Genomic DNA, 115,343 nt, shown 5'->3' with positions numbered 1-115,343 from the left:
ACAACACCCTGCCCGACCTGATCGCCGACATGGAGGCGATCCGCGCGAAATTCGGCTTCGAGACGTGGATCGTCGCTGGCGGCTCCTGGGGCGCGACCTTGGCGCTGGCCTATGCAGAGGCACATCCGACGCGCGTGACCGGCCTGGTGCTGCGCGCCACCTTTCTCGGCACCCGTGCCGAGGTCGAAACCGCGTTCGGCGAGACGCTGGCGCGCTTTCATCCGACGCTGCACCGCGACTTCCTGGAGATGCTGCCGGAAGCCGAGCGTGCCAATCCATGCGACGCCTATTTCCGCCGCATCCTCGATCCGGATCCGGCCATCCACGGCCCCGCCGCGCGCACCTGGCACGACACCGAGCGCGCTCTGTCCGAGGTCAAGCCGGCGCGCAGCCATCTCGACCGGCTCGCGATCCGCTCGGGCAGCGCGCTGCCGGCGACGCCGTTCATGGAGGCGCATTACTTCTCGCAGGACAGCTTCATGGCGCCGGACCAGTTGCTGCGCGACGCGACGAAGCTCGCCGGCATCCCCGGCATCATCGTGCAGGGCCGCTACGACCTGCTGTGTCCGCCCGCGACCTCGGCACGTCTGGCGGAGGTGTGGCGCGACGCCGAAATCCGTGTCGTCGAGGCCGCAGGTCACAATCTTTATGACCCCGGCATCCGCGATGCGGTCATGAAAGCCATCTGCGATATGGCTAAGCGCACGGCCGCGCCTTAAACACACCCCTTCTTCCCCTCATGCTGAAGAGGCGCGCCAGCGCCGTCTCGAAGCATGAGGCCCGCGATCGCTTCGGGCCTCATCCTTCGAGACGGTCGCCTATGGCGGCCTCCTCAGGATGAGGATCAGCCACATGCTTAGGGAGCCTTAAGATGCCCATCGCCGGGAAAGGCATGCTTTTGACATCGATGAACATCGATGCCGAGCATGAAGCTGATTTCAACCATTGGTACGACAGCGAGCATCTCGAAGAGCGCGTGGCCATCCCCGGCTTCATCGAGGCGCGGCGTTATGTCGCCGACCAGGGCAGCCCGAAATATCTCTGCCTGTACTCGACCGCGAGCATCGACGTGCTCGACAGCGACGCCTATCGCGCGCGGCTGGAAACGCCGACGGACTGGTCGAAGACGGTCATGGCGCGGTTCAAGACCATGATCCGCAGTGTCGCTCGCATCACGATTTCCAAAGGCGCGGGGCGCGGCGCCGTCCTGGGCATCATCCGCCTGCGGCCGAAGCCGGGACAGGACAACGCGTTGCGCGACGCGCTGCACATCGAGCTGGACCCGCGCGAACTCAAGGGCGTGATCTCGATGCACCTGCTCGAGGGCGATGCCGATCTCTCAGGGCCTGCCGCAGGCGTGCCCGCGAGTTCTCGCGACGCCGATTGGTTCATCCTGATCGACGGCACCGACAGCCACGCCATCGCCACCTTGATGACGACACGCTTCGCCGCGATCGACGGTCCGCTGGCGACGCAGATCTCGGCCGGCATCTACCGCCTGATGTGGGACCTCAGCCGCGCCGACATCGCGGCACATTAGTAGCCCGTGTCTCTCCACCGTCATGGCCGGGCTTGTCCCGGCCATCCACGTCGTTCGGCATCCTTGGAAAGACGTGGATGCCCGGGACAAGCCCGGGCATGACGACTCAGTGCGCGGCCGCCTGCGTGACCCACAATTCCTGTACTCTCGAGTTTGCGTCGTCACCCAGCATCCCGCATCGCAACACATGGCAGCATCGCGCCTGCAATGCGGCAGCGCACCACTGTGTATGGGCAGCAGAGTTGCAAATTTGCCTTTGTGCGCGCCTTGGAATGGCTCTAGTCTGATAAGACTATTCAATTGAGCCATTCAAAAAACAGAAGGGCGACGACCAGGGCCTGCTCCGGACCTCAACCGATCCTCTGCTGATCCTGAACAAATAGTCGTCCTCACGTCAGGAAGGCCGCGCGCTCGTGGTTCGCCGCGCGGACAGGGTAGGAATGAGAGCGACTGATATTTCGGCCCCCGACTACTTTCACAAAGTGGTCGACTGCCAATGGGCTTGTCCCGCACACACGCCGGTCCCCGAATACATCCGCCTGATCGCCGAGGGTCGCTACAGCGACGCCTACATGATCAATTGGAAGTCGAACGTCTTTCCCGGCATTCTCGGACGCACCTGCGATCGCCCCTGCGAGCCCGCCTGCCGGCGCGGCCGTGTCGAGGAGAGCCCGGTCGCGATCTGCCGCCTCAAGCGCGTCGCCGCCGATTTCAAGGACGACGTGCAGCAGCGGATGCCGCGCCCGGTCCCGAAAAACGGCCGGCGCATTGCGCTGGTCGGCGGCGGCCCGGCCTCGCTGACGGTGGCGCGTGACCTCGCGCCGCTCGGCTATCACTGCACCGTGTTCGATGCCGATCCCAGGCCCGGCGGCATGATGCGCTCGCAGATTCCAAAGTTCCGCCTGCCCGACAGCGTGATCGACGAAGAAACGGGCTACGTGCTCAGCCTCGGCGTCGACTACAAGGCCGGTCATCGCATCGACAGCCTCAAGAAGCTGCTGGCCGAGAACTATGATGCCATCTTCATCGGCTCCGGCGCGCCACGCGGCCGTGAGCTGAACATTCCCGGTCGCAAGGAGGCCGCCGCCAACATCCATCTCGGCATCGACTGGCTGTCCGGCGTCTCGTTCGGCCACACCGACAAGATCGGCAAGCGCGTGATCGTGCTCGGCGGCGGCAATACCGCGATGGATTGCTGCCGCACCGCGCGCCGGCTCGGCGGCGAGGACGTCAAGGTCATCGTGCGCTCCGGCTTCGAGGAGATGAAGGCCTCGCCCTGGGAGAAGGAGGACGCGCTGCACGAGGACATTCCGATCCTCAACTATCTCGTGCCGACAGCCTTCACTCACGACAATGGCAAGCTCACCGGCGTCACATTCCAGAAGGTGAAGGCCGTCTATGACGACAAGGGCGAGCGCTCGCTGGTGCCGTCGGGCGAGCCTGACGTGACCTATGACTGCGACGATGTGCTGGTTGCGGTCGGCCAGGAGAATGCATTTCCCTGGATCGAGGCGGATTGCGGCATCGAATTCGACAGGCGGCACATGCCCAAGGTCGATCCGGCCACCTTCGTCTCGACCAATCCAAAGGTGTTCTTCGGCGGCGACGCCGCATTCGGCCCGAAGAACATCATCTGGGCGGTGGCGCAGGGCCATGAGGCGGCGCTGTCGATCCATCGCCTGCTGTCGGGCGAGGACATCACCGAGCGGCCATTGCCCGAGGTCCACATCTCCTCGCAGAAGATGGGCATCCACGAATGGAGCTACGACAACGACGTCTCGCCGGAGAAGCGCTATAAGGTGCCGCATCGCGACAAGGTCGTGGCGCTGAAGGACATCCGCACCGAGGTCGAGCTCGGCTACGACGTCAAGCTCGCGCTCGGCGAGGCGCATCGCTGCCTGAACTGCGACGTGCAGACCGTGTTCTCCAATACGCTGTGCATCGAATGCGACGCCTGCGCCGACATCTGCCCGATGGACTGCATCACCTTCACCGACAATGGCGAGGAGGCGGATCTCCGCTCCCGGCTGAAGGCGCCGTCTGTTCATCCCGACCAGAGCCTCTACGTCTCGTCGGATCTGAAGACCGGGCGCGTGATGGTCAAGGACGAGGACGTCTGCCTTCATTGCGGCCTGTGCGCCGAACGCTGTCCTACCGGTGCGTGGGACATGCAGAAATATTTCATCGAAACGACTCACGCAGGTCACGCATGTCCCAGCAAGCGCCGCTCAGCAGCGTAAACGACTTCGTCGTTCGCTTCGCCAACGTCAACGGCTCCGGCTCGGCCAGCGCCAATGAATTGTTCGCGCGCGCCGTGCTCCGCCATGGCGTGCCGGTCTCCCCGCGCAACATCTTCCCGTCCAACATCCAGGGCCTGCCGACCTGGTACGAGGTGCGCGTCACCGAAGCCGGCCATCTTGGCGCGCGCGGCGGCGGCACCGATCTGATGGTCGCGATGAACCCGCAGACCTGGGACAAGGACGTCGCCGGCATCGTGCCCGGCGGCTATCTGTTCTACGATTCGACCAAGCCGATGCCGTCGACCAAGTTCCGTGACGACGTCACCGTCATCGGCGTGCCGCTGACGGCGATCACCAACTCGACCTACTCAGATCCGCGCCAGCGCCAGCTGTTCAAGAACATCATCTATCTCGGCGCCCTCTCCGCCTTGCTCGACATGGATCCGAAGCTGATCGAGCAGCTGATCGGCGAGCAGTACAAGGGCAAGGAGAAGCTGCTCTCCTCCAACGTCCATGCCCTGCATCTCGGCCGCGACTGGGCGTTGCAGAATCTGAAATGTCCGATCGGGCTGCGCATTCGGAAGGCCGACAAGGTCGGCGATCGCATCTTCATCGAGGGCAACAATGCCGCCGCGCTCGGCGCGGTCTATGGCGGCGCCACGGTGTGCGCGTGGTATCCGATCACGCCGTCGTCGTCACTGGCGGAGGCCTTCACCAATCACTGCAAGAAGCTGCGGCACGATCCGGACACGGGCCAGGCCAAATACGCCATCGTGCAGGCCGAGGACGAGCTCGCCTCGATCGGCATGGTGGTCGGCGCGTCCTGGAATGGCGCCCGCGCCTTCACCACGACGTCCGGCCCCGGCGTATCGCTGATGACCGAGTTCATCGGCCTCTCCTACTTTGCCGAGATTCCGGCCGTGATCATGAACGTGCAGCGCGCCGGCCCCTCGACGGGCATGCCGACGCGGACCCAGCAATGCGACCTGATCGCCTGCGCCTATGCTTCGCATGGCGACACCAAGCACGTGCTGCTGTTCCCCGAGGATCCCGCCGAAGCTTTCGAGTTTGCCGCCGCAGCGTTCGACCTCGCCGAGCGGCTACAGACCACGATCTTCCTGATGCTCGATCTCGACATCGGCATGAACCAGCGGCTGTGCCGGCCGCTGAAATGGGACGACGCCAAGCAGTATGACCGCGGCAAGGTGATGACCGCGGAGATGCTCGAGGAAGGCCGCGACTTCGGCCGCTATCTCGACGTCGATGGCGACGGCATTCCGTTCCGCACCTATCCCGGCACACATCCGACCATGGGCTCCTACTTCACCCGTGGCACCTCGCGTGACCGCTACGCGCGCTATTCGGAAGAAGGCGCTGTTTATGCAGACAACGTGCAGCGCCTGCTGCGCAAGTTCCAGACCGCGCAGGACATGGTGCCGCGGCCGCTGCAGGCGAACGCGGCGAAGCCGACCAAATATGGCGTGATCTATTTCGGCTCGACCGCGCCGGCCATGGACGAGGCGATCGGCCTGTTGGAGGCGCGCGGTCATCAGCTCGACCGCTTACGCATCCGCGCCTTCCCGTTCCATTCCAGCGTGGCGAGCTTCATCGCCGAGCACGACTTCGTCTACGTCGTCGAGCAGAACCGCGACGCCCAGCTGCGCCAGCTGATCGTCAACGAGAACGGCATCGACCCGGTCCGGCTGGTGCCGATCCTGCATTATGACGGCACACCGATCACCGCTCGGTTCATCGCGGACTCGATCGGCACGCATCAGGACCAGATCAAGGTCACGCCGCTGCGGAAGGCTGTTTCATGATAAGGGCTCAGCTCCTTCCGCCGCCATGCCCGGGCTTGCCCCGCCTGCGCGGCCGAAGCCGCTTCGGCGCGGCGAAGGCCCGGGCATCCACGTCTTTCTTTCTCCGGGCTCCCACGTGGATGGCCGGGACATCTTGGCGAAGACGCGCTCCGCGCTTCAGCCCGGCCATGACGAATTCGAGATCCATGGTGCTCTCATGACCTACATCGCAAAGCCGAAATTCCAACATCCCGGCATCAAGAAGAACGCGCTGGGCTACAGCCATCGCGATTACGAAGGCAAGATCTCGACCTTGTGCGCCGGCTGCGGCCACGACTCGATCACGGCCGCGATCATCGAGGCCTGCTTCGAGCTGTCGATCGAGCCGCATCGGGTGGCAAAAATCTCCGGCATCGGATGCTCGTCGAAGACGCCGGATTATTTCCTCGGCAATTCACACGGCTTCAACACCGTGCATGGTCGCATGCCCTCGGTGTTGACCGGTGCCAACCTCGCCAACCGCGAACTGATCTATCTCGGCGTGTCCGGCGACGGCGATTCCGCCTCGATCGGCTTCGGCCAGTTCGCGCATGCGATCCGGCGCGGCGTCAACATGACCTATATCGTCGAGAACAACGGCGTCTACGGCCTGACCAAGGGACAGTTCTCGGCCACCGCCGACCGCGGCTCGAAGTCGAAGAAGGGCATCACCAACACCGACAACGCGATCGACCTTGTCGGCATCGCGCTGCAGCTCGGGGCCACCTACGTCGCACGCTCGTTCTCGGGCGACAAGAAGCAGCTGGTGCCGATCATCGAGGGCGCGATCCAGCACAAGGGCGCCGCCTTCATCGACGTCATCAGCCCGTGCATCGCCTTCAACAATCACGCCGGCTCGACCAAGAGCTTCGACTATGTCCGCGAGCACAATGACGCCGTGAACCGGTTGGATGTGCTGACCGGGCGCGATCCGATCGAGATCGACCAGGATCCTGGCACGGTGCAGATCGTCGAGCAGCATGATGGCTCGCGGCTGGCGCTGCGCAAGATCGACGCCGACTACGATCCGCACGACCGCCTGGGCGCCATGACCTTCCTGCAGAAGCACGCGGCGCAGGGCCAGATCGTGACCGGGCTGCTCTATGTCGATCCCGAAGCCGACGATCTCCACAGCCACCTCAACACTGTGGAGCGACCGCTCAACCGGCTGGAGGCGGCGGATCTGTGTCCGGGGCAAAGTGTGCTCGACAAGATCAATGCGAGCCTGCGCTGATAGCTGTCGCGACGCCCTTTGCTGGCAGCAGCAGCAAAGAAGACCTCTCCCAGAGGGAGAGGTCGGATTGCATCGTCAGATGCAATCCGGGTGAGGGGTTACAGCCGACCTGATCGAAAGAGCCCCTCACCCGGCGCTACGCGCCGACCTCTCCCCAACGCGGAGAGCTCGACGGAGATCGCGGCCACGGGCTCGCTTCAGAACAAGCCATTGATCGTTGAAATGGGTAAAGCTCTTAAGGTCGCCGAAGCGCCTTCGCCCAGACCCGCTCAAGCTGCGTGATCGCGTCCGGTAGCGACAGCGCCGATAGCGCGTCGTCGCCGCCCGTCACCAGCCCGAACTCCCGCAACCTGATCAGCGCCTCCTCGACATTGAACGCGCGCTGCAGTCCGAACATCTGCTGCAGCAGCTCCTCGACGTGGCTGCCCAGCGCGGCGCGGCTCAGCGGCACGGACGCCAGCATCAGGCCGCCATAGGCCAGCACCGCCTCCTTCCAGTCCTGGTCCTCGGCCTCGCCGATCAGGTAGTTGAAAATGCCGGAATTGTTGTTGACGTTGCGGAAGTAGATGTTGTCGGTAACCTGCTTCTGATGGATCAGCGACTGGCGGTGGAAATTGCCCCATTGCCGCAGGATGAACGCCCCCAGCGCGAACAGGCCCGACAACGCCGCCAGCGCCTGCTCGGTGTCGTTGTCGTGCACGGTGCCGCTGAGGCCGAGATAGAAGCCGGCGACGATGAACAGCACCGTCAATGTCGAGGCCAGCTTGAGCAGGATCGGCACGCCGCCGACCAGCGCCGGCACGCCCAAGGTCAGCTGCTCGCGCAGGCCCATGACGACGCGGACGTTCGGCAGCAACGCCTCGAGATCGAAGCGGGCGATGTGGCGAAAATATTTGAACAGCACGGCGCCGCCGCGGATCTTGTTGCGGCCGCGCCAGGCGGCGGTCTTGCGCCTCTTTTTGGCCGGCTCGTCGGGCTTGGTTGCGACCATCAGGACGATGTCATCATAGACCTCGACCTCCTGGGTCCGTCGCCGCAGCCCATATAGCGCGGGGACCTCGATCGTCTCCTGGTGCTGGCCGCGCCGGAACATGCGGACGGCACGGTAGTCCGAGATCGGCGCCTTCAGCTTGACGCGCACCAGCGCATGCTCCGCAAACGCGCGCTCGATCTCGTCATGCGCAATCTCGATGAAATTGGCGTCGCCGAGCACCCGGACGAATTCGTCGGTCAGGCTGTCATAGGCGGCATCGAGCTCCCGGGAGGAGCGATGGCGCCCGACCGGTACCTCGGGGTCGAAGTCGAAATAGGCGTCACGGAGACGATCGAGCTCGTCGAAATATTCATGGTGGAGAATGGCGCCCAGCATGCGGGCGAGCTCGCGCAGATCGCTGGATTGGACGTCGTCCAGGCCGCCATGCGACATGACCGCATCGAGCACGTCGGACTTGCGCACTGGAATGAACCGGTCCCGCCGGCTCGCCGTCTCCCCTGGTCCGACCACGTCTCGCACGCCCACTACGACCCACATCATCGACAACCGGTGCGCTGCCGCGGCCGGCCGACAGCACGCACCATAGCCGCCTCACCCGGCTTGCGCCACTCGGCGGGGAATGGAAAAGCTGGCCCCGAGACGGGGGGTCATCGCGCGTACACGCACACTGACGACGGGACGGACGCGGCAGCCATTTGTTTGCTCGTCATGCCCGGGCTTGACCCGGCCATGACGACGGAAAGACTTGGGAAAACCCCATTCATGATATGCGACAACCGACTGGCAAGACGGAGACAATCATGGGCGATGCTGAACAGATCAAGTCGGCGTTCAACGCTGTCAGCGCCATCGACTACACGGTGATTCTCGCGCGCGACTGGGATGCCATGCGGCACTTCTATCAGGAGGTCCTCGGCTTTCGGCTGCTGCGCGAGCTGTCCCCGGGCTGGGTCGAATACCAGGTCGGCCCCAACATTCTGACGCTGGCCCGGCCGCAACGGCTGGCATCGGACCAGCCGACCTCACCGGGCAGCGCATCGCTTCAACTGGCGTTCAAGGTGGGCCGCGACGATGTCGACCGCTGTGCCGCCGAGCTGACCCGAAAGGGCATCGCTCTCACGGAGCCGCCCACGGATCAGCCCTTCGGCCACCGCACGCTGTTCTTCCGGGATCCCGACGGCAATCTGCTGGAGGTGTACGCGGACATTTAGGGCTTGGCGGCCGCGCTACGCGGCCGCCGGTTGTATCCGGGGATTGAGCACATACTCCTTCAGCACTTTGTCGGTGGCGGCATCGACCTCGACCAGCGACACGTCGTAGCTCCAGAGATCGGCGAGATGCTGCAGCACGCGCTTGGTGTCGATCTCGCTGAGCTGGGCGCCCTTGACCACGGTATGCCGCAGCATCAGGCGGCGGTCGCCGGCCAAGTCGACATCGACCACCTCGATGTTCGGATCGATATAGCCGACATCATACTGCTTCGACAGCTCGCGGCGGATGCGGCGATAGCCGCGCTCATCGTGGATGGCGTCGACCAGGATGCCGGCCCGCTCGGCCGGATCGTCATGCAGATGGAATAGCCGGAAATGCCGGATTAGGTTCGGGCTGAGGAACTGGCTGATGAAGCTCTCGTCGCGATAATTCGCCCAGACATCGCGCAGCACCGCCATCTCGTCACCGGTGCCGGCGATGTCCGGGAACCATTCGCGATCCTCCTCGGTCGGATCCTTCACGATGCGCTCGATGTCCTGCATGATGGCGAAGCCGAGCGCATAGGGATTGAAACCGGAGAAGCGCGGATCGTCGAATTCCGGCTGGAACACGACGTTGGTATGCGACTGCAGGAATTCGAGGAAGTTGCCGTCGGTGAGGCGACCGTCCTGGTGCAGCCGGTTCATGATGCGGTAGTGCACGTAGGTCGCCGTGCCCTCGTTCATGACCTTGGTCTGGCCCTGCGGATAGAAATATTGCGCGATGTGGCGGACGATGCGCAGCAATTCGCGCTGCCAGGGCGCCAGCCGCGGCGCGGTCTTCTCAAGGAAATAAAGCAGGTTCTCCTGCGGCAAGCCGAGCAGCGCCTTGCGGCGCTCGACGTTCAGCACCGCGCTGGTCTTGACCGGGCCTGATGGCACCGTGCGCCAGAGATCGTTGAACGTGCCCTCTTCATAGAGCCTGCGCTTGCCGGCGCGCTTCTCCTCCTCGCGGAAGTCGAGCTTCTTCTTGCCGGGGTAGCGGTCGACGCCGTGCGACATCAGCGCATGCGCCGCATCGAGGGTGTGCTCGACCGCGATCCGCCCATAGCGCTCCTCGCATTGCGCGATATAGCCGCGGGCAAAGTCGAGATAGTCGAGGATGCCGTCGGCATCGGTCCACTGCTTGAACAGATAGTTGTTCTTGAAGAAATGGTTGTGGCCGAACGCGGCGTGCGCGATGACGAGCGTCTGCATCGTCGCCGTGTTCTCCTCCATCAGATAGGAGATGCAGGGCGAGGAGTTGATCACGATCTCATAGGCGAGGCCCATCAGGCCCTTGCGGTACGACGCTTCGTGATAGGCGAAATGCTTGCCGAACGACCAGTGCTTGTAGAACAGGGGCATGCCGACCGAGGAATAGGCGTCAAGCATCTGCTCGGCGGTGATCACCTCGATCTGGTTCGGATAGGTGTCGAGCCCGAGTTCCTTGCGCGCCACGGTCTCGCAGGCATCGTGGATGCGCTGCAAGGTGAGGAAGTTCCAGTCTGCGCCTTCGAACAGCAATCCGCTCATGACGCCGCTCTCTCCTGCGTGGTGCCGCGACGCTGGAACAGGTCGTGGAAGACGGGGAAGATCTCGCTGCGGTCTCGCACCTTGCGCATCGATAGCGGCTGGCCGTTGGCGCGCAGGCGCTCATACAGCGACCACAGCGCAGAGTCCGGCATCTCGAACGAATAGGTGCCGGACTCGCCGACCTCCAGATAGGCAAAGAACTGCGACACCGGCAGGATGTTGTCGGTCAGGAGGCGCGCGACGTTCTCCGAATCCGAGGTGGCGTTGTCGCCGTCCGAGGCCTGCGCCGCATAGATGTTCCAGTCCGACGGGCGGAAACGGGAGCGGACGATGTCATGCATGCATTGCAGCGCGCTGGACACGAGCGTTCCGCCGGACGCCGGGCCGTAGAAGAAGGTCTGCTCGTCGACCTCCTCGGCGCGATCGGTATGGCGGATGAACACGATCTCGACATGGCGGTAGCGCCGGGTCAGGAACACGTAGAGCAGCATGTAGAAGCGCTTGGCGAGATCCTTCATGTGCTCGGACATCGAGCCGGAGACGTCCATCAGGCAGAACATCACCGCTTGCGCGATCGGCTTCGGCACCGCCTCGAAGCGGCGGTAGCGGATGTCGATCGGATCGATAAAGGGAATGCGTTTGGCCTTGGCCTTCAGGGCCTCCAGTTCGGCCACCAACGCGGCCTTCTTGTCCTCGTCGGTCTCCTCGGCGATCCTGGCTTCGAGCTCGGCGATCGCCTCGGGCCGCGGCCGGCGCAGCGCGACGCGGCGGGCCATCGCCCGCGTCACGGTGCGGCTGACCGAAATGTTGGCCGGCGAGCCCGACGTCGAATAGCCGGCGCGCACCAGCCCTTCGCTCTCGGCTTCCGCGAATTTGCGTTTGGCGAGATCCGGCAGTTCGAGATCGTCGAGGAACAGGTTGACGAACTCCTCCTTGCTCAGCACGAAGCGGAAGGCGTCCTCGCTGTCGCCCTGCCCCGGCCCCGACTTGCGGCCGCTGCCATCGCCGGAGCGCGGCAGGATGTCGCCTTCGACGAACTTCTTGTTGCCCGGCAGCACCATGTCGCGGGTGCCGCCCTCGCGGCGGAAGCGCGGCTCGTCCATGCCGTCCAGCGGGATCGAGACCTCGCCGCCCTCCAGCACGTCCTTGATGTCGCGGTCCTGCGAGGTCTTCTTGACCGCTCCCTGAACCAGGGCCTTGGCGCGGCGCAAAAATCGCTGACGATTTTCGAGACTTTTGCCGCCCGGATTCAGGCGCCGATCAATGATGTGCATGACCACGTTCCATACGCCTCCTGCTGCAGCGGCTTCGACTCCTGCTCTCCCCCGCCACGATGCCGCGGTGCAGCGTCAATCCGACCCGGCACCTGCATCATTCCTGTTCGACGCCGCAACGAAGTTCGGCATCGAACGCTCCGCGTGGTTCATAGCCCAGGCGCCGATGTCAGACCGATGGCCTGCAGCACATGCAGTGAACACCGGCGCCGGACCATGATCAACCCGCCTGCTTCACCCGCATGTACCACTCGACCAGCCGGCGGACCTGCCGCTCGGTATAGCCGCGCTCGACCATGCGCTGGACGAAGTCGGCATGCTTCTTCTCGGTCTCACCGTCCTTCTTGGTGCCGAAGGAGATGACCGGCAGAAGGTCTTCGACCTGCGAGAATATCCTCTTTTCGATGACTTCGCGGATCTTTTCGTAGGAGGTCCAGGACGGATTTTTTCCGCCATTCTGGGCCCGGGAGCGCAACGAGAACTTGACAACCTCGTTGCGGAAGTCCTTGGGGTTGGCAATGCCCGCCGGCTTTTCGATCTTGGTCAGCTCCTGGTTCAACAGCTCGCGATTGAGCAGTTGTCCCGTATCGGGATCCTTGAAGTCCTGATCCTCGATCCAGGCATCGGCATAGTCGACATAGCGGTCGAACAGATTCTGGCCATAGTCGGAGTAGGATTCGAGATACGCCTTCTGGATCTCGTGGCCGATGAACTCGGCATAGCGCGGCGCCAGATCCGCCTTGATGAATTCGAGATAGCGCTTCTCGATCTCCTCCGGCAACTGCTCACGCTTGATCGACTGCTCCAGCACATACATCAGATGCACGGCATCGGCGGAGACTTCCGACGTGTCGTGATTGTAGGTCGCCGCCAGCACCTTGAAGGCGAAGCGGGTGGAGATGCCGTCCATGCCCTCGTCGACACCGGCGGCGTCGCGATATTCCTGCACGCTGCGCGCCTTCGGGTCGGACTCCTTCAGGCTCTCGCCGTCATAGACGCGCATCTTGGCGTAGAGCGTCGAGTTCTCGTGCTTGCGCAAACGAGACATCACCGAGAACCGTGCCAGCGTGTCCAAAGTCGCCGGCGCGCACGGCGCGGCAGCGAGCTCGGAGCCCTGGATCAGCTTCTCGTAGATCTTGCGTTCCTCGGTGACGCGCAGGCAGTACGGAACCTTGATGACGCAGATGCGGTCGATGAAGGCCTCGTTGTTCTTGTTCGTCTTGAAGCTCTGCCACTCGGACTCGTTGGAGTGGGCGAGGATCACGCCATTATAGGGGATCGCGCCGATGTTCTCGGTGCCGATATAGTTACCTTCTTGCGTCGCCGTCAGCAGGGGATGCAGCATCTTGATCGGCGCCTTGAACATCTCGACGAATTCGAGAATGCCCTGATTGGCGCGGTTGAGGCCGCCCGAATAGCTATAGGCATCGGGATCGTTCTGCGCGTAGGTTTCGAGCTTGCGGATATCGACCTTGCCGACCAGCGAGGAAATGTCCTGGTTGTTCTCGTCGCCCGGCTCGGTCTTGGCGATGCCGATCTGGCGCAGCCGCGACGGCTGGATCTTGGCGACGCGGAATTGCGAGATGTCGCCGCCGAAGGCTTCGAGCCGCTTGTAGCACCAGGGGCTCATCAGGCCGGTGAGACGTCGGCGTGGAATGCCGTACTTCTCTTCCAGCATCGGGCCCAAAGTGTCCGGATCGAACAGGCTGAGTGGCGATTCGAATACCGGGCTTAGCTCATCGCCGGCTTTCAGCACGTAGATGGGATGCACCTCCATCAGTTGCTTGAGCCGTTCGGACAGCGACGACTTGCCGCCGCCGACGGGGCCGAGCAGATAAAGGATCTGCTTGCGCTCTTCCAATCCCTGCGCGGCGTGCCGGAAGAAGCCGACGATGCGTTCGATCGTGTCTTCCATGCCGTAGAAGCCGGCGAAGGCGGGATAGAGACGAATCGTGCGGTTCAAAAAAATACGGCCAAGGCGTGGGTCCTTGGCCGTGTCGATCATCTGAGGCTCACCGATCGCAGCTAGTAGTCGCTCAGCGGCGTTCGCGTATCGCATCGGGTCGGTTCGACACGATTCAAGATATTCCTGCATCGACATGTCGGTCTGGCTTCGTGCCTCGAACGACCTCGCGAACGCGTTGAACAACGAATCGTTGTACATGATCCCTCTCCACGTAGGTTCCGCCGCACTGCTGCAACGAGCCGAGATCGAAGTACGTTCCTCCGCTCTCGAACGACTCAGAGTGAAGCGCGCTAGCCCCTATTGGGCACCCTCTTGGTCCTCTTCCGCAACGCAAAGTGCATGCAGCATATGCCCTATCAACATGCACTTCGCTCAATAGTTCGGCAAAACGGCGCCAATCGACCCTATTTGTAACCCATTGTCTCCGCTTCGCAACATCCGCAATACCCCGGCACCGTAGTCTTCCCGCGCGCGCAAGGCGTTGTGAAAGCACGTGAACCTGGCCCCGCGAAGCAGCAAAACAGTGTCTCTGTCGAGGTGAACCGCAAGTGAACGTCAATCTTTCTCTGCGAAGCGCGCGAAGATTGGAACGTTTTCGCCGTTCGTCGCCGTGATGCGCAGGAGTCACAGCTCGAGACAAACGATATCAGTCGCAGCACTCACCGCGCCGAAGACCAGATTTGTGCGAATCTCTCGCTGCCGTCTCACGGGCGCGATGATTGACGTCCGCATGCTCACCTGACGCGTGAGATCCACGCTGCAATGGCCGGATCGGCCTGACGTTCAGACTGAAGAGCCCGCACGCTGCCAACGTCGCGACCGCGCGCACCATCTCGGCACAAGCCGACTCAGATGCAGCGACCTCCAAAATAGATGTGGTGTGCGCGTGGCGTTGCAAGGCGAAGCGCGACCATCGCGACCGAGGCACGGGGCCGGATACGGCGGGGAGCGCCAAGCAACAGACGCCATGCGTCACCGTCCATTTGAATGAAATCCATGCGGATGGCATCGACAGCTCAGCCCGGCTCTCGCGAGCCCTCAGGCGCAGTGTCCAGAGCCCGCCGGAAGACGTGGCCAATTCGCGCTGATCCCCGCGCGACCGGATGCGGTGCGCCGCTCACCCAGCCCGGCGCGCGCGACTGCATTCCCCCCGCCCCCTCCTGAGCCCCCATCCCGGCAATCCCCTCCGGGCAAGATCCCCTTGGGATTTCAGAGGGATCAATCCATTATGAATGGCGTTATCCGAACACGTGACGCATAGTCGTTCATATGAGGTCCATGTCGGTCTGGCACGATGCCGGGACTGGAACCCAAGAAAAGCAAGCCGACGCACATAGATAGGCATCATGAACCCGGTCAAAGCTCTCGAACAACACGGCCAGGCGGTCTGGCTCGATTTCCTCGCGCGCGGCTTTGTCGCCAAGGGCGACTTGAAGCGGCTGATCGACGAGGACGGCGTCAAAGGCGTCACGTCCAATCCTGCCATCTTCGAGAAGGCGATCGGCAGTTCGGACGAATATGACGCCCCCATCGCCAAGGCCTTGAAAGGCGGCGACCGCTCGCCGACACAACTGTTCGAGGCGGTTGCGGTCGAGGACATCCAGAACGCCGCCGACGTTCTCCGGCCGGTCTACGACAGCTTCGACGGCAATGACGGCTTCGTCAGCCTCGAAGTGTCGCCATATCTGGCGATGGACGCCAAGGGGACGATCGCCGAGGCCGAGCAGTTGTGGAAGGCGGTCGACCGGCGGAACTTGATGATCAAGGTGCCGGCGACGGAGGCCTGCCTGCCGGCCATCCAGCACCTGATCTCCCGGGGAATCAGCGTCAACATCACGCTGCTGTTCGCGCAGGAGGTCTACCGGCAGGTCGCCGAGGCCTATCTCGCCGGCCTCGAAGCTTATGTCGCCGATGGCGGCGATCCGTCGCATGTCGCCAGCGTGGCCTCGTTCTTCGTCAGCCGCATCGACAGTGTCGTCGACAAACAGCTCGACGAAAAGATCGCTCAGGCCAACGATCCGACCGAAAAGGAGCGGCTGACCGCGCTCAAGGGCAAGATCGCCATCGCCAACGCCAAGATGGCCTACCAGGATTACAAGCGCCTGTTCTCCGGTGCGCGCTGGGAGCGGCTGGCAGCCAAGGGCGCCAAGCCGCAGCGGCTGCTCTGGGCCTCCACCGGCACCAAGAACAAGGACTACAGCGACAGTTCTCTACGTCGAGGAACTGATCGGTCCCAACACCGTCAACACCGTGCCGCCAGCGACCTTGGACGCCTTCCGCGACCACGGCAAGGTCCGCGACAGCCTCGAGGAGGACGTCGCGGCCGCTGAGGCGGCGCTCGAAGCGCTGGCCAAAACCGGCATCTCGCTCGACGAGATCACCGCGGAGCTGGTGATCGACGGCGTCAAGCAGTTCGCCGACGCCGCCGACAAGCTCTATGGCGCGGTTGCGCACAAACGCGCGGTCGTGCTCGGCGAGCGACTTGGGCAGCAGTCGCTCGCGGTTGCTGCTGATCTCGACAAGAAGCTGCAGGCCGCCACCGAGGATTGGCGCAAGACCGCCAAGATCCGCCGGCTCTGGCACAGGGATTCCTCGGTTTGGACCGGCAAGGACGAGCACAAATGGCTGGGCTGGCTGACCTGCGTCGAGAAGGCCGACATCGCCGACTATGAAGATTACGCCCAGCGCGTGAAGGGGCAGAAATTCTCCGATGCCGTCGTGCTCGGCATGGGCGGCTCCAGCCTCGGGCCGGAGGTGCTCGCCAAGACCTTCCCGCGCAAGGCCGGCTTCCCCAGGCTGCACGTGCTCGACTCCACCGACCCGGCGCAGGTGCGCGCGATGGAGAAGGCCATCGATATTTCGAAGACGGTGTTCATCGTCTCCTCGAAATCCGGCGGCACCACCGAGCCGAATGCGATGAAGGACTATTTCTTCGCCCGCGTAAGCGAGGCGATCGGGACGAACAAGGCCGGCCATCGCTTCATTGCCGTCACCGATCCCGGCTCATCGCTGGAGAAGGCAGCCAAAGCGCAAGGCTTCGCGCGCGTCTTCCACGGCGAGCCCTCGATCGGCGGCCGCTACTCGGTGTTGTCGCCATTCGGCCTGGTGCCGGCGGCCACCGCCGGAATCGACGTGCGCAAGTTGATCACCAACGCGCAGGCGATGGTGCGCTCATGCGGCCCCGACGTGCCGCCGCTGCAAAACCCCGGCGTACAGCTCGGCCTCGCGATCGGTCTTGCCGGCCTCGACGGCCGCGACAAGGTGACGATCTTCGCCTCGCCGAAGATCGCTGATTTCGGCGCCTGGGCGGAGCAGCTGATCGCGGAATCCACCGGCAAGGAAGGCAAGGGCCTGATCCCGATCGATGGCGAGCCCATCGGCGACCCCGCCGATTATGGCAGCGACCGCTTCTTCATCGACATCAGGGTCGAAGGCGACGACCTCCCCGATCATGACGCGAAGCTCGCCGCGCTGGAAGACGCCGGTCATCCGGTGGTCCGCATCGTCATCAGCTCGATCGATCAGCTCGGGCAGGAATTCTTCCGTTGGGAAATGGCGACCGCCGTCGCCGGTGCCGCGCTCGGCATCAACCCGTTCGACCAGCCGGATGTCGAATCCGCCAAGATCAAGACCCGCGAGCTGACGGCAGCGTTCGAGCAGACCGGCGCGCTTCCCGCCGAAGAGCCGGTCATTTCGGTCAAAGGCTGCGAGCTCTATACCGACGCGCACAACGCCGAAAGCCTGCGCGAGCATGGCGCGGACGGAACACTCGCCTCCTGGCTGAAGGCCCATCTCGGCCGCGCAAGCGACGGCGACTACATCGCCCTGCTCGGCTATATCGAGCACAATGGCGCCAACACCGACGCCCTGCAACGGATCAGGCTCAAGCTGCGCGACGCCAAACACCTCGCAACCTGCGCCGAATTCGGGCCACGCTTCCTGCACTCCACCGGACAGGCCTACAAGGGCGGACCGGACAGCGGCGTGTTTCTGCAGATCACCGCCGATGATGCCCAGGATCTGCCGATCCCTGGCCAGAAGGCGAGCTTCGGCGTGATCAAGGCGGCGCAGGCGCGCGGCGATTTCGATGTCCTCACCGAGCGCGGCCGACGCGCGTTGCGGGTGCACCTGAAGGGCAATCTCAAATCGGGCCTGAAGATGCTCGACAGCGCCATCACCGAAGCACTGAGCTAGGAAGGGCCCGCATCGATGCAATTGGGAATGATTGGTCTTGGGCGGATGGGCGGCAACATCGTTCGCCGCCTGATGCGCGCTGGACATTCCTGCGTGGTCTATGATCGCGATGCCAAGGCGGTCGCCGCCCTGGTCTCCGAAGGCGCCACCGGCGCCGCGAGCCTGGACGAGTTCGTCGGCAAGCTCGCGGCACCACGCCACGCCTGGATCATGCTGCCGGCCGGCAAGATCACCGAAGCCACCGTCGAGCAGTTGACCCAATTGATGACCGCCGATGACGTGATCATCGACGGCGGCAACAGCTTCTGGCAGGACGACGTCCGCCGCGGCAAGGCGCTCAGGGAACGTGGGCTGCATTACGTCGACGTCGGCACCTCAGGCGGCGTCTGGGGACTTGAGCGCGGCTATTGCATGATGATCGGCGGCGACAAGGCGGTGGTCGACCGGCTCGATCCGATCTTCGCCACGCTCGCGCCCGGCATCGGCGACATCCCGCGCACGCCGGGCCGTGACGGCCGCGATCCGCGCGTCGAGCAGGGCTATATCCATGCCGGCCCGACCGGCGCCGGCCATTTCGTCAAGATGATCCATAACGGCATCGAATACGGCTTGATGCAGGCCTATGCGGAAGGCTTCGACATCCTGAGGAATGCGAACAGCGAGGCGCTGCCCGAGGCGCATCGCTTCGAGTTCGATCTCGCCGATGTCGCCGAGGTCTGGCGCCGCGGCAGCGTCATTCCGTCCTGGCTGCTCGATCTCACGGCAAGCGCGCTGGCGCGCCAGCCGGGACTGGACAAATATTCCGGCTATGTCGAGGATTCCGGCGAGGGCCGCTGGACGGTGAATGCCGCAATCGACGAGGCCGTCCCGGCCGAAGTGCTGACGGCGGCCCTGTTCGCGCGTTTCCGCTCCCGCCAGGACCATACGTTCGCCGAAAAGATTCTCTCCGCCATGCGCGAAGGCTTCGGCGGGCATAAGGAGCCCGAGCAGCATCCCGATCCAGCGCGCCAGAGCGCGCCGGAGATCGTCAAACCGAAGGCGGACCGCGCGTGACTCCCTTGCATCCGCACCAGCCGCCCCACCAGAAGCCCGACGCCTGCGCCTTCGTGATCTTCGGCGTGACCGGCGACCTCACGCATCGCTTGGTGCTGCCGTCGCTCTACAATCTCGCCGCCGGCAATCTGCTGCCGGATCGGTTCTGCATCGTCGGCATCGCCCGCAAGGGCATGTCGAGCGAGCAGCTGCGCGTCAATCTGATGGAGGGCCTGCGCAAATACGCGACCCGTCCGGTCGAGGACGAGATCGCCCAGCGCCTGTTGCAATGCGTGACCGCGATCGAAGCCGATCCCAAGGAGCCGGATAGTTTCGATCAGTTGAAGGAGCGACTGGAGAAGCTGGAGGCCTCGCGGGAGACCCATGGCAACCGGCTGTTCTATCTGGCGACTCCGCCTGCCGCCTTCGCGCCGATCGCCCAGCAGCTCGGCCGCGTCGGGCTGCTCAAGGAGGACGGCAAGGCCTGGCGCCGCCTGGTGGTCGAAAAGCCGTTCGGCACCGACCTGGCGTCGGCGAAAAAACTCAACGATCAGCTGCTCGAGCTCGTGACCGAGCACCAGATCTATCGGATCGATCACTATCTCGGCAAAGAGACGGTGCAGAACATCCTGGTGCTGCGCTTCGCCAACGGCATGTTCGAGCCGATCTGGAACAGGCATCACATCGATCACGTGCAGATCACCGTCGAGGAGAAGCTCGGCGTCGGCACCCGTGGCAGCTTCTATGATGCCACCGGCGCGCTGCGCGACATGGTGCCGAACCATCTGTTCCAGCTGCTCTCACTGGTCGCGATGGAGCCGCCCGCACGGTTTGATGCGCACACCGTGCGGTCCGAAAAAGCCGAGGTGCTCTCGGCCATCCAGCCGCTCAGCGAGCAGGAAGCGCTGCTGAACTCCGTGCGCGGCCAATACAAGGCAGGCCTGGTCGGCGACACCGAGCTGCCCGACTATCGCAACACCAAGGATGTGGATCCCGACAGCGCGACCGAGACCTATGCGGCGCTGAAGCTGACCATCGACAATTGGCGCTGGGCCGGCGTGCCCTTCTATCTGCGCACCGGCAAGGCGCTGGGCGCCAAGCGCACCGAGGTCGCGATCAAGTTCCGCCAAGCGCCGTTCGCGATGTTCAGCTGCACGCCGATCGACACGCTGGCGGAGAACTATCTCGTCATAGGCATCGAGCCGACCCAGAGCATCACGCTCCAATTCAACACCAAGATCCCCGGACCGACCATCCGCACCGACGGCGTGCAGATGAAGTTCAACTACAAGGACTATTTCCAGGCCGAACCGGCCACCGGCTACGAGACGCTGATCTATGACTGCATGATCGGCGACAACATCCTGTTCCAGCGCGCCGACAGTGTCGAGGCCGGCTGGAAGGCCGTGGAGCCGTTCATCGAGGCCTGGAAGAAGGCCGGCCGCGACGGCCTGCATACGTACGAAGCGGGAAGCGAGGGGCCCAAAGCCGCCGCCGATCTGCTCGCGCGCGACGGCCGCAGCTGGCGAAAGCTGGCCTGAAGCGATGGGCGCGCCGTCTCCCGAACTGGTGCGCGTCGCCGACAAGGCGGCGATGGCGCGGGCTGCCGCCGATCTCCTGCTGGCGCGGATCGCCGCCAATGCCGGCCGGATCGCGATCTGCCTGACCGGCGGCTCGAGCCCCAAGCAGCTCTACGAGCTGCTGGCGACGGAAGCCTATCGCGACCGCATCCCCTGGCCACGCGTGCACTGGTTCATCGGCGACGAGCGGTTCGTTCCGCCAGGCGACGCTCTGCACAACATGACCATGGCGCGCCGCGCCTTCCTCGACGCCTGCGCGCCCGCCGCCAACATCCATCCGATCCCCACGGAGACAAGCAGTCCCGAACGCAGCGCGAACGCCTATGCGCGCGAGCTGATGGCGTTCTATGGCGCCGAGACGCTCGATCCGGCCCGGCCCCTGTTCGACCTCGTGCTGCTCGGCATCGGGCCCGACGGCCACATCGCCTCGCTGTTTCCAGGCTACCCCGCGGTCGAGGTCCGGGACCGCTGGGTGGTGGGCGTCGACAAAGCCCATGTTGCGCCGTTCGTGCCGCGGGTCAGCCTGACACTGCCGGCCCTCGCCTCCTGCCGCACCATGCTGTTCGAGGTGGGTGGGGCCGACAAGCGACCGATCCTGACCCGGGTCCTGGCCGGCGAAGACCTGCCGGCCAATCGCGCCCGCTCGATCCATGAGACGAGGTTCCTGATCGACGCGGCGGCGTGGCCGCAGACTGCGGCGGATCAATCCGCGCCTGAGATGCCGCACGCCCTCGTCATCATGGGTGTCTCAAGCTCAGGCAAGAGCACGGTCGGGCAAGCGCTCGGCCGGCGCCTCGGCTGGCGCTTCGAGGATGGCGACAGTTTCCACCCGCCGGCCAATGTCGCGAAGATGAGCGCGGGCCAGCCCCTCACCGACGCCGATCGCTGGCCCTGGCTGCAGGCGATCGCCGATGAGATTGCGCGCTGTCGCGCCAAGGGCGAGCCGATCATCATCGCCTGCTCGGCGCTCAAGAAGGCCTATCGCAAGATCCTGGTCGGCGATCGCGGCGACGTCCGCCTGGTCTATCTCGAAGGGGATCGCGAGCTGATCGGCGACAGGATGGGCCACCGCAAAGGGCATTTCATGCCGACCGGCCTGCTCGACAGCCAGTTCGCGACGCTGGAACCACCTGGCGCCGACGAGCATCCTGTCACGGTCTCAGTCGACGCGCCGGTCGAGACCATTGTCGACGACATCCTGCAACAGCTTCACATCGGTCAGGACCGTGCCTGACTGCAAATGGAACGGCTCATGACCCGCATCGCTCTCGTCGTGTCCGACGTCGACGGCACGCTATTGACCAAGGACAAGGTTCTGACCGAACGCGCGGCCAAGGCAGCCCGGCAATTGCGCGAGGCCGGCATCGCCTTCACGATCACCTCCAGCCGTCCAGCGATCGGCATGGGCTTTCTGATCGCGCCCTTGCAGATCGACCTGCCGGTCGGTCCGTTCAACGGCAGCTCGATCATCGATCCCGCGATGCGTCCGCTTGAACAGAGCCTGATTCCCGCCGAGGCCGCCGCGCGCTGCGTCGATCTGCTCCAGCAGCGCGGCATCGATATCTGGGTGTTCACCAGCGATTCTTGGCTGACGCGCAACGCGGCCGGCGATTACGTGCCGAACGAGCAGCGCGCCATCCGGGCGGATCCGACCATCATCAGCGACTTCTCGCCGTATTTGTCCCAGGCCTGCAAGATCGTCGGTTCGAGCCGCGATTTCGACCTGCTGGCCCGCTGCGAAGGCGAGATGCGGGAGCTGTTGGGGACTGACGCGACCGCCGTACGCTCGCAGAGCTACTATCTCGATATTACCCCGCCGGGCCGCAACAAGGGCACCTTCGTCACCGCCATGGCCGCACGGCTCGGCATACCGCTCAGCCAGGTCGCCACCATCGGCGACATGCACAATGACGTCGCCATGTTCGAGGTCAGCGGGCTGTCGATCGCGATGGGCAATGCCAGCGACGAGGTGAAGAGCCACGCCACGCGGGTCACCACCTCCAACCAGGACGAAGGCTTCGCCAACGCGATGGAGATGATCGTGGCGGAGAACGTGCAAGATTAGTCTGCGATCCCGCGTCAGGCCTCCGAGCGCTGCTTGGCCGGCTTGTGCCCGGCCTTCTTGGCGCCGCTCAGATTCTGCGCCGTGTTGATCAGCGCGATATGCGTCAGCGCCTGGGGCAAGTTGCCGGTCTGCCGACGCGCCTGCGTGTCGTACTCCTCCGCGAGCAGGCCGACGTCGTTGGCGAGCGCGACCACCCGCTGGAACAGCGTCTCCGCCTTCGCGATGTCGCCGGCGAGCACATGTGCGTCGGCGAGCCATAGCGTGCAAGCGAGGAACGCGCCTTCGATCGGCTGCTGCTCATCCGACGGGGCCTCCCGCGGATCGTGCCGCATGACCAGCCCGTCGCGGATCAGGTGCCGCTCGATCGCTGCGATGGTGCTGCTGATGCGCGGATCGGAGCAAGGCAGGAATCCGACCGCGGGCAGCAGCAGCAGGCTCGCATCGAGCAGCTGCGATCCGTAGGAATCGACGAAGCTGCCGACACCGGCGTCGTAGCCCTTGTCGCAGACATCGCGATGAATCGTGTCGCGCAGCCGACGCCAGCGCTCGAGCGGCGCCGTCAGCTGGAATCGCTCGGCGCTCTTGATCGCGCGGTCGAACGCCACCCAGGTCATCACCTTCGAGAAGACGTAGTGCCGGCCATCGCCACGGCGCTCCCAGATGCCCTGATCGGGTTGGTCCCAGACGTCGGTGAGATGGTCGAGCACGGCGTATTCGAGCGCCCAGGTGCCGTCCTGCAGCCGGAGCTTGGTCATGCGCGCCTGATGGAACGCATCGATGAGCTCGCCATAGACGTCGAGCTGAAGCTGGGCATGGGCGGCGTTGCCGATCCGGACCGGCAGCGAGCCTTCATAACCGGGCAGCCATTCGGCCTGCCATTCCGTCAGCCGCCGCTGCCCCATGATGCCATACATGATCTGCATGTGGGCGGGAGCGCCGGCGGCCGCGCGCAGCAGCCAATTGTGCCAGGCCAGTGCTTCCTCGGTATAGCCCGAGTTCATCAGCGCCAGCAGCGTGAACGTGGCGTCGCGCAGCCAGCAGAAGCGATAATCCCAATTGCGCCTGCCGCCGAGCTTCTCCGGCAGAGACGTCGTCGGCGCAGCAACGATGCCCCCCGTCGGAGCATAAGTGAGGGCCTTCAGCGTGATCAGCGATCGCATCACGAGGTCGCGATGATCGCCGCGGTAGCTGCAACGGCTCGACCAGTCGGTCCAGAAGGCCTCGGTGTCGGCAAGGGCCTGTTCTGGGTCGATCGCCTTGGGCGGCGGCAGATGCGACGGACTATAGGTCAGCGCGAAGGGAATGGTGGTGCCGGCCGTGACCTCGAATTCGGCGACCGTCGTCATGCTCTCGCCGCGCGTCTCGACCGGCGTATGCAGCACGGCCATGTCAGGTCCGCACACCGCGAGCAGCGCGGAGCGGTCCTCGGTCCGCCGGACCCAGGGGATCTCGACGCCAAACCCGAAGCGGATGATCAGGTCCATCCGCATCGCGACCCGTCCGGACACACCGCGGACCAGACGGACGACATCGGAGGCGCTGCCGCGCGGCGGCATGAAGTCGATCAGCTCGACGATGCCCGCCGGCGTCTCGAAGCGGGTTTCGAGAATGAGGCTGTCGCCGCGATAGCGGCGCGACACCGCGCTGACCTCGTCCCGCGGTTCGATCAGCCAACGGCCATGGCCGCGATCGCCGAGAAGAGCCGCGAAACACGCGTCCGAATCGAACGCCGGCCAGCACAGCCAGTCGATCGAGCCATTGCGGCCGACGAGCGCAGCCGTCTCACAATCGCCGATCAGCGCATAGTCTTCGATCCTGCAGGACATTCCACATCCGCATGCAAATGCCCCCGCCCGATGCCGCGTTCTCTAAACGCGGGCCGCGCTGATCCGTTCGGCGGTCGCCGATTTCAAGGCGTCGATGCCCGCCGTCGCGGAGATCTCCTCGATGGCGACCGGCATCTTGCGGCGCCAGTTCGGATGCTCGTCGATGGTGCCGGGAATATTGGGCTGGTCGACCACCTCGAGCAGGTCCTCGAGCGAAATCGCCAGCAACCGCGAGCGAGTCCGCGACAGAAACCGGATCGCGGAATGGACGTCGTTGGCTGCAATGCCATTGTCGCGGAGCACCTCGTCCCAATAGCCGAGGGCACGCCAGCGATCCTCGTCGCTCTCGCCGGGATCGATGCCCAAGCCGCGCTTGGTCCGGAGATCACCGAACGAGCGCCAGCCGGCATAGGTCGAGAGGTCGTGCGTGTTCAGCGTCACCAGCGCATTCGGCGGGTAATAATCGACGTCGCGGAAGCGTCCATTGTCGTCGCGCTCGAAGATCATCACCTTGTAGGACCACAGACCCCAATCGGCCATCTGCTCGCGAAAACCTTCGGGAACGGTGCCGAGGTCCTCGCCGATGACGACGCATTTGTTGGCCACGCTTTCGATGGCTGTGGCGGCGAGCAGTGGCTCGAACGGCATCTGGACGTAGGCACCCTGCTTGGCGGGAAAGCCGTGCGGCACCAGATAGAGCCGCTTCAGGCCGAGCACATGGTCCAGCCGGATCGCCCCGGCATGCCGCATCGACGCCCGCACCATCTCCCGGAACGGCTCGAAGTTCTTCAGTTCCAGGCCCGGGGCGTTGAAACCCGCCAGGCCCCAGTTCTGCCCGACCGTATTCAACGGATCGGGTGGCGCGCCGACCGACAAGGTCCGTGAAATCGCGCCCTGCTCGTTCCAGGCATCGAAGCCGTCGGACTGAACGCCGACCGCGACATCGAGATAGAGCCCGACCTTCATGCCGAGCCGGTGCGCAAGATCCCTGCAATGGCGCAGCTGCCGCTCCGCCAGCCATTGGACATAGGCGACAAAATCGGCCTCGCGGCGATCCGGACCATTGAGCAGCGCCGCACAGCGTGCTGCGTCAGGTTGCCGCCATTCCTCCGGCCATTCCCACCAGGGCTGCTGGAACCGATGCCGCAACACCTCGAAACAGGTGAACCGCGCCAGCAGATCGCCACGCTCGGCGCGATAGGCCTTGAACTCCGCCGCATCAGCGCTGTCGGGCGCGGCCAGGAATCGGTCGAAGGCGGCGCGCAAGGCCGGCCATTTCAACGCCGCCACGCCGTTGTAGTCGACCAGCTCGGTCTGCCGCAGCGCCTCCAGCGCCTTGCTGTCCGGCCCGTTCCGGAACCCCGGCGCCTGCTCGACATCGACATAAAGCGCGTTGAGGAACAGCCGGCTGTTCGGCGCATAGGGGCTGAAATCGCCCGACCGGTCGTCGAACAACGCGTGCAGCGGATTGAGACCGACGCCGTCAGCGCCCAGTTTGGCGCAGAGTTCGATCAGATGCGCGAGATCCGTGAAATCGCCCATGCCCCAATTGCGCCGGGAGCGGATACCGTAAAGCTGCACCGCCAGCAGCCAGACACGATCGAAATCGCCCGAGAACGCCTGGCCGGGCGCGACCAACAGCGGCAAGTCCTCGCGACACGAGGACGCATCGGTCAGCTCGACGCGATAGCTGCCCACCGCGAGGTCGGCCGGCCATTCAAGCAGCCCATCCTGCATCTCGCCGCTGGCGGCCTCGACATCGCCACGCTTGATCGTCCATCTGACGGGCAGCTGGGCCGCCTCGTTGAGGCGGCTGCGCGCGGGCTGCCCTGCCCGAATCACCACGGCGTCGTTCAGGAGCCGGTGCGGCGTCGGCCTGGGGAAGGCCTCGACGATGATCTTGAGCGCCGCTTCATCGGTGACGCGGCGCTGCCCCTGACCGTCGTAGAATTCTGTCAGGATTCCGAGACTATGAGCTTGGCTGAAGAGATCCATTCGGCACGCGATCTGGACGTAAGGAGACCGTACGTCGTGAAATTGTTGTGGGACGGCAAGAGGATAAGCCCCTAACGCAGCGCGTCTGCCGTCGTTCCTTCGGGAACCAAACGAGGCTTGCCGCTTTGTAAGGTGGTCGTCTCGGGGCCTAGCGAACCGGGACGACGATTTCTTGTCAATGGCATCACCGTGAACAAATTTGCGCCCCCGCCCGAAAGCGTCATCCCTCGCGACGCTTTGTCCCCTATTCTGCCCTCTTTTGAGGAGAGCCGCTTCGGTCAGGCCCATCGGCCCCCCGAATCGCAGCCGCCTCGTCATCCTCTCTCCTAGGTGAGGGCTTCATGAACCTGATGTCATCCCTGGATGCGCCCAACCTCCAGACCACAACCGATGGCGACGGCCTGTGGTACAAGGACGCGATCATCTACCAGCTGCATGTCAAGGCGTTCGCCGACAGCAACAATGACGGCATCGGCGATTTTGTCGGCCTGACCGAAAAGCTGGACTATCTTCAGGACCTCGGCGTCACCGCGCTGTGGCTGCTGCCGTTCTATCCCTCCCCCGGGCGCGACGACGGCTATGACATCGCCGATTACGGCAGCATCAATCCCGATTTCGGCACGATGAAGGACTTCAAGCGCTTCATCCAGGAGGCCCAGCGCCGGGGTTTGCGCGTCATCACCGAGCTCGTCGTCAATCACACATCCGACCAGCACCATTGGTTCAAGCGCGCCCGGCGCAGCCCGCCCGGGTCCAGCGCCCGCAACTGGTATGTCTGGAGCGACACCGACCAGAAATATCTGGGCACACGGATCATCTTCACCGACACCGAGAAGTCGAACTGGACCTGGGACCCCGAAGCCGGCCAGTTCTACTGGCATCGCTTCTTCTCGCACCAGCCGGATCTGAATTTCGACAATCCGCGGGTGGTGAGCGCGATCATCCAGGTGATGAAGCGCTGGCTCGATGCCGGGGTCGACGGCTTCCGGCTCGACGCGATCCCCTATCTCTGCGAGCGTGACGGCACCAACAACGAGAACCTCCCCGAGACGCATGCGATCATCAAGCGTCTGCGCGTCGAGCTCGACAATTATGCCAAGGACAAGCTGCTGCTGGCGGAAGCCAATCAATGGCCGGAGGACGTACAGGAATATTTCGGCCTGGGCGACGAGTGCCACATGGCCTACCACTTCCCGCTGATGCCGCGCATCTACATGGCCATCGCGCAGGAGGACCGCTTCCCGATCACCGACATCCTGCGCCAGACGCCGGATATTCCCGCGACCTGCCAATGGGCGCTGTTCCTGCGCAACCATGACGAACTGACCTTGGAGATGGTCACCGATGTCGAGCGCGATTACCTGTGGTCGACCTATGCCAATGATCCGCGCGCGCGCATCAATGTCGGCATCCGCCGGCGCCTCGCGCCGCTCATGGACAATGACCGACGCAAGATCGAGCTGATGAATTCGCTGCTGATGTCGTTCCCGGGCACGCCGATCATCTATTACGGCGACGAGATCGGCATGGGCGACAACATCTATCTCGGCGACCGCAACGGCGTGCGCACGCCGATGCAGTGGACGCCGGACCGCAATGGCGGCTTCTCGCGCGCCGACCCGGCCCGGCTGTATGCGCCGATGATCATGGATCCGGTCTACGGCTACGAGGCCGTCAATGTCGAGGCGCAGTCGCGCAGCCTGTCGTCGCTGCTCAATGCGACCAAGAAGCTGATCTCGGTGCGCAAATCGACGCTCGCCTTCGGCCGCGGCACCATGAGCTTCATCCGCCCGGCCAACCGCTCCGTGCTGGCCTATGTCCGGCAATACAAGGACGAGGTCATTCTCTGCGTCGCCAACCTGTCGCGGTCGGCGCAGGCGACGGAGCTCGACCTCTCGGCCTTCAAGGACCGCGTCCCGATCGAAATGCTGGGCCGGTCGCGTTTCCCCGCGATCGGCGAGGTACCTTATATGATCACGCTGGCGCCGTACGGGTTCTACTGGTTTCAACTGCGGGAGCGGGAGAAGTCCGAACCGGTGGTCCAGCGCGCCGTGCCGGAATTCGAGACGCTGGTGGTTCCGGTCGGGTCGACCTGGGTCTCGCTGGCGCGCACGCGGAGCCTGTTCGAGCGCGACGTGCTGCCCGGACATCTGGCGCGCACGCGCTGGTATCCGGAACGGTCGGCCGATGCGATCCACCCGACGCTGACATCCGCCATTCCTTTCTGCGACATCGGCGACAACCGGCCCTGGCTGATCTTCTTCAAGGCGGCTGAGCGCAAGGACGAGTTACGCTATCTGCTGCCGATGTGGATCGACTGGGTTCGCTTCGATCGCGAGCGCTACAATCCGCAGGCGTTTGCCGCCGTGCGCCAGGGCGCGCGCGAAGGCACCGTATTGGACGCCGCGACCAGCCCGATCTTTCTCGCTCTGCTGCTGCGCAATCTCCGGCAGTCGCTCACCGTGGAGGAAGACGGGCTGCGCCTCGAATTTCGTCCGACCTCAAGATTCCCCGATCGGCCGATCAGCGAGTCCGAGCACGTTCGCATCATCGAGACCGATCGCTGCAGCAGCAAGGCCGTCGTCAACAACGACTACTTCATCAAGATCTACCGTGAACTCGAGGCAGGCGTTCACCCCGAGATCGATGTCGGCCATTTCCTGACCGAAACTGTCGGCTTCGCCAACGTGCCGCCATTGCTGGGCAGCGTCGAGTTCATCCAGGACGACGAGCGCCGCATGATCGGAAGCGTTCATGGCTTCATCGAGAACCAGGGCGACGGCTGGACCGTCACCCTGGCCTATCTCGATCGCTACATCGACGACCAGCGGGTGTTCACCGCCCAGGGCGACGAGCGGCAAAACGAGGAGCGCTCCCCCTATCTCCGCTATATGGCTCAGGCGGGCCGACGGGTCGGCGAGCTGCATGCGGCCCTGGCATCCCGCAACGACATCGCCGATTTTGCCCCCGAGCCGACCACAGCCGACAGCCTCGATCATTGGATCGACCGGCTTCGCGCTCAGGCCAACCGGGTCCTCGCCCGACTGAGCGAGCGGCGCGACCACTTCAAGGACCCGGAACGTGGCCTCATCGATCAGGTGCTCGCCATGCGCGGCGATTTGTCCGAGCGGCTGAGCCATCTGATTCCGCACCACGTCGGCGGCTGCGATATCCGCCTGCATGGCGATTTCCATCTCGGCCAGATCCTGATCGTCAAGGATGACATCTGCATCATCGATTTCGACGGCGACGAGGAGCAGCCGCTGGCCGAGCGTCGCCGCAAGGCGCCGCCCGCGAAAGACATCGCAGGCTTCCTGCGCTCGATCGACTGCTCGGTCCGTGTTGCGCTCGATCACGCCCTGCAGGCCGCCCCCGACGATCACAGCAAGCTGACCACAGCCTTGGCGGACTGGCGCGACCAGGCTAGCGCGGCGTTCTTGGCAGGTTATCGCGAGATCAAGGCCGCTCAGAGCCTCTGGCCTGACGATCCGCACACCGCCGAGGCGCTCCTGAGCTTTTTCCTGCTGGAAAAAGCGCTCGGCGCACTGGAATATGACCTCGCTCACCGGCCGGACTGGCTACGCGTCGCGCTGGGCAACCTGCTTCGCGTCCTGTCCGTGCCAGCACCTGCCAGTGAGTCCTCATGACCCATCTTTCTCCCGAGGGGTTTGCGATCATCGAAGGTCGGCATGCCGACCCGTTTCGCTATCTCGGTCAACACGACGTCGACGGCCGGACCGTGATCCGCGCGTTCCTGCCCGAGGCCTCGCGCGTCGAGGCCGTCGGAGACAATGGCGAGGTGGCACCGCTTGCACGGATCCATGACGCCGGCCTGTTCACCGGGACCATGTCGGGGCCGCAGCGCTATCGGCTGCGGGCCACGTTCGGCGATCACGTCGCCGACCTCGAAGACCCCTATCGCTTCCTGCCGATCCTGACCGATTTCGACCTGCATCTGCTCGGCGAGGGCAATCACGAGCGACTCTATGACAAGCTCGGCGCCCACCCGATGGTGCTCGACGGCGTCGACGGGGTTGGCTTCGTCGTGCTGGCGCCGAACGCACGTCGGGTCAGCGTGGTCGGCGATTTCAACTTCTGGAATGCGCGGCGTCACCCGATGCGGGTGCGCGGCAACGGCTATTGGGAGCTGTTCATTCCCCGCGCCAAAGCCGGGGATCACTACAAGTTCGACATTATCGGCCCGCAGGGCGAACATCTGCCGCTGAAATCGGACCCGATGGCGTTCGCGGCCGAGATGCGCCCCAAGACAGCATCTATCGTCGTGGACGAAACGCGCCTGCCCAGACCGCGACCAGCCCCCTCGGACATCAACAAGCTGAACAAGCCGGTTTCGATCTACGAGGTGCATCTCGGGTCCTGGCGGCGCAAGGACAACAACCAATGGCTCACCTATCGCGAGCTGGCCGAGCAGCTGCCGGCCTATGCGCGCGACCTGGGTTTTACGCATATCGAATTCCTCCCCGTCAGCGAGCACCCGTTCGACGGCTCCTGGGGCTATCAGCCCACCGGCCTGTTCGCACCGACCAGCCGTTTCGGCAGCCCGGAGGATTTCTGCGCCCTGGTGGACGCCTGCCACCGCGAGGGGCTGGCGGTCTGGCTCGACTGGGTGCCCGGACATTTCCCGGATGATCCGCACGGCCTTGGCCATTTCGACGGCACGGCGCTGTACGAGCACGCCAACCCGATGCAAGGCCGCCATCTCGATTGGGGCACCCTGATCTACAACTACGGCCGCACCGAAGTGGCCAATTTCCTGCGCTCGAACGCGCTGTTCTGGCTGGAGCGCTATGGCATCGACGGCCTGCGCGTCGACGCCGTCGCCTCGATGCTCTATCTCGACTACAGCCGTCCGTCCGGCGGCTGGATCCCGAACAAGTATGGCGGGCGGGAGAACCTGGAGGCGATCGAGTTTCTGCGCCGAACCAATATCGACGTGTTCGGCCATTTCCCGCAGGCGACGACGGCCGCAGAGGAATCTACCGCCTGGCCGCAGGTGTCGCGCCCCGTCGACATCGGCGGGCTCGGTTTCGGCTACAAGTGGAACATGGGTTGGATGCACGACACCTTGCGCTATATCAGCAAGGATCCGATCCACCGCAAATATCACCACGGCGAGATCCTGTTCGGCCTCCACTACGCCTTTTCAGAAAACTTCATCCTGCCGCTGTCGCATGACGAGGTCGTGCACGGCAAGCGCTCGGTCCTCGGCCGCATGCCTGGCGACGATTGGCAACGCTTCGCCAATTTGCGCGCCTATTACAGCTTCATGTTCGGACATCCGGGCAAGAAGCTGTTGTTCATGGGCTGTGAGATCGCCCAGGAGCGCGAGTGGAATCACGATTCCTCGCTCGATTGGCACCTGCTCGGCGACCCGAAATATGCCGGCATCCAGGCGCTGATCCGCGACCTCAACCATCTCTATCGCAATCAGCCCGCTTTGCACGAGCGGGATTGCGAGCCGGAGGGGTTTGAATGGCTGATCACGGACGATGCCGACCGCAATGTCTTCGCCTGGGTCCGAAAGGGCTTCGATGAGCGTGCCCGCTGCGTCGTGGTCGTGAACTTTTCGCCCAACGTGTATTACAATTACCGGGTCCGCGTGCCGCTCGGCGGCACATGGCGGGAAGTCTTCAATTCCGACTCCTCGCATTATGGCGGCAGCAATGTCGGCAACGTCGGCCAGGTCCATGCCTCTGAAGATCAACAGCTCAACCTCATCCTCCCGCCCATGGCAGCGGTATTTCTCGTCCCGGAAGCCTGACGCGATGCGCCTGTCGGCCGGAAGTCACGCCCGTCTCGGTGCCACCTGGGACGGACGGGGGACGAATTTTGCGCTGTTCTCCGCCAATGCCGAGAAGGTCGAGCTGTGCCTGTTCGATAGCCAGGGCCGGCGCGAGATCGAGCGCATCGAGCTGCCGGAGCGCACCGAGGATGTCTGGCACGGCTATCTCCACGATGTCTCGCCCGGGCAGCTTTACGGCTACCGGGTCTACGGCCCCTACGAGCCGGAACGCGGCCACCGCTTCAATGCCAACAAGCTGCTGCTCGACCCCTATGCAAAGCGGCTTGCCGGCCGGCTGGTCTGGAGCGACGCGCATTTCGCCTATCGCGCCGGCTCGCCGCGCGAGGATCTCTCCTTCGACCGCCGCGACAATGCGCGCGGCATGCCCAAGGCCGTCGTCATCGACGAGACCTTCAATTGGGGCCGCCGCGAGATGCGCCCGCAGATCCCGTGGGAGGACACGATCATCTACGAGGCCCACGTCAAGGGCCTGACCAACCGACGCGACGACGTGCCGCCGAATCTGCGCGGCACGTTCGGCGGCCTGTCGGCGCCGGCGATGATCAAGCACCTGAAGCGGCTCGGCGTCACGACGATCGAGCTGTTGCCGATCCACGCCTTCATCGACGACCGCATGCTGGTCGAGAAGAAGCTCGTCAACTACTGGGGCTACAATACGATCTCGTTCTTTGCGCCGGAGCAGCGCTACGCGCAGGACAATCCGCTCGATGCCTTCAGAACGACGGTCGCGCGTCTGCATGACGCGGGCATCGAGGTCATGCTCGACGTCGTCTACAACCACACCGCCGAGGGCAATCACCTCGGCCCGACGCTGTGCTATCGCGGCATCGACAACGCGTCGTATTATTGGCTGCAGCCCGACAATCCGCGCTTCTACGACGATTTCACCGGTTGCGGCTCCTCGGTGAACCTGACGCATCCGCGCGTGCTGCAGATGGTGATGGATTCGCTGCGCTACTGGGTCGAGGTCTGCCACGTCGACGGCTTCCGCTTCGATCTCGCAACCACCCTCGCGCGCGAGAAGCACGGTTTCGATCGCCGCAGCGGCTTCCTCACCGCAATCCGGCAGGACCCGGTGCTCGCCGGCGTGAAGCTGGTGGCCGAGCCCTGGGACGTCGGCCTCGGCGGCTATCAGGTCGGCGCGTTCCCGTCGCAATGGTCGGAATGGAATGACCGCTATCGCAGCGCCATGCGCCGCTATTGGAGCGGCGAAGGCAGCCTGATCGGCGAGGTCTCGAGCCGGATGACCGGGTCGTCGGATATCTTCAATCATGACGGCCGCACCCAGCGCGCCAGCGTCAATCACGTCACCGTCCATGACGGTTTCACGCTTGCGGATCTGTTCAGCTACAACAGCAAGCACAACGAGGCGAATGGCGAGGACAATCGCGACGGCTCCAACGACAACCACAGCAACAATTGCGGTCATGAGGGGCCGAGCAGCGATCCCGCCATCAATGCGCTGCGCCGGCAGTTGCGCAAAAACCAGCTTGCCTGTCTGTTCCTCGCGCAGGGTTTGCCGCTGCTGCTCGCCGGCGACGAGGTCGGCAATTCGCAGAGCGGCAACAACAACGCCTATTGCCAGGATAACGAGGTCGGCTGGGTCGACTGGAGCGGCATCGGTCGCGAGGGCGACGACCTCACCGACTTCATCGCCCACATGACCGAACTGCGCCGTCGCTTCGGCCAGATCCGTGCGCGCCGCTGGCTCGACGGTCGTCGCGCGGACGGCAGTTTCGGCGTGCTGTGGCTGACGCCCTCGGCGGAGGAGATGACGCAAACCGACTGGACCTTTCCCGACGGACGATTTCTCGCCTATGTGCTCGCGCCCGTGGAACAGGAGCAGGCTCCGATCTTTATCGTTCTGAACGCCGCCCCCGAAGAGATCGGATTCAAATTGCCTAAGCTCGCCGAATACAAGACGTGGCAACAGGTCCTCGACACCACCGAGATCCAGCCGAAATCGGCCGACTTCGCGGCTGGTGCTGATCTCAAGGCACCGCCGCGCTCCGTCCTTGCCTATGCAGGCGTGTCATGAGTGGGCGTCAATTCGGACCGCGGCTGTCCGAGCATGGCACCAGTTTCCAACTGTGGGCGCCGGCGGCCAGGCGCGTCGACCTGGTGCTCGATGACGGCAGGCGCGAGATGCAACGCCGCGATGGCGGCTGGTACGCACTTGATGCTCCGGGCATTGGGGCAGGCACCCGCTACAAGTTCCGCATCGACGACGAGCTCGACGTGCCCGATCCCGGCTCGGATTTTCAGCCCGAGGACGTCTCGGGTCCGAGCGAGGTGATCGACCACGGCGCCTACGTCTGGCGCGCCAAGGACTGGCGCGGCCGGCCATGGCAGGATGCGGTGTTCCTCGAAAGCCATGTCGGCACCTTTACCGAAGAAGGCACCTATCGCGCGATGATCGACAAGCTCGATCATCTCGTCGAGACCGGCATCACCGCACTGGAACTGATGCCGCTCGCGGACTTCGCCGGGCGCCGCAACTGGGGCTATGACGGCGTTCTGCTCTACGCGCCGGACAGCGTCTATGGCCGCCCCGACGATCTGCGCGCGCTGATCGACGAGGCGCATCTGCGCGGGCTGATGGTGTTCCTCGACGTCGTCTACAATCACTTCGGACCGGAAGGAAACTACATCGGCCATTACGCGCCGACCTTCTTCACCGATACGCATACGCCGTGGGGGAGCGCGATCGACTATCGGCGGCCCGAAGTGCGCGCCTTCGCGATCGAGAATGCGCTGCATTGGCTGACCGATTATCGCTTCGACGGGCTGCGCTTCGACGCCGTTAACCATATCCTCTCCAACGAGGGTGAGATCCCGATGCTCCACGAGCTCAGCGCCGCCGTCGGCAGGCTCGTCGAGCAGACCGGGCGGCACATCCATCTCGTGCTGGAAAATGGCGACAACCGCGCCAGCATGCTCGACGCGGCGGAAGAGCCGCCGCGTGGAAGATTCCGCGCGCAGTGGAACGACGACTATCATCACGTCTGGCACGTCATGCTGACGGGCGAGACCGCAGGCTATTACGGCGACTACCAGGACAACCCGCGTGGCGGTCTTGCACGCGCGCTCGCCTCCGGCTTTGTCTATCAGGGCGAGCAGGCGGCCTTCTGGGGCGGCATCCGGCGGGGTGAACCAAGCGGTCATCTTGCCCCCGGCGCCTTCGTGAACTTCCTGCAGAACCATGACCAGATCGGCAACCGCGTGTTCGGCGACCGGCTCGAAGCGCTGGCGCCGCCCGAAGGCATTGCCGCGGCCCTTGCCGTGACACTGCTCGCGCCGACCGTGCCGATGCTGTACATGGGCGAGGAATGGGGCTCGAAGCGACCCTTCCCGTTCTTCTGCGATTTACAGGGCGATCTGGCGCATGCCGTGCGCAAGGGACGCCGCAAGGAGTATGAGTGGGCCTACGCCAAATATGGCGATGAGGTCCCCGACCCGCTGGACATCGAGACGTTCAGATCTGCGATCATCGACTGGGATGCGCGCAATGAACCGCCCGGCCGCGAGCGGCTGGCGCTGGTGCGCGACCTCCTCGCCGTGCGGCACAGAGAGGTGGCGCCGCTTCTGCCTGGTGCGACCTTCGGCACAGCCGACGTGACCGATGAGAGTCGCCTGACCGCGCATTGGACGATGGGTGATGGCAGCCGCCTGCGACTGCTTGCCAATGTGTCCGACAAGGAGATCGCCGGACCATCCAACGACGTCAGCGGCACCCCGATCTGGGGCGGCACGCCCGGCGATCGCCTGCCGCCCTGGTCCGTGTTCTGGAGCATCGGAGGATAATCATGCCTCCGGCGATTCCGCTCGCAACCTACCGCCTGCAGCTCACCGCCGATTTCAATTTCGAGGCGGCGGCCCGCGTGGTGCCCTATCTCAAGGCGCTCGGCATCAGCCATGTCTACGCCTCGCCCTTCATGAAGGCGCGCAAGGGCTCGACGCACGGCTATGACATCACCGATCATTCCAAGCTCAATCCCGAGCTCGGCGGCGAGGAGGGCTTTGCGAAACTGAGCGCCGCCCTGAAGGCGAACGATCTCGGACTGATCCTCGATTTCGTGCCGAACCATGTCGGCGTGCATTTCGACGACAATCCGTGGTGGCTCGACGTGCTTGAATGGGGCCAAGCATCGCCACATGCCGCCTCCTTCGACATCGACTGGGACCAGCTACCCTACCGCGCGCGCGGCGGCGTGCTGCTGCCGATCATCGGCACCTCCTATGGCCACGCGCTCGAGCACGGCGACATCGCGCTGCGCTACGATCCCGGCGAAGGCTCGTTCTCCTGCTGGTACTTCGAGCATCGGCTGCCGATCGCGCCTGAACGCTACGGCGAGATGCTACGCATCATCATCAAGGAGGCCGGCGAGGAGAGCAGCGAGGCCGGCAAGGCGATCCTGGAGCTGGTCTCGCGCTATCCGGGCCTGCGTCATCCCAATCGCAAGGAAGCGCCAGGCTTCAAGGCGGCGCTCAAGGCCATTCCGGGCGCTGCCGACATCATCGCCCGTGGGCTGTCCGCCTACAAGGCCGGCGAGGGCCGGCCGACCCAGACGCAGGCCTTGCACAATCTGCTCGAGCGGCAGCATTACAAGCTGGGGCACTGGCGGCTGGCGTCGAGCGACATCAACTATCGCCGCTTCTTCGACGTCAACACGCTGGCAGGCCTGCGCGTCGAAGACCCAGGAACGTTCGAGGCCATCCATCGGCTGGTCAAGAGACTGATCGCCGATGGCCAGTTGCAGGGGCTGCGGCTCGACCACATCGACGGCCTGCGCGATCCCGCGCAATATTTCCAACGCCTGCGCCGTCTCATTCGTGATGCCCGCGGGCCCGCCGCAGGGCCGTTCTACGTCGTGATCGAGAAGATCCTCTGCGAACACGAGAAGCTGCCGGGCTTCGCCGGCGTGCATGGCACCACCGGATATGAGTGGATGAATGTCATCACCCAGCTCTTGATCGATGAGAACGGTCTGGAGCCGCTGGACGAGATCTGGCGCCAGATCAGCAACAAGCCGCCGAAGCTCGCGCCTGTGATCAAGAAAGCGAAGCGGCGCGTCCTCGAGGCCCTGCTGACCAGCGAATTCATCGTGTTGACGCGGCTGCTCGCGCGTATCGCCAATGGCCATTACTCGACGCGCGACTATTCGGAAGACAGCCTGCGCCAGGCGCTCAAACTCTACGTGCTACACTTCCCGGTCTACCGCACCTATCTCACCGGCGCCGGACCGACGGAGGCTGACCGCAAGCTGATCGATCACGCCATCGCCGGCGCCCGCGCCGAATGGTTCGCCTCCGACGGCTCGATCTTCGACTTCCTGCGCGACGCGCTGACGATGGATCTCATCAAGCGCGACCGCCACACCACCCACAGCGTTCCCCGCGTCCGCCGCTTCGCCCTGAAGGTTCAGCAATTCACCGGGCCGATGATGGCCAAATCGCTGGAGGACACCGGCTTCTATCGGTTCCACCGGCTGGTCGCGCTCAACGAGGTCGGCGGCGATCCGGCAGCCCATGCGCTGTCGATCGGCGATTTTCACGCGCTCATGCGGCAGCGCGCCAAGCATTGGCCGCACGGCATGACCGCCTCCGCCACCCACGACACCAAGCGCGGCGAGGATGCCCGCACGCGTCTTGCAGCGCTCACGGAGCTGCCCAATGACTGGACCTCCGCCGGTGGCACGCTGGAAGACGATCAACGCGCCGAACGTGGTGACAGAAGGCCATATGCGCGCGCCGTCGGCGGCGTTCGAATATATGCTCTATCAGACCCTCGTCGGCATCTGGCCGGCGACAGGCTCGGATGACAGCCTGCCCGAACGTCTCCAGGCCTACGCGCTCAAAGCGGCGCGGGAAGGCAAGGAGGAAACCAGCTGGCTCAATCCGAACGAGGCTTATGAGAACGGCCTGCGCAGCTTCATCGAACGCATGCTCGATCGCGAGCGCTCGGCCGAGTTCCTGCAGGCGCTGGAGACTCTGGCCAAGCGGGTCGCGCTGCTGGGCGCGCTGAACTCGCTGACGCAGCTCACGCTCAAGGCCACCTTGCCCGGCGTGCCCGATTTCTACCAGGGCACCGAGTTCTGGGACCTCTCGATGGTCGACCCGGACAACCGCCGCCCGGTCGATTTCGCCGCGCGCGAGCAGGCGCTGCGCGACAGCGAGACTCCCGACTGGACCGATCTCATCGCGCACTGGCCGGACGGCCGCATCAAGCTGGCCTGGACGCGACAACTGCTCCGGCTGCGCAACGAAGCGTCCGTCGTATTCACCGAAGGCGTGTATGAACCGCTGGAGGTGACCGGCCGTCATGCCGAGCACATCGTCGCCTTCGCGCGCCGCCGTGGCCGCGATGCGGCCATCGTGATCGTCGCGCGGGCATTCGCACCGTTCACCGACAGCGGCCGGGTGTGGCCCCACGCCGATGCGTTCGATGCAGCGGTCAAGGTTCCCGGCTACGCTGCGCCGCACATTCAAGGCGGCATACTCCCCGTCGCCTCAGTCTTCACCCACCTTCCGGCCGTGTTGATTAAAGCGCGCGCCGACGGGTCCCCCGATCAAGCAGCCAAGCGCGCTGTGGCCGCCGTCGCAGCGCAGAACTGATCAGCTCTTCTTGGTCAGCAACAGCTGGCCGCGGCTGCGGATCGCGGATTGCGCCGCCTCGGCGAAGCGCTGCAGCAGCCAGGGCAACGTGACTTCGACGCGGACGTGATCCTCGGCGACATCGACATGGCCCGACGCCGCCTGCCCGAGCGCACGCACGCGAAACAGCATCTTGTCGCCGTCCCAGCGCTCCTCGTCGACGCTTAGGACCGGAAGGCTGCTCGCGGCGCGGCGCAGTCCAGACTGCAACCGGCGCACGGCCTCGTCCTTGCCGAGGCGATGCGGAATGGAAACAACAAGCGGTCTTGACATCGCGATCTCCTGACCAACAGCCCTCAGCATGTAGTCATCGGCCGCGACGGTCGCAAAGCCACATTCCCTATTTTACCTGATCCACGTCCGGAACTTTCGAAGTTCCGACCAGTTTGCTCGGCGAAGGCAGAGTGACGCACCGCCCCGCTGCCGGGCTCTGGAGGGAAGTACATGTCTATCGGAACGATCATCCTCATCATTCTCGTCATCGCGCTGCTCGGCGGCTTTTCCGGCATCGGGGGCGGACCGTTCTACGGCACCGGCTATTATGGCGGCGGCGGTCTCGGCCTGATCCTCGTCATCGTGCTGATCCTGGTCCTGCTCGGACGGATCTGATTCACCTGCGATAATTCCGGGCGGGCAGATGTGGCGCAGATCTGCCCGTTTTATCTCGAAACGCGGCCAGTTCGGCTCAGAGTTCGCTCGTGAGCTTCTTGATCGCCGGCCTGAGCGCGCTTGCGGCTTCGTCGTAACCATCCCAAGCCTTGGTCTTGGCCATCAGCGCCGGCACGGTGCGAACCGTGTAGCGCTTCGGATCGAGCCCGTTCTTGACCTGTGCCCAGGTCAGCGGCATCGAGACGGTCGCACCATCCCGCGCCCGCGGCGACAGCACCGCGACCGCGGTCGACATCCGGTCGTTGCGGAGATAGTCGAGGAAGATCTTTCCCTTGCGCAGCTTCTTCGACATGTTGAGCAGAAACTGCTCGGGGCTGTCATTCGCCATCCATTGGCACACGCCTTGTGCAAACGCCTTCGCCTCCGGCCACGTCACCCTGTCGCGCGCGCCATGGCGCAGCGGCGCCACGACGTGCAGACCCTTGCCGCCTGTGGTCTTGCAGAAGCTGTCCAGGCCGAGGCTCGCAAGCCGCTGCCGCATCTCCTTGGCGGCCGCGATCACCTCCTCGAATGCCACATTCGGCGCCGGATCGAGATCGAAGACCAGGCGGCCCGGAACGTCATACGCGTCCGGCGCGCAGTTCCATGGATGCAGCTCGACGGCTGCGACCTGGGCCACGGCAATCAATCCCTCGACGCGATCGATCTGCAGATAGGGCTTGCGATCGCCTGAGACTTTGACGAGTTCGAGCAGGTCGGACATGCCCTGCATGCCGTGCCGCTGGAAGAATGTCTCGCCAGCGATGCCGTCGGGCGCGCGAACAATCGAGCACGGCCGTCCCTTCAGATGCACGATCATCCAGTCGCCGACCGCTGCGAGATAGTTGGCCAGATCGAGCTTGGTCACCGGCTCGCCATCGCCGGCATCCGCCCACAGCGCCTTGTCGGGCCTGGAGATCGCGACGCCCATGACGGTGGCCGCCCCCTTGGTCGGCGACGGCGTCTTGTGCACAATGGCACCACCGGTCGCGACCGTGGCCGCTGCCCGCGCCACCGGCCTCGTCACTTTCCTGGCGACGACCGGCTGCTCCGCGACGACCTCGTGCGCGGGCTTGTCCTGGCGCAGCCCCTTGAACGAGGCCTGCCTGACATTGCCGTCACCGGTGAAACCTGCGAACTCGATCTCGGCGACCAGCTCGGGCTTCACCCAGTGCACCTCGCGCGCCTTGCGGGGCGCGTTCTTGCCGCCGAACGGGCTCTTGTCGGCCGCGGCCGCCTGCAGCGCCGGCATGATCCCCTTCACCGTGTCCTGGCCGAAGCCGGTGCCGACGATGCCGACATAAGCGAGATGATCGTCCTTGTTGACGCCGACCATCAGCGAACGGAATTTGCCGTTGGTGGTCTTCCAGCCGCCAATGACGACCTCGTGGCCGGGCCGGGTCTTAGCCTTGGTCCAGCTCTCGGTGCGCCCGGAGTGATAGGCGGATTCCAGCTTCTTCGAGACGATACCTTCGAGCTTCAGCTTGCGCGCGGACTCCAGTACGGCCTCGCCGTCGCTCTCGAAATGCTCGACGTAGCGGATGCGCGGCGCCTTGCCTTTGATGTTGTCCTTCAGCAGCCTCGCGAGCCGCGCCTTGCGCTCGCGCAGGGGCTGGCGACGCAGATCGAACTCGTCAGCAAAAATCAGGTCGAAGGCAAAGAAGATCAGCTCATCAGTCTGGCCCGCAGAGATCGCCGCCTGCAGCGCCGCGAAATTCGGATTGCCGTCCCGGTCGAGCGCGACGATCTCGCCATCGATGATCGCATCCGGCAGTCTGCCGGCCTCCTGGGCAATGGCGCCGAACTTGGCGGTCCAGTCCAGGCCCTTGCGCGTCTTGAGCGTGGCCTTGCCGTCCACGACCCTGATCTGTACGCGGTAACCGTCGAACTTGATCTCATGCGCCCAGCCCTCGCCGCTCGGCGGCTGCGCCACGGAGGTGCAGAGTTCGGGCGGGACGAAGTCCGGCAGCGATGCCACGGTCCGTAGCGCGGCCTGTTTCGGCTGAACGGCCGCCTTCGCCGGTTTGGATTTCCGCGCCGGCTTCCGCGCGGGCGAGGCCTTGCTGCCGCTGCGGTCGGAGTGCCACACCGCGTCGGCATTCATGCGCTTCGCTTTGCCGAGCATGAAGGGCTTGGGCGCCTTACCCGTACCGGCCGCAATCTGTTCCATCGTGCGGCCCGACGCCACTGACTTGGCGGCACTCAAGATATCGTTGGCCGCGCCCTCCCGGGCGAACTCGTCGCGATGCTTGATCAGGAGCCAGTTGGTGCGCTTGCCGCCGGTGCGATCATTGCGCATCCGCACCAGCACCCAGCTGCCATGCAGCTTCTCGCCGTCTAGGGTGAATTTCAGATCCCCCTTCTCGAAGCCGCGCTCGGGATCCTCGCTGTCCCAATAGCCGCGGTCCCACAGCATGACGGTGCCGCCGCCATATTCGCCTTCCGGAATCGTGCCTTCGAAATCGCCATAGTCGAGCGGATGGTCCTCGACCTCGACCGCGAGCCGCTTGTCGTGTGGATCGAGCGACGGCCCCTTGGTCACGGCCCATGACTTGAACACACCGCCGAATTCGAGCCTGAGATCGTAATGCAGCCGCGTCGCATCATGCTTCTGTATGACGAAACGCGGCCGCGCGGCGGGGGCCACCTTGGCGTCGCCCGACGGCTCCGCGGTCTTGTCGAAATCGCGCTTCTTGCGATAAATGGAGAGCTTCTTGAGCGCCACGATGATCCCTCGCGTTGAGCGGTAGCGTAGCAAAGCTGGCGAGATCGTGGAACCGGCCGATCCGCATGAGATAACACCGGACAAAGTTCCGCGTTCCCGGCCGCGAGAAGCCCAAGGCTCACGGCCGGAACTCCCACAGACTCTCCGCCGTTGCAACATTGTCCTCAGTGTTCACGAAGACCCGGATGGCCCCCCGCGCCTATTGGAAAGGCTCGCTCAGACTTTCGCTCGTCAGCTGCCCCGTCGTGCTCTATCCGGCGTCGACCTCCGTGGAGAAGACGCGCTTCCACCTGATCAATCGCGAGACCGGCAACCGGCTGAAGCAGCAGATGATCGATGCCGAGACCGGCGACATCGTCGAGGGCGAGCAGAAGGGCCGCGGCTACGAACTGGCCAAGGGCCAGTATGTCGAGATCGAGCCGGAGGAACTGGAGGCCGTCCAGATCGAGAGCAACCACACGATCGACATCGACAGCTTCGTGCCCCGCGACGAGATCGACCAGCGCTATCTCAACCATCCCTATTACATCGCGCCCGACGGCAAGGCGGCGATCGACGCTTTTGCGGTGATCCGCGACGCGATGAAGGATCAGGACCGCGTCGCCTTGGCGCGCATCGTACTGACCAACCGCGAGCACGTCATCGCCATCGAGCCGATGGGCAAAGGCATGCTCGGCACCACGCTGCGTTTTCCCTACGAGCTGCGCGACGAGGCCGAGTTCTTCGACAACATCAAGTCGCCGAAGATCACCAAGGACATGGTCGAGCTGGCCAGCCACATCCTGCAGACCAAGGCGGCGCATTTCGACCCGTCGGCGTTCAAGGACCAGTACGAGACAGCGCTGAAGGCGCTTGTCAAGCGCAAGGCCGCCGGCAAGCCGATCAAGCTGCCGGCGCCGGCGGAGAAGTCCGGCAACGTCGTCAGCCTGATGGATGCGTTGAAGCAGAGCCTGGGCAAGGGTGAGAAGAAGTCGTCACGCGCACCGTCGCGGCGGCCGGGCCCGCATCGGCGTCCTGCGAAGAAGGCACACCGCTCGGCGGCGCGGCAGAGGAAGGCGGGGTGACGAGGCTGACGAAGGCCGTAGCCCGAATGAGCGCAGCGATATCCAGGGTCTCACGAACTGTACCGGTGATCCCGGATATCGCTGCGCTCATCCGGCCACGCGACGGAGCCCCACGCGGGCAGATCGGGGCCTCATGGTTCGAGACGCGCCGCCTTGGGCCCCTTTGCCTTGGTTTGCACGGGAGCTCGGCGCTCCTCACCATGAGGGTCTGAGTTCTCGCTGCGACCTCACCTCATCTCACATGGGGTCCTGCAGCAGACCCTCGGACCCTCTCCATGAAGACGCTCGTCCTGGTCATATGTAGCTCCGGTTTCGGAGCTGGACCCTCTTGGTGAGGAGCGCCGCGCTCATGACCCAATCCAGCGAACCGTGGGGGGGCGTCTCGAACCATGAGGCCCCGGTGTCAGCCCTTCTTCGATGATTTCTTCTTCGTCGTCTTCCTGCTGGTCTTCTTCGCGGTCTTCTTGCTCGACGTCTTCGACGCCTTCTTGGCTGACTTTATCGAAGACTTTTTCGCCGCCGACCGCGCGCTCTTCTTCGGCGGCACCTTCTTGCCTTCGCGGCGCGCTTCCGACAGGCCGATGGCGATGGCCTGCTTGCGGCTCCTGACCTTGCGGCTCGAGGCGCCGCTCTTCAACGTACCGGCCTTGCGCTTCTTCATCGCGCGCTCGACGTCGCGGGATGCACCCTTGGAATATTTGCGTGCTGTTCGTGCCATGATGATGGTCTCCTTGTGACAGCACAGCAATCAACACAAGCGACGAAGGTTCCGATGTCGCGGAACAGCCGACATGAAGAGTTGCTAATCCGGCGCGCGCAGGCGATAGCCGATGCCGGTCTCGGTCAGCACGAAGTGCGGCCGCTCGGGGTCGGCCTCGATCTTCTGCCGAAGCTGACGGACGTAGACGCGCAGATATTGCGCATCGGTGAGCTCGTCCCACAATTCCTTCAGCAGGAAACGATGCGTCAGCACCTTGCCGGCGTGCTGCACCAGCACGCGCAGCAGATCGTATTCTTTCGGCGACAGCTTGATCTCGCGCCCGCCGACCTTGACGATGCGGCGCACGAGATCGACCGAGAGATCACCCGTGCGAAACGCCGGGCGCTCGCCCTGCACCTGCAATTGATGCCGCAACGCCGCGCGCAGCCGCGCCAGCAGCTCCTCCATGCCGAACGGCTTGGTGATGTAGTCGTCGGCGCCGAGATCCAGCGCCTTCACCTTGCCGGCCTCGTCGCCGCGGCTCGACAGCACCACGATCGGAATGCTGTCGTTGCACGACCGGATGATGCGCAGGAGTTCGTGGCCGTCAATGTCGGGCAGGCCGAGATCGAGGATGATCAAAGCCGGCCCCTCGGCGAGCTTTTCGAGCGCCACCTTGCCGCTCGGCGCCTCCAGGATCTCGTAGCCCTGCGTCGCCAGTCCCATCCGCAAGAGCTTGCGGATCGGCGGCTCGTCGTCGATGGCCAGCACCTTGATCGGAGCGCCTGTCATGCGGCGGTATCCAGCGGTTTGGCCTGCGCCGGCACCGGCAGGCGGATGGTGAGGATGGCGCCGCGCCGATCGGTGCGGTTGCCGGCGAAGATGCGGCCATGCATCGCTTCGATGAAGCCACGCGAGATCGCAAGCCCGAGTCCGGTCCCGGGGCGCACCTGGTCGCCCTTCTGCACCCGGTAGAACTTGTCGAACACATGCTCGATCTCGGCGGCCGGAATGCCGTCGCCTTCGTCACGGACGTCCAGCACGACCCAGTTGGCATCGCGCGCCGCGCGGATCGCAATCGACGTGTCGGCAGGCGCATATTTGGCGGCATTGTCGAGCAGATTGAACAGGACCTGCTCGAACAGCACGGCATCGACCTCGACCATCGGCAGATCTGCGGCCAGCTCGAGCGACACCTGGTGGCCGGCAAGGATCTTGCTCGCGCGCCGCAGCGCGCTGCCGGCGATTTCGCTGAGATCGTGCAGCGCGGTGTTCGGCTTGATCGCGCCGGATTCGAGCTTGGTCATGTCGAGCAGATTGGCGATGAAGCGGTTGAGCCGCTCGGATTCATCGATCACGGTCGCGAGCAGATCGAGCTTCTCCCGGTCCGTCAGCCGTGTCGCGAGATCGCGCATCGTCGAGGCGGCGCCGAGCACGGAGGCGAGCGGCGTCTTCAGATCATGGGAGATCGACGTCAGCAGCGCCGAGCGCAGCCGGTCCTGCTCCATCGTGCGCTTGACCTTGTCCATGTCCTCGACCAGCAGCACGCGCTCGATCGCGAGTGCGCCCTGGTCGACCAGCGCGTCGAGCAGCCGACGCTGATCGGGCGTCAGCAGCGGGCCGGTGCGGTCGTCATCGATGCCGATGACGCCGATCGAACCGCGCCCGGTGCGCATCGGCAGAAACAGGCGCTTGGCGCCGGGCAGCGTGTCCGAACCGCGGCCGGCGACGCGGTCGTTGCTCCAGGCCCAGCTGGCCGCGGCGAGGTCGGCGTCGTCGAGCTGATCCTCAGGCGGATAGCCGGCCATCACGGTGAGCTTGCCGTTCTGCGGCAGCAGCAGCACGACCCGGACCTTCAGCATCAAAGCCGCCTGATAGGCAGTCGCCCACAACACGTCGTCGAGCGTCGCCGTGCCTGCCAGCTTGCGGCTGAACGCGTAGAGCTGTTCGGTGGTGCGGATGCGCTGGGTCGCCGTGTCAGCCTGCACGCGCACCCGGGCTGCGACGTTGGACACCAGGAGCGCGATCAACATGAAGAAGAAGAACGCCGCCACGTTGGTCGGATCGGTGATCGTGAACGTATAGAGCGGCGGCAGAAAGAAGAAATTATAGCACAGCGAGGCGACGACGCTCGCCAGCAGCGACGGCCACAGGCCGTAGCGCGCGGCGACGCCGACCACCGCGGTCAGGAAGACGAGGTCGACATTCTCGATGCCGAAGAACGGCTGGATCAGCTCGGCGAGGCCGAGGCCAGCTGCCGTGATCAGCAACGCCATCACATAGGGCTTTGGCCGCATCGGCTCGCTGCGGGCGCGCATCTGGACGGACGGGCTCGCGGGCTCGGTCGACTCCTCGCCGGGAATGACGTGAATACTGATGTTGCCGGCACGCCGCACCAGATCATGCACCACCGATCCCCTGATGATCTCGAACAGGCGAGAGCGCTGGGACTTGCCGATGACGATCTGGGTGACGTTGTTGGCCTGCGCGAAGCCGATGAGATCGTCGGCAATGCGGCGTCCGACGCCGGGGATCGTCAGCGCCTCGCCGCCCAGCGTCTCGGCCAGCCGCAGCGTGTCGGCGAGGCGATCGCGCTCCTTGTCCGAGAGCTGGAGGTTGCGACGCGTCTCGATCGTGACCGCGGTCCACGGCGCATGGACGCGATCGGCAAGCCGCTTGGTGTAGCGGACCAGGCCGGCGGCACGCGGATCCTCGGAAACGCAGACGAGGATCCGCTCGCCCGCCGCCCATGGTCCGGCGATGGCGTTCGCCTGCATATGGGTGAGCAGCTGCTCGTCGACCCGCTCGGCGGTGCGGCGCAGCGCCAGCTCGCGCAACGCGGTCAGATTGCCGGGCGAGAAATAATGTTCCAGCGCGCGCTCGGCCTGTTTGGGCACATAGACCTTGCCCTCCTTCAGCCGCTGGATCAGATCGTCGGGCGTGAGATCGATCAACTCGATCGCATCGGCACGGTCCAGGATCGAATCCGGCACGGTCTCACGCACCCGCACATGGGTGATCTGCGCGACGACGTCGTTGAGGCTCTCGATGTGCTGGACGTTGACGGCGGTGTAGACGTCGATGCCGTGCGACAGCAGTTCCTCGACATCGAGATAGCGCTTCGGATGCCGGCTGCCGGCCGCGTTGGTGTGGGCCAGCTCGTCGACGATGGCGAGCTTCGGCCGCCGCGCTATCACGGCGTCCAGGTCCATCTCCTCGATGACCTGGTCCCTGTAGACGATGCGCTTGCGCGGTATCACTTCGAGGCCACGCACCAGCGCCTCGGTCTCGGCGCGGCCATGCGTCTCGACAAAGCCGATGACGACGTCGATGCCGGCCTTCAGCTTGGCATGCGCGCTCGACAGCATCTCATAGGTCTTGCCGACGCCGGGGGCGGCGCCGACGAAAATCTTGAGCTTGCCGGCAGGACTGTCCTCCCGCCGGGCTGCTTCGAGCAGGGCTTCCGGCGAGGGACGTTGGTCAGGATCGCGGCGTTGACTGGCCATGCGGCATTATAAGCGGAGAGACCTCGGCGCCAAGGCCGAGGCCCACGCGGACCTCATTGCAGCTTGGCAGCATCCAGCGCCAGATTGAGCGCAAGCACGTTAACGCGGGGTTCGCCAAGCAGCCCCAGCAGCCGCCCCTTGACCTGCTGCGCGACCAGGGTCCGGATGCTGGCCTCCGGCACACCGCGGGCCTTGGCCACCCGCGGCACCTGGAACAGCGCCGCCTCCGGCGAGATGTCCGGATCGAGCCCGCTGGCCGAGGTCGTCACCAAGTCGACCGGCACCGGCTGCGCCGGGTTCTCCGCCTTGAGCTTGTCGACGTCCTCCTTCAGGCGGTCGGCTAGCGCCTTGCTGGTCGGTCCAAGGTTCGAGCCCGACGAGTTGGCCGCGTTGTAGGGGGCCGGCACTGTCTTGGTCGAGTCGTTGGGGTCGGCCGCCGTCGTCGCCGACAGCCGGCCGTGGAAATATTTATCGTCCTTGAATTCCTGGCCGATCAGCGCCGAGCCGATCACCTGGCCATTGCGCGTGATCAGGCTGCCTTCGGCCTGAGCCGGAAAGATGGTGCCCGCGACGACGGTCATGGCGAGCGGATAGAGCAGCCCGGTGATCAAGGTCAGCGCAAGCATGACGAGAATGGCGGGACGGATTTCTTTGAGCATGGGAGGTCTCCTGTATCTCTTCCGTCATTGCGAGGAGCGAAGCGACGAAGCAATCCAGGCTGCGTGCGGGACTCTGGATTGCTTCGCTTCGCTCGCAATGACGGCAGTTGGGGTGTCAAGCCAGGTGCAAGGCGGTCACGATCAGGTCGATCGCCTTGATGCCGATGAACGGGATGATGATGCCGCCGAGGCCGTAGATCAGCAGGTTGCGGCCGAGCAGCGCGCCGGCGCCGATGGCGCGGTAGGCGACGCCCTTCAGCGCCAGCGGGATCAGCGCGATGATGATCAGCGCGTTGAAGATGATCGCCGACAGGATCGCGCTCTGGGGGCTGGCGAGATTCATGACGTTCAGCACGTTAAGCTGCGGGTAGAACGCCAGGAACATCGCCGGGATGATCGCGAAGTACTTGGCGACGTCGTTGGCGATCGAGAACGTCGTCAGCGCGCCGCGCGTCATCAACAGCTGCTTGCCGATCTCGACCACCTCGATCAGCTTGGTCGGGTTGGAGTCGAGGTCGACCATGTTGCCGGCCTCGCGGGCGGCCTGCGTGCCGGTGTTCATGGCGACGCCGACATCGGCCTGCGCTAGCGCCGGCGCGTCGTTGGTGCCGTCGCCGCACATCGCCACCAGCTTGCCCTTGGCCTGCTCGTCGCGGATCAGCCGGAGCTTGTCCTCGGGGGTCGCCTGCGCCAGGAAGTCGTCGACGCCGGCTTCGGCCGCGATCGCCGCCGCGGTCATCGGATTGTCGCCAGTGATCATGATGGTGCGTATGCCCATGCGGCGCAATTCGGCGAAGCGCTCGCGGATGCCGCCCTTGACTATGTCCTTGAGCTGGATGACGCCGAGCAGGCGGCCATCCCTGGCCACGGCCAGCGGCGTGCCGCCGGACTTGGCGATCTCGTCGGCGATCGCTCTGGTCTCGCGGGCGAGCTCGCTTTCCATGGGCTGGATCGCGCGCATCGTGTTGCCGGACGCGACCTGCGTCGTGCCGCCGCTGATGTAGGCCAGGATCGCGTCGACTGCGCCCTTGCGCACCGACGAGCCGCCGGCATCGACGCCGCTCATGCGGGTCTGCGCCGTGAACGGCACGAAGGTGGCGCCGAGCTCGGCCATGTCGCGGCCGCGGATGCCGTATTTCTCCTTGGCCAGCACCACGATCGAACGGCCCTCCGGCGTCTCGTCGGCGAGCGAGGCGAGCTGCGCCGCATCGGCAAGCTCCTGCTCGCTGACGCCGCGGACCGGCCGGAATGCGGTGGCCTGGCGGTTGCCGAGCGTGATGGTGCCGGTCTTATCGAGCAGCAGGGTGTCGACGTCACCGGCGGCCTCAACGGCGCGGCCGGACATCGCCAGCACGTTGAAGCGCACCAGGCGGTCCATGCCGGCGATGCCGATCGCCGAGAGCAGCGCGCCGATCGTGGTCGGGATCAGGGTCACGAACAGCGCCACCAGCACCACCACCGAGATCGAGCCGCCGGCATAGGCCGCGTAGCTCGGGATCGTCACCGTCGCGAACACGAAGATGATGGTGAGGCCGGCGAGCAGGATGTTCAGCGCGATCTCGTTCGGCGTCTTCTGCCGCTCGGCACCCTCGACCAGCTTGATCATGCGGTCGATGAAGGTCGAGCCTTGCGCGGCAGTGATGCGCACGCGGATCCAGTCCGACAGCACCTGGGTGCCGCCGGTCACCGCCGAGCGGTCGCCGCCGGATTCGCGGATCACCGGCGCGGACTCGCCGGTGATGGCCGCCTCATTGACCGAGGCGACGCCTTCGATCACCTCGCCGTCGGAGGGGATCGTGTCGCCGGCCTCGACCAACACGATGTCGCCGACCTTCAGGCTGGTGCCCGCAACGAGCCGGTAGGTGTGATCCGCAGGGCTCGTGCCGGTCAGCAGCTTGGCCTGGCTCTCGGTGCGGGTCTTGCGCAGCGAATCCGCCTGCGCCTTGCCGCGGCCTTCGGCGACAGCCTCGGCGAAATTGGCGAACAGCACGGTGAACCACAGCCAGAGAATGATCTGGAAGGTGAAGCCGAGATTCGCGCCGCCGGTCACCACATCCCGCAGAAAGATGATGGTGGTGAGCGCGGCGACGATTTCGACCACGAACATCACGGGGTTCTTGATCATCAGCCGCGGATCGAGCTTGACGAAAGCGGCCTTGATGGCAGGCAGCACGATCTTCGCATCGAGCATCGTCGACATCGACGAGCGCTTCTGCAGTTTGACGGTTTCCATGGAGATTGCTCCGAGATCAGAACACGGTGCCGGCGGTCATCGCGAGATGCTCGACGATCGGACCCAAGGCGAGTGCGGGGAAGAAGGTGAGGCCGCCGATGATCAGGATGACGCCGACGACGAGGCCGACGAACAGTCCGCCGGTGGTCGGCAGGGTGCCGGCCGAGGGCGGGATCGACTTCTTCTCGGCGAGCGAGCCGGCGATCGCCATCGCCGGGATGATCATGAAGAAGCGGCCGACGAACATCGAGCTGGCGAGCGTCAGGTTGTAGAAGAAGGTGTTCCCGGTGAGGCCGCCGAACGCCGAGCCGTTGTTGGCGGTCGCCGAGGTGAAGGCGTAGAGCACCTCGGTGAAGCCATGCGGGCCGGCATTGGCCATCGAGGCGACGGCCGACGGCAGCACGACGGCGACCGCGGTCCAGCCGAGATACATCAGAGGCAGCACCAGGATCGCCAGCATCGCCATCTTGACCTCGCGGGCCTCGATCTTCTTGCCGACATATTCCGGCGTGCGCCCGACCATCAGCCCGGCGACGAAGATCGCGAGCACGACGAACAGCAGCATGCCGTAGAGGCCGGCGCCGACGCCGCCGATGATGATCTCGCCGAGCTGCATGTTGATCAGCGGGATCATGCCGCCGAGCGCAGTGAAGCTGTCATGCATGGCATTGACGGCGCCGCAGGACGCGGCCGTGGTGATCACGGCGAACAGTGCGGACGCGACGATGCCGAAGCGGACCTCCTTGCCCTCCATGTTGCCGCCGGTCAGGCCGAGCGCGTTCAGCACATCGGTGCCGCTCGCTTCCGCCCAATAGGTGACGGCGACGCCGGCGATGAACAGCACGCCCATCACCGCGAGGATCGCCCAGCCCTGGCGCTGATTGCCGACCATGCGACCGAACACGTTGGTCAGTGCAGCGCCGAGCGCGAAGATCGAGATCATCTGGATGAAGTTCGACAGCGCGGTCGGGTTCTCGAACGGATGCGCGGCATTGGCGTTGAAGAAGCCGCCGCCATTGGTACCGAGCATCTTGATCGCGACCTGCGAGGCGACCGGGCCGACCGCGATGGTCTGCTTGGCGCCTTCGAGCGTCGTCGCCTCGACATAGGGCCCGAGCGTCTGCGGGATGCCCTGCCAAACCAGGACCAGCGTATAGACGATGCACAGCGGCAGCAGGATGTAGAGCGTGCACCTGACCACATCGACCCAGAAATTGCCGACGGTGCGCGCCGACGCGCGGGCGAAGCCGCGGATCAGCGCGATCGCCAGCACGATGCCGGTCGCGGCCGACAGGAAGTTCTGGTGCGTCAGGCCGAGCATCTGCACGAGATAGGAGAGCGTGCTCTCGCCGCCGTAGTTCTGCCAGTTGGTGTTGGTCAGGAAGCTGATCGCTGTGTTGAACGACAGGTCCTCCGCGACGGCGGATTGGCCGGCCGGATTAAACGGCAGCACGGCCTGCAGCCGCATCACGGCGTAGATGACGAGGAAGCCGCCGACATGGAACAGCAGCATCGCCACCGTATAGGTCAGCCAATGCTGCTCACGCCGCTCATCGACACCGCCGATCCAGTAGATCGAGGTTTCGAGCGGCCGCAACACTGGCGAGAGAAAGGTGCGCTCGCCATTGAAGACGCGCGTCATGTACCAGCCGAGCGGCTTGGCGAGCGCGACGACGACGGCGCAATAAAGCAGGATCTGGATCCAGCCGATCACGGTCATGGGAATTGTCCTTGAAGGTGCGACGGACGGCGGTCAGAACCGCTCGGGCCGCAGCAGCGCGTAGGTGAGATAGATCAGAAGGCCGAGCGACACGGCGCCGGCGAGCGAATAGTCGAAGATCATGGTGCGTCTCCTAGAGCCGCTCGCAGGCATAGGTGTAGCCGATCGCCAAAGCGAAGAAGCCGGCGGCCAGCGCCAGCATCAGGATGTCCAGCATGGTTTGCTCCTCATGCGCGTCGGATGCGCGCAGCGCGTGGAGCGGACAGAGCAGCGCCGGGGCCGACACGGTCCGTCCCACCCGGCCAGATGGCACCCGGATCCATAGGTTTTCGAGACAGCGCCAGCTGCAACATTATAGGAATCCCATAAAGACCGCGGCGCAGCCCGGCCAAAAGCGTGCGGCGGCAGCGGCCGGCGCATAGGAATTGTTCGCCGGGCCGAGGCGCGTTTATGCGGCGCCTATTTCTGCCCTGCCCGCCCCCTCTCGCATTCCTACGGCGTCTGCCGCCAGATGCTCCGTGCGGCCGATCTCGCGCCGCAATCCACTGACCATGGAGCAACAGCATGCCGGTCCTGACCCCCCTGGATGTTCCCGCACCGCCGCACGTCGCGCAGGAGGCGGAGAAGCTGCTGACGGAGCTTCTCGGCGACGATGACGGCGCCTCCTCGCTGTCCTTGCGCGGGCGACGCCGGGCCCGCATCGACCGTCTGATGCGGGCCGAGGCGCGGATCGATGCCGCGATCGAGCTGATCGCGCTGCAATTGCCGCGATGGCACCTGCGCCGGCTCGTCTATGACGACGGCGAATGGCACTGCGCGCTGTCGCAGCGGCGCGAGCTGCCCGACTGGCTCGACCATTGCGCCGAGGCCAGGCACGCCGATCTCGCACTCGCCATTCTCCACGCCGCGGCCGAGACGCGTCGTCTGGCGCCGGGCCAGGGACCCACGCAGGGTCAGCGTTCGGCCGAGCCCTCGCTCACGAACCTGGTCTGCTGTGATCATTTCTGAGATCGCGCGGGCGCAGCTATGATGCTCTCGGCTGACAAGTCAGTCGCGCTGTCCCCTGCCAGGGCGCTGCTTCGCTTCGGCCTGCGAACGGCGATCCTCACGCTGTTCGCGACATTCGGCAACATCGGCTTCGGCCGCAGCCTGGCAGCGCTGCTGTGGATGACCGTCATTCTCTGCGCCGTGCTCGCTGTCCTGCGCCGCGAGCGCGTCTTCTCCGCTGGCCTCAATCATTGGGACGAGATGATCGGGTACCTCGCGCTCTATTGCGCCGTGATGGCGTTCAACCAAGTCGCGGGATCCTGAAGCCGTTTACGCCGCGGCTATGACGTCGCGCGCCCCGCCGTCTCGCATTCCTATCCCTGCACCCCGATCATCGATCAACGCCCCGCCATCGTCATCTCACACGGCTGCGGGCATCAACCGGAAGGACCACCGCCATGAAGCTCGTCGAACCTCCCTCTTGCCGCAAGTCTGCTGCGGCGCTCGTCCTGATCGGCCGCAACAGCCGCGGCCAATGGGTCGTGCAGGAGCAGGCCGGACTTTATGGCGGCCTGTTCGTCAGCCGCGCCGAGGCGATCAAATATGCGCTGTTCGAGAACGGCAACCATCCGGAGACAATCGTCGAGCTGTCGCGAACGATCGAGCTCGACACCAACGGACGCTTCGCGCCGATCGGTCTGCTGCTCGGCAACGGCAGGCGACCGGTCGCATGACCGCAGCCTCCCATGTGCAGCGTGAACCTGCGCGCGGATGGCTCGCCGGCGCGATCGCCGACATCCCGACGCCGTTCGATCGAAGCGGGGCGTTGGACATCGCAGCCCTCGCCAGATTGTGCGAGCGGCAGATCGAGGCCGGCGCCAGCGCCATCCTGGTCTGCGAAACCGCGGGCGAGGCGTCCACGCTCACTGCAGCCGAGCGCGAGACCGTGATCCGCACGGCCGTGACCGTGGCCTGCAATCGGATCCACGTCATCGCCGGTGCCGGATCCAATGCGACGCTGCAGGCCGTGCAGAACACGCGGCAGGCCGCCGCCGCGGGCGCCGACGCAATCATGTCGGTGGTCCCCTATTATAACCGGCCGACCGCGGAGGGCATCTATGCGCATTTCCGCGCGGTCGGCGACGCGACGGCACTGCCGATCATCCTGCATGATTGTCCAGCACGCACGGGGCGCGGACTGCCGGACGAGACGCTGATCCGCCTGGCGCGATGGGCGCAATTCATCGGCCTGCGCGACAGCACCGGCGATATCGCGCGTGTCGTCCATCTGCGCGCGCGCCTCCCCCTGGGCTTCCGCTTGCTGGGCGATGATCTCACGGCGGTGGCTTACGCCGCCGCAGGAGCCGATGGTTGTTTTTCACTGGCAGCAAATATCGCACCGCAGCTCTGCAATGCCCTGCTCAAGAGCTGCCAGCGCGGACGCTGGCGCACTGCGCGACGGTTGCATCAACAATTGCTGCAGCTGAGCGAGGCGACCAGCCGCGAACTGCCGGCGGCATTGAAATATGCCCTCAGCCTGCAGGGTCTGGCTATGCCCCACGTCCGCCTGCCATTGACCGAGCTAGACCAGCCCGCCCAGGCCGTGGTGACGCAAGCGATGGCGGAACTGCACGCGTGGCTTGCCACAGCACCCGGGGTACCAGCCTGCCAATCTTGATTGGCTGCGCAACCGGTCCGGTCGAAGCGGATCCATGGCCAAAAAAAACGGGGCGGCCTCGCCGGCCGCCCCGCTTGGCTGAGATACCTATCTCACTCAGAAGATCTTGACGGCGCTTTCCAGCGTCTTCCAGACACCCCACGCCAGCGGCACGCCGACGAAGGCCCAGAACAGAGCAGCACTCAGGTCGAGGCCGCCCTTGCCGATGCCGAACGAACCGTGCTGGATCGCCGACTCGTTCTTGGCGAGCTCCGCCTGATAGCGCGCCACTTCGTCCGGGCTCATGTTCCACTTGTGATCGACAGGCTTGATCAGGAAGTTGCAGACCAGGCCTGCCAGCAGCATGGCGCAGAGGATGTACATCGTGGTGTTGTACAGCTGGTCCCGCGGCACGCCGGCGGCGAGCTGGAACTCGCGGATGTAGTTGACGACCACCGGACCGATGATGCCGGCGGTGGCCCAGGCCGTCAGCAGCCGACCATGGATGGCACCCACGAACTGGGTGCCGAACAGGTCGGCGAGATAGGCCGGCACCGTCGCGAAGCCGCCGCCATACATCGAGAGGATGATGGCGAAAGCGCCCACGAACAGCAGCTTCGACCCCATCGCTGCGAAGGTCGGCGCCAGTGCATAGAGCACAATGCCGATCAGGAAGAAGCAGTAATAGGTGGCCTTGCGGCCGATGTGATCGGACAGCGAGGCCCAGAAGAAGCGGCCACCGATGTTGAACAGCGACAGCAGGCCGGCAAAGCCCGCCGCGATGCCGGCGATCGCGGCCTTCTGGCCAGCGTCGAGCTGGTTGAAGCTGACATCAGGCAGGCCGATCAGCTTACCGGCGAAGATCTCCTGCAGCATCGGCGAGGCCATGCCGATCACGCCGATACCCGCCGAGACGTTCAAGCAGAGCACCCACCAGACCAGCCAGAATTGCGGAGTCTTGTGCGCGTTGTCGAGGTGCACGTGATGCTCGGAGATCATCGCCTTCTTGACTGCCGGCGGCGTCCAGCCCTCAGGCTGCCAGCCGACCGGGGCGACGCGATAGGCGAAGGCGCCGATCATCATGAACACGAAGTAGATCAGGCCCATCGTGACAAAGGTCTCCCAGACGCCGACCGAGGTCGGGGTCTTGAAGTAGTTCATGAGCAGGTTGGCCAGCGGAGCACCGATCATCGCGCCACCGCCGAAGCCCATGATGGCCATGCCGGTCGCCATGCCGCGACGGTCCGGGAACCATTTCACCAGGGTCGAGACCGGGGAGATGTAGCCGAGGCCGAGGCCGATGCCGCCGATCACGCCGGCGCCGAGCCACATCATCCAGAGCTGGTGAACATAGATGCCGAGCGCCGCGATCATCAGACCGCCGCCCCAGCAGCACGCCGCCACGGCGCCGGCCTTGCGCGGTCCGGCCCTCTCCAGCCAGCCGCCCCAGACAGCTGCGGAGCCGCCGAGCAGCACGAAGAACAGCGTGTACATCCAGCCGAGGCTCGCGACCTTCCAGTCGCAGCTGGTGGTGAACAGCTCCTGCACCAGCGTCATGTCGGTGCAGACGGTGCTCTGGGTCACGCCGATGGCGCGCGACAGCGGCAGCCAGAACACCGAGAATCCGTAAGCCATGCCAATGCAGAGATGGATACATAGCGCAGCCGGCGGAACCAGCCAGCGGTTGAAGCCCGCTTTGGCGACCGTGTGCTCACGATCGAAGATCCCTGCTTGTGCGCTCGGCAGCGCTCCCGCGCTTTCAACACTCGCCATGTATTCCTCCCCTACGGACTCCCGCCCAACGCAACAACGTCATGTTCTGTCCCCTTGATCAGAATCAATACGCTCACTCACCCCGCCCGCTATTGACGTATCAGAGCATTTCCGCAACGCACAAATGTTCAGAACTGGTTCCAAGCGCATAACACCCCACCCACGGAGTTATGCCCTCATCATGATTACGCCGCGGTTCTACCTAGGCCGCCCCCGAGCGGGCAGGGCTCATCTTCCGCAACCTCCGCGGAAGCGCCCCAATTGGTGCAGAATCCGGGCAAATTGTCGATAGTAAAATGGTAATAGTTCGTCAAACGCCGTGGATGACTGCAATGCAGCACGCCTATGCTGCTAATAGACACGCAAAATCACGTGCATCGGAAGTCACCGCCACTCTCGGCTGCAGTCAAAATTAACTTGGACTACTTGCAAGACCGGCAAGCGTCGTCGAGCGTTCATCAACTAACGCAGCCTGCGGCAACGGGTCGGCTGATCTCACCGCGCGCGCTGTTGCTCAGAAAAAAGTGAACGGTAGACAACCCTCCCTTGCCTCACGGCAATCGCGCAAGCCTGGACTGAGAACACGGCATTGTTATGAGCGCGCCTTGACGTCGATGCGACGATAGGAAGCAGCCCACCCACTTGACTTCGGCGCTACTGGCTCAATCGAAGACTACTTAGTAGGTGGTCGAGCGTCTGCCGGTGCCGACGAACGTCATCCTGGAACCGCCGCCTTCTCGATCAAGAACACAACATGGCTATCGCTGCGCGCGAGCAGCTCGATCCGATCGCCGGTTTCGCGGATCAGGTTGGGAATGTCGATCACCGCCAGGGGATCGGTACAGCAGATTTCAAGCCGCTCTCCCGCGGCGAGCGACTGCAGCGCCTTGCGCGTTTTGAGAACCGGCAGCGGGCATTTCAATCCCGTCAAATCCAACCTGATCATCGTCATCCTGAGACCTTGGTCCCGCATCCTGCGGGGCAATCGGGTTCCATTACCTGCCAATGGAACCGCAACCGGACGATTCCAAACTCGCTCTCTGCGACCAGCTGGTTGCACTCGAATGAAATTCCCGGGCAATCGGGAACCGCACGGGACTCATCGCCATCATCGCCCCGCATGCGACGAAGCCGCGGGCGGTCTCGCTGACTGCAACAGCAGCATCGCGACCGCCGCGATATCGTCGAGATGGACCCATGGCAAGGCGGTCTCGACCGGTACATCGGCGGCGATTCCCACGATGCCCGCATCGTCCGGGAACAGCAGCGGCTTGCCGTTGGCCGCTCGATGCACCTCGATCCTGCGATGCGGCCCTCCTCTGTAGCCCTCCACGACCACCAGGTCGACCGGCGACATTTTCGCGAGCAGATCGTCGAGCTCCGGCTCGGGGGCGCCGCGCAGCTCGTGCATCAGGGCCCAACGCGTGCCCGAGGCGACCAGGACCTCCTGGGCGCCCGCCTCGCGATGTCGCCAGGAATCCTTGCCGGGCACGTCGACATCGAACTTGTGATGCGCGTGCTTGACCACCGAGACGCGCACACCCTGCGCGTTCAGCAGCGGAATGGTCCGCGTCAGCAGCGTGGTCTTGCCGGCGCCGCTCCAGCCGGCGAGGCCGATCACCTTCATCGCCCACTCCAGAATTCCAGCGGCACCGCCACACCCCTCATATCCCCGTCGCTTCGCTCGCACACCGAGATCACCGCCGAGCCAACCGACCGAAGCTCTATAATGCCGACAGCGCAATGTCATGCCGCGCGGCTGCGGGATCGTGTTCCGTACCCTGCATGGCGGCCGCGCTCCGGCTGGCGGGTCGGACGCTGACCTCGCGGCGCAGGCGTGATAGTCGAGATCGGCATGACCGAGCCCGTCCCACCGACATCGATTCCCGGCGTGCTGCTCGCCGGCGGCCTCGCCCGCCGCATGGGCGGCGGCGACAAGCCGATACGCATGATCGGCGGCCGGACCCTCCTGCAGCGCGTGATCTCGCGGCTGGCACCGCAATGCAGCCGCCTCATCCTCAACGCCAATGGCGATCCCGCGCGATTCGCCGCTTACGGCCTCACGGTCGTGCACGACGGCGTTGCCGGCTTTCCCGGACCGCTCGCCGGCATCCTGGCCGGCCTCGACTGGGTCGCGGCGCAGATGCCGGAATCGCCGTGGATGCTGAGCGCGGCCGCCGACTGCCCGTTTTTGCCGCGTGATCTGGTGGCTCGGCTTGCCAGCGCGCGCGCAACAGAGGGCGCCGCGCTGGCGCTGGCCGAATCAGGCGGCCAGACACATCCGGTGATCGGGCTGTGGCCGGTCAGCCTGCGCGAGGACCTCCGCCACGCTTTGGTCGCCGAGGACATCCGGAAGGTCACCCGCTTCACGGCGCGCTATCAGGTCACGCGCGTGTCCTGGCCGGTACTTCCCTTCGATCCCTTCTTCAACGCCAACACCGCCGCGGATCTCGCCGAAGCGGAGCGGCTGGCCGCACAGGATGATTGAGGACGCGTGATGGATACGACGACCCCCGTCCGCCGCGCGGTGCTTGCGGTCGCCGCGCTCAATCTCGGCTATTTCGGGATCGAGTTCGCCGTTGCGCTGTCGATCGGCTCGGTCTCGCTATTTGCAGACAGCGTCGACTTCCTCGAAGACGCCTCCGTCAATCTCCTGATCGCGCTGGCGCTGCGCTGGAGTCCCACGCGACGCGCGCAGCTCGGCAAAGTGCTGGCGCTGATCCTGCTCGCGCCGGCGCTCGCCGGATTGTGGACCGCGGGCGAAAAGCTGTTTGCGCCGGAGGTTCCGGCGCCGCTGCCGCTCACCTTGACGGGCCTCGGTGCGCTCATCGTCAATCTCGGTTGCGCGCTGATCCTGGCGCGCGTTCGTGATCATCAAGGCAGCCTCACACGGGCGGCCTTTCTGTCGGCGCGCAACGACGCCTTCGCCAACATCGCCATTATCGCCGCCGGACTCGTCACCGCATTTCTGTGGCGCTCGGTCTGGCCCGATCTCATCGTCGGCGTCGGCATCGCCCTGATGAACGCCGACGCCGCGCGCGAGGTATGGGAGGCCGCGCATGAGGAGCATAAGGCCGCCAAGGCCTGATCGCGCGCATGGCGTTGCGCCCGTACTGAGCGAGCGAACCGGTTGCGCCGCGCTGCAGCACACAGGATCACTCCACCGGCTGGTGTCCCGGCGTGATTGACGGCCGCTCCGGTTTGCTTTGAGATAGGCGGAGCGGCCGGCAGAGCCGCGACCAACAACCGCGCCATGCCGCGGTCGAGAAACGCGGTCAGTGGAGGACGAATGCAGCTCACTGCTTTGAAGCGCGCGGCGTGGGCGGCCGCGGCGCTGCTGGTCACGACGGCAGCGCAGGCCGAGATCTCCGACAATGTTGTCAAGATCGGCGTGCTCAGCGACATGAACGGCCCCGCCTCGACGCCGACCGGCCAGGGCTCGGTCACCGCGGCGCAGATGGCGGTGGACGATTTCGGCGGCAAGGTGCTGGACAAGCCGATCAGCGTCATCGTTGGCGACCATCAGCTTAAGCCCGACATCGGCGCCGCGATCGCGCGACGCTGGTATGACACCGAGCAGGTCGATCTCATCGTCGACGTGCCGGTCTCGGCGGTCGGCCTGGCGGTGCAGACCATCGCGACCGAGAAGAAGCGGCTGTTCATCACCCAATCGACCGGAGCGGCCGATTTCCACGGCAAGTTCTGCTCGCCTTACGCCATGCAATGGGTGTTCGACACCAGGGCACTGGCCACCGGCACCGCGAAGGAGGTCGTCAAGCGCGGCGGCGACAGCTGGTTCTTCATCACCGACGACTATGCCTTCGGCCATTCGCTGGAGCGCGATGCGGCTGGCGTCGTCACCGCCAATGGCGGCAAGGTCGTGGGCGCGGTGCGTCCGCCCTTCGCGACGCCCGACCTGTCCTCCTTCATCCTGCAGGCGCAGGCCTCCAAGGCCAAGATCATCGGCATCGCCGCAGGTCCCCCGAACAACATGAACGAGATCAAGACGGCGGCGGAATTCGGCCTGCTCAAGGGCGGCCAGCAGATGGCGGCGCTGCTGGCGCTGATCACCGACATTCATTCGCTGGGACTGCCGGCGGCGCAGGGTCTCCTGCTCACCACGTCGTTCTATTGGGACATGGACGACAAGACGCGCGAATGGTCGAGGCGCTATTTCGCCAAGATGAACCGGATGCCGACGATGTGGCAGGCCGGCGTCTACTCCGCGGTCACGCATTATCTCAACGCGGTCAAGGCTGCCGGCGGCGACGATCCGCTGGCCGTGGCCACGAAGATGCGCGAGACCCCGGTCGAGGACTTCTTCGCCCGCAACGGCCGGCTGCGCGCCGACAATCTGATGGTGCACGATCTCGTGCTGGCGCAGGTCAAGTCGCCGGACGAGAGCAAATATCCGTGGGACTACTACAAGATCCTTGCGACCATCAAAGGCGAGGACGCGTTCGGCCCGCCCGATCCGGCCTGCCCGCTGATCAAGAAATGACGGCGCGCTGACGTCCCGGCGGCCGGTGCCGTCGGGCCGGCCCACATGACCCGCTGACGGCGAGATCGGGAGGCGACTATGAGACTGGCACGCGCGATATTATTCGGTGTGATCGTTGCGCTGGGACTGGCCGCCAAGCCCGCTTTGGCCGCTTACCCCGATCGTCCGGTACGCTGGCTGATCGGCTTCGCCCCGGGCGGTCCGGTCGACATCGTCGCGCGCATCATGGCGCAATGGCTGTCGGACCGCTTCGGCCAGCAGTTCGTGGTCGAGAACCGCACCGGCTCCGGGGGCAACATCGCCGCCGCCGCGATGATCAACTCGCCGCCGGACGGCTATACGCTGCTGTTCGTGGCGCCGAACAATGCGATCAGCACCTCGCTCTACAAGAAGCTGCCCTACGACTTCATCCGCGACACCGTGCCAGTCGCGAGCATCATGCAGCTCACCAACATGCTGGTGGTCAGCAACGATCTGCCGGCCAAGACGGTCAAGGAATTCATCGCCTATTGCCAGGCCAATCCCGGCAAGATCGCGTTTGCCTCCTCGGGCAACGGCACCTCGGTGCACATGGCGGCCGAGCTGTTCAAGGCGATGACCAAATGCGACATGCTGCACGTGCCCTATCGCGGCTCGGCGCTGGCCTTCCCCGACATCATCTCCAACAAGGTGCAGTTGATCTTCGACAATCTGCCGACCGCGCTGGAGCAGGCGCGCGGCGGCAGCGTGCGCGCGCTCGGCGTCACCTCACCGCAGCGCTGGCCGACGGTGCCGGACGTCCCGGCGGTCGCCGAGACCGTGCCGGGTTACGAATCGGTCGGCTTCTACGGCATCTCCGCGCCCAAGGGCACACCGCCAGAGATTGTCGAGATCCTCAACAAGGCGGTCGGCGAGGCGCTCAAGGACCCCAAGCTGGTGACCCGCCTGACCGAGACCGGCGGCATTCCGCGCGCCATGACGCCAGCGGAGTTCGGGAAGCTGGTCGCCGACGAGACCGAGAAATGGCGCAAGGTGGTGGAATTTGCCGGTGTGTCGGTCGATTAATGCGACGCCGGGCCCAACCACCGGGCGGCTCCGACCGGCGCGCGGCTGCCCACAAAACCATCCGGCTGTGGCATTGCCCGATCGTCACAGGGGCTGTAAACGGAGCCCGCACCGTCGCAGGGTCGTTTCCGCCGCACCGGGCAGGCCCAGCCTCCCCACAGCCGCAAACACCTCCGCGCCGCGGGGCCTGTAGCTCAATGGTTAGAGCCGGCCGCTCATAACGGTCTGGTTGCAGGTTCGAGTCCTGCCGGGCCCACCAATGCTTTCAATAGTTTGCTCGCTCTGATTTTGCCGCTTCTGCCCCGCCGCACCAGAAACCGGATAGGTCCACTTTTCGTTCGTGTGGAAGCCGCCTTGAGCCAAAATGCGGGTTCGCCAAATCCAACCGAAGCGCACTCAGAAGAGAAGTCGGAATTTCTAAAGCGAGATGAGATTAAGTTCGATATCCTGAGTTTTTGAGGTAGTTGGCACACTCTTCTGCGGAGAAGGCGTCGAGGGCAACAGCAATTGCGGCGCAAACCGTGTCGACGGTTCGCGCCGCGGCTTTGCGTAGAAGGTGCTTGAGCTTGGCAAAGACCTGTTCGATTGGGTTCAGGTCGGGCGAGTATTTGGGCAAGAAGAAGATCCTGGCTCCTACCGAGCGGATCAATTGGCGGACGGCTTTGCTTTTGTGGCTGCCGAGGTTGTCCAAGATCACGATATCGCCCGGATGAAGGGTCGGCAAAAGAACGTGCTCTACATAGGTGCGAAAGCTTTCGCCGTTGATCGGCCCTTCAATGAACCATGGTGCATCAATGCGGTCGTGGCGCAGTGCCGCCAGAAAGGTCATTGTTTTCCACCGTCCGTGAGGGACTTTGGCGGTCAGCCTGCTGCCACGCGGGCTCCATCCTCGCAACGGCGCCATGTCTGTCCTGGTCCAGGTTTCGTCGATAAAGACAAGGCGCGTGGCGTCGATGCGATCTTGATATTTCCTCCATTGCTCTCGTCGCCGCGCCACGTCAGGACGATCGCGTTCGCCAGCCTCCACGCTTTTTTTTGAAGCTGAGCTTCTCGGCATGAACGAATTCCCAGACCGAACGGTAGTCGACTTTCAACCCGCGTTCGGCGAGCTCGGCCACCAGCCCTCTTAAGGTGAAGTCGCTCGCTCTGATTCGCTGTTGCAGCCACGTGGCATGCTCACCCGAGATCGCCTTGGGCTTATGGCCGCCCATCTGGCCAGGTTCGATGCTGCCTGTCTCCTTCTCAAGCCTGGCCCAATTGATCGCTGTGCTGATCGCGACCCCAAACTGCTTGGCCGCCTTATTGCGAGACATCCCGCCCTTGATCGCGGCGACAACCCGCTTTCGAAGGTCCAGAGAATATGGTGCGCCCATCCGTGCTGGCCTCCTTCCCAGCCAACACGGTGAATCAGAAACACGCTGATTTGGGAATCCCAAATCGATTCAGACTATTCTCATCCCGCTTTAGCGATCGTGCCAGGGAGTGCCCCTGCGCACGAATAGGAGGACCGAGGGCGCCTTCCAACTCTCGTTGGCTCAACTATCTGCGGCTGCCCCAGCGATATGTCGACCGCCGGACGCGTGCCAGCGCACTCTCCATTGCCAGAAATCCAACGGGCACGAAGAGCAGAGAGAGCACCGTGGACGCGAGAAGCCCCCCGATCACGGCGACTGCCATCGGTGAACGAAACTCGCCGCCCCCACCGAGTCCAAGCGCGCTCGGCACCATGCCGCCAACCATCGCCAGCGTGGTCATCACGATCGGCCGAGCCCGCCGCTTGCCTGCCTCGATAACCGCCTGAACACTTGGCGTGCCCTTGGCGATCTCCTCGACCGCAACGTCGACGAGCATAATAGCGTTCTTCGAAACCACCCCCATGAGCATCAGAATGCCGATGACGACGGGCAGTCCGATCGGCTGGTGCGCAACACAAAGAGCAACCACGACTCCCGTCAACGACATCGGGATCGAAGCCATGATCGTCAGAGGTTGAAAGAAGCTCAAGAACAGCAGGACGAGAACCACATAGACCAGGAGCAAGCCTGAGGCCATAGCGGCCGCGAAGCTCGAGAATACCTCCTGCATGAGTTCGGCGTCTCCGACTTCCTTCACCGTGATACCCGACGGAGCGCCCCTCACGCCCGCCAGCGCCTTCACCGCATCGATCGCTTCTCCAAGGCTGTACCCGTCCGCCAGATCGGCGCTCACCATCACGGTCCGGTGGCGGTCATAGCGCTCGATCGTCGCAGGCCCCTGACCGAATCCGATGTCGGCGACCGCCGCGATGGGCACCGCCTTGCCGCTTGCCGTGGCGACCTTGAGCAGTTCGAGCGTTTCGCGGCTACCCCTCGCGGCCTCGTCGAGGTGCACGCGAATCGTGAGCTGCCGGTCGCCGAGATTGAACCGAGCAAGATTTGTGTCGACGTCGCCTATTGTCGCGATGCGCATGACTTCGGACAATGTTTCCGTCGCCACGCCGAGTTCCGCGGCTAGCTCGGGACGCGGACGAACCTGCAGCTCCGGACGGCGAAGCGCTGCTGTCGCCTGGACATTGGCGAGCATCGGCAGATGTTTCATCTCGATCGCTAGATCGGCAGCCACCTCCGTCACGGCTGCGCTATCGACGCCAAGCACCTGGAACATCACCGCGCGATCGCCATCTTCGCGAACCAGCCAGCTGCGAATGTCGGGCATTTCGGCGAGATCGTCGATCATGGCCCGTTCCATATCGGCTTGACTGGACTTCCGTTCGCTCGACGGGACCAACGAGACGATCAACGTGGCCTTGCGGACTTCCGCCCCTCCGCCGACCGATCCGAGAATCTCGCCGCCGACGACGAACACGTTCTTGACCTCCGGCCGCCTCCGGATCTTCGACATAGCCTGATCGGTGATGACCTGCGTGTCGCCCAAAGTTGCGCCGGGCGGCAGCTCGATCGCAAACATGACCCGGGCGGCATCCGTGGTAGGCATGTAGCCCTGAGGCAGCAGCCCAACACCGGCGAAGGAGCAGATCAGCAACGCGCACCCTAGCGAGATCGTCTTGAACCTGTGCCGTACGCACCAAGTCAACGTCCGCAAGTACAGCGCGATCATCACTGAGCCGCCTTCGTACAGCCTGCTGGCGCGCACGAAATGGGCGGCCAGCAGCGGGGTGATCAGCCGAGCAACTAGCAGGGAGAACATGACAGCGGCGGCGACCGTCAGACCGAACTGGCGAAAGTATTGTCCCGCTACGCCGCCCATGAAGCTGACCGGGAGGAAGATCGCGGCGAGCGTCAGAGAGATCGCGATAACAGCGAATCCGATTTCGTCGGTCGCCTCGATCGAGGCCCGGACCGGCGCCTTGCCCGACCGCACATGCCTTATGATGTTTTCGATCTCGACGATGGCGTCATCGACGAGGACACCGGTCACAAGCGTCAGCCCCAGCAAGGTCACGATATTGAGCGAAAAGCCCATCAATTTCATGAACCAGAAGGTCGGTATGATCGACAGCGGCAGGGCAATAGCCGCAATCACGGTTGCGCGAAAGTCACGTAGGAAGATGAACACGATAATGACGGCCAACACGGCACCTTCGCCTAGGGCATGCATCGCCGACAAATAGTTCGCCCGCGTATAGCTCACGCTCGTATCGATCAGATCGAAGGCGATCTTCGGGTCCTTCGCCGATATCTCCGCGAGGACCGCGGCGACGTGCGAAGCGACATCGGTATCACTGGAACCCTTGGCCCTGAGAACGACGAAGCCGACCACCGTCTCGCCATTGAGACGGGCAAACTTTCGCGCCTCCTGTACACCGTCCGTCACTGCGCCGAGCTGATCAAGCCGGATCTTACGCCCACCCGGCAGGACCACCGGCAGCGCGGCCAGCCCCTCCACCGTGCTCGATGCTCCGAGCGTTCGAATGGCCTGCTCGCTTCCGCCAAGCTCGCTTCGACCGCCGGAGACGTCGATATTGGTTGCACGAAGCTGTCGGCTGACGTCGCCAGCCGTGATGCTGAGCGATTCCAGCTTTTCGGCGCTCAGCGACACACGGATCTCCCGTGCACCGCCCCCGATCCGCTCGACCTTCGCAACGCCCGGCACCTTCTGGAGCTTGCCTCCAAGGACATTGTCGATAAACCAGGACAACTCCTGCACGCTCATCGAGGGCGCCGATGCCGCATAGATCGCAATGGGCAGCCCTTCCACGTCGATGCGCTGGCAGATCGGCTCGTCGATCGTGCGGGGGAGTTCAGCCCGGAGTCGTGCTAACACGTCCTTGACGTCGTTCACCGCGCGGTCGGCATTGACGCCGACACGAAACTCGGCGATCGTCGCCGTCATCCCGTCCGTGATGGTCGAACTGACACGCTTGATGCCCGGCAATGCCGCAATGGCATCCTCGACCTTCTTGCTCACCTGAATTTCGAGGTCCTGGGACGCCGCCCCGCCTTGCGTGATGGTCACCATCACGGCAGGAAACTCGATCGTCGGCAAGCGCGTCACCGGTAGGCTGAGAAAGGCGGCAATGCCGAACACCGTCAGTACCAGAAACAGAAGGACTGGTGGGATCGGCTGCCGGACCGCCCAGGCCGAAATATTCAAGCGGCGCATGCCTCGTCTCCCGTCATCACCTTCGGCTCTCGACTGCCGTCGCCGTCGGGCACGATTGTATCCAGCTGTCGTAGCCTTCGCTGCGCGAGAGCGGCGAGCGAAACGACACTGCCGCAAATGCCACAGATCACGAACATCAGCGCAAGTCCGCTGCCCTTCTGCGTTCCGAACCAGACGCCGAGCGACGACGCCGACCACATGCCGCCTTCCGTTAGGGCCGGTTCGAACACACGATCCGCAAGGACTCCTCCCCCAAGGATCACGATGGCGCTGGTCGCCAGATAAAGCGTTCCGATCAGCGAAAAGATGCTGCCTTGGCAGCGCTGCGGCGCCTTGCGCATCCAGAGTGCGTCCGCGCATCCTTCGGCGAACGATCCGACGAAGATCGCTGCGAAGGCGGCGATGCAGTATCCGGCAACCACGGAAAAAACGCCCAGGCCCGCGATGCACAATCCCAACAGCACGTCACAGATCAGGATGGTGAGCATGAGGTGGCGGGACCGATCGAAGACGACGAGCGCGGCCGCGCCAGCAAGTCCACCCATGCTGCCGCAGCTGAGGATCAGTCCGAGTTGCTCCGTCGAGTGGCTGGCCAGGACCAACGGCATGACCATCGTCGAGGCAAAAGCGCTCAACCCCCCCTGGATGATCACGTAGAACAGCAGCGCCAGCATCAAACGCTCCGATCTGAAGAAGCCGATCGCTCCCAAGGACGTCTCCGAGTCCCCGGCTTCGGCTTGCGCGACCGGCGCGCTTACCTGATTGGCGTCGGACGACGCTGGCGCGAGGGCTCTGAATACCACGATCGCTCCCATGCTGAACGCGATCAGGTTGATGATCACGACACCCAGCAGATCGGTCACGGCCATCATCGCGCCTGCGATCAAAGGGCTCAGCATCGCCGTGATCCGTGAGCTCATCTCCATCATGCCATTGGCCCGCACAAACTTTTCCTTCGACACCAGGTCTCGTACCGATGCACGATAGGCAGGAAGCCGCACCGCGTTGGTGACGGCGACGACTGCGACGAAGACGTAGAGATTCCAGACTGCGACCTCGCCACGCCACAACAATATCGCAAGCCCGAAGGTCACTGCCGCCGAAAGCAGATCCGCGAACACAATCAAATAGCGCCGTTCGAAACGGTCGGCAGCACTCCCAGCCAAGGGCATCACCAGCACGGATGGCAGTACGGCCGACAGGATAGCGGCGGAAAACCCCATCACCGACCCGGACTGCTGATACACCCAGACGCCGACAGCAAACTCCAGGAGTGACGTTCCCAACATGGACAAGGTCAGCCCGAACCAGAGCGCAAGGAATGCGCGGCCGAGCCCCTTGATCGAGAAATAGAGTCGTTGCATCGGCGGGTCGTCCTTTTGCGTCAACGGCTGAACCGAACGGAATCGTGTTGTCTGGACCGTTTCAGTCCGACCGCCGGTCGAACAGGAGGTCGGCGACCGCATTCACATGAGGCTGCTTGAGTAAAGTCATGTGGTTTCCGGGGACTTCGTGCACGGCAAGGTCGGGTATCCAACGGCGCCATCCCCCGACGATGTGGTCCATGCTCTCGAAGGCGCCCGGAAAACGATCCCGCGCCAGAATAAGCTTCACGGAGCCATGATAGAGCGCAGCCGGACAGTAATGAGCCCGAAACGCCGCTTCGAACGTGCGGAGGACACCGCGGAGCATGCTCGGTGCGGATCGCTGCGGCACCACTCCGAGGCGCGCAAGGCGCCCATGCAACAGCGCCAGCTTGGCCTCCATGCCTTGCTCTTCGAGATCGCTCTCGCGGATCTCAAGCGAACGCTCGACCGATTGCTCGAAGATGGCAACCAGCTTCAAGAAAGCGGCCTTGCTGCTATATTCGCGCGTTGGATGGAGATCGGCGTCTGGTGCTCTGCTATCGATGATCGTCAGGGATGCGACATGTCGCTCGTCGGAACGCAGTTGCAATGCCATCTCGAAGGCGACCCAACCACCGAACGAGTGTCCGAGCAGATGGATCGCGCCCTCTGGACACTGTTCGGTCAGGGCCCGACGATAGGCGCGAGCAGCGGCCTCCACGGTCGAATGAGGAACATGCGAGTTCTCGAACCCCCGAGGCTGTAGGCCATAAACCGGTCGCGCTGGCCCCAATCTGCTGGTCAGTTCCGTGAAGTTGACGACGTTCGCTCCCGCACCGGGTATACAGAAGAGAGGCTCGAGCTTGCGCGCGGCCGGGTTGGATCCTCACCAAGTGGGCAAAACGGGCTTCGGGCAGCGTTTCGGACGGTGGAGCAGGGTCACCCAGCGCCTCCGAGAGCGCCGTTGCCAACGTCGTGACATGCGGCTGTTCCACCATCGAGCGGTGCGTTCCGGGCGTGGAAACCAAACGCAGTTGCTCCTTCGAGAGCACGGCTCCCCAGCCCAGGAGTGGGTCGTCATGCGGCTCGGCTCCAGCTGCAAAGAGATGAACCGTGATCGGGAGCGCGTGAACTTCGTACTCGGATTCCGCGCGCGTGTTGCGACGAAGACGGTCCAGATAGCTCGCAATATCTCGTTCGTTCAGATGCGCTGGAATGATGCCTTTCTCCTGACACGACCGGACGAGTGCCGCAAACATTTCTGGCTCGCCTGCGGTCGAGCATCGCTCCTCGCTCAAGAACAGCCACCCCAGCAGAGCCGCATCGTCGGATTCAACGTGGGACGGAAGTTTTTCCGTGACGCGCGAGGTATCCAGCAAGCCCAGGAATGCAACGGTTTCGTCGGCGCCAATGAGCTGACTTGCTATCTCGTAGGCGAGCAACCCGCCAAATGACCAACCTGCGAGTCGATAGGGGCCCACGGGCTGGAGGGCGCGGATAGCACGGATCGCATGCGCGGCCATTCCCTCCAACGTTCGGGCCTGATCACGGCTCCTCTTTGGGGCAGTCAATCCATAGACTGGCGCGTCCAGAGTCATGTTTCGCACCAGTTCGCGGCCATACATCGCTTCTCCGAACGCCTCATAGAGCAGAAAGAGCGGCGGATGACTTCCTTCTGTGCGGAACGTGATGACGCAATCATCGCCAATGGCGTCCTCGCTACGGACGGCATGGGCTGCAGCCAAGGCCGCGATGGTGGGGTCTGTAAAAAGTTGCGCTAAGGACACCTGAATGTCTGCACGACCGAGCAGGCTTATCGCTTGCATCGCCAGCAGCGAGTGGCCGCCGAGCTCGAAGAAGTTGTCGTGCCGGCCGACACGCTCCACCCCGAGCAGCTCCGCCCAGATCCCAGCCAGCCGCACCTCGGTCGCACCCTGCGGCGCTTCGTAGGCCCGCGCCGCATAGGCCTCTCCCTCCGGCGCCGGCAGTCCCTTGCGGTCCAGCTTGCCGTTCGGCGTCAGCGGCAGCCGCTCCAGCCGCACATAGGCCGCAGGCACCATGTAGTCCGGCAGGCCGCTCTGCAGATGCCCGCGCAGCTGCTCCGCTCCGAGCCCGTCATCCCCGACATAATAGGCCACCAGCCGCTTGTCCCCGGGACCATCCTCCCGCGCGATCACCACCGCCTCGCGGACCCCATCATGCGCGCACAGCCGCGCCTCGATCTCCCCAAGCTCGATCCGGAAGCCGCGCACCTTCACCTGGAAGTCGTTGCGCCCCAGGAACTCGATCGTCCCGTCCGCCCGCCAGCGCCCCAGATCGCCGGTCCGGTACATCCGCCCCCCGGCTGTCCCGCAGAACGGATCCGGCACGAACCGCTCCGCCGTCAGCTCCGGACGGTTCAGATAGCCCCGCGCCACACCTGCGCCGCCGATATGGATCTCACCCGCCACCCCGATCGGCGACGGCGCGCCATGGCCGTCCAGAATGTAGATCTGCGTGTTCGCCAGCGGCTTGCCGATCGTGATCTGTCCTGTACCTGGATCATAAGGCGTGGATGATGCCGTGCACGACACCGTCGTCTCGGTCGGCCCGTAGGTATTCACCAATCGGACATGGGGAGGCTTCACCTCCTCCCAGAGCTGCAGTTTCTGCGCCGAGAGCGCATCGCCGGTCACGTTGATCAGGCGTACATCGCAAAGCTGGTCGCGCGCCAGATCCGGCGAACGTTCCCAGCCGCCAACCAGGCTATGCCAGTGCGCGGCAGTCAGGTGCACCACATTCGGACGCGTGGTGGAGCTGCGCGCTGTCTCCATGTCACCGAAAACACCGGACCAAGGCAATAGCGTAGCGCCCGACACCAGCGCGGGAAAAACATCTCCTCGATCGAGAGATCGAAGTTGAGGGAGTTCTGCTGCAGGACGACATCGCAAGCGTCGAGTCCGAACAGCTTCGCCGCGTCCAACGCGTAGTTGCACAGACTGCGGTGCTCGATCATCACCCCCTTGGGTCTGCCGGTCGACCCCGACGTATAGATCACATAGGCGAGATGGCCCGGCTGCAGGCCGATGCGATCGCGATCGGGGTTGCGCGCAGACTGCTCCGCCCATCGCGCCGCATCGGCATCGAGCGCAATCACCGGCAGCCCCGCCGCACCGGCCGGCAGCGCCGCTGCAAGGTGCCCCTGGGTCAGCAGCGCAACCGGCGCACTGTCCTCCAGCATGAAGGCCAGCCGGTCCGGCGGATAGCCAGGATCGAGCGGCACATAGGCTCCACCGGACTTGAGGATCGCCAGCAGACCCACCACCATCTCCAGCCCGCGCTCGGCGCAGATCGCGATCCGATCGTCGGGCTTCACGCCGCGCTCGCGCAGATGATGCGCCAGCCGGTTGGCCTGCGCGTTCAGCTCCGCGTAGCTCAGCCTCCGCCCTTCATGCACCACCGCGATCGCTTCCGGCGTCCTCTCCACCTGCGCCTCGAACAGCTCGTGCACGCACTGGTCATGCGGATAGGCCGCCGCCGTCGCGTTCCACTCCTCCAGCACGCGCGCACGCTCCGCCGCAGGCAGCACGTCGATCCGCCGCACCGCCGTCGCCGGCGCGCCTTCCAGCGCAGCGGCCAGTCCCGACAGCGCCGTCACCATGAACGCGCAGACACGCTCCGGCGCCACCGCATGCTGCACCTGCGCCGTCAGCGTGAAGCCATCGCCGAGATCGTCCACCGACAACGACAGCGGATAGTTGGTCCGCTCCTCCGCGTGCAGGATCTCGACCCCCTCCCACGCCACGCGATCCTGCACGTCGCCGTCCGCACTGTGCCGAAAATCGAACAGCGACGAGAACAGCGGCGCCGGAGCCGGCACCCCGCTGCAGCGCTGCGCCAGCACCAGCGGCGCATGCTCGTGACGCAGCAGCTCCGCCAGCAGGCCCTGCACCGCACGCACCGCATCCGCAGCCCCCGCATCGTCGATCCGGAGCCGCAGCGGCAGCGTGTTGATGAACATCCCCAGCGTCCGGTCCGACCCCTCTCCGCCCTGCATCCGGCCGAACAGCACCGTCCCGAACACCACGTCGCCACGGCCGCAGCTGCGCGCCAGCACCTGCCCCCAGGCAAGGTGGAACAGGCTCGCCGCACTCACACCCAGCGCCCGCGCGCATCCCCGCAACCGCCGCGACAGCTCCGCCGGAAGCTCCTGACGCACCTCCGCAATCCCAGAGCCGTCGCCCTGCACATCCGCCAGTCCGAATGGCGCCGTCGGCTCCTCGATGTCGCCCAGCATCCTCCGGAAGAACGCCTCGTGCTCCGCCGCGCTCACCCCCAGCCGCGCCTGCGCTACGAACCGGCGGAACGGCACCGGCGCCGGCAGCCGCGCGCTCTCCCCCGCGACATGCGCCTCGATCTCGTCCAGCACGATTGCCAGCGTCGTATGGTCGATCGCCAGGTGATGCAGCAGCAGCTGCAGCAGCCAATGCCCGCTGCGCGGATCGCGCGCCACGATGGCCCGCAGCAGCGGTGCCTGCCGCACATCCAGACGGCAGTGCCGCGGATCGAAGCGCGCCTGCAGCTGCGACGACGCCTCCCCGGCCGCAGGATCCAGCTCAACCTCCTCGACCGCCACGGCCGCCTGCCGCCACACGACCTGCACCGGCTCCGGCAAGCCTTCCCAAAGCACCGCCGTGCGCAGGATGTCGTGCCGCGCGATCACCGCATTCAGCGCCGACACGAAGCCGTCCAGCCGGGCACGGCCGTCGAACGACAACAAGCTCGTCAGCAGATAGGCGTCTCCCGATCCCCCCATCAGATGGTGGAACAGAATGCCTTCCTGAAGCGGCGCAAGCGGATAGATGTCCTGGATGTTGGCGCAGCCTCCGGGCACCGCAGCCGCCACATGCGCGATCTCGTCAGCGCTCAGCCTCACCAGCGGCAGCATCTCCGGCGTGATCCGCTCGCATCCCGCCGGGATCAGATTGGCCGGCTCCAGCACCGCCGCATCGCCGCTCCACACCGCAACAGCTGCAAGGGCGGCCAGGCTCGGCGTCGCGAACAGCGTGCGGATATCCGCCTCGAGCCCGGCACGCCGGATCCGTTCGATCAGCGTCACCGCCAGCAGCGAGTGGCCGCCGAGCTCGAAGAAGTTGTCGTGCCGGCCGACACGCTCCACCCCGAGCAGCTCCGCCCAGATCCCAGCCAGCCGCACCTCGGTCGCGCCCTGCGGCGCTTCGTAGGCCCGCGCCGCATAGGCCTCTCCCTCCGGCGCCGGCAGTCCCTTGCGGTCCAGCTTGCCGTTCGGCGTCAGCGGCAGCCGCTCCAGCCGCACATAGGCCGCAGGCACCATGTAGTCCGGCAGACCGCTCTGCAGATGCCCGCGCAGCTGCTCCGCTCCGAGCCCGTCATCCCCGACATAATAGGCCACCAGCCGCTTGTCCCCGGGACCATCCTCCCGCGCGATCACCACCGCCTCGCGGACCCCATCATGCGCGCACAGCCGCGCCTCGATCTCTCCAAGCTCGATCCGGAAGCCGCGCACCTTCACCTGGAAGTCGTTGCGCCCCAGGAACTCGATCGTCCCGTCCGCCCGCCAGCGCCCCAGATCGCCAGCCCGGTACATCCGCCCCCCGGCTGTCCCGCAGAACGGATCCGGCACGAACCGCTCCGCCGTCAGCTCCGGACGGTTCAGATAGCCCAGCGTCACACCTGCGCCGCCGACATGGATCTCGCCCGCCACCCCGATCGGCGACGGCGCGCCATGAGCATCAAGGATATAAACACGAAGATCAGGGATGGGCCGCCCGATCGAGCTTGCTCCGTTTCTGGCCGCAGCAACTGCATCGAGCAGACGATACGTCACATGCACAGTCGTCTCGGTGATGCCGTACATGTTGACTAGCATCGTGCCTTGATTGCTGTCGCGATCGTACCATGGCTTCAACGCAGGCAGATCCAGCGCTTCGCCGCCGAAGATGACGTAACGTAAACTGTGTACTTCAGCGGCTGCCGCTTGGACCGCGACCAGCTGGCGAAATGCGCTCGGCGTCTGGTTGAGAACGGTTACGCCCTCCCGACAGAGCAGACGGTAGAATTCGTCAGGCGCGCGCGCCGTGGTCAGAGAGACCACCACCAAGCGGCCTCCATAGATCAAGGCCCCCCAGAATTCCCAAACCGAAAAATCGAATGCATAGGAATGAAATAGCGTCCAGACGTCGTCGGGACCGAAGTGGAACCATTGCTCTGTCGCGGTGAAGAGCCGGCTGACATTCCGATGAGCGACCATGACACCCTTGGGAAGTCCGGTAGATCCCGACGTATAGATGATGTAGGCTAAATGATCGGGTCTCAGCCCAATTCCGTTCGGATTGCACGATCGTGCACCCGCCCATTGCGCAGCATCGGTATCGAGCGCAATCACCGGCAACCCCGCCGCATCGGCCGGCAGCGCCGCTGCAAGGTGTCCCTGGGTCAGCAGCGCAACCGGCGCACTGTCCTCCAGCATGAAGGCCAGCCGGTCCGGCGGATAGGCAGGATCGAGCGGCACATAGGCTCCACCGGACTTGAGGATCGCCAGCAGAGCCACCACCATCTCCAGCCCGCGCTCGGCGCAGATCGCGATCCGATCGTCGGGCTTCACGCCGCGCTCGCGCAGATGATGCGCCAGCCGGTTGGCCTGCGCGTTCAGCTCCGCGTAGCTCAGCCTCCGCCCTTCATGCACCACCGCGATCGCTTCCGGCGTCCTCTCCACCTGCGCCTCGAACAGCTCGTGCACGCACTGGTCATGCGGATAGGCCGCCGCCGTAGGATTCCACTCTACCAGGACCTGATGACGCTCGGCCTCGTCCAGCAATGGGATCCGACTCACCGACCGCCTGTCGTCTGCGACCATGCCCTCAAGCACGCGCACCCAGTAGCCAAGCCAGCGTTCGACCGTCTCCGGATCAAACAGCGCCACGGCGTATTCCAGACCACCGGCGACCTCTCCTACATCCTCCTCCGCAAGCACCAGCAGCAGATCGAACTGTGCGGTCGAACGCGGCATCTGCATGGGGCTCAAACGGAGGCCACCCAGATCCAGACGCCCCTTAGGGGTATTCTCCCAAGTCAGCGCCGCCTGAAATAGCGGTGAGTAGCTCAGGCTGCGCGGAGGCTTTACCAGTTCGACCACCTGCTCGAACGGAAGATCCTGATTCTCCTGTGCCATCAGCACCTGCGTCTTCACGCGCGTCAGCAGTTCCGCGACGGACGGTGAATCAGAAAGATCGATCCGCAAAGCGAGCGTATTAACGAAAAATCCGATGAGAGCTTCGACCTCCGCACGTCTTCGGTTTGCGGTGGGGCTTCCGATCATCACCTCCTGCTGTCCCGACAGCCTCGACAACAGAATCGCCCAGCCTGTCAGCAGCGTCATGTACAGCGTCATGCCGTGACGCCAGCTCAAGGTCTTGAGCGCGCTCGTCAGCCCTGCATCGAGCCGCACGGGGATCATCGCGCCGGCATAGTCCTGCACCATCGGGCGCGGCCGGTCCCAAGGAAGTTCCAGCAGCACGGGAGCGCCAGAAAGCGAGCGCTTCCAGTAGCCGCTTTGACGAACCAGCACTTCGCCTTTCAGCCAGCGTCGCTGCCAACTAGCGTAGTCTCCGTACTGGATGCTCAACGGCGGCAGCGGATCGTCCATACCGCGAGAGTAGGCGCCATACAGTGTGCTGAGCTCAGCAGTCAAAATCCCCATTGACCAGCCGTCGGACACGATGTGATGCATGGTCACCAGCAGGACATGATCGTCGGTTGCCATACGCACGAGCCGCCCACGGATCAGCGGACCATGCTCTATGTCGAAAGGCGACGTCACCTCCTCGGCGGCCAGACGCATCAGCTCAGCTTCCGGCTCCGCATGGTCGCGCAAGTCGTGATCGATTAAAGCAAACCCAACATTTCCCGGTGCGATATGCTGCACCGGCTCGCCGCCAAGCTGAGGAAATGCGGTACGCAAGGCTTCGTGACGCTCCACGATCCGGTCGAGCGCCCTGGCCAAGGCAGCACGATCGAGCACGCCACTCAGCCGCAGACCGCAGGCGATATGATAGGCTTGGCTCGCTCCCGGGAAGCGAGAGAGAAACCACAACCGCTGCTGCGCAAACGACAACGGTATTTCGCCTGCTCCACGTTCGACCGATTTGATCGTCGGCGAGCTGACCTCAGTCTTACGCTCAAGCCCTTTGCTTCGCGCTAATTGCAGCAGACGCTCACGTTCGACGCGAACGTCGTCAATCTTCGGATGATCCAGCATGAAGACACCTGATTGGTCAAAGCTCGTTGGAAGCAAGGAGAGCACGCAGATCATCGGGGTCGAACTGCGCAAGCTCACGTTCAATGATGATGTCGGCCAAAGCACAAATGTCGGATCTTGCAAAAAGCTCCGACACGGACACTTCCACTGAAAACTCCTTCTCGAGACGTGACACCGCCTGCACCGCCAGCAGCGAGTGGCCGCCGAGCTCGAAGAAGTTGTCGTGCCGGCCGACACGCTCCACCCCGAGCAGCTCCGCCCAGATCCCAGCCAGCCGCACCTCGGTCGCGCCCTGCGGCGCTTCGTAGGCCCGCGCCGCATAGGCCTCTCCCTCCGGCGCCGGCAGTCCCTTGCGGTCCAGCTTGCCGTTCGGCGTCAGCGGCAGCCGCTCCAGCCGCACATAGGCCGCAGGCACCATGTAGTCCGGCAGGCCACTCTGCAGATGCGCACGCAGTTGCTCCGCTCCGAGCCCGTCATCCCCGACATAGTAGGCCACCAGCCGCTTGTCCCCGGGACCATCCTCCCGCGCGATCACCACCGCCTCGCGGACCCCATCATGCGCGCACAGCTGCGCCTCGATCTCCCCAAGCTCGATCCGGAAGCCGCGCACCTTCACCTGGAAGTCGTTGCGCCCCAGGAACTCGATCGTCCCGTCCGCCCGCCAGCGCCCCAGATCGCCGGTCCGGTACATCCGCGCCCCGGCCGTCCCGCAGAACGGATCCGGCACGAACCGCTCCGCCGTCAGCTCCGGACGGTTCAGATAGCCCCGCGCCACACCTGCGCCGCCGATATGGATCTCACCCGCCACCCCGATCGGCGACGGCGCGCCATGGCCGTCCAGAATGTAGATCTGCGTGTTCGCAATCGGGCGGCCCAGCGGAATGCTGCTCTCGCCTTCGCCCACTCTGTCGATCTCATGCGTGATGGCAAAAGTCGTCGTCTCGGTCGGTCCGTAGCAATGGATGAGATGCCGAGGTGGGCCGTCGCTGAGAGCCCTTCGGAAGCACGACGGATCAGCCCTTTCACCTCCAGTGAGGAGAAACCGCAGCCCTGCAAAGAGCTCGGGACAGGCGATGGCGTATTGGTTGAACAGCGCGGTGGTGACGAAGAAAGTCGTGACACGATGTTGCTGGAACGCCCGAGACAGCTTGACCGGCTCCAGCACGACGGCCTGATCGATCACGACGATGCATCCGCCATTGAGCAGCGGTCCCCATACCTCCATGGTCGTGGCGTCGAAGGCGGGATTGGCGGCGAACGCCACGCGATCGGACGCCGTGAACTCCGCATAGCCGTTGTTCAGCACCAGCCGGCCGATCGCCCGATGCGGAATCACGACCCCCTTGGGCACCCCCGTAGATCCCGACGTATACATCACATAGGCTTCGCTGCCGCTGTCCCGCCCCAGGCCGGGATTGGCGGCAACCCCGCCGCACTGCAGCGCATCCTCGACATCGACGCGGCGCGCCGCCAGCTCTTCCGGCACGGCACGGCCTCGCGCCGTCAGCGCGATCGACGCCTCACAATCGCCGAACATGAAGGTCAGCCGCTCTGCAGGCGCCTCCGGATCGAGCGGCACATAAGCCGCACCGCATTTGAGCGCTGCAAGCTCCGCAACTATCAGTTCGATCGAGCGTTCGAGCAGGATCGCTATCCGATCGTCGGGCTTCACACCGCGCTCGCGCAGATGATGCGCCAGCCGGTTGGCCTGCGCGTTCAGCTCCGCGTAGCTCAGCCTCCGCCCTTCATGCACCACCGCGATCGCTTCCGGCGTCCTCTCCACCTGCGCCTCGAACAGCTCGTGCACGCACTGGTCATGCGGATAGGCCGCCGCCGTCGCGTTCCACTCCTCCAGCACGCGCGCACGCTCCGCCGCAGGCAGCACGTCGATCCGCCGCACCGCCGTCGCCGGCGCGCCTTCCAGCGCAGCGGCCAGTCCCGACAGCGCCGTCACCATGAACGCGCAGACACGCTCCGGCGCCACCGCATGCTGCACCTGCGCCGTCAGCGCGAAGCCATCGCCGAGATCGTCCACCGACAACGACAGCGGATAGTTGGTCCGCTCCTCCGCGTGCAGGATCTCGACCCCCTCCCACGCCACGCGATCCTGCACGTCGCCGTCCGCACTGTGCCGGTAGTTCAGCAGCGACGAGAACAGCGGCGCCGGAGCCGGCACCCCGCTGCAGCGCTGCGCCAGCGCCAGCGGCGCATGCTCGTGACGCAGCAGCTCCGCCAGCAGGCCCTGCACCGCACGCACCGCATCCGCAGCCCCCGCATCGTCGATCCGGAGCCGCAGCGGCAGCGTGTTGATGAACATCCCCAGCGTCCGGTCCGACCCCTCTCCGCCCTGCATCCGGCCGAACAGCACCGTCCCGAACACCACGTCGCCACGGCCGCAGCTGCGCGCCAGCACCTGCCCCCAGGCAAGGTGGAACAGGCTCGCCGCACTCACACCCAGCGCCCGCGCGCATCCCCGCAACCGCCGCGACAGCTCCGCCGGAAGCTCCTGACGCACCTCCGCAATCCCAGAGCCGTCGCCCTGCACATCCGCCAGTCCGAATGGCGCCGTCGGCTCCTCGATGTCGCCCAGCATCCTCCGGAAGAACGCCTCGTGCTCCGCCGCGCTCACCCCCAGCCGCGCCTGCGCCACGAACCGGCGGAACGGCACCGGCGCCGGCAGCCGCGCGCTCTCCCCCGCGACATGCGCCTCGATCTCGTCCAGCACGATTGCCAGCGTCGTATGGTCGATCGCCAGGTGATGCAGCAGCAGCTGCAGCAGCCAATGCCCGCTGCGCGGATCGCGCGCCACGATGGCCCGCAGCAGCGGTGCCTGCCGCACATCCAGACGGCAGTGCCGCGGATCGAAGCGCGCCTGCAGCTGCGACGACGCCTCCCCGGCCGCAGGATCCAGCTCAACCTCCTCGACCGCCACGGCCGCCTGCCGCCACACGACCTGCACCGGCTCCGGCAAGCCTTCCCAAAGCACCGCCGTGCGCAGGATGTCGTGCCGCGCGATCACCGCATTCAGCGCCGACACGAAACCGTCCAGCCGGGCACGGCCGTCGAACGACAACAAGCTCGTCAGCAGATAGGCGTCCTCCCGATCCCCCCATCAGGTGGTGGAACAGAATGCCTTCCTGAAGCGGCGCAAGCGGATAGATGTCCTGGATGTTGACGCAGCCTCCGGGCACCGCAGCCGCCACATGCGCGATCTCGTCAGCGCTCAGCCTCACCAGCGGCAGCATCTCCGGCGTGATCCGCTCGCATCCCGCCGGGATCAGATTGGCCGGCTCCAGCACCGCCGCATCGCCGCTCCCCACCGCAACAGCTGCAAGGGCGGCCAGGCTCGGCGTCGCGAACAGCGTGCGGATATCCGCCTCGAGCCCGGCACGCCGGATCCGTTCGATCAGCGTCACCGCCAGCAGCGAGTGGCCGCCGAGCTCGAAGAAGTTGTCGTGCCGGCCGACACGCTCCACCCCGAGCAGCTCCGCCCAGATCCCAGCCAGCCGCACCTCGGTCGCACCCTGCGGCGCTTCGTAGGCCCGCGCCGCATAGGCCTCTCCCTCCGGCGCCGGCAGTCCCTTGCGGTCCAGCTTGCCGTTCGGCGTCAGCGGCAGCCGCTCCAGCCGCACATAGGCCGCAGGCACCATGTAGTCCGGCAGGCCGCTCTGCAGATGCCCGCGCAGCTGCTCCGCTCCGAGCCCGTCATCCCCGACATAATAGGCCACCAGCCGCTTGTCCCCGGGACCATCCTCCCGCGCGATCACCACCGCCTCGCGGACCCCATCATGCGCGCACAGCCGCGCCTCGATCTCCCCAAGCTCGATCCGGAAGCCGCGCACCTTCACCTGGAAGTCGTTGCGCCCCAGGAACTCGATCGTCCCGTCCGCCCGCCAGCGCCCCAGATCGCCGGTCCGGTACATCCGCGCCCCGGCCGTCCCGCAGAACGGATCCGGCACGAACCGCTCCGCCGTCAGCTCCGGACGGTTCAGATAGCCCCGCGCCACACCTGCGCCGCCGATATGGATCTCACCCGCCACCCCGATCGGCGACGGCGCGCCATGGCCGTCCAGAATGTAGATCTGCGTGTTCGCAATCGGGCGGCCCAGCGGAATGCTGCTCTCGCCTTCGCCCACTCTGTCGATCTCATGCGTGATGGCAAAGGTCGTCGTCTCGGTCGGTCCGTAGCCGTTCAACAGATGCTGCGGAGGCGATTGGCGCAACACTCGGCTGATGATCCGAGGATCCAGCACGTCTCCCCCGACCAGCAGATAGCGCAAGCGACTGAACACGCGTCCCAGCGTGCTTGCATAGTGGTGGAACAGACCGGCTGTGAGCCAGAGCACCGTGACCCCGTCCCGCGACAGGACATTCGCCAGCCGCTCCGGCTCCAGCACGACGGCCTGATCGATCACGACGATGCATCCGCCATTGAGCAGCGGTCCCCATACCTCCATGGTCGTGGCGTCGAAGGCGGGATTGGCGGCGAACGCCACGCGATCGGACGCCGTGAACTCCGCATAGCCGTTGTTCAGCACCAGCCGGCCGATCGCCCGATGCGGAATCACGACCCCCTTGGGCACCCCCGTAGATCCCGACGTATACATCACATAGGCTTCGCTGCCGCTGTCCCGCCCCAGGCCGGGATTGGCGGCAACCCCGCCGCACTGCAGCGCATCCTCGACATCGACGCGGCGCGCCGCCAGCTCTTCCGGCACGGCACGGCCTCGCGCCGTCAGCGCGATCGACGCCTCACAATCGCCGAACATGAAGGTCAGCCGCTCTGCAGGCGCCTCCGGATCGAGCGGCACATAAGCCGCACCGCATTTGAGCGCTGCAAGCTCCGCAACTATCAGTTCGATCGAGCGTTCGAGCAGGATCGCTATCCGATCGTCGGGCTTCACACCGCGCTCGCGCAGATGATGCGCCAGCCGGTTGGCCTGCGCGTTCAGCTCCGCGTAGCTCAGCCTCCGCCCTTCATGCACCACCGCGATCGCTTCCGGCGTCCTCTCCACCTGCGCCTCGAACAGCTCGTGCACGCACTGGTCATGCGGATAGGCCGCCGCCGTCGCGTTCCACTCCTCCAGCACGCGCGCACGCTCCGCCGCAGGCAGCACGTCGATCCGCCGCACCGCCGTCGCCGGCGCGCCTTCCAGCGCAGCGGCCAGTCCCGACAGCGCCGTCACCATGAACGCGCAGACACGCTCCGGCGCCACCGCATGCTGCACCTGCGCCGTCAGCGCGAAGCCATCGCCGAGATCGTCCACCGACAACGACAGCGGATAGTTGGTCCGCTCCTCCGCGTGCAGGATCTCGACCCCCTCCCACGCCACGCGATCCTGCACGTCGCCGTCCGCACTGTGCCGGTAGTTCAGCAGCGACGAGAACAACGGCGCCGGAGCCGGCACCCCGCTGCAGCGCTGCGCCAGCGCCAGCGGCGCATGCTCGTGACGCAGCAGCTCCGCCAGCAGGCCCTGCACCGCACGTACCGCATCCGCAGCCCCCGCATCGTCGATCCGGAGCCGCAGCGGCAGCGTGTTGATGAACATCCCCAGCGTCCGGTCCGACCCCTCTCCGCCCTGCATCCGGCCGAACAGCACCGTCCCGAACACCACGTCGCCACGGCCGCAGCTGCGCGCCAGCACCTGCCCCCAGGCAAGGTGGAACAGGCTCGCCGCACTCACACCCAGCGCCCGCGCGCATCCCCGCAACCGCCGCGACAGCTCCGCCGGAAGCTCCTGACGCACCTCCGCAATCCCAGAGCCGTCGCCCTGCACATCCGCCAGTCCGAATGGCGCCGTCGGCTCCTCGATGTCGCCCAGCATCCTCCGGAAGAACGCCTCGTGCTCCGCCGCGCTCACCCCCAGCCGCGCCTGCGCCACGAACCGGCGGAACGGCACCGGCGCCGGCAGCCGCGCGCTCTCCCCCGCGACATGCGCCTCGATCTCGTCCAGCATGATCGCAAGAGCACTGTTATCCCCGGCCAAATGATGAAACAGCAGCTGCAGCAGCCAATGCCCGCTGCGCGGATCGCGCGCCACGATGGCCCGCAGCAGCGGTGCCTGCCGCACATCCAGACGGCAGTGCCGCGGATCGAAGCGCGCCTGCAGCTGCGACGACGCCTCCCCGGCCGCAGGATCCAGCTCAACCTCCTCGACCGCCACGGCCGCCTGCCGCCACACGACCTGCACCGGCTCCGGCAAGCCTTCCCAAAGCACCGCCGTGCGCAGGATGTCGTGCCGCGCGATCACCGCATTCAGCGCCGACACGAAGCCGTCCAGCCGGGCACGGCCGTCGAACGACAACAAGCTCGTCAGCAGATAGGCGTCTCCCGATCCCCCCATCAGGTGGTGGAACAGAATGCCTTCCTGAAGCGGCGCAAGCGGATAGATGTCCTGGATGTTGACGCAGCCTCCGGGCACCGCAGCCGCCACATGCGCGATCTCGTCAGCGCTCAGCCTCACCAGCGGCAGCATCTCCGGCGTGATCCGCTCGCATCCCGCCGGGATCAGATTGGCCGGCTCCAGCACCGCCGCATCGCCGCTCCCCACCGCAACAGCTGCAAGGGCGGCCAGGCTCGGCGTCGCGAACAGCGTGCGGATATCCGCCTCGAGCCCGGCACGCCGGATCCGTTCGATCAGCGTCACCGCCAGCAGCGAGTGGCCGCCGAGCTCGAAGAAGTTGTCGTGCCGGCCGACACGCTCCACCCCGAGCAGCTCCGCCCAGATCCCAGCCAGCCGCACCTCGGTCGCACCCTGCGGCGCTTCGTAGGCCCGCGCCGCACAGGCCTCTCCCTCCGGCGCCGGCAGTCCCTTGCGGTCCAGCTTGCCGTTCGGCGTCAGCGGCAGCCGCTCCAGCCGCACATAGGCCGCAGGCACCATGTAGTCCGGCAGGCCGCTCTGCAGATGCGCACGCAGCTGCTCCGCTCCGAGCCCGTCATCCCCGACATAATAGGCCACCAGCCGCTTGTCCCCGGGACCATCCTCCCGCGCGATCACCACCGCCTCGCGGACCCCATCATGCGCGCACAGCCGCGCCTCGATCTCCCCAAGCTCGATCCGGAAGCCGCGCACCTTCACCTGGAAGTCGTTGCGCCCCAGGAACTCGATCGTCCCGTCCGCCCGCCAGCGCCCCAGATCGCCGGTCCGGTACATCCGCCCCCCGGCTGTCCCGCAGAACGGATCCGGCACGAACCGCTCCGCCGTCAGCTCCGGACGGTTCAGATAGCCCCGCGCCACACCTGCGCCGCCGATATGGATCTCACCCGCCACCCCGATCGGCGACGGCGCGCCATGGCCGTCCAGAATGTAGATCTGCGTGTTCGCCAGCGGCTTGCCGATCGTGATCTGTCCTGTACCTGGATCATAAGGCGTGGATGATGCCGTGCACGACACCGTCGTCTCGGTCGGCCCGTAGGTATTCACCAATCGGACATGGGGAGGCTTCACCTCCTCCCAGAGCTGCAGTTTCTGCGCCGAGAGCGCATCGCCGGTCACGTTGATCAGGCGTACATCGCAAAGCTGGTCGCGCGCCAGATCCGGCGAACGTTCCCAGCCGCCAACCAGGCTATGCCAGTGCGCGGCAGTCAGGTGCACCACATTCGGACGCGTGGTGGAGCTGCGCGCTGTCTCCATGTCACCGAAAACACCGGACCAAGGCAATAGCGTAGCGCCCGACACCAGCGCGGGAAACATCTCCTCGATCGAGAGATCGAAGTTGAGGGAGTTCTGCTGCAGGACGACATCGCAAGCGTCGAGTCCGAACAGCTTCGCCGCGTCCAACGCGTAGTTGCACAGACTGCGGTGCTCGATCATCACCCCCTTGGGTCTGCCGGTCGACCCCGACGTATAGATCACATAGGCGAGATGGCCCGGCTGCAGGCCGATGCGATCGCGATCGGGGTTGCGCGCAGACTGCTCCGCCCATCGCGCCGCATCGGCATCGAGCGCAATCACCGGCAGCCCCGCCGCACCGGCCGGCAGCGCCGCTGCAAGGTGCCCCTGGGTCAGCAGCGCAACCGGCGCACTGTCCTCCAGCATGAAGGCCAGCCGGTCCGGCGGATAGCCAGGATCGAGCGGCACATAGGCTCCACCGGACTTGAGGATCGCCAGCAGACCCACCACCATCTCCAGCCCGCGCTCGGCGCAGATCGCGATCCGATCGTCGGGCTTCACGCCGCGCTCGCGCAGATGATGCGCCAGCCGGTTGGCCTGCGCGTTCAGCTCCGCGTAGCTCAGCCTCCGCCCTTCATGCACCACCGCGATCGCTTCCGGCGTCCTCTCCACCTGCGCCTCGAACAGCTCGTGCACGCACTGGTCATGCGGATAGGCCGCCGCCGTCGCGTTCCACTCCTCCAGCACGCGCGCACGCTCGGCAGCGTCCAGCAGAGGGAGGTGATCGACCAACTGGCTCTGATCCGCGACGATCCCTTCCAGCAATCTGACCCAGAATGCTGCCCAGCGCTCGATCGTGTCCCGCGAAAACAACGTCGCATCGTACTCGAAATAGCCCGACAGCGTCTCGCCGACATCGGCTATCTCCAAGATGGTGTCGAGCGCCGCGCCTCCCGCCGTCGGACAACGCCAGAACCGCGCGATTTCCATCCCTCCCCAGGGCACCGGAGCCGTATCCTCGTCGCTCGCAATGACAGCAAGCGCGTCGGAAGCACCGCGCGCATTCTGCAGAACGAAAAGCGTCTGGAAAAACGGCTGCCGGCCGAGCTCGCGCGACGGGTTGAGTCGCTCCACCAACTCGGACAGCGGAAAGTATTGGTTCGCCATGGCGCGACGCGCAGTCCCACGGACTGCGCGAAGCAACCCCTCGATCGTCAGGCCGGGCCCGAATTCGGCTCGCAACACCACTTGATTGATGAATGTGCCGGCCACATCTGCCCACTTCCTTCCGCCTCGCGCCGGAAGCGGGGATCCAACAGCAACCCGATCCTGCCCACTCAGCCGATGCAGCAGCAGAAAATATCCGGACAGCAGCACAGCATAGAGGGACGTCTTCTGAGTGACGGAGAACGCACGCAACCGCGCCGTCAAGCCAGCCGGCGCACTGAAATGAACGACGTCCCGACTGCGGCTCAACGCAGGCCCCGCGGGGGAAATCCGTGGGCAGGCTGAGCGCCGGATAGTCTTCCGCCAGAGTCTTTCGCCAGAAGGCAAACTGCTTCATGCCGTCAGGGCCGTGGAGCCACGCGCGCTGCTCTGCGACGTAATCCAAATAGTTGGCCTCGTAGCGAGGCGAGGACATTAACGCTCCCGGTGCCGTCACCTGCTCCACATCGAGGTCGTGAAGAATTGCACCCAACTCTTCAATGAGTCGCCAAAACGACCAGCCGTCGGCGATCAGATGATCGAAGACCAGCTGAAACACGCTCTCCGTGGCGCTCACGCGATAGACATGAACACGGAACAGTGGCGCGATCGCTGCATTGAAGGGCCGTGACCAGTCCGCCGTCACACGACGCTCAAGCTCTGCGCGTGACAGTCCCCCGACATTGCTTACATCGATCGGCGCATTCACGTCAGCCTGTATCGTCTGCTCCGGCTCACCATCAACCTGGCGAAAGCGCGCCCGCAACATCGGATGACGTGAGGCAAGCAGATCGACGGCTCGGCGCAGCCGATCCAGATCGAACTCTCCCAGCAGCCGCGCCGCAAAGCCTGAATTATACGTCCCCTGCAACTCCGGCTGGAGGCGATAGAGAAACCAGAAGCTGCGCTGAATGGCCGACAGCTGGGTCCAGACGCCGGAGCAATATCGCCCGTCGACAAAGCCCACCTCGTCTTCGTATCTTTCCACACTCGCTGATACTGACATGGTCCCCCCAAACAGCCCTGCCCTGCAATCCGGCATTACTTGTCTTCAAAACACGCATTCAGACTACGCCTGCGCCGCAAGTACCTCGTCTCGCGACCCACCGATCGTCTCGGTATGGATCAAGTGTCGTGGACACGCACGACATCGACTCGCAACACGAGCGACCTCAAGAAGCACCACGTTTTCCTTAGTCGAGAACGCCTCCATGCGGCGTGCTGCGATCCTCGACGACGACCATCCGGATCGATTCTCCGTCGTGCAGAAACGCCCCCGCACGCACGACCACCAGTTCGCCTTCTGTCAGACCAGCGCGGATCTCAAGCATGCCGCCCGACAGCAGCCCGGGATGCACGGCTCTCGTTCGCACCGTCGCGTCCTTGACCACCTGCACCACAGGACCATCTTTGCCGTAGAGCACCGCGCTGGCCGGTACGGCCAACACTCTCTTGGCCCAGATCTCAACGACGCCGCGCCCAAAGCTGCCGATATGAAGTGCCGGATCAGCACCAAGAAAGATGCGGACGTGGCCCAGCCTCGTATTCTTCTCCACCTCGGTGGATATCAATCGGATCGTGCCAAGCCGCAGCCCAGCACCAGGGATCTCGACCCGTACCGGCATTCCCGTCGCCAGTTCGGGGAGCCGCTCCGCCAGAGCTTCCGCCTCGAGTTCAACTTCACCATTCGTTGCTATTCGAAACAGGGGCTCGCCCGCTCCCGACGCCAGCGCACCGACTCGCGCAGAACGGCGGCTCACCAGACCATCCGACGGCGAACTGATCTCCGTGTGAGCGAGTTGCAGTTCCAACTCCCGCCGCTGAGCAAGGAGTGCGCCCTGCTCAGCCTCGGCTGCCAGCAACCCACTTCTTGCGGACGCAACCTTCGCTCTCGAAGAACGCGCAGTGGCTTGACGCTGATCGAACGTCGACGCCGATGCGGCTCCGCTCTCACGTAGGCGCTCAGTTCGTTCGAAATCCGCTGTGGCCTGATTATCAACGGCCTGCATTTCGGCGATGAGCATCTTCGCCTGCTCGATCAGAGCATCCGACCGCGCCAGATTGGCGCGATTTTGATCCAGCTGGGCATCGAGCTTATCACGCGACAAGCGAGCCAACGCCTGGCCGCGCTTGACGAACTCACCCTCCTCCGCGCGCACTTCGACGATCCTCAGTCCCTCGATCTCGGGTCCTACGAGGACTTCCTCGCGTGCGACAAGGGACCCTGTCAGCGTCATGGAGCCAGTGAACGCTGCGTACCGAACCGCGCTCACCGTAACGAGCGCTTGCGTGCGTTCCTTGCCCGCATCCGCTTCGGCGCCATCGATCTTCCCGATGGGTTGGAAATAGACGAGCGCTCCAAGCATCGCTGGAATGAGCGAATTCGACTTCACGGGCAAGCTCCGCCACCCTAACAGTTGAAAACGTCAAAAGCTCCGCAGCACACTGCGGCGGCCCTGACATCGACCTCACGAGAGCGCAACGAGCTCCCGGACCGCATTGGGCTGGCATTCGGTCACGGCTCGCTCGAACCGCTCCAGAATTTCCTCGACGTCTGCCTGGGTCGCAATCAACGGGGGCAAGAACCGCAACACGGCACCGTGTCGTCCTCCAGTTTCAACGATCACGCCATTCCTGAAGCAGCCGAGCTTGATCATCCTGGCCGTGGCGCCATCTGCGTGCCCAGCATTCGCGTCACCGTCGGGACGCACTATCTCCACGCCGAGCATCAGGCCGTGGCCCCTCACCTCGCCGAGGAATTCGAAGCGACGCGCAATCCGAGACAGCCCATCTTTCAGGATTTCGCCGACGCGCGCGGCATTCTGCGACAGGCGGTCTCTTGCGATGACGCGCATAGCCGCGCGCCCGGCGACCATCCCGACCTGATTGCCCCGGAATGTCCCCGCATGCATTCCTGCAGACCATACGTCAAACTTGCGGTCATATACGACCACGGAGAGCGGATACCCTCCTCCAACTGCCTTGGACAATACAATCGCATCGGGAACGATCCCGGCCCGTTCGAATGCGAACATCATCCCTGTCCGTCCAAGGCCGGTTTGCACTTCGTCGATGATCAGGGGCACGTCATGTTCGAGCGTCAGTTGCCTGATGGCACGCAGCCAGTTTTCGGAAGCTGGAATACATCCGCCTTCCCCCTGAACGGCCTCCACCAACAACGCCGCGGGCCGAGAAACTCCTCCCTCCGGGTCGGTCAGAACGTGGCGAATGTAGTTGATCGACAATCGATCCGTATCATCGCCATTCGTCCCGAAGGGACACCGGAACCGGTAGGGATAAGGCAAGAAGTGCACGTCGCCAGGAACGAGGCCGATGCCGGACTTCGGCGTAAGATTCCCCATCGCCCCAAGGGCGCCTTTGGTCATGCCATGGTACGCCCCCTGGAAAGCGAGAACCGTCGTACGCTTGGTGTAGACCTTCATCAACTTCATCGCAGCTTCAACGCCGTCGGATCCCGTCGGCCCACAGAAATGGATCTTCGCCCGCTCTCTGAAGCCGACCGGTAGGTGGGAAAACAGCTCCTGGACGAATTCCGCCTTGGCCGGCGTGGTGAGATCGAGTCCTTGTTCGATCTGATCGGACTTGACGAAGTCCAATACCGCCTCTCTGATCTCGGGATGATTATGACCCAGCGGCAGCGCACCGGCACAGGCCAGGCAATCCAAGTACTCGTTACCTTCCGAGTCGCGCACACGAATGCCGCGACCAGACACGAACGTGCGCCGAAACGTTGCCGCGTAGGTTCGTGCGTTCGATTCCACGGATGCCAGATAACCGACCATATTCATGATGCCCCCTCCTAGCTACGTCCCTTGCCGCACACTTCACTGCGCGACTAGTCCGGTACGTATACGAACAACCCTTGGCCACACTCGACCATCGGCAACCATCGCTGACCTACGGCTCAATTGGAGATCCCGCAGAACGCATTCATCGCCATGCAGACCTCGGTCGCGAAGCGTTCGAAACGCGCCTCCTCTAACCGCCGTCATTGTGAGCATACGAATACCGATCAACAACAGGGACTTTTCCTATAGTATTTCGGCGACGACGCTTCGGTTGACAGCAAGATCACGGAGGACTCGCATCGTGCTATGGCCACCTACTCTGTGCGCAGAGAGCCACGTCGACGACGATTTGCGACAACGACAATGATCACGTGCCACATCGATCAGAAGCAATGGAAGCCCTACCACCTGGGAAATCACATCAGCATGGCAGTTGCTGTGGCGAGCAGCCATATAGCGGGGCAAACGCGTCGAGTCGCGCCAACGCGGGAGTGGACGGTTACTCGCGCGGCGTCCTCCGCGTTTTTTTCAGGAGATCAAATTCGGTGCCATAGGCGGTGACCTTGCCCCCAAGTTTTATCCAGGCCTGAGTTCGTTCGGGCGGTTGGATTGAAGTGCTCCCCGAAACTAGGCCAACTGAGGCTGGAATTTTCCGGGGTTAGGCTCATGCCGGCGGGGGCGCCGATGAGCCATTCAACAGCGAAATCGGCGCCTTGTTGCCGATCGCGCTATGTGGCCGGACCTCATTGTAGTCTCTACGCCAATCCTCCATTTTCTGCCGGGCATCGTCAAGGCTCAGGAACCAGTGCGTGTTCAGGCACTCGTTTCGGAACTTGCCATTGAAGGATTCGATGAAGCTGTTGTCGGTCGGCTTGCCTGGCCTGGAGAAGTCGAGAATGACATTCTTCTGGTAAGCCCAGATGTCGAGATCGCGGGAGATGAACTCCGACCCCTGATCGACGCGAATAGTCTTGGGGTAGCCGACGGCCTTGCAGACGCGTTCCAAAGTCAGCACGACATCCTCGCCTCGATAGCTGAAGCGCGGATCGACGGCTGGTGAGAAGCGACTGAAGGTATCGACGATCGTAAGAACCCGGATCTTGCGGCCGGTAGCGAGCTGATCGTGAACGAAATCCATCGCCCAAGTCTCATTGATCTGAGATGCGTCGGTACGATCCTCGCGCAGCTTGGCCTTGACGCGACGTCTCGGCGTTTTATTGCGCAATTGCAGGCCTAATTCCCTGTAGAGACGATAGACGCGCTTAACGTTGACGGCCCAACCGTCACGTTGCAGCAGGACATGGACCCGGCGATATCCGTATCTCACCCGCGTCTGGCAGACGTCCTTGATCCGATTTTTAAGGGCGGCCTGGTCGCCGCGCTTCGACTTGTAGACGTACAGTGCGCGATCGATCCGAAGCGTCGAACAGGCCCGCCTGATCGAGACCTTCCAGTCGCTCCGCACCTTGTCGACAAGCTCCCGCTTGCGGCCAGGCTTCAGAGCTTTTTTGAGAGCACATCCTGCAGCATGGCCTTGTCGAGCGACAAGTCCGCAACGATCCGCTTGAGCTTGGCGTTCTCCTCCTCGAGTTGGCGCAGCCGCTTCATCTCCGATGGCATCAGACCGGCATACTTCTTCTTCCAATTGAAATACGTCGCCTGGCTGATCCCGGCCTTGCGGCAAACCTCCGCAACCGCCGTACCGTCCTCAGCCTGCTTCAGAACAAATGCGATCTGAGCCTCCGAAAACTTCGATGCCTTCATGGAACTCTCCTCTGTCCCGGGTGGGATCATAAGTGGAAAATTCCAGTTCAAACTGGCCTAATTTGGCGGGGGCACGTCAGGATGTGCCCATTCGGGCGGTCGTAGCGGCGGGAGCTGGCGCGGAGCTCTCGACATAGCGCAGCGCCAGATCCCGACGCGGATTGCAGGTGGCGGCGAACTCGGATGGCGTCTTCCATCCGAGCTGGGAGTGCGGCCGAGCGTTGTTATAGTCGGTCCGCCAACATCGGAGCACGACGCGGGCCTGGGCGAGCGAGGTGAACAGGGTCTCATTCAGCAGTTCATCCCGCAGGCGGCCGTTGAAGCTCTCGATAAAGGCGTTCTGCATGGGCTTGCCCGGCGCGATGTAGTGCCATGCGACACGGCTCTGATCGGTCCATGTCAGGATGGCATTGCTCGTGAGTTCGCTGCCGTTGTCGCTCACCACCATTTTGGGCTTGCCGCGCTCGGCGACCAGCCGGTCCAGCTCCCGAGCGACCCGGGCGCCCGAGAGTGAGGTGTCGGCCACCAGCGCCAGGCACTCGCGGGTGCAGTCGTCGACCACGGTCAGGATGCGGAAGCGCCGGCCATCGGTCATCTGATCCGACACGAAGTCGAGCGACCAGCGATCATTCGGGAGCACTGGCACCGTCATCGGCGCTCGCGTCCCGATAGCGCGCTTGCGGCCACCTCTGCGGCGCACCGTGAGCCGTTCCTCCCGGTACAGCCGGAACAGCTTCTTGTGGTTGACCAGGTAGCCCTCCCGCTTGAGCAGGACGTGCAGGCGACGATAGCCGAAGCGGCGGCGCTCGTGGGCGATCGCCCTCATGCGCTGCCGCAGCCCGGCATCATCGACCCGGCTCGTCTGATATTTGACCGTCATGCGGCAACAGCCGATGGCTTTACACGCCCGCCGTTCGCTCATCCCGTGAACGCCTACGAGATGTGCGACAGCTTTCCGCTTGGCCGCGGGCGTCACCACTTCTTTCCCAGCAAGTCCTTCAAGGCTGCATTGTCCAGCATCGCGTCCGCCAGCAGCCGCTTCAGCCGTGTGTTCTCGTCCTCCAGCGTCTTCAGCCGCTTGGCCTCCGAGACGTCCATTCCGCCGAACTTGGCTTTCCACTTGTAAATGCTGGCGTCGCTCACGCCATGCTTGCGGCACAGATCGGCGACCGGAACGCCAGCCTCGTGCTCCTTCAAAATCCCGATGATCTGCTCTTCCGTAAAGCGGCTGCGCTTCATGCTCTGGTCCTCATTGCGGGCCAGAACGAACTTCAAACTGGATCAAGCCCGAGGGGCAAGGTCAGCCCAGCCGCGAATACTCGGCTCGTCACTCAGATGTCAAATCGCAGACAGCCGCCTGTCATCAAGCATTCGTCCTACCGAGTCCAGATTGCCGAAATTGACGCGATGCAGCTCGGAGGCAAGCCGCCGGTCAGTCGTCGCCGGTGGCGGCTGGTACCGCAACGTCGGGCCGACCCAAGCGGGGCTACCCGCCGAGCGACGAACCCGCGATGCTGACGGCGGGAGGCACAGACCCCCGCGATGCGCGAGAGATCAGAAAGTTGGTCGAGAGACCCGGCTCTCTCTTCAACAGACGCCGGCAGCTCTGCATGATATCCGGCGCCACTTCGTGCTCCAGCGCCGCCGTCGGAATTCCGTCAATCATCACGACATCGCCGAGCCTGCGGAACCGATAGCCGCACTTGCGCAGCATGGGCTCAAGATGCAGATAAGAAATCGAAACCAATTTTTGCAGCTCCAATCCGAGCGCCACTGCCTGCATTCCCCAAAGTAGCTCGGCTCTCAAGTCGATTCGTCTATCCAGACGATCGCGACGGTTGTCTATTGCAAACCGGGTTACCTCAAAGATCTTCTCCGACCTCGGCAGGCGGTGGCCTTTATTGACAAGGTGAGGAAAGCGATCGGTCAGGATACTTGCCTTCTTCGTATTGAGGAGCCTGGCTCCAGCGATGACGTTGCCGCTCTTGTTGCCAATGGTGAGATATATGGCGTCCGCAGCATCATATTCGTCGTTCTCACGGCCTTCCGTCGTTCGCGGCAACTGCCATCCGAGGCGCCTTACAAAGACTTCATACCTCAACTCCGCAAACTTTCTAAGCGTGTCCGACTCAGACTCAAAGTTCGACGAATCCACGACCTTGATCATCTCTTTCCCCGTAATGAGGCGATCCGCGCGGTGCGCATAGTACTGCTGGGCTTACCGCTTTCTTTCTCAATCTGAGGGAGCGAACATCTAGGATATTTACTAGATACGCGTGACAATAGATTCTTGGGCTGCAACACCTCGTGTAGCGCGCCGACCGCGAGTGACAACGGCTCCCGTTCGAGGAATACAGATCATGCCGGGGTTGCGCCTTTTAGGCTTCTGGCGAAGCCGGCTCGAAGGACGCGGCACGATCAAGGCATGCCGCGCAATGTGGACCCTCGACGTGACCGGCCCGCACCTCGCGCGAACTTGAGCGAAAGAAATACAATCGATTGAATTCGGCACTTATGCTCCTCTATAACTGCCCGGGCTCGCCAACAATTGCCAAGGGCAAGATGCGTACGGGGCCGCTGTGGACCGATGTCCGCAACGATCGTCCGTTCGACGGGCGCGGGCCGTCGGCCGCAATGTTCTTCTACGCGTCCGATCGTGCCGATGTGCATCCCGAAGTGCATATCACCAGCTAAGCCGGCTGATGTAGGCGGCTGTCCATGGCGGCCTCTCGCACTCTACGACCCCTCCCGCGAGCAGGGCCCGATCATCAAGGTCGGCTGCCGGGCTCCTGCAAGGCGCAAGTTCTTCGAGATCGCCCGGCTGAAGAAGGCGCCGATCGCGATTGAAGCCGTCGCCAAGGTCGACGAACTGTTCGCGATCGAGCGCGAGATCAATTGCCTGCCAACACAGGAACGCGCGGCCCTACGTCACCAGCACAGCCGCCCATTGTCGAGGCGCTGCATGCATTCCTGTACGAGCGCCGTGCAAGCTCTCCGGCAAGAGCGAGACCGCCGGGGCGATCGACGACAGCCTCAAGCGCGCCGGACGTGTTCACCCGCTTCCTCGAGAACGGCCGGCCCTGCACGTCCAACAATGCCGCCGAACGCGTGCTGCGCGCCATTGCAGTCGGCCGCAAGAACTGGAAATTCGCCGGTTTTGACGAAGGCGGCCGCCGCTCCGCCGCCATCTACGTACTGATCCAGACCGCCGAGTTCAACGGCATCGATCCACAAGCGTGACGCGCCGACGGCCTCGCCAGGTTGCCTGATCAGCTCTGATAAACCCAAAGAACAGCTTAGACCCGCTCCACCTGCGGTCATCACCGGATGCGAACAGTGTCGCCAAACTTCACCAGTTCTCCATTGGCTGAATCCAAAAGCGCTTGCAGAATCAAGGGGACGTGTCGCCGTCGGCGCAATGACTGCAAAGTAGAGGCAGGGAATATTGGCGAGGCATCGTCGTCGACGCGTGATGGCGTTAAGCCCTTCGAAGATCGAGCACTCGATTGCGATCTTCGAGATTCTCAGGCTTTCTCTCTATTGCGTCAGGCCAAAGACGACAAGCTCGGTTCGGGAATCGCCGTGTCCTGAATTTCATCAGCTGATTTCGCGATGCGGCGGTGGCGAGCGTGACACGAGCCTGTCATCAACTGAGGGCCACGACCCCCAACATGACAGCCTTCATGACCGCATGGGTCCGGTTGACTGCATGCAGCTTGGTCTTCGCATTCTCCGTATAGAGTTCAACGCTCTTCTGGGAGATGCCAAGGATCGCCGCAGTTTCCCAGGCGGTCTTGCCCTTTGCCGTCCAGAACAGGACATCAATCTCGCGGCCAGAGAGGAGAGATTTGCGCCGGCTCGTTCCGCTCTTCAACGAGCCGGCCAGGATGATTTTCTTGGCTTTGCTGTGAAAGCGCTGCGCCAGTGCACTGACGATCGGGAGGCCGCGCTCCGTTCTATCCGCGCTCGAATTCGCTTCTGGAACGACGCTGATTGCGGCACACTCGCCGAATTCGGTAACGATGGGAAGAGTATACCCGTTCGCAAGACCCATGCACCATGCCTCGTCGAGCATACGTCGCTGACGTGCTCCAATCGTGCTGGATTCCAGCAGATCGCTCCAGCTCGATGCGATAAACGTGGAGCTCACCGCGTGCAGTGCGGGATCGATATCGTCATACTTCTCGTGGAAATAGCGCTCGATCCAGCGGATCGGATAATTGGTGATGACCATCTGCTCGGGCGTAATAGCAGATCCATTGGGATGAAATGAGTCGCCGAGCTTGTAAATATTGTATGCAAAAAACGTATAGCCAAGAGACGATAGCGTCGCTTGCAATGCAAGCTTGAGACTCGCGATATCCGAGCAAGCCGCCAGCTTTTCGTAGAATTCCCTCTGCGTCTTGGCGAAGTTCATGCTCACGTTCGACATGGTCTATCAACGAAATCATCATTGTCCGACGATCGATGCAGATACGATATTCGCTCCATAGCGATACGACAAAGTGACGAATTCCGTAATACACTAAACGTGCATTCTTTTACATTTGCAATCTAAGAATGATTCGCATTTAGTGAAGTCGTGTAGTGGCAAAGCCAGCCGATCTTGGATCGGCCTCCTGTTGGATGGGCTCGCGTTCTTCATTCTGCGTCTGGCGTGTCTCTTGAGATATCAAAGCCGCTAAGCGAAGTCGTAAACGCTTCGACCTTGCGTCCGCCCCTTTGGACCTTGTGGTCAGCCCTCAAGAAATCCTTCAGAACAGGTTACACCGATCCGCCCTAGATGAGGTTCTCTGACAATTCGCGCTTGCACCGCATATTGGCGGGATCGTCGAGATCGAGCGTTTCGGTGGGTCACACCAAGCACGGCTCACCTTCCGCTCGCGCCGCCGTGCGATCTCAGCCTGACTGTCGGCGTTGACTTTCGCGGGCGTCAGCCGCCCATCGTATTCCTCGGCGATCTCGTCCAGCAGTGGCATCATGGCCTTGCAGGGTCCGCACCATGGCGCCCAGAAATCCACCAGGACAGGTGCTCCATGGTCGATGATGTCGGCTTCGAACGCGGATTCGCCGACGTGCTCGATCTTGTCCGACAGGCTCTCTTTCCTTGAATGGTCGTGGGGTGATCGAGCGTGGCAGGGACGAAGGTACCGGCGCGCAACAGGCATGGCGTGTTGACTCCGACAGATTCCACATTGAGTTGCATCGTGAGCGCCCTGACACGGGTCCACCATCGGCCTTCATCACCCGACGCCACTCGGCTCTGCAGATGAATGACGATTGGAGCGCCGAAACACCGCAATGCTTCGGCGAAGCACGGCCCGCGTTGAGGACCAATCGAGCCCGGCAGCCCATCAATGCCGAACTCGCTCATGGATCTGGATGTGGATTTTGTGCAGCTCACTCGTTGTCGACTCGGGCTTTCAAGGCGCCGACGATCACGCGGAACGCTCCTGCGCGATCACCGTGTGGCCATTTCAACCAAGAGCCCCGGACAGCTATCGAATCGAATGAACTCACCAAGCCAGGAGGCTAACAAGATGCGATTGTTGCGGACAGTCGCGAGCGCCGGGGTGGCGGTCATGCTGGGCGGGCTGGCCTGCGCGGAAGATGCCAAGCCGCCGGTGCAAGCAGCGGCCACCTTCGACAGCCGTCCTCAGTCAAATGAATGACGCGGCGAGCCACCTGCATCGCTAAGCAGAGCGCCGGAATGAATCGGTAGCTCTTGGATGTCCTTGCCACAATCTGTTGCAACGCTCATCGCCGGCGTGGGGGTTGGGTTGACGGTCGCGGCGCCGGTCGGACCGATGGGGATACTTTGTATTCAGCGGACATTGACCTCCGGCGCAGCGGCGGGGCTGGCGACCGGGTTGGGTGCGGCCACGGTTCACCTGGCCTACAGCGCGCTCGCAGTCGCCGGCATCGGAGTGATCGTCCAGCCGTGGGTCGAAACCAATTCGCTCGTCCTCGGCACGCTGTCGGGCTTCGCCCTGCTCTGGTTCGCCGTGCGGATTCGCCAGCAGTCTGTCGCGCTTCCCGCCACGGATCGAGGCGATCACATCCGCCTGATCAGGGCCTATGCGAGCGCGATCGGACTCGGCGTGACCAACCCGCTTACGATCGTCCTGTTCTGCGCCGCGCTGCATACGCTGGTCGGGCATTCGGCGGGACTTCTGCTGACGGCGGGTGTGTTCCTCGGTTCGGCGCTGTGGTGGACCCTTCTGAGCACGACGATCGCCATCGTCCGCCTGCGCTTCGATTCGGACATCCTCAACATGAGCAACAGGCTGGCCAGCTTGTTGCTCATGGGGCTCGGCGCGCTGGCCCTCGCCAAGGCCTGTGGACGCCTGATGAGCTGACCGGAAGGTCGCTCACCTAGTTGCGTGGCAGCGTCACTTGCACGCTTCGCAACAGCGCGACGAGCTGACTCTGCTGGCTGGTGCCGGTCTTGCCGAAGATCCGCCCGAGATGGGTGCGCGCGGTGCTCACCCGAATCCCGATCAGGTCGGCGGCCTGCTTGAGCGACTGACCGGCAGCGATCGCTGCGGCGACGCGGGCCTCCTGCGGTGTCAGTTCGAAAAGCTGGGCAATCGCTTCGGCAAACCCGGCAGGCAGCTCTTGAGAGAACCTGCGCGCAATCACGACCGCACATGGCTCCAAAGCGATCGTCGGGGTGCCGACACTCATTGATGGACCGACGGAAATCGCCAGGGCGGCGGGATCACCCGCCGGGAGGGCCGGAACGATGAAAAGATCACCGCCGACACCCGGCAGGCTGCTGCGCCCGGCGGAACAGGCGTCGGCAACAAGCCGCTGCAGCCTGGTCGTGCTCTGAATGTCCGATGTCACCAACACGCCGCGTCTCTGCGACAAGCCGCTATTGCGGTCCGACAGGATCTGCTCAGCCGTCTCGTTCCTGGCGAGAATGCGCAGGCCGGCGTCGACGGCCATGAGAGCGAACGGCAGATGCGACAGGCTCGTGGACACCAGCTGTCCGATCCTGGTCTGCCGCGAGATCTCGACCGCGCGGGTGAGATGCGGCACGATCGTCCTCAGGAGCGCGAGATCAGCCGCGTCGAACGGGATCTGATTGCGGCCGCGTTGCACGTCGAAGAACCATGTCGACGGCCCGGACGAGGCCAACTTGCAGGTCAAGCCGCCATACATGTCCTGCGGCACCATCCATTCGTTCCAGAGACGACTCGCTCGCAGCCTCTCCCTGCCGATGAAGCTCAGATCGCTGTAGGTCGCCCCGACCTCCGCCTTTGCTACCGCTTGCTCGATGATATTGGGCTCGTCGGCGAACTCGACGATGTAGCGGTCCTGGAAGGCCGGGTCGTTGCTGGGCGCAATCAGGTCGTCTGGCCTCCGCTCGGGCCCGATCCGCACCAGGCAGGCCCTCGAGCCATCAAACAGTGTCCGGAGCGCTTCTACGGCTTGCGGCCAGAGCTTCGGATCATGGGCGGCCTGATAGATGTTGCCGATTGAGGCGATGACCGGACTCTCCGGAACGCGCATGGCTCAATTATTCCAATTCGGATCGAAACGGCCAAAGGAGGATGGGTGCTCTTGCTGCAACTCGCAGAAGCTTGCATCGCGGAAGGCGGCCATGTGCGATCGTCCTACTCCGCTGCCATGTCCGAGCTCAGAAGCGCGCTGAGCCGGATCGGCTGCACCGGCTTGCGCAACAGCAACACGCCGCGTTGACGGGCGCCTTCGGCGATCTCCGGCCCGATGTCGCCGGTCATCAGAACCAAGCGGGTGCGGCTCGCGTGGGCCGCGATGATCTTGTCAGTAATACTGAGCCCGGTTTCCGTGCCGGCCAAGCGGTAGTCGAGCAGGACGATCCATCGCTTTCGTGCCGCCGCCTGGCCCAGGAAACGAAGTGCCGGCGCTCCGCCCTCGAAGGGCGCGCATTCATAGCCCCAACTGGTCAGCAGCCGACCGAGCGAATCGCGTGTGGTCGCGTCGTCGTCGATCACGAGCACCCCGGGCTGATCCGACGGATCCGGCACGCTGACAGCGCGATCCATCGAAACGATGCCGGCGCCTGCCGGCGCGGCATCCGCCATCGGGACGGTGAGGCTGAAGCTGGTGCCGCGTCCGACCACGGACTTCACCTCGAGCGGCCAGTCCATCGCCTTACAGAGGCGCCGGACGATGGCGAGCCCGATGCCAAGCCCCCTGTCGCGGTTGCGTTCGGGATTCCCGACCTGGAAGAAATCATCGAAGATCGCGCTGAGATGGCGAGGCTCGATACCGATCCCGGTATCGACGACTTGGATTCTCACAGCCCCGGCGCGACGGCGTGCGCCGATGAGGATGGCGCCCGTCTCGGTGTACTTGATCGCATTGCCGACAAGGTTGAGCAGAGCCCGCTCGAGCAGAGCCGGATCGACCGAACACCACAGATCGGACGGCCGCACCCGCAAGCGCAACGACTTGCGCCGGGCCTCGAGATCGAGCGTCGAAGCCACGCTGAGAAAGATCTCATGGACAGGCAAGGCCCTGACGCTCGCATTGCGGAGATCGGCATCGGTGGCCGACACGCCCATGATCGCGTCGAACTGCCGAAGCAGGCTCGTCGCACAATCCTGCAGCCTCGCAATGATCTCGTTCCGGTCCCCCTGATCGGGCGAGCGTGCGAGAAGCTCGAAATACAGCCCCATCGCGTTCAGCGGCTGCCGCAGATCGTGGCTGGCCGCGCTGAAGAAGCGGGTCCTCTCCGCGAACAGCTCCTCGATCTGCTGCGCCTGCCGCGCCTTGACGTCGAGGAGTTCGGTGATGTCGAGGCGGATGTTGATCGCAGCCTCCGCCTTCTTCGCCGCTTTGGTACCGGTCGCCAGGACGAAGGGCAACAGCGCCAGGAGGGTGATGCCGGCCACCCGCTCGAGTTCACCATCGAAGCTCAGGAACGACAGTGCCGCCGGAACGATCGCGGCCACCATCACGATCCACATGCTCGGCGTGTAATCGGCTCCGACGATCCACGTCGCACTCGTCACGAAAAATATGACCACGGTCAGCGGCAAGAGCACCGATGCGGGAGCACCGTCGACGTGGAGAAGCAGAGGGCTGAGCGACCAGGCGAATGCGTTGAGACCGAACAACGCCGCCTTGGCCCAGCCCCAGCGCCACAGAGTTTCGTCCGGAGGGCACACGACGCGGAACGCGTCGTTGATGTTGGTGATGAGGCACTCGGTCAGCACGACGAGAAAGGTCCAGATCGCCGCCCGGACCAGCGACAGGTCGCACATCAGCCAGACGAGCAGTCCGGCGGACGCCGCGCCACTTGTCGAAATCGCCTGGAGAACGCGGATGCCGCCGAGATAGGGAAGGGTCCGCGTGCCGAAGAAGAGATGGATGCGCTCGCGGTAGAGCGCCCGCATGCGTGATGCTGTTCCGGCGGGCATTCAGATCAACCTCTGCCGCAAGGCCCGGGTGACGGCCTCGGTGCGATTGCCGACCTGCAACTGCTCGAAGATCCGCCCCCAATGCGCCCGGATCGTGCTCTCGCTGACGCCCAGCAGCTCACAGATCTGCTTATCGAGCAGGCCCTGGCTCGCATAGATCAGGATCTCGCGGCGCCGGAGCGACAGCGCGGTGCCGTCTGCACCGGCGCCGACAGGGTCGTAGACCCGGCCTCCCGAAAACGCGATACGGATGGCAGCAACCAGATCTGCCGAGGTCTTGTCCTTGGAGAGACAGACCACGGCGCCCAATGACGCCGCGCCTTCCGCAAGCGCAGGCGAGAGATCTGCACAGAGCAGCCCCACCGCGATCAGCGGGTATCGCGCCCTGACCTCCTTGAGCAGCGACAATCCATCGCCGTCCGGGAGACGATAGTCGGAAAGACAGAGGTCGACCTCGTGGGCGGCGAGCAACGCCAGTGTCGCGCTGCAGTTCTCCGCAGTTGCCACACTGAGATCCTCGATCTCGAGTTCAAGCGTGCGGCGCACGGCATCCCTGTAGATGGGATGATCGTCTACGAAGAGGAGCGACCGCACCAGTTCCACCTTGCCACTACGATAATACTTCTTTCCCGCTTTTGGCCTGAGACGGACGGCCGGCGCCGCTTATTCGTCGCCAGACAGCACCATCCAGACGTGTGCAGGCGCTGCGCTATGCACCTTTTTTTACATAGATCCACCAGATGGGGGAGCTATCGAAAACAACAGCTCGCGCCCGGCCGCCGATTCGGCTGAGACGATGCGAATTCCGTCGCGGTGGGGGACACACCCGATGATCTGGCACAAAAAAGAAGACTACTCGGGAGACGACCGGATTTCGCCCGGGGCGGCGCTGACGAGAAGCGCGTTGATCACGGCGATCGTCGCCGTGATGCTGGTGTTGCTCTGGCTCGCCCGGTGATCCCTGACAGGACGGCTGGTGTGCGGAGCGCGTGCAATCCCTTGTCGTGATCTTGACTTGGACCTTCGAAGGGAACGCCGCTTCCGTTGGACATCGCAGTCCACGACCCGACCGGGCTTTCGCCGTTGGCCAGAGCCCCCAGCGATCGCCTTCGAAGCGCGGACCGCGATCATGTCATCTTGACTGTCGTGATACGTTCCCGGTCGGCTTCGCCATGTCGGCGCAGAACGGCCGATCGGCTCACGCGAGCGTCTCGCCCGCCAATTGCAGCGACTTCAGCATGACCGCGGCACCGCACTGCGCTGAGACCGCATTCTCATCATAGACGTGATCGCGGACAAATTTACCCCGGGTGTAGTGCGTGGAGAAGCTCCACAAATAAGGCGAGTTGATCCCCTTCGTGCGATAGCTGAAACCGTTGTATCCCTCGAAGCGATACAGAGTGCGCGCGATGCTCCAGTCCGACTGTCCGGCAAATCCCTCGAACGTGATGGCGTCGATGGCACTCGACAGCCAGTCGTTTGGCGGGTTCCAGCGCGGTGGCCGATTGGCCGGCACATTGACCGTGCGCGCGCGGAGCGGATCGCCATTATGCAGATGGCCCTGAAAGTTGAAGCTGGCCTCGAGCGCATGGACGATGCCAATGAACCACCATGGCGCGCCGGTCGCCGCGCTCACTTGTTCGTAGCGCGGCTTGTTCTGCAACAGCTTCGCGCGATGCCAGGCAACGCTGTCCGCGCGCTCCGGACGAATCCGACAGCTCGCCCACAATTCCTCATAGCCCGCCCTGAGCGGGTCAAAGCTTGGCCGCGCCGCCTCTTCGTCCTCCTCCGCCCGAACCGGGCGCTCACTGGTCGCATAGGAGGCCAGCAATCTCGCGATCTCATCCTGGGCATCGATCAGCCGCTCGAAGATCGGGCGGTCGGCATTGCCCGGCAATGAGTCAAGCGCGGCAGCGAACAGATCGGACGGCGCCACACCCGCCTCCCCACCGGCAGATTCCAGTTCCGGACGCGGCCGAATATCCCAATCCTTCACATCGTCATAGGCTGCCTTGTCTGACTTCACCGAGATATGGCAGTGATGATTGTGCGGATTTGAGCCCGTATATGTTCGCCAGGCCCAGGCAGCTGCGGCACCGACCGGCTGCGAATTGGCGATCCTGCGATTCGAGATGATATATTTGACGCGGTCGTCCCGGCTGGCGCGGATCGCTTCGGCGAGCTTGCCGGCATCGCAGCCATGGGCAGGGTCGTGTGTCACGTCGAGAGCCGTGACGACGCCGACGCCCGCGTCAACGATCCAGGGATTGTGGTCGGATTCTCGGCTCTGGTGGCGGATATCACCGATCGTACCGTCACTGGCGGTGCTGCGGTTTGGAAAAGCCGCGTTGACCTGGGCGCGCAGACGTTCAAGCGACTTCGCGACGCGCCAGCGGCTGACCGCAGCCTCGAGCATAGGTTCTGGCGGCGCGGCGGGATCGACATGCAGATCGTCTCCCGAGCGCATGATCTCTTGCGCGACTTCCACCGCGGGTCTGACGTTCAGATCAAAGCTTGCATTGGGCCCTTGGCCGCTCGCCGGATCGCTCATGCCGTGCTCCTCCGTTTTGCCGCGTTTCGCGTTTATCGTGTTTCAGGTGCTCGCGGCCGCAGGTCTCCTAATCCCCGTCGTGACAGCGAGGGCCATTTGTGATCGCCATCATGGCGGCGATCCGCGCCGAGGCCACAATCAGATTCATCCGCTGTCTTCCGAGCATTCATTCGGGAAGACATGCCAAGCGGTCGTCACCTGGCCAGCACCGCTAAGGCAACCAGACTGACCCATCTGCTATTGATCAACACGCGACAGCGAAATGCACTGTCGAAAAAGCCGTAAAATAAGAGCCGCATTCCTAAGAGGCGTCGTCAGAGCTTCACGAGCCTGTGGAACTCAACAAGCGACCTATCGCTCGTTGAAACAAAAGACTTTTATACGTCCGAGCAACCAGACCATCTGGCTGCTTCGCCCGTGACCATGATCAATGCCGATTTGAAAATCGAACAATCGCGATCAGATGCCACGGTCGAGAATGGCGGCCGTAGACGTGTGTCACGTCACACGAGCAGCGGTTCAACTCAGCAGTCAAAACATTTCTATGCCGGTCGCGACCTCATGATGCGGCTCTCAAGCTCCGCGAACTACCAGGACGCAGGACGCATCTGCAGCACGGGCTTCTGCATTGTCTACAACTACAATTTGCATTATCATTTTGCGACATGCTTGGCTGACGGCCGCAAATTCCTTTTCATTTGTCGATTAATGCTCCCGCCTGGACGCTGGAGAAGTGAGGCAGCCTCAACATTGGGAGGACCACGCCATGAGTCTCGAAGCCGTTTCAAAGGCGCGTGACTTCGTCCAAGCCGCTCCGTTGCCGCCTCGCCTTGCCGTTCTGGAAGACGCTGCCTCTCCGGTCGATCAGGCGCTGTCGCAGGTGAAGGATCAAGCGGCCGTGGTCGGCTCTGACGTCATCTCCTTCGTCAACGGTGTGACCGCCGAACAGCGACAGGATCTGATCAACTCGGCGCTGCTGGCGCAGCTGGTCGCCAAGGTGGAGGTGCCCGACGCGAACAGGATCTATGAATGGTACCAGTCATATTTCACTGTGTTGAAGAACATCGGCTGGGTCGTTCAGGTCGATCAGTTCGCAACCTACCACACCGACAGCGCCGGCTTTCAGGCGCATGAAGCGATCATCGGCCTTGCGACGACGCTGCTGGGACCGGGCACAGGCGCGCTCGCCGTCGTGAAGGCCACGCTCGACGCCCTCAAGAGCATGGATGCGAACAGTCCGTGGATGACGATCTTCAATCGCGAGAGCCAGACCGGCAAGACAGCGCGGTTCCAGGTGACGCTGGCCGAGCCCGATGACAAGCACGGCTTCCTGGTGACGCTGATGGCGTTCGGATTGGAAGCCCGCTCGACCCTCACCCAGGTTCTGTTCTTCAAGTTCCGCACCAGCGAGGCCGAGCTCAAGCATTTCGAAGGGAAGGTCACGATCGACGCGGACGTGCTCGCCGGCGTGCGCGGAGACATCAAGTCAAAGCTCGCCGATCACGTCGCCAGCTACGTTCGAAAGCTGCCGGACCTGAGCGTGCTCCGTCGGCCTCCTCCGATCCCCACACGGGACTCCCTGGAGAGCTTGTCGCCGCTGTCCGAGCAGTTGCTCGGAAATATCACTGATGAGGCCGTGACGGAGGCTGCCGGATTCCGCGAGGACCCCATTACCGAACTGCCAGGCGCGCCACAGCTCGAGTCCACCGAGCTGCCGGCGGACTGGCGTGCGACCATCTCGCTCACAGGATACCAATTCATCGTTCGTTGGGAGACCGGCGGACGATCCTATTATGAGAACGTCATCAAGGGCCGCCCGATCTGGCCTGGCTATTCGTCCGGCATTACGATCGGCTGCGGCTGGGATCTCGGCTACCACACGAAGCAGGAGTTCCTGTCGCAATGGGGCGCGCAGCTGGCGCGCGCCGATTTCGACCGTCTTGCCCCAACCATCGGCTTTCGCACGGTCGAGCCTGGTCGCGCCGCGAAGGTGACGCAGGCGCAAGCCCTGATCCGCAGCCTCAGCGATATCGTCGTGCCCTGGTCGGTGGCGATCGACCAGTTCGACAATGTGAAATATCCCGCCCTGATCCGTCAGTTCTATCAGGCGCTCGACAATCTCGACCGGCTCCATCCGCATTGCAGGGGCGCACTGCTGAGCCTGACATTCAATCGTGGCGCGGCTTTCGCGGCGCCCGGTCCGCGCTTCACCGAGATGCGCGAGATCGGAGCCGCGATGCGCGCAGGCAGCTTGGACGATGTCGCCCGGATTCCGGACCTGATCCGCGGCATGAAGCGCCTCTGGGGCGCCAGTTCCAGCCTTTCCGAACGGAGAGAAGGCGAGGCCCGCTTGTTCGAAGCCGGGCTTGCCGAAACGCGGATGGCCGGGCGGGTCGCGGCCCATGCGACGGCGCCGACCGAGAGCGCGCTCGAAAGCGCCCCGATCGTCGAGACCTTCGAAAGCGCTGAGGCCACGCAGAGCGACGACGCCGACGTCGCAGAGATCGAGACGATCCTCGCCGAGCAGGACCTCGAGGCAGCGGGATTGACTGTGGCGTCGGTGCGCTGGAACCCGAAGGATGACGAGCAGCCGGACTATCGGCATCTCGACACGTCGCTGGCCGGCAAGGCCTTCGAGCTCACGCCCGGCGATCTCGATACGCTGATCGCCGCCAATGAATTCGCGCCGCTGCCGGGCAAGATGATGTTCGCGTTGCGCGGCGCCTCACTGGGCGCGGCCAAACGCGAGGACGCGACCAGCATCGTCATCACGGACCAGCGACCGGATCATCGCAACTTCCGTTGCGTCATCGGCGTCTATGATCGCGAGCGGAAGACGCTGAGCGCCTATCAGGCCTCGACCGTTCCCAACGCGGCCTATGTCTTCAAATGCTATGCGATGGCCCAGGCCGGCGCGAGCACGGCCAACCTGACCGGCAACATCTTGCCGACCGGCTGCTATACCTACACGGTCGGCACACATCATCCCGGCACCAATCGGGAAATACCAACCGTGTTGCGGCTGTCGGACAGCGCCAGCGGCGCGTCATCGGCCGTCGTGCTGCGTTCGCTCACCGACACGATCTACGACCGGCTCGATGCGTTCATGATCACGGCGCCGGCAGACAATGTTCATCCAGGCCAGATGTCACGCGGCTTCTCGTCGGCCGGCTGCCTGACGCTGCCGGGCTTCTATGCGAACGGCCAACATACCGGCATCTGGAGCGACTTCCGGGCGGCGCTCGGGGTCACCTCCGGCTCGAACGGCAAGCAGTTTTCGATGATGCTCCTCACCGGGCTCGACGCTGCCGTCGCCGCACAGGTCAGGGCCGGGACGCGAACCAGCGCGGACATCAGCCGGCTGCGCCACGGCTCGTCCGGCGCGCGGGTCGCCGCGCTCCAGCAGGCGCTCGGCATCGCGCCGCAAGCGAACGCTCAGCTCGGACCGAAGACGCGGCAAGCCCTCATCGCGCGACAGGTCAGCAAATTGGGATGGGCCGACGGGATCTACGCGCCGGTCATGGACGGCATGCTCGGACTTCAGATTTACCCCTCGACCTGAACGGACGAGCCACGGGGAGCTTGCGATGTCAGCCGATACCGCCATCGTCGCCATCATGTCGGCCACGTCGCCGAACGTCGTCAAGCCGCAAGCGCCCCCTGCCCGCTTCTTCCTGGTGACCCCCGAAGGAGATGACATCGCGGCGACCAAGACCAAGATCGCATCCCAGCTTGCTCCGCTGCACGCCACCGTGACAGCGCTGTCCAGCTCCGCACCGCACGATCTTGTCATCACCATTCCGGACCGCACCTTCGTCGGTCCCGCTCAGGGCGCTTTCCTGGCCGCGCACGCGCTCGAAGACGCGCTCGGCCTTGCACCGATCGAGCCTGAGCTGATTCACGCGATCATGCCGATCGATCAGCTCGACGACCGGCGCGAGCTGGAGGCGGTCGAGAAATTCCCGCCAGGCTGCTGGGTCGACGAGGAAGCCGAGATCGAGCAGAACAAGACATGGGCCGTCAGCCGCTTGCGGCTGCCCGACGCATGGAAGCTTTCCGACGAGCTGGGACGGCCCAGCCGCGGCGCGGGCGTGGCGATCTGCCAGATCGATACGGGCGTCATCAACCATCCGGAGCTGGCGGGGGTCGTTCGCGCAGGCTCCTACAACGTGATCGGAGACGGTACGACGCCGGAAGATCCGACCGATCCGCTGAACTACCCGGGCAATCCCGGCCACGGCACCGCCACCGCCAGCGTCGCGATCAGTCCGGAATCTCTGGACGTCGTCGGCGCGGCTCCCAGGGCCAGGCATATTCCCATTCGCGCGATCGAGAATGTCGTCCGCATCTCGCAGACGAGCGTCGCCGAGGCGATGGATCGGGCCGTCGAATTGGGCGCGGACGTGATCTCACTGTCCCTTGGCGGCATCTGGTCGTGGGCGCTGCAGCGCGCGCTCGAGCGCGCCGTCGCCGCCGATGTGATCGTGGTCGCAGCGGCCGGCAATTGCGTCGGGCTCGTCGTCTGGCCGGCGCGCTTCGGCGATTGCATTGCCGTGGCTGGAACGGACTTCCACGACAAGCCGTGGATCGGCACCTGCCGGGGCCCCACGGTCGCGGTCTCGGCGCCGGGACAGAACGTCTATCGCGCGGCTGCGACCACTGGACGATCCGGCCAGGGGCAAGGCACCAGTTTCGCGGTGGCGCTCGTCGCAGGCGTTGCCGCCTGCTGGCTGGCACATCATGGCCGCGGCACCATCATCGCCGAAGCGCGCCGTCGCAAGGAGACGGTGCAGGAGATGTTCCGGCGGCTGCTGCGCGCCACCGCGCGCAAGCCGGCCCCGGATTGGGATTCGTTCAACATGGGTGTCGGCATCGCCGATGCGCTTGTTTTGCTGCAAGCCGGTTTCGATGCCGGCATTGGCATCGAGGCGCCGCGCGCGCCCGACATGGTCCGTCGGGGCGATGAATCGCTCCGGCAATTCGCCCTCGAAGCATTCGGTCCGCCGGCCCTGAAGGCTGATGTCGACTGGATGAAATTCGGCGGCGAGACCAGCCTTGCCGTTCTTCAACAAAGACTGAGACGGACCGCGCCGGGTCTGGAGTCGGCGGCCGGCGCGGAGATCGAGGTCCCGCTCAAAGTGCGGCAGGCCCTTGAGGCTGTCACGGAGAGCAGCATCGCGCCCGCGATCCGCCCCGCGCGGAGCGATGCCGGACAGCCCGCTGACGAACGCATCGTCCAGTTGAAGCAGATGATTGCGGCGCGCCATGCCGCCGAACGCTCAACCGGAAATCTGGAGAGTGCCGGGGCCGGCGAACTGCGGCTCGCCGAGGCGATCGATCTCGAATCATCCTTGCCGCCGGACGCACCCATGCCGCATCCCGATGACATCCTTCAACGTGTATCAGCGGTCATGGCCGCGATGCCGCCCCGCGAGATCGGCGACCCCGTCGCCTTTCGCCAGGCCCTGGAGGTCATGTACCGGCACGGCAGCCAGGCGCTCAGCAAGCTTCCCGACGTCGGGCTCGGCCAGCAGCAGCACTTCGCCGCCAGCGAGCGCATGGCGCTCGAAGCGATCGTGATCGCGGACGGTTCGCGGCCGAGCTTTCTGCTGGAGAATGGGCTGCCGCCGGCATCCCATCCGTTCCTCGGAATCTGGGCCGCGACGATGGCCGCACGGCGAGACGACATTCAGCGCATCGCCGGATGCGTCGGACGCGTGCAGCCGACGCATGGCAATGCGTCCAACTTCATCGGCACCGCCACCATCGTCGACGCCGCAAGAGGCCTTGCGCTCACCAACTATCACGTCGTCGACGATGCCAGGCGAAAGTGGCTGGTTCCGATGACAGCCAACGGCAATCGCTTGTCGATACCGGCCGGATTGGAAGTCGATTTCGCCGGAGAAGCGGCAACGCTGGACCAGAGGCGGTTCAAGGTGGTCGAGGCCATCCTGCCCGACGGCTTCGGGCGAGGTTTCGGCAGTGTCGACGCTGCCCTGCTGCGGCTTGAGCCGATCACGGCGGGCGATCGGCTGCCGGCAGGGCAAGTCCATCTCGACGCGCGCGCGGCCTTCGCCAATGGCGGCGTTCCGTCCCTGGCGGTGATCGGTTTCCCCGGCCCCGCGCCCATGAGCGGCGGCACGGACGTCGATTGGAATTTCGTCACCAATGCGCTGTTCGGCAACCTGTTCGGCTTCAAGCGGCTCGCGCCCGGCAAATTCAGGCGCAGCCTCGGCTTCGACGAGCACGACACACTCGGCTCGGTGTTCGGGCATGACGCAACGACATTTGGCGGCGCCTCGGGCTCGTTCGTGCTGGCCTGGACGGACCAGGAGATGCCCGGCTTCGGAATCCATTTCGCGGGCGTCACGTCCGATACCAACTCGGCAATTGCGGTAGCCAAGATCGCCGACGTCCTGCGAAAGCTCGATGTATCGGTGGCTTAGAGCGTGATGTCTTTATACGGAAACATATCCTGAGGTTTTGAAGTCGTTGGCGCACTCCCCCTCCGAGAACAGGTCGAGGAGGTCGCCGGCTTTGCAGCCCTTTGCGACTATGGCCATGTACATCGCATCCTCACCGAGTGCGGGGCATATGGGTGACGTGATGTAGGCGACCTGCGCGTAAAAAGACCTGCGCGTAAAAAAATGTCATTCGACAGGGTGATGTCGTCAGAGCACAAAGCACCCCTCAATTCTGGCCCACCATGTCACGGCCTCGCGCCGAGCAAGGCGCGGGAGGTCGACACGAGCAGCGGCTCACCGCCGCCGCTTGCGTCCCTGTCCCATATTGGCCTGTTTGCGCAGGCCCTCTGCGGCGCTGCCGACGATCTCTGAAATCTGCAGCAACTGCTTGGCCAGCGGGCTGGTCTTGCGCCAGACCATGCCGATGGTTCGCGAGGGCTGCGGCTCGGCAAAGCGCGCCAGCGACACCGCGGCCGAGCGCGTCTCGACACCGACCGCCATCTCCGGGATCAAGGTCACCCCCATGCCGGCGCCGACCATCTGCACCAATGTCGAGAGCGAGGAGGCATCCAGCATCTCGCGCGGCGCCTGCATATTGCAGAACGACAGCGCCTGGTCGCGGAAACAGTGCCCCTCCTCCAGCAGCAGCAGGCGCATCTCGCGCAGGCTCTCGCTGCTCGGCACTGGCGCGCCTTCAAACTCGGGCGGCCGCACCAGCAGAAAATTCTCCGCAAACAGCGCGACTTCGGTCAGTGACGGCTCAGACACCGGAAGCGCGAGAATGGCGGCATCGAGCCGCCCCTCCAGCAGCTCTTCGAGCAGGGTCGGCGTCTTCGATTCCCGCACATGAATGTCGATCTCAGGCTGCTTGCGCATCAGGCTCCCGATTACCCGCGGCAGCAGATAGGGCGCGACTGTCGGGATGATGCCGAGGCGGAGTCGGCCGATCAACTTATCGCGAGACGCGCGGGCGAAATCGCCGAGCTCGTCCACCGAGCGCAAAATCTCGCGCACGCGCTCCGCGAGTTGCTCGCCAAAACGCGTCAGCACCACCTGCCGCGCATTGCGTTCCAGCAGGACGCCGCCCAGCGCGTCCTCCATCTCCTTGATTTGCATCGACAACGCCGGCTGCGAGATCGAGCAGGCCTCGGCCGCGCGGCCGAAATGGCCGAGACGCGCCAGCGCATCGAAATAACGGAGCTGCCGCATCGTCAAATGGATCATCAGATTATCTTATCGTGACAATCACCAAAGTCAATTTCCCCTGATCGATCTGGCCGCGTAGGGTCCGGCCGCGCCCGTAGGGGGAAACCATGCCGATCAGGTCAGGAGGCAAAAATGGATGATGTCAGCAAGTGCCCGTTTTCGGGCGGTGCGAAGGGGTTCAAGAACAAGGATTGGTGGCCGAACCAGCTTGATCTCTCGGTGCTGCATCAGCACTCGAACCTTTCCGATCCGCTCGACGAGGCGTTTGATTACGCCAAGGAATTCAAGAGCCTCGATCTCGACGCGCTGGTCAAGGATCTGCACGCTCTGATGACGGATTCGCAGGAATGGTGGCCGGCCGATTTCGGTCATTACGGCCCGCTGTTCATCCGCATGGCCTGGCATGCCGCCGGCACCTATCGCATCGGCGACGGCCGCGGCGGCGCCGGCACCGGTCAGCAGCGTTTCGCCCCGCTGAACAGCTGGCCAGACAACGCCAACCTCGACAAGGCCCGTCGCCTGCTCTGGCCGATCAAGCAGAAATACGGCCAGAAGATCTCCTGGGCCGACCTGTTCGTGCTCACCGGCAACGTCGCGCTGGAATCGATGGGCTTCAAGACCTTCGGCTTCGGCGGCGGTCGCGCCGACACCTGGGAGCCGGAGCAGGACATCTATTGGGGTCCTGAGGGCAAGTGGCTCGCCGACGAGCGCTACAGCGGCGATCGTGAGCTCGCAGGCTCATTGGCGGCCGTGCAGATGGGCCTGATCTACGTCAACCCGGAAGGCCCGAACGGCAACCCCGACCCGCTGGCTGCCGCGCGCGACATCCGCGAGACGTTCGCCCGCATGGCGATGAACGACGAGGAAACGGTGGCGTTGATCGCCGGTGGTCACACCTTCGGCAAGACCCACGGCGCCGGTGACGCGTCGCTGGTCGGTGCGGAGCCGGAAGGCGCCGACATCGCGCAGCAGGGCCTCGGCTGGGCCAACAAATATGGTTCGGGCAAGGGCGGCGACGCCATCACCTCAGGTCTCGAGGTGATCTGGACCACGACGCCGACCAAGTGGAGCAACAACTTCTTCTGGAACCTGTTCGGCTATGAATGGGAGCTGACCAAGAGCCCGGCCGGCGCACACCAGTGGAAGCCGAAGCACGGCGCCGGCGCCAACACCGTGCCGGATGCGCATGATCCATCCAAGCGCCACGCGCCGTCGATGCTCACCACCGACCTCGCGCTGCGCTTCGACCCGGCCTATGAGAAGATCTCGCGCCGCTTCCTGGAGAACCCGGATCAGTTCGCCGACGCCTTCGCCCGCGCCTGGTTCAAGCTGACCCACCGCGATATGGGTCCGAAGGCGCGCTATCTCGGCCCGCTGGTGCCGAAGGAAGACCTGGTCTGGCAGGATCCGGTGCCGGCGCTCGATCATCCCGTCGTCGACGACAAGGATGTCGCAGCACTCAAGGCGAAGATCCTCGCTTCGGGCCTGTCGGTCGCGCAGCTGATCTCGACCGCCTGGGCCTCGGCCTCCACGTTCCGCGGCTCGGACAAGCGGGGCGGCGCCAATGGCGCGCGCATCCGTCTTGCTCCGCAGAAGGATTGGGCGGTCAACAACCCGGCCGAACTCGCCAAGGTGCTCTCGACGCTCGAGGGTATCCAGAAGGAGTTCAATGCATCGGCCACCGGTGGCAAGAAGATCTCGATTGCCGACCTGATCGTGCTGGCCGGCAACGCGGGTGTCGAAGCCGCGGCCAAGAAGGCCGGCGTCGAGGTGACGGTGCCGTTCGCACCGGGCCGCACCGACGCCTCGCAGGAGCAGACCGACGTCGAGTCGTTCGCGGTGCTTGAACCGACCCATGACGGTTTCCGCAACTATCTCAGCGGCAAGCAGTGGCTGTCCGGCGAGGAGCTGCTGGTCGACAAGGCCCAGCTGCTGACCCTGACCGCGCCGGAGTTGACCGTGCTGGTCGGCGGCCTGCGCGTGCTCGGCGCCAATGCCAATGGCTCCAAGCACGGCGTGTTCACGGCGCAGACGGAGACGCTCTCGAACGACTTCTTCGTCAACCTGCTCGACATGGGCGTGGCCTGGACGCCGGTCGACAAGGGCGAGCACACCTTCGAGGGCCGTGACCGCAAGTCCGGCGCAGTGAAGTGGACCGCGACCCGCGCCGACCTGATCTTCGGCTCGCACTCGCAGCTGCGCGCGCTGGCTGAAGTCTATGCCAGCTCGGACGCCAAGCAGAAGTTCGTCAAGGATTTCGTCGCCGCCTGGACCAAGGTGATGAACCTCGACCGCTTCGATCTGAAGGCCTGAGTCTAGCGTCACGGCCGATCGGATCAGAGAAGAGCGGCGCTTCAGCAATGAAGCGCCGCTTTTTCATGTTCACATGCTGAGCGCTGAGGGCGCTTCTTACCGCTGCGCGGCTGAGCCGCCGCCGTCGATCTGGCGGCCCATCAGCGCGATGGCCTTCTGATAGACCCCGGCCGCGTTCCAGGCCTCGATGGCGACGAAGTTCGGCTCGCCCGGCTGATAGCCCGCCCCCGGCTTCCAGCCATTGGCGCGCAGGAAGTTCGCGGTCGAGGCGAGCGCGTTGGCGGCAACGTCGAGATTGCCGACTCCATAAGCGAGGATGTTCTTCGGCATGAACTGGGTCTGACCGACCTCGCCATGCATCGAGCCGCGCGTGGCACCTGACAGCACACCGCGATCGATCAGCTTCAGCGCGGCATAGAGCTGCTCGGTGAAGAATTCCGGACGGCGGCAGTCGTAAGCGAGCGTGGCGATCGACGACAGCATATGCTGGTTGCCGCGCTGGCTGCCGAAGCCGCTCTCCATGCCCCAGATCGCGATCAGCGGCCCCGGCGGCACGCCGTAACGCTGCTCGATCGAGGCGAACATCGCCGCCTGCGATTGCTTGAGCTGGCGGCCGCGCCCGACGATCGCCGCGGCGCCGCGCTTGGCCAGGAACTGATCGAGCGACAGGCTGAAGCTGCGCTGGCCGCGATCGGCCGCGATCGTGGCCGTCGCATAATTGGTCTGCATCAAGGCCGCGAGCGCGGTGCCGCCGATCCCCTTGGCACGCGCCTCCTCGCTGAACTCACGCTTCCAGACCTCGAAGCCCGCAGGCGAAGTGCCGCACTGCGCCGCCTGCGCACCGCTCAGTCCCGCAAGCAGCACCATCGCGGTCAAAGCCGTCCTGATCATGGCCTGGCCCTTGGTCATTCCGCTGTCCTCTTCTCTGGCACGCGCGCTCACGCATCTTCCTGAGCGGCTCATGCGTTTGCACGTGGTATCAACGCAGTCATCGGCATCGCCGTGCCGCGCTGTTGAACCGCCGCAACCTATCGGAAATGACGTCCATGTCCTAGCCGCAGGCGCTGGATCGCAGCCACTCCGGTTCCCATCTGCGCGGTGGCTGTCGCGGCGCATGCATTGCTGGGCTCGAAGGCCTGCTCTATGCGATCGAGGGTTCGCTCTGCGCGCCACGATGGGCGGCGTTCTTTTCAAGGCTTGATTAATGCACGTGAACGATACTATACGGTATCGTTTTTAGGCAGATGGAGTGCGGCGTGAAACCAGGTTCAAGGCAGGCGGGCAGCATAGCCGTCGCAATCTGCACTCTCGCGCTACTGCTCTCAGCCTGCGCGTCTGTTCAGCGCGCGACCTACTCGGCGGATGAGGCCAAGCGGGCCCGCATCGACGGTTTCGGCGCAATCCGCATGTGGGCCGATGCGTCCCCCGAGACCTTCAACGTGGCCTCGTTCAAGCCGAGGCCACAGCCGAACCGGCCCTTCGCCTATCTTGCGCTGTCCGGCGGCGGCGGCGATGGCGCGTTCGGCGCCGGAATTCTGAACGGCTGGAGCGAGAGCGGCGCGCGTCCTGAATTCACGATCGTCTCGGGCGTGAGCACTGGCGCCTTGATCGCGCCTTTTGCGTTTCTCGGACCGGCTTACGATCCGACGCTGAAGGAGATGTATACGAGCGGCCTCGCCAGTTCGTTCGCCGCCTCTCCCAATGCGCTGGGGGCGGTATTTGGCTCCGCACTGTTCGACAACCAGCCGCTTCGCGACGCCATCAGCCGGTATGCAACGGCCGAGTTGCTGGAAGCGATTGCCAGGGAACACGCAAAGGGGCGACGGCTGTTCGTCGTGACCACCGATCTGGATGCGGGCCGCCCGGTGCTGTGGAACATGGGTGAGATCGCGTCAGCGCGAACGCCGCAGGCGCTCGCTTTATTCCGGCAGGTGCTGACGGCATCAGCCAGCGTTCCCGTCGCCTTCCCGCCGTCACTGATCGCCGCTTCGTCCGACGGCAAGCCGATCGAGGAGATGCATGTCGATGGTGGTGTTTCGACGCAGGTCTTCACTTTTCCCGATCGCCTGCTGATGCAGCCCGACGGCTCTCGACGCATGGCAGCACCGAAACCAGCGATTTACATCATCATGAACGGCCGGATCTCGACCGAATTCCAGCCCGTCGAGAACAGCACCAAGGCAATCGCGATCCGCTCGCTGGGGATGAAGAGCAAGCGCGAGATCCAGGGCTATCTGTCGGCGACCTATCAATTTGCCAAGCATAACGGGCTCGCCTTCAACATGACAGCGATCGACTCATCCGTTCCCGAAGGCCCGGGAGTGGGATTCGATACCGACTATATGCGCTCGCTGTATGCGCTCGGCTATGACAGCGCCCGCTCCGGCCAGTTCTGGGTCCAGACCCCCGCTCCGCCGCGATCTTGACAGAGACAAGGAAGGGAATTACAAAACGATACAGTTTCGTTTTACCTTACTGCTTTGGCGGGGAATCCTCTACAAGCACCGACCGATGTCGAAGACAGCGGGGAGCCATGAGACGAA

The 115,343-nt window shown here is 64.3% G+C and carries 71 protein-coding genes, 1 tRNA gene and 7 pseudogenes (2 of these 79 running past the window's edge); 37 read left to right on the top strand and 42 right to left on the bottom strand.

All coding sequences use genetic code 11. From position 1 onward, the window contains the following. The 5 genes from pip to ACVIJ6_RS19340 form a co-directional block, all read left to right on the top strand. Window positions 1–719, top strand: partial view of a prolyl aminopeptidase gene (gene pip, locus ACVIJ6_RS19360; RefSeq protein ID WP_456773990.1) — the 3' portion only. The gene continues 271 nt to the left of window position 1, outside the view; only the last 719 of its 990 coding nucleotides appear in the window; its start codon lies beyond the left edge, outside the window; the stop codon is at window positions 717–719. 152 nt (window positions 720–871) lie between these two features. After that, window positions 872–1,540, top strand: coding sequence for a hypothetical protein (locus ACVIJ6_RS19355; protein ID WP_456773989.1), 669 nt, complete (start codon window positions 872–874; stop codon window positions 1,538–1,540). A 440-nt stretch (window positions 1,541–1,980) separates the two neighbouring features. Beyond that, window positions 1,981–3,780, top strand: coding sequence for an FAD-dependent oxidoreductase (locus tag ACVIJ6_RS19350; RefSeq protein WP_456773988.1), 1,800 nt, complete (start codon window positions 1,981–1,983; stop codon window positions 3,778–3,780). Next, a complete protein-coding gene (locus ACVIJ6_RS19345; RefSeq protein WP_456773987.1) occupies window positions 3,750–5,600 on the top strand; it encodes a 2-oxoacid:acceptor oxidoreductase subunit alpha in 1,851 nt (616 codons plus the stop codon). Before ACVIJ6_RS19350 ends, ACVIJ6_RS19345 begins: the two co-directional genes overlap by 31 nt. Before the next feature lie 196 nt (window positions 5,601–5,796). Continuing rightward, window positions 5,797–6,852, top strand: coding sequence for a 2-oxoacid:ferredoxin oxidoreductase subunit beta (locus ACVIJ6_RS19340; protein ID WP_456773986.1), 1,056 nt, complete (start codon window positions 5,797–5,799; stop codon window positions 6,850–6,852). 235 nt (window positions 6,853–7,087) lie between these two features. Here ACVIJ6_RS19340 and ACVIJ6_RS19335 read toward each other — a convergent pair whose 3' ends face one another. Beyond that, on the bottom strand, window positions 7,088–8,383 hold the full coding sequence (locus ACVIJ6_RS19335) for a TMEM143 family protein (RefSeq protein ID WP_456773985.1): 1,296 nt from the start codon (window positions 8,381–8,383) through the stop codon (window positions 7,088–7,090). Between the two features lie 263 nt (window positions 8,384–8,646). Between ACVIJ6_RS19335 and ACVIJ6_RS19330 the strand changes: the two genes are divergently transcribed. Continuing rightward, window positions 8,647–9,057: a VOC family protein gene (locus ACVIJ6_RS19330; protein WP_456773984.1), complete on the top strand. Its 411-nt coding sequence runs from the start codon at window positions 8,647–8,649 to the stop codon at window positions 9,055–9,057. A 15-nt stretch (window positions 9,058–9,072) separates the two neighbouring features. Here the strand turns inward: ACVIJ6_RS19330 and ACVIJ6_RS19325 are convergent, their stop codons facing one another. The 3 genes from ACVIJ6_RS19325 to ACVIJ6_RS19315 form a co-directional block, all read right to left on the bottom strand. Then, window positions 9,073–10,611 (bottom strand): SpoVR family protein, encoded by a 1,539-nt coding sequence (locus tag ACVIJ6_RS19325; protein WP_456773983.1) that lies wholly within the window; start codon window positions 10,609–10,611, stop codon window positions 9,073–9,075. Next, on the bottom strand, window positions 10,608–11,885 hold the full coding sequence (locus tag ACVIJ6_RS19320) for a YeaH/YhbH family protein (protein WP_456773982.1): 1,278 nt from the start codon (window positions 11,883–11,885) through the stop codon (window positions 10,608–10,610). The genes ACVIJ6_RS19325 and ACVIJ6_RS19320 overlap by 4 nt, the downstream gene beginning before the upstream one ends. 220 nt (window positions 11,886–12,105) lie before the next feature. Continuing rightward, window positions 12,106–14,049 carry a PrkA family serine protein kinase gene (locus ACVIJ6_RS19315; protein ID WP_456773981.1) on the bottom strand — a complete coding sequence of 648 codons (1,944 nt, stop codon included), beginning with the start codon at window positions 14,047–14,049 and terminating at the stop codon, window positions 12,106–12,108. A gap of 1,148 nt (window positions 14,050–15,197) precedes the next feature. On the opposite strand from ACVIJ6_RS19315, the pseudogene ACVIJ6_RS19310 reads away from it, so the two are divergent. The 5 genes and pseudogenes from ACVIJ6_RS19310 to ACVIJ6_RS19290 all read left to right on the top strand — a co-directional run bounded on the left by ACVIJ6_RS19310 (window position 15,198) and on the right by ACVIJ6_RS19290 (window position 22,722). Next, window positions 15,198–18,045: pseudogene (locus tag ACVIJ6_RS19310) on the top strand (bifunctional transaldolase/phosoglucose isomerase). 15 nt (window positions 18,046–18,060) lie between these two features. Beyond that, on the top strand, window positions 18,061–19,098 hold the full coding sequence (gnd, locus tag ACVIJ6_RS19305; RefSeq protein ID WP_456773980.1) for a phosphogluconate dehydrogenase (NAD(+)-dependent, decarboxylating): 1,038 nt from the start codon (window positions 18,061–18,063) through the stop codon (window positions 19,096–19,098). After that, on the top strand, window positions 19,095–20,618 hold the full coding sequence (zwf, locus tag ACVIJ6_RS19300) for a glucose-6-phosphate dehydrogenase (protein WP_456773979.1): 1,524 nt from the start codon (window positions 19,095–19,097) through the stop codon (window positions 20,616–20,618). The genes gnd and zwf overlap by 4 nt, the downstream gene beginning before the upstream one ends. Window positions 20,619–20,622: 4 nt before the next feature. Beyond that, window positions 20,623–21,891 carry a 6-phosphogluconolactonase gene (gene pgl, locus ACVIJ6_RS19295; protein ID WP_456773978.1) on the top strand — a complete coding sequence of 423 codons (1,269 nt, stop codon included), beginning with the start codon at window positions 20,623–20,625 and terminating at the stop codon, window positions 21,889–21,891. A gap of 18 nt (window positions 21,892–21,909) precedes the next feature. After that, window positions 21,910–22,722 carry an HAD family hydrolase gene (locus ACVIJ6_RS19290; protein WP_456773977.1) on the top strand — a complete coding sequence of 271 codons (813 nt, stop codon included), beginning with the start codon at window positions 21,910–21,912 and terminating at the stop codon, window positions 22,720–22,722. A gap of 14 nt (window positions 22,723–22,736) precedes the next feature. Here the strand turns inward: ACVIJ6_RS19290 and ACVIJ6_RS19285 are convergent, their stop codons facing one another. After that, window positions 22,737–24,548, bottom strand: a complete 1,812-nt coding sequence (locus ACVIJ6_RS19285; RefSeq protein ID WP_456773976.1) for a glycoside hydrolase family 15 protein — start codon at window positions 24,546–24,548, stop codon at window positions 22,737–22,739. Window positions 24,549–24,590: 42 nt separating this feature from the next. Then, entirely contained in the window at window positions 24,591–26,543 is a 1,953-nt protein-coding gene (gene malQ, locus ACVIJ6_RS19280) for a 4-alpha-glucanotransferase (RefSeq protein WP_456773975.1), read from the bottom strand. A 341-nt stretch (window positions 26,544–26,884) separates the two neighbouring features. On the opposite strand from malQ, the gene treS reads away from it, so the two are divergent. From treS to treY, 5 genes and pseudogenes are all read left to right on the top strand, one after another. After that, entirely contained in the window at window positions 26,885–30,190 is a 3,306-nt protein-coding gene (treS, locus tag ACVIJ6_RS19275; protein ID WP_456773974.1) for a maltose alpha-D-glucosyltransferase, read from the top strand. Further along, window positions 30,187–32,325, top strand: coding sequence for a 1,4-alpha-glucan branching protein GlgB (glgB, locus tag ACVIJ6_RS19270; protein WP_456773973.1), 2,139 nt, complete (start codon window positions 30,187–30,189; stop codon window positions 32,323–32,325). The genes treS and glgB overlap by 4 nt, the downstream gene beginning before the upstream one ends. 4 nt (window positions 32,326–32,329) lie before the next feature. Then, on the top strand, window positions 32,330–34,405 hold the full coding sequence (gene glgX, locus ACVIJ6_RS19265; protein ID WP_456773972.1) for a glycogen debranching protein GlgX: 2,076 nt from the start codon (window positions 32,330–32,332) through the stop codon (window positions 34,403–34,405). Continuing rightward, window positions 34,402–36,171 (top strand): malto-oligosyltrehalose trehalohydrolase, encoded by a 1,770-nt coding sequence (gene treZ / locus ACVIJ6_RS19260; protein ID WP_456773971.1) that lies wholly within the window; start codon window positions 34,402–34,404, stop codon window positions 36,169–36,171. The genes glgX and treZ overlap by 4 nt, the downstream gene beginning before the upstream one ends. Window positions 36,172–36,173: 2 nt before the next feature. After that, window positions 36,174–38,982: pseudogene (treY, locus tag ACVIJ6_RS19255) on the top strand (malto-oligosyltrehalose synthase). On the opposite strand, the gene ACVIJ6_RS19250 reads toward treY, so the two are convergent. After that, window positions 38,983–39,294, bottom strand: a complete 312-nt coding sequence (locus tag ACVIJ6_RS19250; RefSeq protein WP_456773970.1) for a polyhydroxyalkanoic acid system family protein — start codon at window positions 39,292–39,294, stop codon at window positions 38,983–38,985. 171 nt (window positions 39,295–39,465) lie between these two features. Here ACVIJ6_RS19250 and ACVIJ6_RS19245 point away from each other — a divergent pair, with 171 nt between their 5' ends. Then, a complete protein-coding gene (locus tag ACVIJ6_RS19245) occupies window positions 39,466–39,630 on the top strand; it encodes a DUF3309 family protein (RefSeq protein WP_456773969.1) in 165 nt (54 codons plus the stop codon). Window positions 39,631–39,706: 76 nt separating this feature from the next. Here ACVIJ6_RS19245 and ligD read toward each other — a convergent pair whose 3' ends face one another. Then, window positions 39,707–42,394 carry a DNA ligase D gene (gene ligD, locus ACVIJ6_RS19240; RefSeq protein WP_456773968.1) on the bottom strand — a complete coding sequence of 896 codons (2,688 nt, stop codon included), beginning with the start codon at window positions 42,392–42,394 and terminating at the stop codon, window positions 39,707–39,709. A 185-nt stretch (window positions 42,395–42,579) separates the two neighbouring features. On the opposite strand from ligD, the gene ku reads away from it, so the two are divergent. Continuing rightward, entirely contained in the window at window positions 42,580–43,458 is an 879-nt protein-coding gene (ku, locus tag ACVIJ6_RS19235; RefSeq protein WP_456773967.1) for a non-homologous end joining protein Ku, read from the top strand. 403 nt (window positions 43,459–43,861) lie between these two features. Here the strand turns inward: ku and ACVIJ6_RS19230 are convergent, their stop codons facing one another. The 8 genes from ACVIJ6_RS19230 to ACVIJ6_RS19195 form a co-directional block, all read right to left on the bottom strand. Further along, window positions 43,862–44,176 carry a DUF6496 domain-containing protein gene (locus ACVIJ6_RS19230; protein WP_456773966.1) on the bottom strand — a complete coding sequence of 105 codons (315 nt, stop codon included), beginning with the start codon at window positions 44,174–44,176 and terminating at the stop codon, window positions 43,862–43,864. 84 nt (window positions 44,177–44,260) lie between these two features. Then, on the bottom strand, window positions 44,261–44,950 hold the full coding sequence (locus tag ACVIJ6_RS19225; protein WP_456773965.1) for a response regulator: 690 nt from the start codon (window positions 44,948–44,950) through the stop codon (window positions 44,261–44,263). Beyond that, a complete protein-coding gene (locus tag ACVIJ6_RS19220) occupies window positions 44,947–47,664 on the bottom strand; it encodes a DUF4118 domain-containing protein (RefSeq protein ID WP_456773964.1) in 2,718 nt (905 codons plus the stop codon). The genes ACVIJ6_RS19225 and ACVIJ6_RS19220 overlap by 4 nt, the downstream gene beginning before the upstream one ends. 53 nt (window positions 47,665–47,717) lie before the next feature. Further along, complete coding sequence (locus ACVIJ6_RS19215; RefSeq protein ID WP_456773963.1) at window positions 47,718–48,323, bottom strand: K(+)-transporting ATPase subunit C; 606 nt, start codon at window positions 48,321–48,323, stop codon at window positions 47,718–47,720. Between the two features lie 115 nt (window positions 48,324–48,438). Next, window positions 48,439–50,556, bottom strand: coding sequence for a potassium-transporting ATPase subunit KdpB (gene kdpB / locus ACVIJ6_RS19210; protein WP_456773962.1), 2,118 nt, complete (start codon window positions 50,554–50,556; stop codon window positions 48,439–48,441). Window positions 50,557–50,572: 16 nt separating this feature from the next. After that, a complete protein-coding gene (gene kdpA / locus ACVIJ6_RS19205; protein ID WP_172237588.1) occupies window positions 50,573–52,276 on the bottom strand; it encodes a potassium-transporting ATPase subunit KdpA in 1,704 nt (567 codons plus the stop codon). A gap of 33 nt (window positions 52,277–52,309) precedes the next feature. After that, window positions 52,310–52,399 carry a K(+)-transporting ATPase subunit F gene (locus ACVIJ6_RS19200; RefSeq protein WP_042340291.1) on the bottom strand — a complete coding sequence of 30 codons (90 nt, stop codon included), beginning with the start codon at window positions 52,397–52,399 and terminating at the stop codon, window positions 52,310–52,312. A 10-nt stretch (window positions 52,400–52,409) separates the two neighbouring features. After that, window positions 52,410–52,562 carry a hypothetical protein gene (locus tag ACVIJ6_RS19195; protein WP_168167925.1) on the bottom strand — a complete coding sequence of 51 codons (153 nt, stop codon included), beginning with the start codon at window positions 52,560–52,562 and terminating at the stop codon, window positions 52,410–52,412. Window positions 52,563–52,840: 278 nt separating this feature from the next. On the opposite strand from ACVIJ6_RS19195, the gene ACVIJ6_RS19190 reads away from it, so the two are divergent. From ACVIJ6_RS19190 to dapA, 4 genes are all read left to right on the top strand, one after another. Continuing rightward, window positions 52,841–53,284: a hypothetical protein gene (locus ACVIJ6_RS19190; RefSeq protein WP_456773961.1), complete on the top strand. Its 444-nt coding sequence runs from the start codon at window positions 52,841–52,843 to the stop codon at window positions 53,282–53,284. Window positions 53,285–53,302: 18 nt separating this feature from the next. Beyond that, window positions 53,303–53,587, top strand: a complete 285-nt coding sequence (locus tag ACVIJ6_RS19185) for a hypothetical protein (protein ID WP_456773960.1) — start codon at window positions 53,303–53,305, stop codon at window positions 53,585–53,587. Between the two features lie 134 nt (window positions 53,588–53,721). Then, window positions 53,722–53,997 (top strand): hypothetical protein, encoded by a 276-nt coding sequence (locus ACVIJ6_RS19180; RefSeq protein WP_456773959.1) that lies wholly within the window; start codon window positions 53,722–53,724, stop codon window positions 53,995–53,997. Further along, complete coding sequence (gene dapA / locus ACVIJ6_RS19175) at window positions 53,994–54,941, top strand: 4-hydroxy-tetrahydrodipicolinate synthase (RefSeq protein ID WP_456773958.1); 948 nt, start codon at window positions 53,994–53,996, stop codon at window positions 54,939–54,941. Before ACVIJ6_RS19180 ends, dapA begins: the two co-directional genes overlap by 4 nt. A gap of 96 nt (window positions 54,942–55,037) precedes the next feature. On the opposite strand, the gene ACVIJ6_RS19170 is transcribed toward dapA, so the two are convergent. The 3 genes from ACVIJ6_RS19170 to mobB form a co-directional block, all read right to left on the bottom strand. Next, the gene (locus tag ACVIJ6_RS19170; RefSeq protein ID WP_456773957.1) at window positions 55,038–56,693 is read right to left on the bottom strand and encodes an OFA family MFS transporter; all 1,656 of its coding nucleotides are present in this window, start codon (window positions 56,691–56,693) and stop codon (window positions 55,038–55,040) included. Between the two features lie 715 nt (window positions 56,694–57,408). After that, entirely contained in the window at window positions 57,409–57,645 is a 237-nt protein-coding gene (locus ACVIJ6_RS19165) for a sulfurtransferase TusA family protein (RefSeq protein WP_456773956.1), read from the bottom strand. A 156-nt stretch (window positions 57,646–57,801) separates the two neighbouring features. Beyond that, window positions 57,802–58,320 (bottom strand): molybdopterin-guanine dinucleotide biosynthesis protein B, encoded by a 519-nt coding sequence (gene mobB, locus ACVIJ6_RS19160; protein WP_456773955.1) that lies wholly within the window; start codon window positions 58,318–58,320, stop codon window positions 57,802–57,804. Window positions 58,321–58,548: 228 nt separating this feature from the next. On the opposite strand from mobB, the gene mobA reads away from it, so the two are divergent. The 5 genes from mobA to ACVIJ6_RS19135 all read left to right on the top strand — a co-directional run bounded on the left by mobA (window position 58,549) and on the right by ACVIJ6_RS19135 (window position 62,497). After that, window positions 58,549–59,181: a molybdenum cofactor guanylyltransferase MobA gene (gene mobA / locus ACVIJ6_RS19155; protein ID WP_456773954.1), complete on the top strand. Its 633-nt coding sequence runs from the start codon at window positions 58,549–58,551 to the stop codon at window positions 59,179–59,181. A gap of 9 nt (window positions 59,182–59,190) precedes the next feature. Then, on the top strand, window positions 59,191–59,781 hold the full coding sequence (locus tag ACVIJ6_RS19150) for a cation transporter (RefSeq protein ID WP_456773953.1): 591 nt from the start codon (window positions 59,191–59,193) through the stop codon (window positions 59,779–59,781). A gap of 201 nt (window positions 59,782–59,982) precedes the next feature. Continuing rightward, entirely contained in the window at window positions 59,983–61,194 is a 1,212-nt protein-coding gene (locus tag ACVIJ6_RS19145) for an ABC transporter substrate-binding protein (protein WP_456773952.1), read from the top strand. 78 nt (window positions 61,195–61,272) lie between these two features. Then, the gene (locus tag ACVIJ6_RS19140) at window positions 61,273–62,238 is read left to right on the top strand and encodes a Bug family tripartite tricarboxylate transporter substrate binding protein (RefSeq protein WP_456773951.1); all 966 of its coding nucleotides are present in this window, start codon (window positions 61,273–61,275) and stop codon (window positions 62,236–62,238) included. Window positions 62,239–62,421: 183 nt separating this feature from the next. After that, a tRNA-Ile gene (locus ACVIJ6_RS19135) sits at window positions 62,422–62,497 on the top strand. Window positions 62,498–62,671: 174 nt separating this feature from the next. Here ACVIJ6_RS19135 and ACVIJ6_RS19130 read toward each other — a convergent pair. The 15 genes and pseudogenes from ACVIJ6_RS19130 to ACVIJ6_RS19060 all read right to left on the bottom strand — a co-directional run bounded on the left by ACVIJ6_RS19130 (window position 62,672) and on the right by ACVIJ6_RS19060 (window position 93,020). Further along, window positions 62,672–63,611, bottom strand: a protein-coding gene (locus tag ACVIJ6_RS19130; RefSeq protein WP_456771600.1) for an IS630 family transposase whose coding sequence is annotated in 2 segments (ribosomal slippage) — window positions 62,672–63,274 and window positions 63,276–63,611 — 939 coding nt in all. Because the reading frame shifts where the segments join, the coding sequence is not laid out codon by codon here. Between the two features lie 166 nt (window positions 63,612–63,777). Then, window positions 63,778–66,840 carry an efflux RND transporter permease subunit gene (locus ACVIJ6_RS19125; protein WP_456773950.1) on the bottom strand — a complete coding sequence of 1,021 codons (3,063 nt, stop codon included), beginning with the start codon at window positions 66,838–66,840 and terminating at the stop codon, window positions 63,778–63,780. Further along, the gene (locus ACVIJ6_RS19120; RefSeq protein ID WP_456773949.1) at window positions 66,828–68,228 is read right to left on the bottom strand and encodes an MFS transporter; all 1,401 of its coding nucleotides are present in this window, start codon (window positions 68,226–68,228) and stop codon (window positions 66,828–66,830) included. The genes ACVIJ6_RS19125 and ACVIJ6_RS19120 overlap by 13 nt, the downstream gene beginning before the upstream one ends. 37 nt (window positions 68,229–68,265) lie before the next feature. After that, window positions 68,266–68,991: a thioesterase domain-containing protein gene (locus ACVIJ6_RS19115; protein WP_456777028.1), complete on the bottom strand. Its 726-nt coding sequence runs from the start codon at window positions 68,989–68,991 to the stop codon at window positions 68,266–68,268. Window positions 68,992–69,163: 172 nt separating this feature from the next. Then, window positions 69,164–71,044: pseudogene (locus ACVIJ6_RS19110) on the bottom strand (AMP-binding protein); the annotation flags it as partial. After that, the gene (locus tag ACVIJ6_RS19105; RefSeq protein ID WP_456773948.1) at window positions 70,951–76,461 is read right to left on the bottom strand and encodes an amino acid adenylation domain-containing protein; all 5,511 of its coding nucleotides are present in this window, start codon (window positions 76,459–76,461) and stop codon (window positions 70,951–70,953) included. The gene ACVIJ6_RS19105 and the pseudogene ACVIJ6_RS19110, both read right to left, overlap by 94 nt. Window positions 76,462–76,477: 16 nt before the next feature. Then, a complete protein-coding gene (locus tag ACVIJ6_RS19100; protein WP_456777027.1) occupies window positions 76,478–76,879 on the bottom strand; it encodes a phosphopantetheine-binding protein in 402 nt (133 codons plus the stop codon). Window positions 76,880–76,882: 3 nt separating this feature from the next. Beyond that, window positions 76,883–79,504: pseudogene (locus ACVIJ6_RS19095) on the bottom strand (non-ribosomal peptide synthetase); the annotation flags it as partial. 343 nt (window positions 79,505–79,847) lie between these two features. After that, window positions 79,848–85,550 (bottom strand): annotated as a pseudogene (locus tag ACVIJ6_RS19090) (amino acid adenylation domain-containing protein); the annotation flags it as partial. 40 nt (window positions 85,551–85,590) lie between these two features. Further along, window positions 85,591–86,286, bottom strand: a pseudogene (locus ACVIJ6_RS19085) (condensation domain-containing protein); the annotation flags it as partial. A 187-nt stretch (window positions 86,287–86,473) separates the two neighbouring features. Then, the gene (locus tag ACVIJ6_RS19080) at window positions 86,474–87,673 is read right to left on the bottom strand and encodes an efflux RND transporter periplasmic adaptor subunit (protein WP_456773947.1); all 1,200 of its coding nucleotides are present in this window, start codon (window positions 87,671–87,673) and stop codon (window positions 86,474–86,476) included. A gap of 75 nt (window positions 87,674–87,748) precedes the next feature. Then, a complete protein-coding gene (locus ACVIJ6_RS19075) occupies window positions 87,749–89,089 on the bottom strand; it encodes a diaminobutyrate--2-oxoglutarate transaminase family protein (protein WP_456773946.1) in 1,341 nt (446 codons plus the stop codon). Window positions 89,090–89,753: 664 nt separating this feature from the next. Further along, window positions 89,754–90,853, bottom strand: a protein-coding gene (locus ACVIJ6_RS19070) for an IS3 family transposase (RefSeq protein ID WP_456771799.1) whose coding sequence is annotated in 2 segments (ribosomal slippage) — window positions 89,754–90,601 and window positions 90,601–90,853 — 1,101 coding nt in all. Because the reading frame shifts where the segments join, the coding sequence is not laid out codon by codon here. A gap of 76 nt (window positions 90,854–90,929) precedes the next feature. Continuing rightward, a protein-coding gene (locus ACVIJ6_RS19065) for an IS3 family transposase (protein ID WP_456773945.1) occupies window positions 90,930–92,092 on the bottom strand; the annotation gives its coding sequence in 2 pieces (ribosomal slippage) (window positions 90,930–91,843 and window positions 91,843–92,092; 1,164 coding nt in all). A 247-nt stretch (window positions 92,093–92,339) separates the two neighbouring features. Beyond that, a complete protein-coding gene (locus ACVIJ6_RS19060; RefSeq protein ID WP_456773944.1) occupies window positions 92,340–93,020 on the bottom strand; it encodes an acyl-homoserine-lactone synthase in 681 nt (226 codons plus the stop codon). Window positions 93,021–93,367: 347 nt separating this feature from the next. Here ACVIJ6_RS19060 and ACVIJ6_RS19055 point away from each other — a divergent pair, with 347 nt between their 5' ends. Both ACVIJ6_RS19055 and ACVIJ6_RS19050 read left to right on the top strand, forming a co-directional pair. Next, complete coding sequence (locus ACVIJ6_RS19055) at window positions 93,368–93,547, top strand: hypothetical protein (RefSeq protein WP_456773943.1); 180 nt, start codon at window positions 93,368–93,370, stop codon at window positions 93,545–93,547. Then, a pseudogene (locus tag ACVIJ6_RS19050) lies at window positions 93,516–94,093 on the top strand (IS66 family transposase). Before ACVIJ6_RS19055 ends, ACVIJ6_RS19050 begins: the two are co-directional and overlap by 32 nt. 406 nt (window positions 94,094–94,499) lie before the next feature. On the opposite strand, the gene ACVIJ6_RS19045 reads toward ACVIJ6_RS19050, so the two are convergent. After that, window positions 94,500–95,270, bottom strand: coding sequence for a LuxR family transcriptional regulator (locus tag ACVIJ6_RS19045; RefSeq protein ID WP_456773942.1), 771 nt, complete (start codon window positions 95,268–95,270; stop codon window positions 94,500–94,502). Between the two features lie 337 nt (window positions 95,271–95,607). Continuing rightward, the gene (locus ACVIJ6_RS19040; RefSeq protein ID WP_456773941.1) at window positions 95,608–96,021 is read right to left on the bottom strand and encodes a thioredoxin family protein; all 414 of its coding nucleotides are present in this window, start codon (window positions 96,019–96,021) and stop codon (window positions 95,608–95,610) included. Window positions 96,022–96,210: 189 nt separating this feature from the next. Between ACVIJ6_RS19040 and ACVIJ6_RS19035 the strand changes: the two genes are divergently transcribed. Further along, window positions 96,211–96,525, top strand: coding sequence for a hypothetical protein (locus ACVIJ6_RS19035; protein ID WP_456773940.1), 315 nt, complete (start codon window positions 96,211–96,213; stop codon window positions 96,523–96,525). Window positions 96,526–96,633: 108 nt separating this feature from the next. After that, window positions 96,634–97,212, top strand: a complete 579-nt coding sequence (locus tag ACVIJ6_RS19030; protein ID WP_456773939.1) for a LysE family translocator — start codon at window positions 96,634–96,636, stop codon at window positions 97,210–97,212. Between the two features lie 16 nt (window positions 97,213–97,228). Here the strand turns inward: ACVIJ6_RS19030 and ACVIJ6_RS19025 are convergent, their stop codons facing one another. The 3 genes from ACVIJ6_RS19025 to ACVIJ6_RS19015 all read right to left on the bottom strand — a co-directional run bounded on the left by ACVIJ6_RS19025 (window position 97,229) and on the right by ACVIJ6_RS19015 (window position 100,860). Further along, on the bottom strand, window positions 97,229–98,371 hold the full coding sequence (locus ACVIJ6_RS19025; protein WP_456773938.1) for a helix-turn-helix transcriptional regulator: 1,143 nt from the start codon (window positions 98,369–98,371) through the stop codon (window positions 97,229–97,231). Window positions 98,372–98,475: 104 nt separating this feature from the next. Next, a complete protein-coding gene (locus ACVIJ6_RS19020) occupies window positions 98,476–100,242 on the bottom strand; it encodes an ATP-binding protein (RefSeq protein WP_456773937.1) in 1,767 nt (588 codons plus the stop codon). Between the two features lie 24 nt (window positions 100,243–100,266). After that, window positions 100,267–100,860 (bottom strand): response regulator transcription factor, encoded by a 594-nt coding sequence (locus ACVIJ6_RS19015; RefSeq protein ID WP_456773936.1) that lies wholly within the window; start codon window positions 100,858–100,860, stop codon window positions 100,267–100,269. Window positions 100,861–101,095: 235 nt separating this feature from the next. Here ACVIJ6_RS19015 and ACVIJ6_RS19010 point away from each other — a divergent pair, with 235 nt between their 5' ends. After that, window positions 101,096–101,224: a hypothetical protein gene (locus ACVIJ6_RS19010; protein WP_456773935.1), complete on the top strand. Its 129-nt coding sequence runs from the start codon at window positions 101,096–101,098 to the stop codon at window positions 101,222–101,224. A gap of 240 nt (window positions 101,225–101,464) precedes the next feature. Here ACVIJ6_RS19010 and ACVIJ6_RS19005 read toward each other — a convergent pair whose 3' ends face one another. Then, the gene (locus tag ACVIJ6_RS19005; RefSeq protein ID WP_456773934.1) at window positions 101,465–102,817 is read right to left on the bottom strand and encodes a hypothetical protein; all 1,353 of its coding nucleotides are present in this window, start codon (window positions 102,815–102,817) and stop codon (window positions 101,465–101,467) included. A 766-nt stretch (window positions 102,818–103,583) separates the two neighbouring features. On the opposite strand from ACVIJ6_RS19005, the gene ACVIJ6_RS19000 reads away from it, so the two are divergent. Together ACVIJ6_RS19000 and ACVIJ6_RS18995 are read left to right on the top strand one after the other, a co-directional pair. Beyond that, a complete protein-coding gene (locus ACVIJ6_RS19000) occupies window positions 103,584–106,379 on the top strand; it encodes a hypothetical protein (RefSeq protein ID WP_456773933.1) in 2,796 nt (931 codons plus the stop codon). Window positions 106,380–106,404: 25 nt separating this feature from the next. Continuing rightward, the gene (locus ACVIJ6_RS18995; RefSeq protein ID WP_456773932.1) at window positions 106,405–109,263 is read left to right on the top strand and encodes a S8 family serine peptidase; all 2,859 of its coding nucleotides are present in this window, start codon (window positions 106,405–106,407) and stop codon (window positions 109,261–109,263) included. Between the two features lie 312 nt (window positions 109,264–109,575). Here ACVIJ6_RS18995 and ACVIJ6_RS18990 read toward each other — a convergent pair whose 3' ends face one another. Continuing rightward, window positions 109,576–110,505 carry a LysR substrate-binding domain-containing protein gene (locus ACVIJ6_RS18990; protein WP_456773931.1) on the bottom strand — a complete coding sequence of 310 codons (930 nt, stop codon included), beginning with the start codon at window positions 110,503–110,505 and terminating at the stop codon, window positions 109,576–109,578. Window positions 110,506–110,619: 114 nt separating this feature from the next. On the opposite strand from ACVIJ6_RS18990, the gene katG reads away from it, so the two are divergent. Further along, a complete protein-coding gene (gene katG / locus ACVIJ6_RS18985) occupies window positions 110,620–112,800 on the top strand; it encodes a catalase/peroxidase HPI (protein ID WP_456773930.1) in 2,181 nt (726 codons plus the stop codon). 96 nt (window positions 112,801–112,896) lie between these two features. Here the strand turns inward: katG and ACVIJ6_RS18980 are convergent, their stop codons facing one another. Next, on the bottom strand, window positions 112,897–113,709 hold the full coding sequence (locus ACVIJ6_RS18980) for a lytic murein transglycosylase (RefSeq protein ID WP_456773929.1): 813 nt from the start codon (window positions 113,707–113,709) through the stop codon (window positions 112,897–112,899). Between the two features lie 347 nt (window positions 113,710–114,056). On the opposite strand from ACVIJ6_RS18980, the gene ACVIJ6_RS18975 reads away from it, so the two are divergent. Further along, a complete protein-coding gene (locus ACVIJ6_RS18975) occupies window positions 114,057–115,226 on the top strand; it encodes a patatin-like phospholipase family protein (RefSeq protein ID WP_456773928.1) in 1,170 nt (389 codons plus the stop codon). Window positions 115,227–115,333: 107 nt separating this feature from the next. Next, window positions 115,334–115,343: the beginning of a PepSY domain-containing protein gene (locus ACVIJ6_RS18970; RefSeq protein ID WP_456773927.1), read on the top strand. It continues 584 nt past the right edge of the window; 10 of the gene's 594 nt are visible here — the first part of the coding sequence; its start codon is at window positions 115,334–115,336; its stop codon lies beyond the right edge, outside the window.

This window comes from Bradyrhizobium sp. USDA 4369 (assembly GCF_054056435.1).
The sequence above is the reverse complement of the archived record's forward strand: the minus strand, read 5'-3'. Positions and strand labels throughout refer to the sequence as shown.

Coding starts and splice junctions, on each gene's coding strand:
- ACVIJ6_RS19350 (WP_456773988.1), top strand. CDS start 1,981: ATGAGAGCGACTGATATTTCGGCCCCCGACTACTTTCACAAAGTGGTC.
- ACVIJ6_RS19190 (WP_456773961.1), top strand. CDS start 52,841: ATGCCGGTCCTGACCCCCCTGGATGTTCCCGCACCGCCGCACGTCGCG.
- ACVIJ6_RS19345 (WP_456773987.1), top strand. CDS start 3,750: ATGTCCCAGCAAGCGCCGCTCAGCAGCGTAAACGACTTCGTCGTTCGC.
- ACVIJ6_RS18990 (WP_456773931.1), bottom strand. CDS start 110,505: ATGATCCATTTGACGATGCGGCAGCTCCGTTATTTCGATGCGCTGGCG.
- ACVIJ6_RS19165 (WP_456773956.1), bottom strand. CDS start 57,645: ATGACGATGATCAGGTTGGATTTGACGGGATTGAAATGCCCGCTGCCG.
- glgX (WP_456773972.1), top strand. CDS start 32,330: ATGCGCCTGTCGGCCGGAAGTCACGCCCGTCTCGGTGCCACCTGGGAC.
- ACVIJ6_RS19330 (WP_456773984.1), top strand. CDS start 8,647: ATGGGCGATGCTGAACAGATCAAGTCGGCGTTCAACGCTGTCAGCGCC.
- ACVIJ6_RS19180 (WP_456773959.1), top strand. CDS start 53,722: ATGAAGCTCGTCGAACCTCCCTCTTGCCGCAAGTCTGCTGCGGCGCTC.
- ACVIJ6_RS19040 (WP_456773941.1), bottom strand. CDS start 96,021: ATGCCTGTTGCGCGCCGGTACCTTCGTCCCTGCCACGCTCGATCACCC.
- gnd (WP_456773980.1), top strand. CDS start 18,061: ATGCAATTGGGAATGATTGGTCTTGGGCGGATGGGCGGCAACATCGTT.
- ACVIJ6_RS19230 (WP_456773966.1), bottom strand. CDS start 44,176: ATGGCACGAACAGCACGCAAATATTCCAAGGGTGCATCCCGCGACGTC.
- ACVIJ6_RS19185 (WP_456773960.1), top strand. CDS start 53,303: ATGATGCTCTCGGCTGACAAGTCAGTCGCGCTGTCCCCTGCCAGGGCG.
- ACVIJ6_RS19140 (WP_456773951.1), top strand. CDS start 61,273: ATGAGACTGGCACGCGCGATATTATTCGGTGTGATCGTTGCGCTGGGA.
- ACVIJ6_RS18980 (WP_456773929.1), bottom strand. CDS start 113,709: ATGACCAAGGGCCAGGCCATGATCAGGACGGCTTTGACCGCGATGGTG.
- kdpA (WP_172237588.1), bottom strand. CDS start 52,276: ATGACCGTGATCGGCTGGATCCAGATCCTGCTTTATTGCGCCGTCGTC.
- ACVIJ6_RS19245 (WP_456773969.1), top strand. CDS start 39,466: ATGTCTATCGGAACGATCATCCTCATCATTCTCGTCATCGCGCTGCTC.
- katG (WP_456773930.1), top strand. CDS start 110,620: ATGGATGATGTCAGCAAGTGCCCGTTTTCGGGCGGTGCGAAGGGGTTC.
- mobB (WP_456773955.1), bottom strand. CDS start 58,320: ATGAAGGTGATCGGCCTCGCCGGCTGGAGCGGCGCCGGCAAGACCACG.
- ACVIJ6_RS19355 (WP_456773989.1), top strand. CDS start 872: ATGCCCATCGCCGGGAAAGGCATGCTTTTGACATCGATGAACATCGAT.
- dapA (WP_456773958.1), top strand. CDS start 53,994: ATGACCGCAGCCTCCCATGTGCAGCGTGAACCTGCGCGCGGATGGCTC.
- ACVIJ6_RS19145 (WP_456773952.1), top strand. CDS start 59,983: ATGCAGCTCACTGCTTTGAAGCGCGCGGCGTGGGCGGCCGCGGCGCTG.
- mobA (WP_456773954.1), top strand. CDS start 58,549: ATGACCGAGCCCGTCCCACCGACATCGATTCCCGGCGTGCTGCTCGCC.
- ACVIJ6_RS19290 (WP_456773977.1), top strand. CDS start 21,910: ATGACCCGCATCGCTCTCGTCGTGTCCGACGTCGACGGCACGCTATTG.
- malQ (WP_456773975.1), bottom strand. CDS start 26,543: ATGGATCTCTTCAGCCAAGCTCATAGTCTCGGAATCCTGACAGAATTC.
- ACVIJ6_RS19170 (WP_456773957.1), bottom strand. CDS start 56,693: ATGGCGAGTGTTGAAAGCGCGGGAGCGCTGCCGAGCGCACAAGCAGGG.
- treS (WP_456773974.1), top strand. CDS start 26,885: ATGAACCTGATGTCATCCCTGGATGCGCCCAACCTCCAGACCACAACC.
- ACVIJ6_RS19250 (WP_456773970.1), bottom strand. CDS start 39,294: ATGTCAAGACCGCTTGTTGTTTCCATTCCGCATCGCCTCGGCAAGGAC.
- ACVIJ6_RS19025 (WP_456773938.1), bottom strand. CDS start 98,371: ATGCGCGTTCCGGAGAGTCCGGTCATCGCCTCAATCGGCAACATCTAT.
- ACVIJ6_RS19045 (WP_456773942.1), bottom strand. CDS start 95,270: ATGAACTTCGCCAAGACGCAGAGGGAATTCTACGAAAAGCTGGCGGCT.
- ACVIJ6_RS19055 (WP_456773943.1), top strand. CDS start 93,368: ATGCTCCTCTATAACTGCCCGGGCTCGCCAACAATTGCCAAGGGCAAG.
- ACVIJ6_RS19315 (WP_456773981.1), bottom strand. CDS start 14,049: ATGTACAACGATTCGTTGTTCAACGCGTTCGCGAGGTCGTTCGAGGCA.
- ACVIJ6_RS19075 (WP_456773946.1), bottom strand. CDS start 89,089: ATGAATATGGTCGGTTATCTGGCATCCGTGGAATCGAACGCACGAACC.
- ACVIJ6_RS19340 (WP_456773986.1), top strand. CDS start 5,797: ATGACCTACATCGCAAAGCCGAAATTCCAACATCCCGGCATCAAGAAG.
- ACVIJ6_RS19285 (WP_456773976.1), bottom strand. CDS start 24,548: ATGTCCTGCAGGATCGAAGACTATGCGCTGATCGGCGATTGTGAGACG.
- ACVIJ6_RS19320 (WP_456773982.1), bottom strand. CDS start 11,885: ATGCACATCATTGATCGGCGCCTGAATCCGGGCGGCAAAAGTCTCGAA.
- ACVIJ6_RS19035 (WP_456773940.1), top strand. CDS start 96,211: ATGCCGAACTCGCTCATGGATCTGGATGTGGATTTTGTGCAGCTCACT.
- ACVIJ6_RS19215 (WP_456773963.1), bottom strand. CDS start 48,323: ATGCTCAAAGAAATCCGTCCCGCCATTCTCGTCATGCTTGCGCTGACC.
- ACVIJ6_RS19100 (WP_456777027.1), bottom strand. CDS start 76,879: ATGGTGCCTGCGGCCTATGTGCGGCTGGAGCGGCTGCCGCTGACGCCG.
- pgl (WP_456773978.1), top strand. CDS start 20,623: ATGGGCGCGCCGTCTCCCGAACTGGTGCGCGTCGCCGACAAGGCGGCG.
- treZ (WP_456773971.1), top strand. CDS start 34,402: ATGAGTGGGCGTCAATTCGGACCGCGGCTGTCCGAGCATGGCACCAGT.
- ACVIJ6_RS19225 (WP_456773965.1), bottom strand. CDS start 44,950: ATGACAGGCGCTCCGATCAAGGTGCTGGCCATCGACGACGAGCCGCCG.
- ACVIJ6_RS19060 (WP_456773944.1), bottom strand. CDS start 93,020: ATGATCAAGGTCGTGGATTCGTCGAACTTTGAGTCTGAGTCGGACACG.
- ku (WP_456773967.1), top strand. CDS start 42,580: ATGGCCCCCCGCGCCTATTGGAAAGGCTCGCTCAGACTTTCGCTCGTC.
- ACVIJ6_RS18995 (WP_456773932.1), top strand. CDS start 106,405: ATGTCAGCCGATACCGCCATCGTCGCCATCATGTCGGCCACGTCGCCG.
- glgB (WP_456773973.1), top strand. CDS start 30,187: ATGACCCATCTTTCTCCCGAGGGGTTTGCGATCATCGAAGGTCGGCAT.
- ACVIJ6_RS19010 (WP_456773935.1), top strand. CDS start 101,096: ATGATCTGGCACAAAAAAGAAGACTACTCGGGAGACGACCGGATTTCG.
- ACVIJ6_RS19125 (WP_456773950.1), bottom strand. CDS start 66,840: ATGCGCCGCTTGAATATTTCGGCCTGGGCGGTCCGGCAGCCGATCCCA.
- ACVIJ6_RS19005 (WP_456773934.1), bottom strand. CDS start 102,817: ATGAGCGATCCGGCGAGCGGCCAAGGGCCCAATGCAAGCTTTGATCTG.
- ACVIJ6_RS19220 (WP_456773964.1), bottom strand. CDS start 47,664: ATGGCCAGTCAACGCCGCGATCCTGACCAACGTCCCTCGCCGGAAGCC.
- ACVIJ6_RS19325 (WP_456773983.1), bottom strand. CDS start 10,611: ATGAGCGGATTGCTGTTCGAAGGCGCAGACTGGAACTTCCTCACCTTG.
- ACVIJ6_RS19200 (WP_042340291.1), bottom strand. CDS start 52,399: ATGATCTTCGACTATTCGCTCGCCGGCGCCGTGTCGCTCGGCCTTCTG.
- ACVIJ6_RS19000 (WP_456773933.1), top strand. CDS start 103,584: ATGAGTCTCGAAGCCGTTTCAAAGGCGCGTGACTTCGTCCAAGCCGCT.
- ACVIJ6_RS19105 (WP_456773948.1), bottom strand. CDS start 76,461: ATGCTGGATCATCCGAAGATTGACGACGTTCGCGTCGAACGTGAGCGT.
- ACVIJ6_RS19150 (WP_456773953.1), top strand. CDS start 59,191: ATGGATACGACGACCCCCGTCCGCCGCGCGGTGCTTGCGGTCGCCGCG.
- ACVIJ6_RS19335 (WP_456773985.1), bottom strand. CDS start 8,383: ATGTGGGTCGTAGTGGGCGTGCGAGACGTGGTCGGACCAGGGGAGACG.
- kdpB (WP_456773962.1), bottom strand. CDS start 50,556: ATGGAAACCGTCAAACTGCAGAAGCGCTCGTCGATGTCGACGATGCTC.
- ACVIJ6_RS19020 (WP_456773937.1), bottom strand. CDS start 100,242: ATGCGGGCGCTCTACCGCGAGCGCATCCATCTCTTCTTCGGCACGCGG.